The organism is Luteimonas aquatica (assembly GCF_022662575.1).
GTDB lineage: Bacteria > Pseudomonadota > Gammaproteobacteria > Xanthomonadales > Xanthomonadaceae > Luteimonas > Luteimonas aquatica.
In genome coordinates this window covers 228242-339013 of sequence record NZ_JALBFU010000001.1, presented here as the reverse complement: position 1 = coordinate 339013, position 110772 = coordinate 228242, and the positions used below count along the sequence as shown (strand labels likewise).

Sequence of the window (110772 nt, the reverse complement as noted above, 5' to 3'; positions counted from 1 at the left end):
CCGCAGCCGCGCGGCGGCGAGGCGCTCAACGGCCACGCGCGCGTGGAAAGCTTCGCCCAGATCCGGCCGGACGAGACATGACCCCGGCGCGGCGCGGGCTGCGGTGGCTGGCATGGCTGGCGCTCGCGCTGCCGGCCGCCGTGCCGGCCCACGCCGGCGACATGAGCGTGGCCGAGCGCGACCGCCAGCTGCTCGAGAAGACCCTGGCGGGCCTGGCGCCGCAGCGCCCGGGCAAGGTCGACCTGTACGTGGTCGGGTTCGCCGGCGACGGCAACGAGGACGTGTTCCGCAACGAGGTCGCCTACCTCGACGCGCTGATGTCGCAGCGCTTCGGCGCCGCGGGCCGCGTGCTGACCCTGGTCAACCACATCGACAGCCTGGGCGACGCGCAGCGTCCGCTGGCCACGCTCGACAACCTGCGCCTGGCCCTGGCCGGCCTGGGCAGGATCGTCGATCGCGAGCAGGACATCGTGCTGCTGTTCCTCACCACGCACGGCACCGAGCAGCACGAGCTGATCTCCGAGCTGCTGCCGGTGTTCCAGTCGACCATCGATCCGCAGCAGCTGCGCGGCGCGCTCAACGCGTCGGGCATCCGCAACCGCGTGGTCGTGGTCTCGGCCTGCTATTCGGGGGGCTTCGTGCCGGCGCTGCGCAGCGACGACAGCCTGGTGATCGCCGCCTCGCGCCAGGACCGCACCTCGTTCGGCTGCGGGGTGGATTCCAACATCACCTACTTCGGCCGCGCGTTCCTGCTCGACGGCCTCAACCGCAGCGACAGCTTCATCGGCGCCTACGACATCGCCACCGCCGAGATCGCGCAATGGGAGCGCGAGGACGGCCAGGAGGCGTCGATGCCGCAGATCGACGTGGGCGACGGCATCGTGCCGCGCCTGCGGGCCTGGCAGGCGCAGCTGCAGGTCGGGCCGCCGGTGGCCTATCCGTACGGCCGCTGAGCCGGCACGGCTGCAAGCGATTCTCATTTCGTCACGGAAAAAAGCTTCCCGCTACACTGCGCCCGCGCTGCCAGCCAGCCTTTCGCCAGCCAGCGACGCGCAAGACGATCCGCCCGCCAGCTTCTCCGCTCGCCAGCCTGTCGTCGCAACAGCCGAAACCCACGCCGACCGCGTGGGTTTTTCGTTTTCGGGCTTGCCCGTGCCGCGAAGCGGCGCCGCTCAGTGCAGCTTCTCGCCGCGCGCCAGCATCGCCACCAGCCGCTCCACCCGCGCGGCCCGCGTTTCCGGCTTGCGCGCGGTGTGCACGCGCCAGCACACCGCGTAGCGATTGGTCCTGTCGAGCGCCTCGAAGAAGGCCTTGGCCTTGCGGTTCCCGGCCAGCGCCGCCGCCAGTTCGGCGGGCACCTGCATCGTCGCCGAGCCCTCGTAGGCCGCCTGCCAGCGTCCGTCGGCCTTGGCGGCCTCGATCTCGCGCCACCCGCCCGCCTGCATGCGGCCCGCGGCGATCAGGCGCTCGGCATGGCCGACATTGATCTTCGACCACAGGCTGCGCGGGCGCCGCGGCACGAAGCGCTGCAGATAGAAGCGCTCGTCGCAGGCCAGCCGCTGGCCGTCGATCCAGCCGTGGCAGAGCGCGATCTCCAGCGCCTCGGCGATGCGCACCGAGGTGGCGCCGGCGTCCTTCTTGGCGATCTTCAGCCAGACGCCCTTGTCGCCGGCGTGCGCGGCCAGCCAGGCTTCGAACGCCGCGGCGTCGCGGAAATGCTCGATCGGCAGATCGGTGGGCGGATCAGCGGCCATGGCCGGACGCTCCAGCCTTGCCGGTCCCGTTCGCCGCCGTGGCCGGACAGGCCGGCGGCCAGGCTTCGCGGCCGCGCAGGCGCCAGACGAAGAACTCGCCCGACCGGTCGCCCTTGAGGTCGCGCGCGAACAGCAGGGAATGCCCGCTCGGCGAGAACAGCGCGCCGATCTCGCTGCCGTTGACGTTGATCGGCGACGGCAGTTTCTCGCGCGGGCGCCAAGCGGCGCGCGGATCGTCGCGTCGCGCGAGATACAGGCCGTCGGCGGCCATCATCACCAGGCTGCGGCCGTCGGGCGACGGCAGCGGCTCGTATTCGTCTCCGGCGGTGTTGAGCGCCTTGCCGGCGTTCTCCACGCGCCAGCGCCCGTCCTGGCCGCGGCGCGCGCGCCAGATGTCGGTCTTGCCCAGGCCGCCGGCGCGGTCGGATCCGAAATAGAGCCAGCCGTCCCTGTCCAGGCGCGGGAACCACTCGTTGCCGGTCGAGTTCACCGGCGCCGGCAATCGTTCCGGCATGCCCCAGCGGCCGTCGCCGTCGCGCTGCACGCGCCAGATGTCCAGGTCCTTGCGCTTGATGCCGTCGCTGGTGCGCGTACTGATGAAGTACAGGGTGTTGCCGTCGCCGGCGAACCAGGGATCGGCCTCGACCCCGTCGCCGGAGAATGCCGCCGGCAGCGGCGGCGTCCAGCCATCGGCGCCGCAGCGGCTGACCAGGATCCGCCAGCCCTGGAAGGCCGGCGAGCTGCGCACGAAATAGAAGTCGCCGTTGCGCGGATCGAAGGCCGGATGCGATTCGAAGCGGTCGCTGGAAACGCCGGCCGGCACCCAGGGCTCGACTTGCGGCGCGGTCGCGGCCTGCACGGCCGGCATGCAGGCCATGGCCAGGAAAGTCGCGATGGCGGCGCGACGCGGTCGGGCGCGGATCGCGGCGCGGAACAAGTTCATGGCTGGGCATCCGCGAGGGCGTAATCGAGGCCGGCGCGATGCTCGCGACCGCGCTCGTCGATGCTGCGCACCTCGACGGCATGCGCGCCGATCGCCAGGTCGGTGGGCAGGGTGCCGCGCCACAGGTGCGGCGACGGCGTCGCCTGGGCGGCGCGGTCGTAGCCGCGCAGCGACGTGGCCGCGTCGTCCAGGGCGTTCTGCGCGCTCACGCGCGGATCGGGGCGCTCGACGCGCCGCATCGGCTTCCACTCGCCGCCGTCGATCCGGTATTCCACGCGCGTGTCGTCGCGGCCCATGAACACGTTGGCGTAGACGCCGTCGGCCGGATACGCGCCGCGGCGCAGCACCTTCGGCGCATGCAGGGCCATCGCCTCGGTGAACGCGGCGTTCCCGGGCGGCAGCCGCGCCGGGTGCCAGTCCAGCGCATAGCCCTGCGCGCCGGCGTCGGCGCCGATGCGCAGCGTGGCATGGCCGTTGGGCGTGCCGTCGCTCATGGTGGTGTCGGGAATGCCCTGCGCGTCCTTCACGCCGCCCCAGAACGCGCCGCAGGCGGCGCCGACGTTGTACTCGTGCAGCGGGTGCGCGCCGTGCCAGCCGGTGCGCGCGTCGTGGAAGTAGTGGCGCTGGGTGTGGCTGTGCCCGCTGAGCAGCAGCACCTTCGGGAACGGGCGCAGCAGCGCGAACAGGCGCTCGCGGTCGGCGTCGCGGAAGGTGTCCTGTCCGGCCGGCTCGAACAGCGGGATGTGCATGCCGAGCACCAGCAGCCGGTCCTTCGGCGCCTCGCGCAGGTAGGCCTCCAGGAAGGCGAGCTGGTCCTCGCGCAGGCCGCCGATGTAGCCGGCATGCTCGCCGGGCAGATGCACCACGTCGTCGAACAGCACGAAGCTCGCCTGCGGCTCCTCCCAGGCATAGGTGTCGGGACCGAAATGGCGGCGGTAGGTGCGCAGCGAATCCTCGTCGTCGCGGGCGTCGGCGTCGAGGTCGTGATTGCCCGCCACGTGCAGCCAGGGCAGGCCCAGGCGCGCGGTGATCGCGTTCACGGCCGGATACAGCGAGAGGTCGTCGTTGACGATGTCGCCCAGGCTCAGACCGAGCGCGGCGCGCGTGCGGCCTATCAGCGGTTCGACGATGTCGCGGCGGTAATAGTCGACGTCGACCGTCGATTTGGCCTGCGGATCGGCGAACACGAGCACGTCGAGGTCGCCCTCGCGCGGCGGCGCGCGGCGCAGCGCGAAGTCGGCGCCGGCCGGGCCTTCGCGCCAGAACGCGGGCAGGTCCTCGGCGCCGGCCGCCACCCGCCAGCCGGCCGGCTTGACCACGAACACCGGCAGTCCGGCGCGGGCCTGCAGCGCGTAGCGCCCTTGCGCGTCGGTGCGCACGATCTCGCGGCCGTTGGAGACGGCCACCCCTGCGATGCCGCGCTCGCCCGGGTCGCGGCGGCCGTTGCCGTTGCCGTCCTCGTACACCGTGCCGCCGATCCCCTCGGCCTGCGCGGCGGCGGCGATCAGCAGCAAGCAGGTACAGAAGAACCGGTGGCCCATCGCCGTCGCCCTGGTCGGAAACGGCGATTATGCCCCGCTCGCCCGCGCGCCTCCGACTGCGGGAAGTCACGCGCGGGGCACGATGACCGGCATCACGGAACGCACGGCATGCGGCCGCGTGGCCGCCGGTCGAGCGTCGCAGCGGAGTCCGCTAGCGTTCGCGCTCGCGCAGCGCGCGCTCCAGGTCGGCCAGGCCCAGGCCGCGCGCGCGCAGCAGCACCAGCAGGTGATAGGCCAGGTCGGCCGCCTCGCCCAGCAAGGCGGCATCGTCCTCGGCGACGGCGGCCAGCGCCGTTTCCACGCCCTCCTCGCCCACCTTCTGGGCGACGCGGCGGATGCCGCCCTCGAACAGGCGCGTGGTGTAGCTCTCCGCCGGGCGTTCACGCTCGCGGCGTTCGACCAGCAGATCGAGCGCGGCCAGCTGCGCGCCCGGCGCCTCGGGAAAGCAGCTCTCGCGTCCGAGGTGGCAGGTGGGGCCGAGCGGCCGGGCCTGCACCAGCAGCGTGTCGCCGTCGCAGTCGGTCTCCAGGCGGACCAGTTCGAGCACGTGTCCGCTCTGCTCGCCCTTGGTCCAAAGCCGCTGCCGGCTGCGGCTGAAGAAAGTGACCCGGCCTTCGCGCAGCGTGGCCTGCAGCGCGGCGCGGTCCATGTAGCCGAGCATCAGCACGCGCAGGGTGCGCGCATCCTGCACGATCGCCGGCAGCAGGCCGCCCTGCTTGTCCCAGGCCAGCGCTTCGATATCGAGCGCGGTCGCGACACGCTCAGCCATGGCGCACCCGGATGCCGGCCTGGCGCAGCTCGCCCTTGAGCGCGGGAATCGCGATCTGGCCGCTGTGGAACACGCTGGCGGCCAGCGCGCCGTCGACGTCGGCCTCGCGGAACACCTGGATGAAGTGCGCCGGCGCGCCGGCGCCGCCCGAGGCCACCAGCGGCACCCGGCACAGCGCGCGCACCGCGCGCAGCTGGTCGATGTCGTAGCCGCCGCGCACGCCGTCGCTGCCCATGCAGTTGAGCACGATCTCGCCGGCCCCGAGCGCCTGCGCCTGCGCCACCCAGTCCAGGGTGCGCCGCGGCAGCGCGCGCATGGCGTCCGGATCGCCGGTATGGCTGCGCACGCGCCATTGCCCGTCGGCATCGCGCAGCGAATCGATGCCGACCACCACGCACTGCACGCCGAAGGCCTCGGCGATCTCGCCGATCAGTTCCGGCCGCTCCAGCGCCGGGGTATTGATCGAGATCTTGTCGGCGCCGGCATGCAGCACCGCGCGCGCGTCCTCCACGCTGCGGATGCCGCCGGCGACGCAGAAGGGAATGTCGATGCGCCGCGCCACGGCCTCCACCCAGCCGCGGTCGACGCTGCGGCCCTGCGGGCTGGCGGCGATGTCGTAGAACACCAGCTCGTCGGCGCCCTGGTCGCGGTAGCGCAGGGCCAGCTCGGCGATGTCGCCCATGTCGACGTGGTCGCGGAAACGCACGCCCTTGACGACACGGCCGTCGCGCACATCCAAGCAAGGGATGATGCGACGGCTCAGCACCGCAACGCCTGCGGCAGGTCGAACCTGCCCTCGAGCAGCGCCTTGCCCAGCACGATGCCCGCGCAGCCGGCGCCGCGCGCGTCGCGCACGTCGTCCAGGTCGCGGGCGCCGCCGGAGGCCTGCAGTTCCAGGCGCGGCGCCCACTGCCGCAGCAGCTGGTACAGCTGCAGATTGGGCCCGGCCAGGGTGCCGTCGCGGGCGATGTCGGTGCACAGCAGGTGGCGCAGGCCCGAGCGCGAATAGAAGCGCACCAGGTCGCCGATGGTGCGGCGGCCGGGCTGGGTCCAGCCGTGGCTGGTCGGGAACCAGCGTCCGTCCTGCCCGCACCAGGCGTCCAGCGCCACCGTCAGGTGCTCGCTGCCGTAGCGCTTGATCCAGTCCACCACGCGGTTGGGCTCGGTGACGGCCAGCGATCCGACCACGACGCGGTCGGCGCCGTCCTGCAGCAGGCGTTCGATGTCGGCCTCGTTGCGCACCCCGCCGCCGGTCTGCACCAGCAGCGGCGTCTCGGCCTTGAGCCGGCGCAGCAGCTCGCCCAGCGTGTAGCCGCCGCTGCGGGCGGCATCGAGGTCGACCAGGTGCAGCCATTGCGCGCCGGCGTCGGCGTAGCTGCGCGCCAGCGTGAAAGGATCGTCGGCGTATCGGGTTTCGCGCGCGTAGTCGCCTTGCGCCAGGCGTACGACGCGGCCGCTGCGCACGTCGATGGCCGGGTAGATCTGGAAGGTTTCGCGCAGCGCATATGCGTTCATGGTACCCATCGGATGAAGTTCTCCAGCAGCCGTGACCCAAGGGCCGAAGATCGTTCCGGATGGAACTGCGCGCCGAAATACAGTCCCCGCCGGACGATGGCTGCGAAGGCTTCGCCGTGATGCGCGGTGGCCAGCACGCTGGTGCCCGATGCGCCCACGTCGACCGGTGCGGCGTAGCCATGCACGAAGTAGGCCTGGTCGCCGTCCCGGATGCCTTGCAGCAGTCCATTCCCTGTAACGCAGGACAAGGCATTCCACCCCATGTGGGGAATGCGGATGCCGGGGGCCGGCCGCAACGCCCGCACCCGCCCCGGCAGCAGGCCCAGGCAGGGGGTGTCGCCGCCCTCCTCCGAGGACTCGTAGAGCAGTTGCATGCCCAGGCAGACGCCCAGCAGCGGCACCCGCAGGCCGCGCAGCGCTTCGATCAGGCCCTGCGCGGCCAGGGCGCGCATGGCCGGCGCCGCCGCGCCCACGCCGGGCAGGATCACCCGCTCCGCGCCGGCCAGGCCGCCGGCGTCGCGCACCAGGCGCGGCGTCAGGCCAAGCCGCTCCAGCGCGTAGCGCACCGAGCCGAGATTGGCGCCGCCGGCATCGATCAGGGCGATGTTCATCACGCCACCTTCACAACAGGCCCTTGGTGGTGGGCAGTTCGCTGCCCTCGCGCCGCACCGCCTGCCGCAGCGCCCGCGCGAAGGCCTTGAAACAGGCTTCCACCTGATGGTGGTCGTTGTCGCCGCGCACCTGCAGGTTGAGGTTGAGGCCGGCGGCGTCGCACACGGAGCGGAAGAAGTGCGGCACCAGCTCGGTCGGCAGGTCGCCCACGCGCTCGCGCCGGAACGCGCCCTCGAAGACGAAGTACGGCCGGCCGCCGAAGTCCAGCGCCGCGCTGGCCAGCGTCTCGTCCATCGGCAGGGTGAAGCCGTAGCGGCCGATGCCGCGCTTCTCGCCCAGCGCCTCGCGCAGCGCCTGGCCCAGCGCCAGGCCGGTGTCCTCGACCGTGTGGTGCTCGTCGATGTGCAGGTCGCCGTCGGCACGCACCGTCAGCGCGATGCCGCCGTGCTTGCCGATCTGTTCGAGCATGTGGTCGAAGAACGGCAGGCCGGTGCGCACCTCCGGCTCGGCGCTGCGGTCCAGGTCGAGGTCGATGCGGATCTGCGTCTCGCGGGTATCGCGGCGCACCGAGGCGCGCCGCGGCGCATCGACCAGCTCGTGCGCGATCGCCGCCCAGTCCCACTCGCCGCCGAACTGCGCGGTGCGCAGCTGGAAGGCGCGGATGCCGAGGTTGTCGGCGAAGCGCACGTCGCTCTCGCGGTCGCCGATCACGGCAGAACGCGCCCAGTCGATGCTGCGGTCGCGCAGGTACGGCAGCGCCAGTCCGATGCCGGGCTTGCGCGTGGGCGACCGGTCGGCGGGCAGGCTGCGGTCGATCAGCACCTCCTCGAAGACCACGCCCTGGCTCTCGAAAACCTGCAGCATCAGGCCGTGCGGGCCGTCGAAGGCGGCCTGCGGAAACAGCTCGGTGCCCAGGCCGTCCTGGTTGGTCACCATCACGAAGCGATAGCCGGCATCGCGCAGGCGCAGCAGCGCCGGCACCGCGCCGCGCACCAGGCGCAGCTTCTCGAAGGCGTCGATCTGGAAATCGGCGGGCTCCTCGATCAGGGTGCCGTCGCGGTCGATGAAGAGGATGGGCCTCATGCGCGCGCCCTCGCCTGCGCCACGGGCATCGCGGCCAAGGCGGCCAGCACGCGGTCGTTCTGCTCGCGCGTGCCGACCGTGATGCGCAGGGCATCGCCCAGCTGCGGCGCCGCACGCTGGTCGCGCACCACCACGCCGGCCTCCAGCAGCGCCGCGAACGCGGATTCGGCGTCGGCGAAGCGCGCCAGCAGGAAATTGCCTTGCGAGGGGTACACGCGCGTGACCGCGGGCAGGCCCGCCAGCGCCGCGCGCAGGCGTTGCCGCTCGGCGCGAACGGCCGCCACGCGGCGCGCGGCGTCGGCCAGCGCCGCCGGCGCCAGCCCGGCCAGGGCCAGGTCCGCGCACGGCGCGGGCACCGGATACGGCGCCTGGCAGGCGCGCAGCACCGCGATCAACGCCGGATCGGCGATCGCGCAGCCCACGCGCGCGGCGGCCAGCGCATGCGCCTTCGACAGGGTCCGCAGCACTACGAGGTTGTCGCAGCGCGCCTGCAGCGCCAGCGCGGACGGCGTTTCGCAGAATTCGCCGTAGGCCTCGTCCACCACCAGCAGCGCGCGGCCGGACAGCCGCCGCGCCAGCGCTTCGATGTCCGCGTGCGCCAGCGCCTCGCCGGTGGGATTGCCCGGCGAGCACAGGAACACCAGCTTGACCGACTGCGCCAGCGCGGTCGCCGCGATGGCGGCGAAATCCGGCGCGAAGGTCGTGGCGCCCGCGCCGGCGTCCTCGCGCGAAGGCACTTCCAGCAGCGGCACTTCCAGCAGCCGCGCGCCCTGCAGCCGCGCGCTCACCGCGTACATGCCGAACACCGGCGGGGCCACCAGCACCGCGTCGCGCCCGGGTTCGCACAGCGCGCGCACCAGCAGGTCGATCGCCTCGTCGCTGCCGCGGCCGATCAGCAGCCGCTCCGGCGCGCAGCCGTACAGGGCCGCCAGCGCCGCGCGCAACGCCGCCGGCTGCGGCTCCGGATAGCGCCGGCATCCGCCGTCCGCATCCGCCGGATTGCCCCAGGCCGATTCGTTGGCGTTCAACCAGACCTCGCCGCGCAGCGCCTCGCTGCGCGCGGATCTGTAGCCGCCGAAGCCGCGCAGGTCGGCGCGCACGAGTTCGAGCAGCGCGCTCATCGTGCCGCCTCCGCCGCCCGCAACCGCAGTGCGACGGCGTTGGCGTGCGCGTCCAGGCCCTCGGCCTCGGCCAGCGTCACCGCGTCCGGGCCGATGGCCGCAAGACCGGCGGGCGTGGCCGACTGCACGCTCACCGCGTTCTGGAAACTGGCCACGCTCACGCCGCTGTAGGCGCGCGCCGCGCCGTTGGTCGGCAGGACGTGGTTGGTCCCGCTGCAGTAGTCGCCCAGCGCCTCAGGCGTCCAGTCGCCGAGGAAGACGGAACCTGCGGCCTGCACCCGGTCCAGCCAGGCGCGCGGCGCGCGCAGCGCCAGGATCAGGTGCTCGGGCGCGTAGTCGTTGCTGATCGCGAACGCCTCCTCCAGCGTCCGCGTCAGCACCAGCCGCGAGCGCGACAGCGCGGCACGGGCGATGCCGGCGCGCGGCAGGCGCGCCAGCTGCGTCTCCAGGGCCGTCTCCACCCGCGCCAGCAGGCCGGCATCGTCGGAGAGCAGCAATACCTGCGAATCGGCGCCGTGCTCGGCCTGCGACAGCAGGTCGGCGGCGACGAAGTCCGCGTCGGCGCCGGCATCGGCGATCACCAGCACCTCGGACGGACCGGCCGGCATGTCGATCGCCGCCGCGCCGGCCTGCGCCACCTGCTGCTTGGCCTCGGTGACGTAGGCGTTGCCGGGCCCGAACAGCTTGTCGCAGCGCGGCACCGATTCGCTGCCGAAGGCCATCGCCGCGATGGCCTGCGCGCCGCCGAGCTTGAACACCCGCGAGACGCCGGTGAGCCTGGCGGCCGCCAGTACCGCCGGATCGGCGCCGCCGTCGCGGCGCGGCGGCGTGCACAGCACCACCTCGGCGCAGCCGGCCAGCCGCGCCGGCACGCCCAGCATCAGCGCCGTCGACGGCAGCGGCGCGCTGCCGGCCGGCACGTACAGCCCGACGCGGCCGATGGGGCGGACGATCCTTTCGCAGACCACGCCGGGCGCGGTCTCCACGGCGTAGGGCCGGGTCATGCCGGCGCGATGAAACGCCTCGATGCGCTCGGCGGCCGCGCGCATGGCCGCGCGCAACCGCGCCGGCACGACGGCCTCGGCGGCGGCGAATTCCTCCTCGCCCACCTCGAAGTCCTGCAGCATGACGCCGTCGAAGCGCAGCCCCAGCTCGCGCAAGGCGGCATCGCCGCCCTCGCGCACCCGTGCCAGGATGCCGGCCACGGCGTCGGCCCGCTGCCGCGAGGTCGCCTGCGTGGCGCGCTGCAGGACGCGCTCGCGCGCGGCCGCGTCCAGGCTCGCCCAATCGACGCGCTGCGCGATCGGGGCTTGGCTTGGTGCGACCGCGCTCACGCGATCCTCCATCGTTCGGCGTTGCGCGTAGGCAGAACGGTTCTCATGCCAGCGTCCTCTCCACCGGCAGCACCATCAGTCCGCGCGCGCCGGCGTGCCGCAGGTCTTCCAGGCGCTGCCAGGTCATCGCGCCATGGCACAGGGCCTGCAGCGCCAGCGTGTCGGCGCCGTCCACCTGATACATCGTCATCGGCGTCTCGGCGTCGGGCAGCAATTTGAGCAGGTCCGGCACGGCGCGGCGCTCGGCCTGGAACAGCAGCAGGCGGCTGTCCTTGAGCTTGAGCACGCCGTCCAGCCGGCGCAGCAGCAGTTGCGCCAGTTCCGCGCGCGCGTCGGCGAAGGGCGCCTTCGGCCCCGCCAGCACCGCTTCGCTGCGCAGCAGCGTGGTCACCGGCTTGAGCTGGTTGGCGACCAGCGTGGCGCCGCTGGAGACCAGGTCGCAGACCAGGTCGGCCTGGCCGAGCCGCGGCGCGATCTCCACCGAGCCGGACAGCGTCACCACGGTGGCCTGGACGCCCTGCTCGCGCAGCCAGCCCTGCAGCAGGTAGGGATAGCTGGTGGCGATGCGGCGGTCCTGCAGCTGCGACGGCCCTTCCCAGCTCCAGCCGTCGGGCACGGCGATCTCGAGCCGGCAGCCGCCGAAGCCGAGGGCGCGCAGTTCATGGGCCACCTGCGGCAATCCGCGCTCGGCGCGCTCGCCCGCCTGCTCGGCGAGCACGTTGCGGCCGACGATGCCGTAGTCGCAGACGCCGTCGGCCAGCAGTCCGGGAATGTCGTCGTCGCGCACCAGCAGCAGGTCCACCGGCAGCGATTCGCCGTAGCAGAACAGCTTGTCGCGGCTCTCGCGCCACGACAGCCCGCACGAGGCCAGCAGCGCGCGCGCCGGCTCGCTCAGGCGCCCCGACTTCTGGATGGCGATGCGCAGGCGATCGCGCGCGATCGCGGCAAGGGGAGGACTCATGCGGGCATGCTCATGCGGGCGGTCTCGAGCCGGAATTTCAGTGCGCGGCTTTCGGGCGCGCGGCCGTCGACTGGCGCGCGGCGATGGCGTAGCCGCCGGCGCCCCGCTCCAGCGTGCGCGCGACGCGGCCGATGGTGGTCACGCTGACCTGGGTGCGCTCGTGGATTTCCCGGTACGGGACCCCTTCCAGCAGCAGCGGCACCACGCGCCAGCGGTCGGCCATGGCCTCGATCTCGGCCGGCGTGCACAGGTCTTCGAGGAAGGCCGCCACGTCCTGCGCCCGGCTCAGGCCGGCGAGCGCCCGCGCCAGCGCCTTGAAGGAGGCGTCCGCGTCGCGTTCCGGCAGGGGTTCGAGTCGTTGTTTCATTGGGTTAATGTATTAGCGCGTTAATACATTAAAGCAACCGGGGAGCGCGCCGTCAACCCGCCTTCCGGGCCGGACCCGCATGGTCGATTCAGGAAATGCGCCGCCGGCTCAGCCGCGGCGCTTGCCCAGGTGCTCGTAGCCCAGCCAGACCAGCACCACGCCGCTGAACGCGCAGATCATCTCGATCAGCACGCGGGCGCCCAGGCGGTCCGGATCGTGGATGTTGGCCAGCGCCTGCTGCGCATAGGCCGGGGAGCCCGGATTGACGAAGAACAGCGACACCAGGTGGCGCAGGTCGATGCCGGCGGCGACGATCACCGCCGCGAAGCCCGCCCAGCCGATGACGTGGCCGCTGTCCAGGCCCATCAGCCGGCACAGCGGGCGCCAGATCAGGCAGAACACCGCGCCGATCGCGAAGGCGATGCCGCCGGCCTCGAGCACGCCGAGCCAGCCGTAGTGAAGCGTCAGGTTCATCGCCGCCCTCCTCCGTCCGCCCCGCTCACGAGTGCAACGCCGCCAGCACGGCGTCGTCGGCCACCAGCCGCACGGCGGCGGCGACGTCGCCGTCGAGCGCGCGGTCCTGGCCGAGGAAGGCGATCTTCTCGCGGATCGCCGCGTGCGCGGTGGCGACCGCGCCGCCGGGATGGAAGGCCTCGGCGGCGGCCAGCTCGGCGCGCAAGGCCTCCACCTCCTCCAGGAACACCGCGTAGTCGGGATGGTCGGGCGCCGGACCGCCCTGCACCTTCGCCGCCAGGGTGCGGGCGTCGGCGCGCCGCGCCAGATCGCGCGCGGCGTTGATCATGTCGCGGCGCAGGTCCAGCGCCTGCGCCGCGGTCTGCAGCTCCAGCGCCAGCACCTTGCCCAGGTCGTCGGCCATCGCCAGCACGTGGCGCGCCTCGTTGGCGCCCATCGAAACGTGGTCCTCGGCATTGGCCGAGGTCGGGATCGAATAGACGCTGGCCGGATGCGCGCGGCTGGCCAGGTCGTTGACGATCGCCGCCGCCGTGTACTGCACGATCATGAAACCGGACTCGGTGCCGTCCTCGTTGCCGATCAGGAACGCCGGCAGACCGTCGTTGGTGGCCGGGTCGACCAGCTTGTTGAGGCGGCGCTCGCTGATCGAGGCCAGCACCGGGATCGCCGCCTTCACGTAGCTCATCGCCAGCGCCAGCGGCATGCCGTGGAAATGGCCGGCCGAGATCACCTGCTGCTCGACGTGCTCGGCCTGCCGGTCCGGGAACACCAGCGGGTTGTCGGTGACCGCGTTGAGCTCGATGTCGAGCACGCGTTTGGCCTGCTCCACCGCGTCGCGCACCGCGCCGTGCACCTGCGGTACGCAGCGCAGCGAATAGCTGTCCTGCGGCTGGTGCTTCTTGCCGCCGCGGAAGGGCTTGAAGCGCCGGTAGAACTTCTCGCGGCCATGGCGCTGGCCCAGCGGCACCCAGTCCCAGCCGATGTCGAAGCTCAGCTGCCGCGCCTGGTCGGTATCCCAGCTGCCCGGCAGCCATTGCCGGAAGCGCGGCACCAGGTGGTAGGGAATGTCGGCCAGCGTGGAGCCGGCCAGCAGCGCGCGCAGTTGCGCGGCCACATGCACCTGCCCCGGGTGCGGACGCAGGGCGTGCACCTCCTCGGCGAAGGCGCCCAGGCGTCCGGCGAAGGCGTCCACGGTCATCGCCGCGGCGAGGTCGGCGGTGTCGAGCAGATCCTGCATCCGCTGCACGGCCAGCACGCCGCAGGCCAGCATCTGCGCGGTGCCGTTGTTGAGCGCCAGGCCTTCCTTGTAGGACAGCGCCACCGGTTCCAGGCCGGCGCGGCGCAGCGCCTCCGCGCCGGGCACGCGCTCGCCGCCATGGAAGGCCTCGCCGCCGCCCAGCAGCACGATGGCCAGGTGCGACAGCGGCGCGAGGTCGCCGCTGGCGCCCACCGAGCCCAGCGCCGGCACCACCGGCACGATGCCGGCGTTGAGCATCGCCGCCAGCGCCTGCAGCGTCTGCACGCGGATGCCCGAATGCCCGTGCAGCAGCGTGTTGATGCGGATGCAGAGCATCGCGCGCACCACCTCGGCCGACAGCGGCTCGCCCACGCACACGGCGTGGGTGACGATCAGCTTCTGCTGCAGTTCGGCGTGCAGCGAACGCCCGGAAGGCGCCGCGCCCGGCAGCTCGTCGCGCAGCGGATGCGCGCCGAGCAGCTTGTCGGCATTGCTGCCGAAGCCGGTGGACACCCCGTAGATGGGCTCCTCGCGGCGCACCTGCTCGGCCAGGAAGTCGGCGGCGCGCGCCACCGCCGCCAGCGCGCCCTCGTCCAGGGCCACCTGCGCGCCGTGCGCGACCGCGCACAGCTTGGCGCGGGTCAGCGAACGGCCGTCGAGCTGGATCGCCTTCATCGCGCATCTCCCGCGGCCGGCCGCGCCAGGCGGCGGTTCGCCGCGAACACAAAGTCCATATCAGTTCTCACGATTTCCTCGTACGAATGCGATTGCCGGTCGGGCACGGTGAACATGCTCGTCATGGCACGCTCGCCATGCAATGCCCGTCATGGTACGTCCGTCATAGCTTGAGTTTGGCCTGCTCCAGCTCGGTGCGCAGCGCCGAGGGCAGCTCCGCCTCGGCGACCTCGAACTGCTCGCCGCGGCGCAGGTCGCGCACCGCCACCACGCCCTTGGCCGCCTCGTCCTCGCCGCGGATCGCCACGAAGCGGATCCCGGCGCGGTCGGCGTACTGCAGCTGCTTGGCCAGCTTGCGCGGCTCCTGCTGGGTCTCGACGTTGAGCCCGGCCGCGCGCAGGCGCTGCGACAGCGCCAGGGCGTGGTCGAGTTCGGCGTCGTCGAGCAGCGACACCAGCACGTCCACCGAGCTGTCGGCGGTCGCCACCAGGCCGGCCTCGCGCAACTGCCAGAACAGCCGCGTCAGGCCGATGGAGATGCCCACGCCCGGCAGCCTGGACTTGCTGTAGTGGCTGGCCAGGTTGTCGTAGCGCCCGCCCGAGCAGATCGACCCGATCTGCGGATGGGCGTCGAGCTGGGTCTCGTAGACCATGCCGGTGTAGTAGTCCAGGCCGCGCGCGATCGACAGGTTGATCGCGTAGTCGCTCTCGGGCACGCCCATCGCGCGCAGGCGCTGCAGCAGCGCGCGCAGTTCCTCGCGCCCTTCCTCGAACAGGGGCGTGCCGGCGCCGAGCGCGTCGAGCTTGGCCAGGGCGTCGTCGTGGCCCTGCGAGCGCACCCGCGAGAAGGCCATCAGGCGGTCGATGGCGTCGGCGCCCAGGCCGAAGCCCTCGCCGGCCAGCGTCGCCTTGACCGCGTCCTCGCCGCGCTTGTCGAGCTTGTCGATCTCGCGCAGCACCGCCACCTGCCGGTCGTCGGCGATGCCCTGCCCCTCGAAGAAGCCGCGCAGCAGCTTGCGGTGGTTGAGCTGGATGGTGAACGCGCCGATGTTCAGCGCCGAGAACGCGGCATGGATCACCGCCGGGATCTCGGCGTCGTAGCGCGGCGACAGCGTGTCCTTGCCGATCACGTCGATGTCGCACTGGTAGAACTCGCGGAAGCGGCCGCGCTGGGCGCGCTCGCCGCGATAGACGCGCTGCATCTGGTAGCGGCGGAACGGGAACGCCAGGTCATGCTCGTGCTCGGCGACGTAGCGCGCCAGCGGCACGGTCAGGTCGAAGCGCAGGGCCAGCTCGGGCAGTGCGTCGCCGGTCTTCTCCAGCGCGCCGGTGGACTGCACGAAGTACACCTGGCGCTCGGTCTCGCCGCCGGACTTGGTCAGCAGGACGTCGGACAGTTCGAACACCGGCGTCTCCACCGGCAGGAAGCCGAAACGCTCGAAGGTGGCGCGGATGGTATCGAGCATGCGCTGGAACGCGATCTGGTCGCGTGGCAACAGCTCCAGGACGCCGGGGGGCGTGCGCGGCTTGATCAAGGGGAGGACTCCGGCGCAGAGCACCTGCGCGTTTGCGGTCCACAGTTTAGGGCAACGCCGGCAAGGGCTGAACGTTCCGGCCCGCGCAGCGCGCGGCGGCGCGCGCGCAGGCGACCAGCCGGCCGCCGCGAAGCGCAACCCGCCCCACGCACCGCCGCGCCTCGGGTACCCGGGCATCCGCCCGGACCGGCCTCCGGCGCGAGACTCTTGCTCCGCACCACCCTGCATCTCTACAATGCGCGGCTCACCCAAGTCGGGGTGTAGCTCAGTCTGGTAGAGCGCTACGTTCGGGACGTAGAGGTCGCAGGTTCGAATCCTGTCTCCCCGACCATTCCTTCGCCGTATTCCGGGCCTCCCTGCCCTCGGCGACCGCGGACGCCCAGCGTGCGTCGCGATGCAGTCCTTTTCACTGCGTAGTTCCCAAGTGTGTGGTTCGCCAGCATGTCATCGGTACGCCGTCCCACCGCGCGCATTGTTCATGTTTGTGAAGATTCGGACCACCCCAATTCATGCTTCGTTGCTGGGATTTGTCATAATCTGACAAGTTGTGTGACTAACATCACATTTTAATCCGCCGCAACCGCACGGGGCTTCCATGCCGACTCCCTCATCGATGCGCCGCTTGACGCTGGCGCTCGCGCTCGCGACTGCCGCCACCTCTTCCTGGGCGCAAGCCGGCGCCTCCGCCCCGGCCACGCTGGAAAGCTCCCTCGGCGAGATCCGGCAGTTGCGCGACCAGCAGCAGTGGCAGGCCGCCCTGGCGCGGATCGAGCAGGCCGCCGCCCGCTACCCCGACAGCGATGCGCTGTATGCGCTGCGCGTGCACACCCTGAGCGAGATCGGCGCGCGCGAGCGTGCCTGGCAGCTCTACCGCGCCAGGCCGCAGCTGTTCAGCGCCGAGGAAGCCCAGCGCATCGAGCTGGACCGGATCGCGCGCCTGATCTCGGCCGGCGACGACTTCGTCGCCGACGAAGCCCGCCGCCTGGACGGAGCCCGCGCCGCCGAGGCCGCCATCGACGACTATCTGCGCCGCGCCGGCCTGGACGCCTCGCGCGCGCCGCTGCGGCTGCGCTACGACCGCCTCGAACTGCTCAACCAGCTCGAGCGCCATCGCGAGGTGGTCCAGGAATACGAAAAGCTGCGCGCGGAGGGCCACGAGGTCCCCGCCTATGCCCTGATCCCGGTCGGCGCCTCGCTGATGGACCAGAAGCGCCCCAAGGAAGCCGCGCCGGTCCTGGAGAAGGCGATCGCCGCGATCCCGGACGGCGATCCGAAGAAAGTCGAATTCCAGGCCATGCACGCCTACGCGCTGATGGAATCCGAGCGCTACGACCTCGCCCAGCCCGAACTCGACGCGCTGGTCGCGGCCAACCCCGAATGGCGCGTCGCGCCCGACGCCAAGGAAGCCTTCCCGAATTGGGACCGGTACCACGCCGAGATCAACCAGACGATGGTGCGCTCCTACGGCGGCGATCTCGCCGGCGCGCAGAAGACCCTGGAGACCATGAGCGTCTACGGGCCGGACGATTCCGGCGTGCAGTCCTCGCTCGGTTCGGTCTACGACCGCCGCGGCTGGCACGAGCGCGCCCTGCAGCGCCACCGCATGGCCGCCACGCTCGACCCGCAAAGCGTCGACGCCCGCAGCGGGCAGATCGAATCGCTGCTGGAACTGCAGCGCAGCGACCAGGCGCGCCCGATCTACGACGAGCTGCAGCGGGTCTACCCAGACACGCTCAACTCGCGCACCCTGCGCGACCGCTGGCAGCGCTACATGGGCTGGCAGTGGCGCGCCTTCGCCGGCTGGGGGCGCAGCGACGCCAACGGCAACCGCAGCGTGTCGCCGGTCGGCTCGCGCGACGGCGTCTACGGCATCGAGGCGGAAACGCCGCTGTGGGACGACCGCTGGCGCCTGACCGCCGGCTATGCCGACCGCTACGCCGACTTCAACGACCGCCGCATCCACGACCGCCGCGGCGCGGTGGGCGTGCGCTACGCCTACGACCGCCTCGACGTGCACCTGCAGGCCAACCGTTCCTTCGACGACCTGGACAACACCGGCGCCAGCCTCGACATCGGCTGGCGCTTCAGCGACGTGCTCGACGCCGGCCTGGCGCTGCGCAAGTACGATCCCGAGGCCTCGCTGCAGGCCCGCGCCTTCGGCATCACCGCCGATTCGGCGGCCGTCAGCCTCGACTGGCATCCCAGCGAGCTGACCACCGTGGGTGCCACCGCCCAGGCCTACCGCTTCGAGGACGGCAACCGCCGCCAGTCGCTGGGCGTGGACCTGGACCAGCGCCTGCTCACGCGTCCGCACTTCCTGCTCAACGGCCTGGCCTCGATCTACACCAGCCGCGGCACGCGCGACGATGCGCCCTACTTCAATCCTTCTCGGGACGCCTCGATGGAACTGGGCGTGCGCGCCGACCAGCTGGTCTGGCGCGAGTACGAGCGCCATTTCCGCCACCGCCTGACGGCGACCGTCGGCCCCTATTGGCAGGAGGGCTACGGCACCGCCTGGGTGCCCTCGCTGCGCTACGAGCACGAGTGGCAATTCGCGGCCGGCAAGGCGCTGGTCTATGGCATCAACTGGTCGCGTCCGGTCTACGACGGACGGCGCGAGCGTCACCTTGGCTTCGACGCCGAATTCCGCTGGGGAAAATAACCACATGGCTGCCCATCGATTCCTGAGCCCGCTCGGCCTGCTGTTGCTGCTGCTCGCCCTGCTTCCCGTCGGCGGCGTCGCGGCGGCCGAACCGGCGCCGCAATCCGCCGACCAGCCGCTGCTGGTGCTGAACTACCACGACATCCGCGACGACGTCGCCCCGCACGGCGACGCCGACCAGTTCGCGACCAGCACGCAGAACTTCATCGCCCACCTCGACTGGCTGGCGGCGCAGGGCTATCACCCGGTCAGCCTGCAGCAGGTCATCGACGCCTCCGCCGGCCGCGCCAAGCTGCCGAGCAAGCCGGTGCTGCTCACCTTCGACGATGGCCTGCGCAGCGTGTACACCAAGGTGTTCCCGCTGCTGCGCGCCTACAAGTACCCCGCCCTGGTCGCGGTGATCACCGCCTGGGTCGACCTGCCCCAGGGCCAGACCGTGCAGTTCAGCCGGCCGATGGGACGCGAGGATTTCGTTACCTGGGAGCAGCTGCGGGAGATGCAGGATTCCGGCCTGGTCGAGATCGCCTCGCACACCGACGACATGCACCATGGCCTGCTCGCCAATCCGCAGGGCAACCAGCGGCCGGCGGCGGTCTCGCTGCGCTACGACGCGGCCACCGGCCGCTACGAGGACGAGGCCGCCTACGCCGCACGCGTGCGCGCCGACCTGGCCGGCAGCCGCGACAAGATCGCCAAGCACCTCGGCCGCGCGCCGCGCTCGGTGGTGTGGCCCTACGGCGCCGAGAACGGCATCGCCAACGGCATCGCCACGGACCTGGGCATGGGCGTGACCTTCGACCTGGAAGGCCGCACCACCCTGCTCGACCACGGCCTGGAAGGGCTGGCGCGCCTGCTGATCACCAACAATCCGCCCGCCTCCGACCTCGCCGTCGACCTGCGCCGCGACATGCGCCTGGACGGCATCCGCGCCGTGCAGGTCGACCTGGACAACGTCTACGATGCCGATCCGCAGCAGCAGTCGCGCAACATCGACGCGCTGATCGAGCGGGTCAAGCAGATCGGGCCCAACTACGTGTTCCTGCAGGCCTTCGCCGACCCCGACGGCAACGGCTCGGCCGATGCGCTGTACTTCCCCAACAGCCACCTGCCGATGCGCGCGGACCTGTTCAACTTTGTCGCCTGGCAGCTGCAGACGCGCGCCGGCGCCCAGGTCTACGCCTGGCTGCCGGTGCTCGGCTTCGAGCCCCGGGACGCCGGCAAGCGCCGCGAGCTCGGCATCGCCAATGCCGATCCCAAGGACGTCTATCGCCTGGACTTCACCAAGCCCGAGGCGCGGGCGATGATCGAGGGCATCTACGGCGAACTGGCGGCGAGCAGCAATTTCCAGGGCCTGCTGTTCCACGACGACGCCTTCCTGCGCGACAACGAGCTGCCCGCCCTGGGCGGCGACCCCGGCAAGCGGACGCAGGCGCTGATCGATTTCACCCTCGACCTGAAGCGCGCCTCCGAGCACTGGCGGTCGAAGCTGAAGACCGTGCGCAACCTGTACGCGCGCACGCTCGTCGACCCGGTCAGCGAGGCCTGGTTCGCGCAGCGCCTGGACGCGTTCAACCGCCACTACGACTACACCGCGCTGATGGCCATGCCCTGGCTGGAAGGCAGCGGGCACAAGCCGTGGACCTGGCTGCGCAACCTGGCCAAAGCCGTCGGCGAGCACGACCCGAAGTTCGACAAGACCATCTTCGAGCTGCAGACGCTGGACTGGAGCTCGCGCAAGCCGATCGCCGACAAGACGCTGATCGAGCAGTCGCGCATGCTGCGGGCGATGGGCGTGCGCCACCTGGCCTGGTACCCGGACGACTTCATCGCCAACAGGCCGCGCCTGGAAGCCGCGCGCGAGGTCATCTCCTCGCGCGGATTCCCCTACCCCCTGAGGAAATAGGCGACAAGCCAAGGTGGCCCCCGTGATCGCAATCCTGTTCCAGTTCGCGTTCCTGTATCCGATCCTGATGTCCTTCTTCTGGATCTCGGGCGGCCTGTACTACTACTTCCGCCGCGAACGGAAAGAGCGCCCGCGCATCGATCCGCCGCCGCTGCAGTCCACGCCGCTGGTCTCGGTGCTGATCCCGTGCTTCAACGAGGGCGAGCAGGTCCGCGAGACGATCAGCGCCGCGCTGGCGCAGCGCTATCCCGATTTCGAAGTCATCGCCATCAACGACGGCAGCAAGGACGACACCGCCGAGCAGCTCAACCAGCTCGCCGCCCAGCACGAGCGGCTGCGCGTGGTGCACCTGGACCGCAACCTCGGCAAGGCCAACGCCATGCGCATGGGCACGCTGGCCGCGCGCTCGGAATACCTGGTCTGCATCGACGGCGACGCCCTGCTCGACGAATACGCCGTGCACTGGATGGTCTGGCACCTGATGTCGGGCCCGCGCGTGGGCGCGGTGACCGGCAACCCGCGCATCCGCAACCGCTCCACCCTGCTCGGCCGCCTGCAGGTGGGCGAGTTCTCCTCGATCATCGGCATGATCAAGCGCGCCCAGCGCGTGTACGGGCGGCTGTTCACCGTCTCGGGCGTGATCAGCGCATTCCGCCGCACGGCGCTGCACCGCATCGGCTACTGGTCCGACGACATGATCACCGAGGACATCGACATCAGCTGGCGCCTGCAGATGGACCATTGGGACATCCGCTACGAGCCGCGCGCGCTGTGCTTCATCCTGATGCCCGAGACGCTCAAGGGCCTGTGGAAGCAGCGCCTGCGCTGGGCCCAGGGCGGGGTCGAGGTGATGCTGCGCCATACCCGCGACATGCTCAGCTGGCGCAAGCGGCGCATGTGGCTGGTGCTGTTCGAATACCTGCTCAGCGTGATCTGGGCCTATACGATGATCTTCATCATGGCGCTGTGGGCGATCGGCCTGTTCGTCGAGATGCCGGTGCAGCTGCAGGTGCGCAGCATCCTGCCGTCCTGGCACGGCGTGATCCTGGCCATGGTCTGCCTGACCCAGTTCGCCGCCAGCCTGATCATCGACCGGCGCTACGAGGCGCGCGTGGGCCGCAACTACTACTGGATGATCTGGTATCCGATCGCCTACTGGCTGGTCAGCCTGCTGACCACAGTCACGGCGGTGCCCAAGACGCTGCTCAAGCGCCGCCGCAAGCGCGCGACTTGGGTCAGCCCGGACCGGGGGCTGCGATGAGCGCGCAAAAAGGCAAATTCGATCCCCGCATCATCAGCAAGCCGGGGGCGCAGCCGACGCTGCACCGCTCGTTCTTCGGCGTCGTCACCGCGGCGTTCTGGGCGCTGTACCTGTACCTGTGGCTGCCGCTGCTCACCCTGATCCTGTGGCTGCTCGGCGTCCGCACCACGATCTTCGAGCTGTACCTGCGCGAGCACCAGGTCGATCCGTTCCTGGTCCTCGCCCTGCCGGCGATGGCCGCGATCGCGGCGGCAGTGCTGATCCTGTGGGCCGAGTACAACCGCTGGCGCTTCAAGGGCAAGGAGCGCAGGAGCGCGCAGGCCAATATCGGCCTCGACCGCGTGGCCGCCGCCCTGCACGCCACGCCGGAGATCGCCACCGCGCTCAACGCCGGGCGCATCTCGGTGCTGCACATGGACCAGGAGCGGGCCTATCCGCTGTCGGTGACCGCGATCGCGCCGACCGCGCCGGTGACGCCGGCCCTGCCGCCGACCCCGCCCGCCGAATCCCGCACCTTGGTGCCCGCGCCCAAGCCCGGCCATTGGCTGGTGCTGGTGGGCCTGCTGCTCATCGCCGCCGCGATCGCCGCGCTGGTGCTGATCTCGCACACCTATACCGATCCCGGCCTGCGGCGTCCGGTCCCCATGGGCACCAGCGCGTTCGACGAAGCCACCCGGCAGCTGAGGACGGCGATGATCGAGCCGCCGCCCGCGCTGCCGGTACCCGCCCCGTCGGCGGTCCAGCCGCAGGCGCCGGCCAAGGCCCCGGCCACCGCGCAGAAGCAGGCCGCCGCGAAGAAGGAGGCGCGCAAGCCGCGCAAGGAAAAATCCGCGCGCGCGACCAACGCCACGGCCACGCCGATCCCGGGCCAGAGCCCGAAGCCCGAATACCCCCGCGCCTCGCTGCGCGGCGGAGAAGGCGGTCTGGTGGTACTGCGGGTGACGGTCGCGGCCAACGGCAGCCCCACGCGCATCGATTTCGCGCGCCGCAGCCGCATCGGCGCGCTCGACCGCGCCGCGCGCGATGCGGTGATGCGCTGGCGCTTCAACCCGGCCATGCGCGAGGGCAAGCCGGTGGCCTCCACCGTGCTGGTGCCGGTGGAGTTCAAGCCAGAACGCTGAGCGCGGATGGTCGGCCGGCCCGCAACACTCCGTTGCGGGCGTCCTGACATGGCTGTCACCGGCCGCGGTTAAACTGTGCGGGCTTCCGGGCGCATGCCCGATTCTCTCGCCGGCGGACGCCACCGCCCCGCCGACGCTTCGCAACCGCCATCCGCCGTCGTGGCGCCGTCCTCCGGCACCATGGCGGAAATGCATTCGAATTTCCGCCCATGAGCCGATCCACGCCGCTTCGCAGTCCCGCCACGACCCCACAGGTGAAGGGCGCGCTGCTGGTGCTGGTCGGCATCGCGCTGTCGGCCTTCAATCTGCGCACGGCCGTCACCTCGCTCACGCCGCTGCTCGATGCGCTGGGACGGACCTTCGGTTTCGGCGCCACCGTGGCCGGCGTCTTCGGCATGCTGCCCACCGCCGCGTTCGCCCTGTTCGGCGTCACCACGCCGGCGATCGCCCATCGCCTCGGCCTGGAGCGCACCGCGCTGCTGTCGATGCTGCTGGCCGCCGCCGGCCTGATCGCGCGCTCGCTGGCCGACGGCGTGGGCATGCTGATGCTCGGCTCGATCGTGGCCCTGGCCGGCATGGGCATCGGCAACGTGGTACTGCCGCCGCTGGTCAAGCGCTACTTCGCCGACCGCGTCGGCACCATCAGCACGATCTACCTCACCGTGCTCCAGGCCGGCACCATCCTGCCGGCGCTGCTGGCGGTGCCGCTGGCCGATTCGGTGGGCTGGCGCTGGTCGATGGGCGCCTGGTCGCTGACCGCGCTGGCCGCGGCCGTGCCCTGGATCGGCGTGCTGCTCGCCGAGCGGCGCAAGAGTTCGGCGCTGGCGCGCATCCACGACGCGGCCTGCAAGGGCGGCGACGAGGCGCCCGAGCTGGCGGCGCCGCCGGCGCGCGGCCAGGTCTGGCGCTCGCCGATCGCCTGGGGCATGGCGCTGATGTTCGGCACCACCTCGCTGATCACCTACTCGATGTTCACCTGGCTGCCCAAGCTGCTGACCGAGGCAGGCGCGACGCCGGCGTTCGGCGGCACCATGGTCGCGCTGTTCTCGGCCTTCGGCCTGATCGCCGCGCTGGCGATGCCGGCGCTGGCGGTACGCGTGGCCAACCCCTTCCCGCTGATCCTGGGATGCGCGGCCTGCCACCTGACCGCCTTCGCCGGCCTGCTGTTCGCGCCGATGCTGATGCCGGCCGTGTGGGTGGCCCTGCTCGGACTGGGGCCGGCGACCTTCCCGCTGTCGCTGACCCTGATCAACCTGCGCACGCGCACGCCGGCCGGCTCCTCCGCACTGTCGGGCTTCATGCAGGGCCTGGGCTATGCCTTGAGCTGCCTCGGGCCGCTGCTGTTCGGGGTGCTGCACGAGGCCACGCACGGCTGGCGCTGGCCGTTCGCGATGCTGCTGGTCGCGGTCGGCGTGCTGCTGGTCGGCGGCTGGATGGCCAGCCGGCCGAGAATGCTGGAAGACACCTGGGTGAGCCCCCGCGCTTAGCCGATGCCCTATCGGCATCGGCTGCGGTGGCGAACGCCCGGCCAGGGATGGCCGGGCCGGGCGTTCCGTAGCCAAGGATGGTGCGCCATGGATGGCTGATGTGCCCGTGCCGCATCATGTAGTACGCCACTCGCCAGTTGGGCACCGCGAACAACAGCTGCAGAACGATCATGGCCAGCACAATCGCGCTCCACCTGCGTGGCGGCAATGCATCGGTGAGCAGCGACGTCGATGGGGATTCAGGGGCCTGGCAGGGGTTTTTCCTCCGTCATTGCACACTCTCATTCGCATCCATGTCCGCGAAACCGCTTACTGCACCACCGGCAGGCTGATGAAGCTCGCGCGCTCCGGCGTATGCCACACGCGCTGCGTCGCCTTGCGATAGTCCTCCGGCTTGGCGAAGAAGATGTTGGGCACGAAGGTCTGCGGATTGCGGTCGTAGAGCGGGAACAGGCTCGACTGCACCTGTACCATCACGCGGTGGCCGGGCAGGAACACGTGGTTGGCGGTCGGCAGGCCGAAACGGTAGGGCAGCGGCTGGTCGGCGGCGAGCGCCTTCGGCGTCTCGAAGCTCTCGCGGTAGCGGCCGCGGAAGATCGCCAGCGAGACCGCCAGTTCGTAGCCGCCCATCGCCGGGCTCGAGGCCACCTGGTCCGGGTACACGTCGATCAGCTTCACCACCCAGTCGCTGTCGGTGCCGCTGGTGGAGGCCTGCAGGTGCACCTCGGGCGCGCCGGCGATGCGCAGCGGCTCGGTCAGCGGCTCGGTGACGAAGGTCAGCACGTCGGTACGGCCGTCGACGAAACGCTGGTCCTGCACCAGCCAGGTGGTCCACATCTCGCGATCGGCGAAGCGCACCGGGCGCGGCGCGAACGGCACCGGCTTGGCGGGATCGGACACGTATTCCTCGTAGTCGCCCTGCCCCGCGGCCGGCGCCTGGAAGCCCAGCTTGCCGCCGGCCAGCAGGTACAGCGGCTTCGGCGTTCCGGCGCAGGCCTTCTGCTGCCCGGAGGCCTCGCAGCTGCGCGGCCAGGCGTCGTAGCGGTCCCAATGGTTCTCGCCGGTGTTGTAGATGAACACCGGCGGCGTCTGCGCCTTGGGCGCGCCCTCCACCAGGTACTGGTCGAAGAAGGGCTTGAGCACGTCGCGGCGGAACTGCAGCGCGGTGTCGCCGTCCCATTTCATCGCGCCCAGCGTGGTGCCGTCGTAGTTGACCTGGCTGTGCCGCCAGGGGCCCATCACCAGGTAGTTGAGGTCGTTGGCGCCGTCGCGCGGCTCCATCGCGGCATAGCTGTGGATCGCGCCCCACATGTCTTCCTGGTCCCACAGTCCCTGCAGCCACATCGTCGGCACCTTGAGCGGCGTGCGCGCCATGACCTTGTCCAGCGCCTGCTCCTGCCAGAAGCCGTCGTAGCTGGCGTGCTCGGTCATCTTGCGCCAGAACGGCAGCGCGTCGATGCCGTTGGCGCGCGCGAAATCGCCGGCGGAACCCGCGCGCAGCAGGTTGCTGTAGTCGTCGTAGCCCTGACTCACCGGCATCCCGCCCTTGCCGCGCGCGGTGGTCTGCATGGTGAAGTAGCCGAAGTTCACCTGGCGGAAGGCGCCGTAGTTGAACCAGTCGTCGCCCATCCAGCCGTCGACCATCGGGCTTTCCGGCGCCGCCACCTTCAGCGCGGGATGCGGGTCGGTGAGCGCCATCACCACGGTGAAGCCCTCGTACGAGGATCCGATCATGCCGACGCGCCCGTTGGATTCGGCGACGTGCTTGACCAGCCAGTCGATGGTGTCCCAGGCGTCGGTGGCATGGTCCACCTTGGTGCCGTTGAGCGGCCCGCGCAGCGGACGCGTCACCACGTAGTCGCCTTCCGAGCCGTACTTGCCGCGGATGTCCTGGAACACGCGGATGTAGCCGCCCTGCACGAACACCTCGTCGCCCTGCGGCAGGACGTCGAGCATGCGCGCGGACTCCATCCGGCCGGCGCGCCCGCTGGCGTCGTAGGGCGTGCGGGTGAGCAGGATGGGCGCGTTGAGCGCGCCCTTGGGCACCACGATCACGGTATGCAGCTTCACGCCGTCGCGCATCGGGATCATCACCTCGCGCTTGTCGTAGTCGTAGCCGTTCTTCGGCGCGACGAACTTCTTGCCGGTGATGTCCGGCGTCATCGGCGGGGTCTGCGACCAGGCCGCGCCCGGCGCCAGGGCGAACAGCGCGACGGCCAGCCAGCGGATCGATGCGTTGCGCATGAGGATGCCTCCCAAGGGGAAGCGGCGACTGTATGCCCGGCCTTCGCACCGGCCTAGTGACGAATGGCATAGGCCGGCGGCGGATGCGGAAGAGCCCGAGGCGCAGCGCAAACTCAGGAGCCGCGGCACCTTTCGCTTCGCCCCGGCCCGAGGCCCGCTGTCCGCCTCAAGGCAGGTTGCGCGTCTGTCCCTCGCCGCGCACGACGAAGCGTTCCACGGTCAGCGACTCCGCGCCCATCGGCCCGTAGGCGTGCAGGCGCGTGGTGGAGATGCCGATCTCGGCGCCGAGGCCGAGCTCGCCGCCGTCGGAGAAGCGCGAGGAGGCGTTCACCATCACCACCGCCGCGCGCAGCGACTGCACGAACGTCTCGGCATTGGCCGCGTTCCGGGTGGCGATCACCTCGGTGTGGTCGGAGCCGAAGCGGCGGATGTGCGCGATCGCCTCCTCGAGCGACGCCACCACCCGCACCGCGATGATCAGGTCGAGGAACTCGGCCGCGTAGTCGTCCTCGCCGGCCGCGACCACACCCTCGACCAGGGCCTGGGTGCGCGCATCGCCGCGCAGCTCGACGCCGTGCCCGCGCAGCAGGGCCGCGGCCCTGGGCAGGAAGTCGGCCGCCGCGTCGGCATGCACCAGCAGCGTCTCCAGCGCGTTGCACACGCCCGGGCGCGAGACCTTGCCGTCCAGCAGCAGGCGCAGGGCGAGCTCGCGGTCGGCATCGGCGTCCACGAACAGGTGGCAGACGCCCTTGTAGTGCTTGATCACCGGCACCCGCGCATGTTCGGCGACGAAGCGGATCAGCCCTTCGCCGCCGCGCGGGATCGCCAGGTCGACGATGTCGTTGAGCTGCAGCAGCGCCAGCATGGTGTCGCGGCTTAGGTCCTCCACAAGCGTCAGCGCGGCATCGGGCACGCCGGCCTCGCGCAGGGCGCGCTTGAGCGAGGTGGCGATCGCGGTGTTGGAATGGATGGCCTCGCTGCCGCCGCGCAGGATCACCCCGTTGCCGGCCTTCAGGCACAGCGCCGCGGCGTCGGCGGTGACGTTGGGACGGGCCTCGTAGATCATCGCCACCACGCCCAGCGGCACGCGCACGCGCTCGATGGCGATGCCGTTGGGGCGCGTGTCGCGTCGGGTGACCTGGCCGACCGGATCGGGCAGCTCGGCCACCTCGCGCAGCGCCTGGGCGATGGCCGCCAGGCGCTTGGGGTCGAGCTTGAGGCGGTCGAGCATGGCGCCGCCGATGCCCTTCTCCGCCGCGGCGGCCAGATCGCGCGCATTGGCGGCCAGGATGGCCGCTTCGTCGGCCTCCAGCGCCGCGGCCATCGCGCGCAGCAGCGCGTTCTTCGCCTCGGTGGACAACTGCGCCACCGCCTGCGCGGCGTCGCGGCAGGCCAGGGCTTGCGATTTGATGTCGGACATGGCTCAACCTCTGGAGAAATCCACCCGTGCGGGCCGCCCTTCCCTTCCTGCCCGGGAACGGGAAGCGGACCGGCTCGCGGCCCGCTGGGCGTCAAAGCAGCGAAAGATCGTCGCGATGGATGATCGTCTCGCCGTAGTTGTACCCCAAGGCCGCCTCGATGTCGCGCGAATGGCGGCGCGCGATGCGGCGGATGTCGGCGGCCGAGTACTGGCTGACTCCGCGTGCGATGCGCGCGTTCTCGATGCAGCCGTCCTCGTGTTCGCGGCGCAACAGCACCTCCACCATGTCGCCGCGGCGGAACTCGCCCTCGGCCCCGAGCACCCCGCCGGGCAGCAGCGAGGCGCCCTTCTCGATCACCGCGCGCGCGGCGCCGTCGTCGACGAAGATGCCGCCCGGCTCGGCCGGCGCGTTCTGCAGCCAATGCTTGCGCGCGGCCACGCGGCTGCGCGCGGCGTGGATGCGGGTGCCGACCAGGCGGTCGCGCGCCAGGCCTTCCAGCACATCCGCGCGCGTGCCGTTGAACAGCACCGTCGCCACGCCGGCCGCGGCCGCGCGCTGCGCCGCCTCCAGCTTGGTGCGCATGCCGCCGGTGCCGACCGCGCTGCCGGCGCCGCCGGCCACCGCCATCAGCGAGGCGCTGAGCTGGGCGATCACCTCGACCGGCCTGGCATCGCGATGCGTGCGCGGGTCGGCGTCGTAGAGGCCGTCGATGTCGGTGGCGATGAATAGCACCTCCGCATCCACCAGCGCCGCCACGATGGCGGCCAGCGTGTCGTTGTCGCCGAGCTTGAGCTCGTCCACCGAGACCGTGTCGTTCTCGTTGACGATCGGCAGCGCCGAGCGGCGCAACAGCTCGCCCAGCGTGGCGCGGGCATTGAGATAGCGGCGGCGGTTGCGCAGGTCGTCGTGGGTCAGCAGCACCTGCGCCACCGGCCGCTCGAAGAAGCCCTGCCAGAACCCCATCAGCTGCGCCTGCCCCAGCGCGGCCAGCGCCTGGCGCTCGGCCATCGCGGCGCCGGCGACGGGAGTGCGATGCGCGATCGCCCGTCCGGCGGCGACCGCGCCCGAGGAGACGATCACCACCTCGCGCCCGGCGCGCTGGCTGGCGGTCACGAAAGCGGCGATCGCCTCGGCGTGGCGCGGCGACAAGCCGCCGCCCCCGCTTTCGGCGGCGCCCGCGGCGAGCAGGCTGCTGCCCACCTTGAGCACGGCGCGGCGCCAGGGCGGCAGTTGCTGCTCGCCGAAGGCGGCGGTCGCGGAGAGGCCGCTCATGCCGCGGGCCGCGTTCGGTCGAGTTCGGACAGGCGCGCGCGCAGCACGTCCAGGCGCGGGTCGCCGGCCGCGCCGGGCGACACGCGCGCGGCCAGGCTGGCGGCGGGATCGCCCCCGGCCCAGCGCTGCGGATCGGCGGCCTGCCGGTAGGCCTCGCGAAACGGGATGCCATTCCGCGCCAGGTCGATGGCCAGGTCGGTGGCGTACATCGAGGCCTCGATCGCGCCCTGCATGCGCGCCCGGTTCCATTCCAGGTTGCGCAGCAGGTCGGGCAGCAGCGCCAGCGCCGGCAGGCCCTTGCCGAAGGCGTGGAACAGCGCGCCCTTGCTCAGCTGCAGGTCGCGGTGGTAGCCCGAGGGCAGCGACAGCAGCTGCTCGATCTCGCCGCGCGCCGCGGCCACGCTGGCGTAGCTGGCGCGCATCAGTTCGATCACGTCCGGATTGCGCTTGTTGGGCATGATCGAGCTGCCGGTGGTGTACTGCGCCGGCAACGACACGAAACCGAATTCCGCGGTGGTGAACAGGCTCAGGTCCCAGGCCAGCCGGCGCAGGTCGAGCACGGCGCTGCCGAGCGCCTCGATGGCCGCCATCTCGAACTTCCCGCGCGAGAGCTGCGCGTACAGCGGCGAGACCTGCAGGCGCGAGAACCCGAGCGTCTGCCCGACGTCCTCGCGCGGCAGCGGCAGGTTGACGCCGTAGCCGGCCGCCGTGCCCAGCGGATTGGCGTCGACCCAGGCCAGGGTGTCGCGGGCGCGTTGCGCGTCGTCGATGAAGGCCTCGGCCCAGCCGGCCCACCACATGCCCAGCGAGGACACCACCGCGCGCTGCAGGTGGGTGTAGCCCGGCAGCGGCACTTCGCCTTCGGCCTCGGCGCGCGCGAGCGCGATGCCGGCGACCTCCGCGTCCAGGGCCTCCACCCGCGCCAGCTTCTCCTTCAGCCACAGCCGCGTGGCCACCAGGATCTGGTCGTTGCGGCTGCGGCCGGTGTGGATGCGGCGCCCGGCATCGCCCAGGCGCTCGGTCAGGCGCGCCTCGATGGCGCTGTGGCCGTCCTCGAAGCGCGCATCGAGCACGAACGCGCCGCCGCGGAAATCCTCGGCCAGCGCGTCGAGCTCGCGCAGCAGCGCCGCCCGCTCGTCCTCGGACAGGATGCCGATCCTCTCCAGCCCCTGCGCGTGCGCCTTGCTCGCCGCGATGTCGTGCAGGAAGAACTCGCGGTCCAGCAGCACGTCGTCGCCGGCCAGGAAGTCCTGGATTTGCGCATCGACGGTGACGCCGGGTTTTTGCCAGAGCAGGTCGGACATGGGGTTTCTCGCTCTATCGAAAATCCGCGCGATCGCGCGCGCAGGCCTGGATCGCGCTCGGCACTATGTTCATGCGGGAATCCCCTCTAACTCGCCGAAGCCGAAGGCCAGGTTGAGGTTCTGCAGCGCCTGCGTCGCGGCGCCCTTGAGCAGGTTGTCCAGGGCGGAGACCACGACCAGGCGCCGGCCGTCCGGGGACAGGGTGAAGCCGCCGATCTCCACGCCGTGGCGGCCGGCGATCTCGCTCACCCACGGCGCGCGCTCGCCGACCCGCAGCAGCGGTTCGTCGGCGTAGCGCGCGGCATAGCGCGCCAGCGCCTCCTCCGGCGCCAGCGGCTCGCGCAGGTGCAGGTTGGCGGTGATGGTCAGGCCGCGAAAGTGCGGCGCCACGTGCGGCATGAATTCCACCGGATGGCCGAGCTGGCGCGTGACTTCGCGCTCGTGCAGGTGGTCGGCCAGCGCGTAGGGCATCAGGTTGTCGCGCAGCTTCTGCGGATCGTTGCGGTCCGAGGGCGTGGTGCCGGCGCCGGAATAGCCGGAGACGCCGAAGCACTGCACCGGTCCGTCGAGCAGGTCCAGCATCGGCGCGATCGCCAGCTGCATGGCGCTGGCGTAGCAGCCCGGGTTGCTGATCCGGCGCTGCCCGGTGTAGCGGGCGCGGGTCAGCTCCGGCAGGCCGTAGTACCAGCCGTCGTCGAAGCGGTAATCGGCGGACAGGTCGACGATGACGGGTCCCGAACCGGCGTGATCGGCACCTGCCGCATCGAAGGCCGCCACGCAGTCGCCGGCCTTGCCGTTGGGCAGCGCCAGCACCACGGCGTCGGCGCCCAGCGCCGGCAGCGTCTCGTGCGCCGGCGCGCTGTAGCGCAGCGCGCCGCGGTATTCGGCCACGTGCGCTGAGACCGGTTGTCCGTCGAGCTCGCGCGAGGACACGAAGGCCAGCTCGAAGCGCGGATGCGCCGCGATCAGGCGGATCAGTTCCGCGCCGGTATGCCCGCGCGCGCCGACGATGCCGATGCCGGCCTTGCCGCTAGCCATGACGGTGGCTCTCCAGTTTCGCCCGCAGGTTGCTGCGCACCGCCGGCCATTCCGCGTCGATGATCGAGAACACCACCGAGTCGCGGACGCTGCCGTCGTTGTGCCGCATGTGGTTGCGCAGCACGCCGTCCTGCCTGGCGCCCAGGCGCGCGATCGCGGCGCGCGAGGCGTGGTTGAACCAGCTGGTCTTGAGCGCGACCGCGATGCAGCCCAGCGTCTCGAAGGCGTGCGCGAGCAGCAGCAGCTTGGCTTCGGTGTTCAGGCCGGTGCGCTGCACCCGCGCCGCGTACCAGGTGTAGCCGATGGACACGCGCGGCACCTTCTCGGCGACGTCGTAGAAGCGCGTGGTGCCGACGATCTCGCCGCGGCGGTCGCGCGCCACCCAGGGCAGCGCCGTGCCGGCGTCGCGCATCGCCAGCGCGGCGGCCACGTAGTCGCGCATCGCTTCCGGCGCCGGCACGCTGCCGTACCAGGCCTTCCACAGCTCGCCGTCGCGCACCGCCTCGGCCAGCGCTTCGGCGTGCCCGGCCGCCAGCGGCTCCAGCGTGACGTGTTCCCCGCGCAGCGTCGGCGCCTGCGACCAGACGCTCATGCCGCCGCCCCGCTGGCGCCGGCCGCACGATCCGCTTCCGCCCGGTCGATCAGGGTCGGCGCGCGCTCGGCGCAGTGCGCCACCGCCCGCTGGATCTCGTCGAAGTCCTGCAGGCCGTACCAGAACACCTTCCACTTCTCCTGCTTGTAGCAGCCGTCGGATTCGGCGTAATAGAAATGGTTGACCGCGTTGTGGTGGCGCGAGCGCCAGAACAGCTTCGGCGTCTCCTCGCGCATCACCTGCCAGACCGCGCGGCCCAGGCCCTCGCCCTGGGCGTCGTCCAGCACCGCGAACTTGTCCAGGTACGGCAGGCCGCCCTCGTCGGTGAGCAGCACCGCGGTGCGGTAGTTTTCGCTCACGTAGGCGCGCAGCAGCCGCGTGCGCTCGAAGTAGTCCGGCGCCAGCAGGCGGCCGAAGCTGGATTCGATCAGGCCGCGCAGGCGCTCGCGGTCGAGCTGGTCCCAGGCGGTGGCGCGCAGCACGCGCTCGCCGCGCCGCACCAGGGTGCCCGAACCCTTGTGCGTGAACAGCTCCTTGGCCAGGTCGGAGGGCCGCGTGATCGAGACCGAGGAGGCCAGCGGCAGGTCGTCGAGCAGGTCCTTGATCTGCTCCAGCTTCACCCGCATGCCGCCGTTGATCCAGGGCTGCGCGATCAGGTGCCCGTATTCGGTGGACAGGTTGATCGAATCGATCACCTTGCCCTGCTCGTCGAGCAGGCCGCCGGTGCCGGTGAGGAAGATGATCTTGTACGGCTGCAGCACCTGCACCAGCTCGTTGGCGGCGAAGTCGGCGTTGACGTTGAGGATCTGTCCGCCGGGCGTTTCGCCCAGGCTGGCGATCACCGGGATCGAGCCGGCCTGCAGGCTGGCCTCGATCGGCGCCAGGTTGACGCGCTTGACCTCGCCCACCAGCCCGTAGGTGTCGCGATCGAGATATTCGGCCTCGAACACGCCGGAGGTGATCGAGGTGGCGCGCGCGTCGACCGCCTGCAGCGCCTCCACCAGCTTGAGGTTGGAGGCCTGGAACACGCGGCGCACGATCGCCAGCGCTTCGGGCGTTGTCACGCGCAGGCCGTTGACGGTGCGCTTCTCGATGCCGGCGCCCGACAGCTCCTCGTCGAGCTGCGGCCCCGCCCCGTGCACCACGATCGGGGTCAGGCCGACCTGCTGCAGGAAGGCCAGCGACGAGGTCAGCGCCTCCAGGTCGTCGCGCAGCACCGCGCCGCCGACCTTGACCACGGCGAAGCGCTTGGCGTCCAGCTGCGAGAAGCGCTTGAGGTACTGGCTGATCTCCTTCGCGCTGGCCATGCTCGAGAGCAGGCGCACGATGGTCTGGCGGGTCTGCGTGTTGGGCGCTTGCACGGTGCTCATGGGCCTTCGATGATCCGGGAAACGTGTTGTGCGTAGGTCTGCAGCTGCTGCAGCGACACCCATTCGTCGGCGGTATGCGCCTGGGCGATGTCGCCGGGCCCGAACACGACGGCGGTCAGGCCGGCATCGGAGAACAGCGCCGCCTCGGTCCAGAAATCCACGGCGTTGCCGATCGGCAGGCCGAGCGCATCGGCGAGGTCGCGCGCGGCCAGTCGACGGTTCTCCGCGTCAGCCGTGTCGCCCGCCGGCAGCGGCAGGCCGCGGAACGTCGGCTCGTAGAGGGTGCCTTCCGGGGCGAGCGCCCGGAACCGCGCGTGCAGGTCGTCGAGTCCTTGCGACGGCAGCGGGCGGAAGCCGAAACGCAGTTCGGCCCGCGGCGCGATCATGTTGGCCTTGATGCCGCCGTCGATGCGGCCGACGTTGAAGCGCAGGCCGGTGAGGCCGCCGAAACGCTGGTGCGACTCGGCCGCGACCAGGGCAAGCGCGTCCGAGCCCCAGCGGATCGCCTGGTGCAGCGCGCTGGCCTGCAGCGCATCCGCGCCCGAAGCATGCCCCGCCCGTCCCTTGAACTCCATGCGCACCGAGGCGATGCCGCGATGCGCGAGCACCGCCTCGCACTGGGTCGGCTCGGCGACCAGGACCTCCTCGAAGCCGTGGTCGGTCGCGAGGAAGGCGTCGATGCAGCGCGCGTCGTTGGCTTCCTCGTCGGTGGAGAACAGGAAGGCGGCATCGCCCGGCACGGCGTTGGCGGCGGCGATCAGGCAGGCCGCCGCGCCCTTGATGTCGCAGCTGCCAAGGCCGATGGCGCGGTCCCCGGCGACGCGCAGCCGCAGCGGATCGGCGCTCCAGGCCGGCGAATCAGGCACCGTGTCCAGATGCACGTTGAACAGCCGCTTCGGCGCGCCGCGCACGGCCAGCAGCGTGACCGCGCCGGCGCCGTGGTCGCGCACCTCGATATGGAAGCCCGCCAGTTGCGCGCGGATGTAGTCGAAGATGCCGCCGGCGGGCGCGATCGCGCGCGGCGGGTTGCGGGTGTCGAAGGACACCAGCGCGGCGAGATGGTCGAGGACGGAAGGCAGCATGCGGGTCTCGATTACGTCCGGTTCACTTCCGCCCACAGCGTCGAGCTCATGCCGTAGAGCTTGATGAAGCCCTCGGCCTCGGCCACGCCCCAGTCGGCCGACTGCGCGTAGGTGGCGCCCTTGGCGTTGAGGATGTGAGGCGAGGCGATGGCCACTGCGTCCACGCGGCCGCCGCGCGTCTCCAGGGTGACCTCGCCGTTGACGGTGGCCTGCGAGGACGCCAGGAACGCCTCCAGGTTGCTCTTGAGCGGATCGTGGAAGAAGCCCTCGTAGACCAGCTCCACCCACTTGCGCGCGACCTCCGGCTTGAAGCGGTTCTGCTGCTTGCTCAGCACCGCCTCCTCCAGCGCGCGGTGCGCGACCAGCAGCGCTGCCAGCCCGGGCGCCTCGAACACGATGCGACCCTTCAGGCCGATGGTGGTGTCGCCGGTGTACAGGCCGCGGCCGACGCCGTACTGGGCGAACATGGTGTTGAGCCTGGCCAGCAGTTTCGCGCCCGGCATCTCCACCCCGTCCAGCGCCACCGCCTCGCCCGCGACGAAGCGCAGCGTTGCTCGCAGCGGCTCGGCCGGCCAGGCGTTGCGCGGCGCGCACCAGCCGCGCGCGCCCTCGCCCGGCGCCTCCCAGCGGTCGATCTCGCCGCCGGACATGGTCAGGCCGAGCAGGTTCTCGTTGATGGTGTAGGCCTTCTGTTTGGCGCGCACGCCGAAGCCGCGCTGCTCCAGGTACTGCTGCTCGTAGGCGCGCACCTCGGTGTGCTCCTTCTGGATCTCGCGGATGGGCGCCAGGATGGTGTAGTCGCCGCTGGCCTTCACTGCCAGGTCGAAGCGCACCTGGTCGTTGCCCATGCCCGTGCAGCCGTGGGCGATGGCGCGCGTGCCCAGGTCGTGCGCGCGCGCCAGGGCGGCGTCGACGATCAGGTAGCGGTCGGACACCAGCAGCGGATACTGCGCCTGGTAGCCCTCGCCCGCCCACACGAACGGTTTGACGAAGCCGTCCCAGATCGCCGGGCCGCCGTCGACGGTGACGTGGCTGGCCACGCCCAGCTCGGCGGCGCGGTCCTCGATGAACTTGCGCTCCTCGGCGTCGACGCCGCCGGTGTCGGCGAACACCGTATGCACGCGCCAGCCGCGTTCTTGCAGGTAGGGCACGCAGAAGCTGGTGTCGAGGCCGCCGGAAAAGGCCAGGACGACGTCACCTTGGACAGCAGCACCTTGGACGGCGGCGCCTTGGACGGCAGCGCCCTGGGCGCCGGCTTCTTGGGATTGGGGAGCGGTCATCGGTGGGGTACTCGCGGTCGCAGGATGGGACAAACGGGAAAATCGGAAAGGGATACAGCGCGCAGGTTGCAGTCTGCAGACAGGCCGGCCGCCGCCGGCCGCGGCCCTAGCCCTGCCCGGCCAGCGCGGCCATCACCGCCTTCTGCACGTGCAGGCGGTTCTCGGCCTCTTCGATGGCGATGCAGCTGGGCGAATCCATCACCGCGTCGGTGGCCTTGACGTTGCGGCGCAGCGGCAGGCAATGGCTGAAGACGGCGTTGTTGGTCCTGGCCATCTTGGCCTCGTCGACGATGAAGTGCTTGTACTGGTCGCGAATGGGTTTTTCCGGCGCCCAGTTGCCGAAAAACGGCAGCGCGCCCCAGCTCTTGGCGTAGACCACGTCGGCGCCGGCGTAGGCGCTGTCGATGTCGTGGCTGATCGTCAGCGAGCCGCCGGACTCGGCGACGTTGTCGCGCGCCCATCCCATGTAGCGCTCGTCGAGCAGGTACTGCTCGGTCGGGCACAGCAGGGTCACGTCCATGCCCATGCGGGTGGCGATGGTCAGCGCGGAATTGGCCACGGCGGTGTTCAGCGCCTTGGGGTGGTAGGTCCAGGTCAGCACGTACTTCCTGCCGCGCAGGTCGGCGCTGCCGAAATGCTCCTGCAGCGCCAGCGCGTGCGCCAGCTCCTGGCAGGGATGGGTGATGGTCTCCATGTTGATCACCGGCACGGTCGCGTACTTGGCGAAGCCGGCCAGCACCTTGTCCTGGCGGTCGATGCTCCAGTCGACGAACTTCGGGAAGGCGCGCACGCCGATCAGGTCCACGTAGCGGCTGAGCACGCGGGCCACCTCGGCGATGTGCTCCTCGGTCTCGCCATCCATGACTGTGCCCAATTCGAACTCGATCGGCCACGCGTCCTTGCCGGGCGCCAGCACCACGGCATGCCCGCCCAGCTGGAAGGCGCCCAGTTCGAAGCTGGTGCGCGTGCGCAGCGACGGATTGAAGAACACCAGCGCGATCGACTTGCCTTCCAAGGGCCGGCCCTTGAGCGCGTCGCCCAGCCTGTTGCGCTTGTACAGCGCCGCCTGGGTCAGCAGCGCGTCCAGGTCGGCGCGGCTCCAGTCCTGCGTATTGAGAAAGTGCTTCATGTGAAAACCCAGCCTTTGCATTGAAAAGTCCGCACGCGGATGTGCGGGTTGTCGCGGAGCGACCCGCGTACCGCGCGGGTTGTGGCGCAAGTCCCCGCGTACCGCACAAACGAAAAAACCCGGCATTCGCCGGGTTTTTCAGCTCGAGACGCAAAACCGCCTCCGGCCTACCCAGCGAGCAGTCGGGTTTCCGGTCGGCGCGCGCGCGAGGTCATCCCCGCCGCCATGCGGGCGGAGGTGAGGACATCGGCGTCGGCGTAGGTCTGGCGCATCGGTGGCAGATGGTCGCATGGGCGGGGGCGGCGCGCAAGGATTGCGCGGGCCGGCGCCGCGGCGCTACTTGCTGTCGCCGCCGGCCACGATCGGCGTCACCGACACCCGCACGCGCAGGCGGTTGCCGGGGTCGTACGGCAGGCGCGAGCGGTACTTGATGCCGTGATGGACATAGTCGATGTCGTAGGCGATCGGGCGCCGGAACTCCTTGTCGACCGGCACCAGCCGGCACTTGCGGCCCGCGTCCTTGGCCGGGGGCGTCCCCGGCTCGTCGGCCTGCCGGGCGTCGGCGTCGGAGCTGAAGACGCCCTTCACCGAGTCCAGGAAGCGCATGAACCCGCGCTGTTCCTCGCCGTCCGCGGCCCGGTGCCTGCGCTTCTCCGACCCGGACGGCTCCTCGCATTCCTCCGTCATGCTGGTGGCGCGCAGGGTCTGGTAGACCGGCTGCGCCCGCAACACCTGGGCATATTCGGTGCGTACGTTCTCCGGCTGGGGGAGCACCACTTCCTGCGCTGCCGCCGGCAACGCCATGGCGGCGAGCAGGACGGCGGCGGCGAGGAGAGAGCTGCGGAGCATCAAGGCCTGAGGCGGAATCCGGGACGCGAGCAGTGTAGGTGCTCGTTTGCGACAGGGGCTGAATCTCGGCTGTCATGCCTTAGAATCCCGGACTCCTTCTCGACACCGAGCTGCCTTCCATGGCGCGACACCCAAGGCCGCGGATCGCCCTTCCCGGCCTGCGCGCGTGCGCGGCCCGGGGCACGCGCCAGGGCGCCGGCGCCGCGCCCGCCGGGAAGATCTCCGCCAGCCCGCGCTTCCCCACCCGCCTGTCCCGACGATGAGCCTGCGCCTTTTCAACACCCTGACCCGCCAGGTCGAAGCCTTCACGCCCCTGGATCCGGCCTGCCCGACGATGTACGTCTGCGGCCCCACGGTCTACAACTACGTGCACATCGGCAACGCCCGCGGCCCGGTGGTCTTCGGGGTCCTGGCCGCATTGCTGCGCCGGCAGCACGGCGCCCTGAAATACGCGCGCAACATCACCGACATCGACGACAAGATCAACGCCGCCGCCGCCGCCCAGGGCGTGCCGATCGGCGCCATCACCGACCGCTTCGCCGCCGCCTACCGCGAGGACATGGCCGCGCTCGGCGTCGCCCCGCCGGACATCGAGCCGGAGGCCACCCGCCACGTCGGCCAGATCGTGGCCATGATCGAAACGCTGATCGCCGGCGGCCATGCCTACGCCGCCGAGGGCCACGTGCTGTTCGCCGTCGACACCTTCGGCGGCTACGGCAAGCTTTCCCGCCGCGATCCCGACGACATGCTGGCCGGCGCCCGCATCGAGGTGGCGCCCTACAAGCGCGGTCCCGGCGATTTCGTGCTCTGGAAGCCCTCCAGCGACGACCTGCCCGGCTGGGACTCGCCCTGGGGGCGCGGCCGCCCGGGCTGGCACATCGAATGCTCGGCGATGGCCGCGGCGCACCTGGGGGAGACCATCGACATCCATGCCGGCGGCGTGGACCTGCAGTTCCCGCATCACGAGAACGAGATCGCGCAAAGCGAATGCGCGCACGGCGGCAAGGCGTTCGCGCGCTTCTGGCTGCACAACGGCATGCTCAACTTCGCCGGCGCGAAGATGTCCAAGTCGCTGGGCAACATCGAGAAGGTGCACGACCTGGTGCGCGCGCATCCGCCCGAGGCGCTGCGCTACGCCCTGCTCTCGGCGCACTACCGCCAGCCGCTGGACTGGTCGGAGGGGCTGATCGAGCAGAGCGTGCGCACGCTCGACCGCCTCTACGGCACCCTGCGCGACCTGGCCGACGTCGAGGCCGCGGCGGAGATCCCCGCGGCGGTCGAGGCGGCGCTGGAAGACGACCTCAACACGCCGCAGGCGCTGGCGGAGATCGCCGCGATCGCCGCGGACGCGCGCAAGACCGAGCGGATCGAGGACAGGCGCCGCCTGAAGGCGCATCTGCTCGGCGGCGGGCTCGCGCTCGGCCTGCTGCAGCAGGCGCCGGCGGACTGGTTCGGACGCGGCGTCTCGGGCGACGACGACGCCCGCATCCAGGGATTGATCGACGAGCGCGCGGCGGCCAAGAAGCACCGCGACTTCGCCCGCGCCGACGCCATCCGCGAGCAGCTGGCCGCCGAGGGCATCCAATTGGAGGACACGCCGCAAGGCGTGCGCTGGAAGCGCGCCTAGCGCCCGCGACCCGATTGCCCCCCGACCTCCCCGCCCCCATCTGGCCTCGATGACCCCCGCCGCATCCCCCTTCCCGCTCGAGCCGACCGCCGCCCAGGCGCAGGCCGCGATCCAGGACGAGTTCTCCTTCTTCGGCGACTGGTCCGAGCGCTACCAGTACCTGATCGACCTCGGGCGCAAGCTGCCCGCCTTCCCCGAACAGTGGAAGACCGAGGAGCACCGCCTGCACGGCTGCCAGTCGATGGTCTGGATCGTGCCATCCGGCGACGCGAACCGGCTGGACTTCGCCGCGGTCAGCGATTCGGCGATCGTCTCCGGCCTGATCTTCCTGGCGCTGCGCGTCTACTCCGGGCGCAGCGCGCGCGAGATCCTCGACACCTCGCCCGACTACATCGCCGACGTCGGCCTGGCCAGGCACCTCTCGCCCACGCGCAGCAACGGGCTGGCCGCGCTGCTGGCCTACATCCGCGAAACGGCGCAGCGCGCGTCATGAGTTCCGGGGCGCCCGCCGTCCTGGCGGAGTCCTCGCCCCTGCGCAACCGCGGCTTCGTGTCGCTGATGGTGTACCGCATCTGCACGATGCTGTCCTACCAGATCGTCGCGGTGACCGTCGGCTGGCACGTCTACGAGGTCACCCGCCAGCCCTTCGCGCTGGGCCTGATCGGCCTGGCGGAGGTGCTGCCGTATTTCTGCGTGGCGCCGTTCGCCGGCTACCTGGTCGACCACCTGCCGCGCCGCAAGCTCGGCATGGCCGCCTGCCTGGGCCTGGTGCTCACCCCGCTGCTGCTGATGGCGCTGACCGCGGGCCTGCTGCCGATCGCCGGCGTCTGGCCGATCTATGCGGCGATCGCGCTCACCGGCATGGTGCGCGCCTTCCTCGGACCGGTCTACAACGCGCTGTTCGCGCGCGTGCTGCCGCGCGAGCAGTTCACGCGCGGCGCCAGCCTCGGCAGCGTGGTCTTCCAGGCCGGCCTGGTGATCGGCCCGGCGCTGGGCGGCGCGCTGGTGGGCTGGGCCGGCAAGGCCGCGGCCTACGGCACCGGCGCCGGCATCGCGCTGCTGGCCGTCGCCGCGCTGGCCTCGATGCGCGTCACCGAGCCGCCGCAGCTGCTGCAGCGCGCGCCGATCTTCGCCAGCATCGGCGAGGGCCTGCGCTTCGTGTTCGGCAACCAGATCATGCTCGGCGCGATGGCGCTGGACATGTTCTCGGTGCTGCTGGGCGGCGCGGTCTCGATGCTGCCGGCCTTCATCCACGACATCCTGCACCACGGCCCGGAAGGCCTGGGCATCCTGCGCGGCGCGCCGGCGCTGGGATCGATCCTGGTCGCGCTGTGGCTGGCGCGGCATCCGCTGCAGAAACATGCCGGCCGCGTGCTGCTGGTCGCCGTGGCCTGCTTCGGCCTGTGCACCATCGCCTTCGCGCTCTCGCGCCACTTCTGGCTGTCGGCGGCGATCCTGGTGGCCTACGGCATGTGCGACGGCGTCTCGGTGGTGATGCGCTCGACCATCATGCAGCTGGTCACGCCCGACGACATGCGCGGGCGGGTGTCCTCGATCAACGGCATCTTCATCGGCTCCTCCAACGAGCTGGGCGCGTTCTACGACGGCGTGATGGCGCGCCTGATCGGCCTGGTGCCGGCGGTGATCGTGGGCGGCTGCGTCACCCTCGGCGTGGTCGGCGTCACCGCCTGGCGCGCGCCGCGGCTGCGGCGGCTGGATCTGCGCGAACTGCAATAGCGGCCGCCGGCCGCGTCACGGCGGCGTCGCATCGCGCCGGACATACTCGCGGCGCCGCATCGACAGGGGGATCGCGGCCCCACGCAACCCCGAGACGCAACCTCGAAAGGAGAGCCCCATGTTGAAAAGCATCCGCGCCGCCGCCTGCGCGCTCGCGCTGGCCGCCGCCTCGGCCCCGGCCCCGGCCACCACGCCGGCGACCAGCCAAAACGAGGCCCCCTCCGCGGACCTCGCGCAGCTGTCCGCCGTGCTCGAGGGCAAGGCGCCGGCACGACGCCCGCTGTCGTTCGACGGCCAGGAAACGCCGTACGAGGCCTGCTTCCGCCTGTGCAAGGAATACTGGCAGGAAGAGTGCCCGCAGATCGGCCGGGAGAACTGCGAAGAGGGCTACCAGCGCTGCTACGAGAACTGCTGGTGGTGACGCGCGGCCGGTGACGGCAAAGAAAAAGCCCCGCGATGCGGGGCTTTTTCGTTCCGGCGCGGCTCTGCCGGCCTCAGTCGCCGATCTGCTTCTGCAGGTGTTCCCAGCGTTCCTGCTCGTCGATGGTGCGCTCGGCGGTCAGGCGCGCCTCCAGGCGCTCCAGGCCGATCTCCTCGCCCGAATCCACGCTGTAGCCGTACTCGCCGGCGTCCAGGCGCTTGAGCGTGCTGTCGATCTTGCCGATGAGCTTGCGGTAGCGGTCGCGGGTGCGCAGTTCCAGCGAGTTCTCGGTCTCGCGGGTGGCGCGCTCGGCCTCGTCGCCGACGTCGCGCACTTCGTCCTTGAGGTTCTCGATGGTCTGCTTGGATTCCTCGACCAGGTCGGCGCGCCACTGCAGCAGGCGCTGGCGGAAGTACTCGACCTGCAGCGGGCTCATGTATTCCTCGTCCACGCTGGGCCTGTAGCCCTCGGGGACGAGCGGGCGGCCGCTGGCCTGGTCGACCTTGTACGGCACCACCTTGACCTTGACCTTCGGCGCCGGAGACGCGGGCTTGGCCGCGACCGCCACCGCCACCTTGCCCAGCGGGCGCGGCGCGAAGGGCGACCTGCCGGCGGCCGGCTTGGCGGCGCTGCCGTTGGCCGGCGCCGAAGACTTGGCAGGCGCCGAGGACTTGGCAGGCGCGGCCGCCTTGGCCGGGGCCGGCTTCTTCTCGACCTTCTCCGCGGCGGGGCGGCTGGCGGGCGCGGGCTGCTTCTTCTCGACCGCCGGCTTGGGCGCGGCGACCGGCGCCGCGGGCGCCTTCTTCACCACCGGCTTGACGGCGGCCTGCTTGGCCTTGGCCGCGGGCTTGGACGGCGCGGCCTTCTTGACCGGCTTGGCCGGGGCCTTCTTGGCGGCCGGCGCCGCCTTTTTCGGGGCGGGCTTCTTGGCCGCGACCTTCTTCGGAGCGGGCTTCTTGGCCGCAGGTTTCTTGGCGGCCGGCTTGGAAGCGGGCTTCTTGGCGGGGGCGGCCTTCTTGGCGGCGGGCTTGGAGGGCTTCTTGACGGCCTTGGCGGCCTTCTTCGCGGGTTTCTTCACTGCCACTTTGATGCGGTCCTTCCTGATATTCCCGGGCGGGAATGGGTTCCCTTGGATGGGAAAGCGCGCTGTTATACCCTTCTCCGTTGACAGCGGCAACCGCGGCAGTCTGCCGCAGCCCCCATTCATACGCCGTGATCGACCGCCTCCTTATTCTCCTGCTGCGCGGCTATAAACGCTGGCTGAGCCCCCTGCTCGGCCAGCGCTGCCGTTTCGTGCCCAGCTGCTCGGAATACGCCATGGAAGCCATCGGCCGGTTCGGCGCCTGGCGCGGCGGCTGGCTGGCGGTCCGCCGCATCGGCCGCTGCCATCCGCTGCACCCGGGCGGCCACGACCCGGTCCCGCCTCCGCCGCCCTAGCCGCCGCGCGGCCTGGCGGGCATGCCGCCGCGCCGTGCACCGCCATGGACGGCGCGATCCTTCCGCCGCGACCCCCACCTCCAGGAATCCTCCATGCCGTCCAATACCACCCTGATCGTCAACGCCCGGCTCGTCAGCGACGGTCGCGAATCCGACGGCGACCTGCGCATCGCCGGCGACCGCATCGAGGCCATCGGTCCCGGCCTGGCCGCCCGCGAGGGCGAGACGGTGATCGACGCCGGCGGCCGGCGCCTGCTGCCCGGGATGATCGACGACCAGGTGCATTTCCGCGAACCGGGCATGGAATACAAGGCCGACATGGCCACCGAGTCGGCCGCGGCGGTAGCCGGCGGCCTGACCAGCTTCATGGACATGCCCAACACCAGTCCGCCGACGCTCAACGCCGCCGCGCTGGAGGACAAGTACCGGCGCGCCGCCGGCCGCGCCCGCGCCAACTACGGCTTCTACTTCGGCGCCAGCAACGACAACCTCGACGACATCCGCAGCCTCGATCCGCTGGCCGCGCCCGGCATCAAGGTGTTCATGGGCGCCTCCACCGGCAACATGCTGGTCGACAATTCCGACACGCTGGACGCGATCTTCCGCGAGGCGCCGACGCCGATCATCACCCACTGCGAAGACACGCCGATGATCGACGCCGAGCTGGCGAAGTACCGCGCCGAGTACGGCGACGACATCCCGGCCGACAAGCATCCGGACATCCGCTCGCGCGAGGCCTGCATGAAGTCGACGCAGCTCGCGCTCTCGCTCGCGCGCCGGCACGGCACGCGCCTGCACGTGCTGCACATCTCCACCGCCGACGAGCTGGCGCTGTTCACGCCGGGTCCGCTGGTGGACGGCAACGGCGTGCGCAAGCGCATCACCGCCGAGACCTGCATCCACTTCCTGCGCTTCGACCGCGCCGACTACGCGCGCCTGGGCCACCTGATCAAGTGCAATCCGGCGATCAAGGACGCCGAGGACCGCGAGGCGCTGATCCGCGCCCTGGCCACGGACACGATCGACGTGCTCGCCACCGACCATGCCCCGCACACGCTGGAGGAAAAGGCGCAGCCCTACGTGCGCGCGCCCAGCGGCCTGCCGCTGGTGCAGTACGCCCTGGTCGCGGCGCTGGAGCTGGTGCACGAGGGCCGCCTGACCACGGCGCAGGTGGTGCAGAAGTTCGCGCACGCGCCGGCGCAGCTGTTCGACGTGAAGGAACGCGGCTACCTGCGCGAAGGCTATTTCGCCGATCTGGTGCTGGTGGACGACACGCCCTTCACCGTGCGGCGCGCCGACGTGCTCTCCAAGTGCGGCTGGTCGCCGTTCGAGGGCACGAGCTTCCGCTCGCGCGTCGCCTCGACCTGGGTCAACGGCGCGCTGGCCTGGGACGGCGCGCGCCTGCTCGGCGAGCCCGGCGGCCGGCGCCTGGAGTTCGCGCGTTGAGGCACCTCGCCTGGAGGCAGCGCGTCCTCGCGCCGCTGCTCGCGGCCTGCGCCGGTCTCGCCGGCGCGCAGCAGCCGGCGGCCACCGGCGCTTCCGCGCAGGCGCACGAGCAGCGCATCGTCTTCCCGGCTTCGGTGTCGCAGGGTGCGCTGGTGCTGGGCAAGGTGCCGGTCGGCAGTACGGTGCGCTACGCCGGCCGCGAGCTGCGGCCCACGCCCTACGGCACGGTGGTGTTCGGCGTCGGGCGCGACGAGAAGGGGCCGCTGGCACTGCAGGTGCGGCGCCCGGACGGCGGCACCGATGCGGTGTCGATCGCGGTCACGCCGCGCGACTGGCCGCTGGAACGCGTCGACGGCGTGCCGCCCAGGACCGTCAATCCCCCGCCCGAGATCGTCCGGCGCATCGAACGCGAACAGGCACTGGTGGTGGCCGCGCGCCAGCGCGACGACGACCGCGGCGATTTCGCGCAGCCCTTCCAGTGGCCGGTGCGCGGCCGCATCAGCGGACGCTTCGGCAATGCGCGCGTGTACAACGGCCAGCCGGGCGCCGGCCATTCGGGCATGGACATCGCCGCGCCGGCGGGCACGCCGGTGAAGGCACCGGCCGCGGGCGTGGTGACCTTCGCCGCGCCGGATCTGTATCTCACCGGCGGCACCCTGCTCATCGACCATGGCCATGGCGTCAGCAGCAATTTCCTGCACCTGTCGCGCATCGACGTGAAGCTCGGCGACCGCGTGCAGCAGGGACAGACCGTCGCCGCCGTGGGCGCGACCGGCCGCGCCACCGGCCCGCACCTGCACTGGGGCATGAACTGGTTCGACGTGCGCATCGATCCGCTGCTGGTGCTCGAACGCGCCGCCGGCAACGCACCGGTCGGCGCGAGTTCGCCGTGATGCCGCGCCGGCGAGGCGCTGCGGTCGCGACGCTGGCCCTGGCATGCGCCGCCTGCCATGCCGCGACGCCGCCCACGCTTCCCTCCCAGGACGCCCGCATGCGCAAGCCGCCGCACAGTTCTCCCGGCTTCCAGGTGCCGAACAGCCGCGTGTTCCTGCCGGCGTCCGCGGCGGCGGGCGGCACCGTGGAGGGGCGCGCGCCCGCCGGCAGCACGATCGAAGCCTTCGGCCTGCGCCAGACGGTGGCCGCGGACGGCCGTTTCCGGCTGGCGATCCCGGCGGACGCCTCGGGCGCGCACACGATCCGCGTGCGGCGCCCGCACATGACGCCGCTGTCGCTGCGCATCGACGTGACCGGCGCCGCCGCTCCCTGACGTTCGGCAGGCGGCCGACGAGACCGCGCGCCACAACATCGCAGGCGGAGCGCTCCGCGCCTCTCGGCCCTCTTTCATCCGTCCCCGCTCCCTGCCGCGCCTGACGCGCGCTCGCGCGCCGCCGTGTCCGCATTCGCGACCGCATCGGCCGAAAGCGGCGCATTCCCGCCTTCCTGGTAGGGCATCACGCGTTCTTCACGTTATAGGAATGGGGCGCCGGCGCAGGCCGCACCGCCCCGTTCGTTCTGAATTCTCTAGGAGTACACGGAATGCTTCATCGATCAGGGAACCGGCGCGCGTCCATCTCGCGCCGGGGCACGCAGGCGCGTACCACGCTGTCCACCGCCATTCTCGGCGCGCTGCTGCTCGGCGCCGCCGTTCCGGCGGCGCAGGCGCAGAGCTACACCGAAGCCGGCAAGAGCGGCGATGCCGCCAGCTGGCGCAGCGACGAGTTCAAGGCCGACTGGGGGCTGGGCGCGATCGGCGCCGAATACGCCTATGCGCGCGGTCTCAGCGGCAAGGGCGTGCGCGTGGGCGTGTTCGACAGCGGCAGCGACCTCTCGCACCCGGATTTCGCCGGCAAGGACAACCGCAGCTTCCGCATCGCCGACATCCTCGACGACGGCAGCGCCTGCACCAACAGCGTCGGCCTGACCGACAGCGCCTGCTTCATGTCCGACGGCGACCAGCCGGGCGTGGAGTATTTCCACTACACCGACGCCGACCGCGAATTCGTCAAGTACCTGGTCGAGATCGGCTACCTCTACGACTGGGTGCCCGAGTACCTGGAGTCGATCGCCGGCTTCCAGTACAACACCCACGGCACGCACGTGGCCGGCACCATGGCCGCCAACCGCGACGGCAGCGGCAGCCACGGCGTGGCCTTCGGCGCCGACATCGCCACCGCGCGCCTGTTCTCCAACAGCTACGGCGACCTCAACAACCTGCTCGGCTTCGAGGGCGGCGAGTCCTACGCGATCGGCCCGAGCCCCGAGGCCGTCGCCAGCATGTACGCGCAGATGCAGGCCGCCGGCGTGCGCGCCATCAACCACAGCTGGGGCCTGTCGCAGGAGCCGCAGACCGTCGAGGACATGGACGCGCTGTACGCCTCCGAAGGCGCCGCCGAATACTTCAAGACCTACGTCGATCCGTCGCTGAAGAACGGCACGCTGCAGGTGTTCGCCGCGGGCAACGACCAGCCGATCGCCGGCATCTACGCCAGCCTGCCGCGCTACGTGCCGGAGCTGGAGAAGTACTGGCTGAGCGTGGTCAACATGAACAAGGACGGCGTGCTGGACGACAGCTCGGCGATCTGCGGCCAGAGCAAGGACTGGTGCGTGACCGCGCCGGGCACCGACATCACCTCCACCGTGGTCGGCGGCCAGATCGACGGCAACGTGGTGCGCGATGCCGACGGCAATTTCGTCGGCCTGGAGATCACCGACGAGCAGCGCGAGCACGGCTACGGCGACATGACCGGCACCTCGATGGCGGCCCCGCACGTCACCGGCGCGCTGGCGCTGCTGATGGAGCGCTTCCCCTACCTGGACAACCCGCAGATCCGCGACGTGCTGCTGACCACCGCCACCGACATGGGCGATGCCGGCGTGGACGAGGTCTACGGCTGGGGGCTGATCAATTTGCAGAAGGCCATCGACGGCCCCGGGCAGTTCCGCGTCGATACCGACGTCGTCATGAACCAGCGCGCCGGCGGCGCCAAGGTCTGGGAAGGCCTGGCCTGGGACGACTGGAAGAACGACATCGGCGGCCCCGGCCGGCTGACCAAGTCCGGCGCCGGCTGGCTGCGCCTGTCGGGCGACAACAGCTTCGCCGGCGCCACCGTGAAGGACGGCGTGCTCGAGCTCGACGGCGACAACGCGCTGGCGGCCGACGTGCGCGTGGACGGCGGCTTCTTCGTGCTCAACGGCGGCCTGCGCGACACCGCGCTCACCGTCAACGGCGGCAGCGCGCAGATCCAGGGCACGATCAGCGGCGGCCTCACCACCGTCGCGGCCGGCGGCAGGCTCGGCGGCACCGGCACCCTCGGCGACACCGTGGTCGCCGGCACCATCGCGCCCGGCAATTCGATCGGCACGCTCGCCGTGAACGGCAGCTATCTCCAGCAGACCGGATCGTTCTACGACGCCGAACTCGGCGCCGACGGCGCCGCCGACCTGCTCCAGGTCAGCGGCGCGGCCAGCCTGCAGGGCGGCACGGTGCGCGCGATCCGCACGCCGGGGCAGTACCGGCTGGGCGGCAGCTACACCATCCTGTCGGCCGCGGGCGGCGTGGACGGCCAGTTCGCGGGCCTCGACGCCTCGCAGTTCTCGCCGTTCCTGAAGCTGCAACTGGTGTATGCGGGCAACGACGTCAGCATCGACGTCTCGCGCGGCCAGTCGCTGGCCTCGGCCGGCACCACGCGCAACCAGCGCGCCGCCGGCGCCGGCGTCGATTCCCTCGCCGACGCCAATCCGATCCTGCAGCCGCTGGTGCAGCTGTTCCCGGCCCAGGCCGTCGATGCGCTGGACCGGCTGAGCGGCGAGATCCACGCCAGCGTGCAGTCGGCGCTGATCGAGGACGACCGCCACGTGCGCGACACCGCGCTGGAACGCGCGCGCAACGGCCACGACGCCTTCACCGCGCAGCGCGACGAGGACAGCCGCTTCGGCGCCTGGGTCGACGTGCAGCGCCACGGCGGCCACGTCGCCGGCGACGGCAACGCCGCCAAGCTGGACTACAGCGGCAACAGCACGCTGGTCGGCGTCGACTACCAGTTCGAGAACGGCTGGCGCATCGGCGCGCTGGGCGGCGCCGGGCGCAACGACCTCGACGGCAAGGCGCGCGGCGCCAAGGGCGAGGTCGATACGCGCAGGCTCGGCCTGTACGGCGGCCAGTCCTGGGGCGGTTTCGGCCTGCGCGCCGGCGTCACCTACGCCTGGCACGACGTCGAGATCGAGCGCGGCATCGCCTTCGAGGGCTTCAGCGACCGCACCCGCGCCGACTACGACGCCAAGACCCGCCAGGCCTTCCTGGAAGGCGGCTACCGCTTCGCGGCCGGCGCCTGGGAGTTCGAGCCCTACCTGCAGTACGCGCAGCTGCGCACCGACAGCGACGGCTTCCGCGAGGACGGCGGACCGGCGGCGCTGCGCGGCCGCGCCGAGGACGGCAAGGTCGACCTGGGCACCGCCGGCCTGCGCTTCAACGTCAACCTCAGGGGCACCGGCCAGGAGCAGAGCTGGCTGAGCCTGCGCGGCGGGCTGGGCTATCGCCGCGCCAACGGCGACCGCACGCCGCGCGCGGAAGTCGCCTTCGCCGACGGCGCCGTGTTCGGCGTCGAAGGCGCGCCGATCGCCCGCAAGGCGACCATCGCCGAGCTCGGCGTGGGCGCGCGGCTGAGCCGCAACAGCCTCCTGGAAGTGGGCTACAGCGGCCAGTTCGGCGACGACGGCCACGACCACGGCGCCAACGCGCGCTTCTCCGTGCAGTTCTGAGCACGGGACATGGTGACCCGGGAGGGCGGCGCAAGCCGCCCTCTCTTTTCGTGCGCGGAAATTTCAGGCGCCAACACGGATTCGAAGCGAATCCGCAGCGGCCGCCGACCGGTCAGCCGGCCGGTCCCGTCCCCGACACCCGCGCCACCGCGTCGTGCGCGTGCAGGCTCTCGAAGTGCGCCACGGTCACGTCGAAGCGCTCGATGTGGGAATCGCGCGCGAGCACGGCGGCGACGCGGCGCGCGGCGTCCTCGCAGAACATCAGGTTCTCGGCGTTCAGGCGCGCGAAGGCCTGCTCGTCCTCGCGCTTGACCGCGGTCTGCACCGGCGTGCCGAGCGCGGCCTCGATCGCGTCCACGAGGTGCTCGATCGACAGGCGGTCGAAGGCCGGGCGCAGCGCCAGGCGCAGCTCGGCGCGGCTGCGCTGCGCGTGCGGCGTGGCCGCCAGTCCGCGCTCGGACGCCAGCCAGTCGCGCACCACGCCGGTGGACAGCGGATGCGCGGCGGAGAAGTCCTCGGCGAAGCGCTCGGCGTTCAATTGCCGCGACAGCGCCGCCGACGCCGGACAGGTGCTGGAATACTCGACCGAGAACGCCAGCGACAGCGCCAGGTGGCCCTCGCGCAGCGTGGCGTCGATTTCCACCGGATAGGCCTTCCAGCCGGCGTGATCGCTGGACAGCGCCTTGCGCTTGAGCAGCTGCTCGTAGCGCAGCACCAGGCGCGCGCCCGAGGACAGGCCGCCCTGCGAATCGATGCAGTCCTGCAGCACGCGGCGCAGGCCGGCCGGCGTGATCGCCTCGGCGTTGAGCGCGTCCTGCAGGCGCAGGTACAGGCGCGACATGTGGATGCCGCGCGCGGCGGGATCGCGCAGGTCGACGAAGATGTCGGCCGAGGCGCCGACCAGCATGGGCTCGCCGTTCGCGCCGGGGATGCGCAGCGGCAGCGCGATGCGCTGCATGCCCACCCAATCCAGGGCGCGCGCGGCGTAGGCGGCGTCGCCGGCGACGTCCGGAAGCTGTTTGACGGGGGGTACGGTCACGACGGGAGAATCGTAGCGGGGGAGCCGGAAGAATGTGGCCATTGTACCGGGGCGCCATCGGCGCTTCCGGAACGCTGCGTTGCCGGCGTTCAGCCCGCCCGCGCCGCGCCCCAGGCCAGCCACAGGCTGCGCCAGGGCCGTAGCGCGCCCACCGGCCGGCCGGCCGCGAGCCGGGCCAGGCGCGCGGACAGCAGCGCGGACTGGATGCGCCGCGGCCGCGTCCCCGCGTCGCGGCGCGGTCGCGGAGCGGCCGACGGCGCCACGCCATGCGCCAGCGCGTGCTCGGCCAGCACATCGGCGAGCACGCGCGAGGCGGCCCCCTGCCCGGCTTCGCCGTCGAGCGCACCATCGAACAGGATCGCCTCGATCCGCGCCACGGCCTCGGCGAACGCGGCCAGGTCCGCCGCCTCGGGCGGGACGCGTCCGCGCGCGGCCTGCAGGCCGCGCAGGGCCGTCGCCAGCGCCGTCCAGTCCACCGCCTGGCGCTGCAGCACCGCGCCCAGCGGATGGCGCCGGGCGCCCTTCGCCCAGCCGCGCAGTTCCTCGCTCCACCAGGCCAGCTTGGCCAGTCCGGGAGTGGCGTCGTCCCCGCCCCAGGCGGCATCGGTGAATTCCTGCAGCAGCGCGAACCAGGCCTCCACGAGCGGGCGCCAGGGCGCGGGCACGAAGACGCCGGCCACCGTCCATTCCGGCCAGCGCTCGCGCCACTTGGCGGTGAAGCCTTCGACGTCGTCCTGCGGATCCATCATGGCGCCTCGCGCGCGACCCGGCGCGCCTAGCCGGCGAGCGCCGGCCACCGCGCCGGATCGAGCAGCTCGCCCGGCGTCTCGACCATGACGTCGCCGCCCCACTCGCGCGGCGAATCCTCCGGCAGGCGGTAGCCCCACAGCGCCACCACCGACGGCATGCCGGCCGCCCGCGCGGCCTCGATGTCGCTGCGGTCGTCGCCCACGTACACGCACGCCTCCGGCGCCAGTCCCAGCGCGTCGGCGGCGTGCAGCAGCGGCATCGGATGCGGCTTGCGCTCGGGCAGCGTGTCGCCGCCGATCAGCACGCCGCAGCGTTGTTCCCAGCCCAGCAGCGGCAGCAGCTGCCGCGCCAGGTACTCGGGCTTGTTGGTGACGATGCCCCAGCGTCCGCCGTCGGCCTCGATCCGTGCCAGCATCGCCTCGATGTCGGCGAACGGGGTGCCGTGGCGGCCGAGTTCGCGTTCGTAGATCGCCAGGAACGCCGGCACCAGCGCATCGCGCGCCTGCGCCTGCAGCGCCGGGAAGGCGGCGCCGACCATGGCGCGCGAGCCGCGCGAGACGTGCGGGCGCAGCTGCGCCAGCGTCATCGCCGCCTCGCCGCGCTCGGCGCGCATGGCATTGGCCGTGGCGAGCATGTCCGGCGCGCTGTCGAGCAGCGTGCCGTCCAGATCGAACAGCACGCCGCGCGGGAAGCGCGGCATGCCCGGCTGCCGCTGGGGTTGCGCGATCGTCATGCGCCGCCTCAGGGCTTCGCCGCGCAGGCGAGGTAGTTGATGTCGGTGCGCGAGATCACGCGCGCGGCGTTGCGCCAGGGTTCGTACATCAGCCCGCTCACGTCCTCCAGCTGCAGGCCGGCCGCGCGCAGCCAGGCCGAGAGCTCCGAAGGCTTGATGAAGTCGCGATACTGGTGCGTGCCCTTGGGCAGCAGCCGCGCCACGTACTCGGCGCCGACGATGGCCAGCGCGAACGCGGCCGGCGTGCGGTTGAGCGTGGACACGAACAGCCGCCCGCCCGGCTTGAGCAGCGTGGCGCAGGCCTGGATGATCGCGCCGGGGTCCGGCACGTGCTCGAGCATCTCCATGCAGGTGATCGCGTCGAACTCGCCCGGCTGCGACGCCGCCAGCGCTTCCACCGACTGCTCGCGGTAATCGACCTTCACCCCCGATTCCAGGCCGTGCAGCCTGGCGATCTTGACCAGGTCGGGCGCCAGGTCGATGGCGGTCACGCGCGCGCCGGCCTTGGCCAGGGCTTCGCTGAGCAGGCCGCCGCCGCAGCCGACGTCGAGCACCGCCGCATCGCGCAGCGCGACGCGGTCGGCGACGTAGCCCAGGCGCGCGGGATTGAGCGCGTGCAGCGCCTTCTGCGGACCGTCGGGGTCCCACCAGCGGTTGGCCAGGGCGCCGAACTTGTCGAGTTCGGCCTGGCGGAAGTTGTCGTGGGAGGAGGATGCGGTACTGGTCATGTCGATCATTCTCTCAGATCGTCGTTCCCGCGGCTCTCGACGGCCGAACGGCCGGCCAGGCGGGGAATGGCGAGCAGACGCGGAACCGCGATCTCAGCCGCGCACCGCCGCGATGCGGCCGCGCCATTCGCGCGTCTTGGCCAGCAGCGCGGCGGTGTCGATGCCCACCAGCTCGCGCGCGCGCAGCTTGGCCTTGCCGGCGATCCAGGCATCGCTCACCTGGTGGCGCCCGGTGGCGTAGATCAGCTGCGAGACGACGTGGTGCAGCGGCTGGGTCTCCAGGGGCGAGAGATCGACGCAGACCAGGTCGGCCTGCTTGCCCGGTTCGATCGAACCGATCAGCGCGTCGAAGCCGATCGCCTTGGCGCCGCCCAGGGTGGCCGCGCGCAGCGCCGTGAAGGCGTCGAAGGCGGCGGCGTCGCCGGCGACCGCCTTGGCCAGGTAGGCGGCGGTGCGGGTCTCGCCGATCAGGTCCAGGTCGTTGTTGCTGGCGCAGCCGTCGGTGCCGATGGCCAGGGTGATGCCCGCCCGCTGCAACGCGCAGGCCGGGCAGAAGCCCGAGGCCAGCTTGAGGTTGGATTCCGGGCAGTGCACCACGCTCACCCCGCGCTCGGCGCACAGGTGGATCTCCGCCTCGGTGAGCTGGGTCATGTGCACCGCGATCAGGCGGTCGTTGATCAGGCCCAGGCGGTCCAGGCGCGCGATCGGGCGCTGCCCGTGCTTCTGGACGGACTGCTCGACCTCCTGCGCGGTCTCGTGCAGATGCAGGTGCACGGGCACGTCGAGCTGGTCGGCGAGCATGCGCACGCGCTCGAAATTGGCGTCGTTGACCGTGTACGGCGCGTGCGGCGCGAAGGCGGTGGCGATCAGCGGATCGCCGCGCCACTGGTCGTGGACCTCGCCGGCCTTGTCGAAGTACTCGTCGTCGGAGCTGGCCCAGCCGGAGGGGAAGTCGATCAGCGGCAGGCCGACGCGGGCGCGGAAGCCGTGGCGCTTGTAGGTGGCGGCCTGCACGTCCGGGAAGAAATAGTTCTCGTTGACGCAGGTGGTGCCGCCGCGCAGCATCTCGGCGATCGCCAGCGAGATGCCGTCGGCCACGAATTCGGGCCCCATCACCGCGCCTTCCACCGGCCAGATGTGTTCCTGCAGCCAGACCTTCAGCGGCAGGTCGTCGGCGACCCCGCGCAGCAGCGTCATCGGGTTGTGGGTATGGGCGTTGACCAGTCCGGGGATCAGCGCCGCGTCCGGGCGCTGCACCACCTCGGCAGCCTCGAAGCGCGCGCGCGCCTCGGCGACGGGCAGCACGGCGAGGATCGTCCCGTCGCGCACCGCGACGGCATGGTCCTCCAGCACCACCGCATGCGGCTCGACCGGAACGACGAAGCCGGCCTCGATCAGCAGGTCGCAGGATTCTGGGGCGCTTTCATTCACCAACGTCGGTCTCCGGTTTCGCCCGCCCGATCGCGCGCTTGGCGATCGCCGAGAGCGGGAAGATCATGAAGAACACCAGCCCGGCCGACCACACGGGCAGCACGAAGGCCAGCGGGATCGACAGCGCGAACAGCACCAGCGGCACCACGCCGCGCCACAGCAGCCAGCGCACCTGCGCCTCGCCCAGCCTCTCGCGCAGGTTCTCCTGGCGCACCACGATGCGGCGCGTGAGCAGCGAGAAGAACGAGATCGCGGTCAGCACGAAGGCGTAGAAGGCGAAGCGCGCCGAATTGTCGCCGCTGAACGAGGCCGAGTATTCGCGCGTCGCGAACGGCATCAGCGCCACGAACATCAGCTGCAGCAGCGTCGACCAGACCAGCTTGCCGTTGACGTGCCTGACGTACTTCCAGGTCTGCATGTGGCCGGCCCAGAACAGGCCGGTCACGAGGAAGCTGATGAAGTAGGAAATGAACAGCGAGACGGTCTCGCTGTTGGCCGCCTGCGCGCCGACCCGCTCGATCAGCTCCTCGTCGGGCAGGCGCAGCTCGATCGCCAGCAGCGTGATCGCGATCGCGAACACCGCGTCGCTGAAGAACACGACGCGGTCGTGGGGAAACCGGTCCTGTCCGACCGGCTCGCCCTTCTCGTCCTCGACCACGCCAAGGTCGCGCATCGGCTTACTTCACCCGGCTGACGTATTCGCCGCTGCGGGTATCGACCTTGATCACCTCGTCCTGGCCGACGAACAGCGGCACGCGCACCACCGCGCCGGTTTCCAGGGTGGCCGGCTTGCCGCCGCCGCCGGAGGTGTCGCCGCGCACGCCGGGGTCGGTCTCGACGATCTTCAGCTCGACGAAGTTCGGCGGCTGCACCGCGATCGGGGTGCCGTTCCACAGCGTGACCACGCAGGGCTCCTCGCCCTTGAGCCACTTGGCGGCATCGCCCACGCCGGCCTTGTCGGCCTGCACCTGCTCGAAGGTCTCCTGCTGCATGAAGTGCCAGTACTCGCCGTCGGAATAGAGGAACTGCATGTCGGTGTCGACCACGTCGGCCGCTTCCAGCGAGTCGGTGGCCTTCATGGTCAGCTCGACCACGCGCCCGGACTTGATGAAGCGGTACTTGACGCGGGTGAAGGCCTGGCCCTTGCCCGGCTTGACGTACTCGGTGTCGGTGATGATGCAAGGCTCGTTGTTGACGAGGATCTTCATCCCGTTCTTGACGTCGTTCATGCCATAGCTGGCCATGCTTACTCCTGCGGAAAATTTGAGCGTGTTGGGCCGCGTCCGCGGCTAAAATGGGGACTTGAGGTTCCGGATCGCCCCGGGACCCGACTTCCCGGCCCCCGAACGGATCGCACATGATACCTGCTGCCTCCCCCGCCCCGCAGCCCGCGAGCGCCCACGACGGCGGCCGTGGCGGGGACTGGCGTCGGCTCTGGCGCGAATCCGTGCGCGACCCGCGCGAGCTGCTGGCCCTGCTCGGGCTGGAGGCCGCCGCCCTGCGCATCTCCGACGCCGCCGCCGCGCAGTTCCCGCTGCGGGTGCCGCGCGGCTTCCTCGCGCGCATGCGCCCGGGCGATCCGCACGACCCGCTGCTGCGCCAGGTGCTGCCGCTCGACGCCGAAATGCAGCCCGCCCCCGGCTTCGCCTTCGACGCGGTGGGCGATGCCGCCGCCCGCGCCGGGCACGGGGTGATCCGCAAGTACCGCGGCCGCGCCCTGCTCATCGCCACCGGCAGCTGCGCCGTGCACTGCCGCTATTGCTTCCGCCGCCACTTCCCCTATGCCGAGGAGACCGCGGCGGCGGCGGGCTGGGAGCAGGCGCTGCAGGCCCTGCGCGCCGACCCCGGCATCAGCGAGGTGATCCTCTCCGGGGGCGACCCGCTGTCGCTGGCCACCGGCAAGCTCGCCGAGCTCACCGCGCAACTGGCCGGGATCGCGCACGTCCGCCGCCTGCGCATCCATACCCGTCTGCCGGTGGTACTGCCCGAGCGCGTCGACGCGGAGCTGTCGGACTGGCTGCGCTCCCTGCCCTGGCCGGTGGCCGTGGTGCTGCATGCCAACCACGCCCGCGAGTTCGACGCCGACGTCGATGCCGCCTGCGCGCGCCTGCGCGCGGCGCGGCCGGCCGGCGGCGAGCTCGTCCTGTTCAACCAGGCCGTGCTGCTGCGCGGGATCAACGATTCGGCGGAAGCGCTGGAAGCGCTGTTCGAGCGCGGCTACGCCGCGGGCGTGCTGCCCTACTACCTGCACCAGCTCGACCGCGTGCAGGGCGCCGCGCACTTCGAGATCGACGATGCGCGCGCCCTGGCGCTGCATGCGCAACTGGTCGCGCGCCTGCCGGGATACCTGGTGCCCAGACTGGTCCGCGAAGTGGCCGGAGACCTCTCCAAGCGGCCGCTGGCATAACCCTTGCATGCGGCGCGCGGATCGGCCGATGCGGCGCCCGCGCGATGGACGAACCGCGCCGGCTCATGGCATAAACGCCAGCTCCCGTCCCTGAGGTGCCAATGCCGACGAGCCCGGACCAAGCCCTGCGCCTGCTGATCGTCGACGACAGCGTCGAGGACGCCGAAGCCATCGTCAGCGGCCTGCGCAACTCCGGGATCGCGGCGCGGCCGCTGCGCCCGGGCTCGACCGAGGAACTGGCGGCCATGATCGGCGCCCAGAGCGTCGACCTGGTGCTGGCGGCGCAGCGCGCCAGGGGCATTGCCTTCGCCGAGACCGTGCAGCACGTGGTCGCCAGCGGCAAGGACATCCCGGTGATCGCCATCGTCGACGGCATCGACGACGCCAGCTTCCTCGAGGCGCACGCCGCCGGGGCCCGCAACATCGTCCTGCGCCACAAGCCGCAGCAGCTGCTGACCGTGGTGCGCGCCGAATGGCGCGACCTGGAGGACCGCCGCACCCTGCGCAGGCTCGAGGCGCGGGTGCGCGAGAGCGAGCGCCGCTGCGACACCCTGATCGAATCCTCGCGCGACCCCATCGCCTACGTCCACGAGGGCATGCACATCCGCGCCAACGGCGCGTACCTGGAAATGTTCGGCCTGGACAGCTTCGAGGACATCGAGGGCATGTCCCTGCTCGACCTGGTGGCACCGCAGCACGTCGAGGATCTCAAGGGCCTGCTCAAGCGCCTGGCCAAGGGCGAGGCGCCGCCGCCGCGCCACGAGCTCGACGCCCGCGACATCGCCGGCAACGTCTTCGCCGCGATCATGGAGTTCTCGCCCGCCACCTACGAGAACGAGCCCTGCCAGCAGGTGATCTTCCGCCGCCAGGAGATCGACGCCGAACTGGCGCTGGAGATCGAATCGCTGCGCCAGCGCGACCAGGTCACCGGCCTGCTCAACCGCCCCACCTTCCTGCACGCGCTGGAGGACGCGGTGACCGAGGCCGCCCAGGGCCAGGCCCAGCACGGCCTGCTGATGATCGAGCCCGACCACTACCAGCGCCTGCTGCACGAGATCGGCCTGGAGGCGGCCGACCACATGCTGGCGGCGATCGGCGAGCGCCTGCAGAGCATGATCGGCGACGACGCGCTGGCCGCGCGCTTCTCCGAGCATCGGCTCGCGGTGCTGCTGCCCAACGCCGACCACAAGGCCACCACCGCCCTGGCCGAGCGCGTGCGCGAGGCCTTCGCCTCGCACGTGTTCCCGATCGGCTCGCGCTCGAGCACGATCACCGCCAGCATCGGCGGCGTGCAGATCGGCGAGAAGATCGCCAGCGTCACCCAGGTGCTGGCCAAGGCCAACCAGGGCGTGCAGTCCGCGCTGGACGTGGGCGGCAACTGCTTCGAGATCTTCGACCCGGCGGCGGCCGACCGCGCCGAAGAGGAGCACGTGCAGGCCTGGGTGACGCGCCTGCGCGACGCGCTCGACCAGGAGCGCTTCGTGCTGCACTACCAGCCGGTGATCGGCCTGCAGGGCGACACCACCGCCACCTACGAAACCTTCCTGCGCATGGACGCCGGCGACGGCGAGCTGATCAAGCCGCTGAGCTTCCTGCAGATCGCCGAGGAAAACGGCCTGCTCTGGGAGATCGACCGCTACGTGGTCGGCCATGCCGTCGAGATCATCGGCCAGCGCATCCGCGCCGGCAAGCCGATCACGCTGCTGGTCAAGATCAGCCAGTCCTCGCTCGAGGACGACAGCATGGTGCGCTACATCGGCGAGCGCCTGGCCGCGCACGGCGTGCCCGGCGAGCGCCTGGTGCTGCAGCTGCCCGAGGCCAAGGTCTTCACCCATCTGAAGGCCACCCAGGACTTCGCCGCCGCCGCCAACGGGCTCGGCGTGCGCATCGTGCTGGAGCAGTTCGGCGTGGGCCTGGACTCGTTCCAGCTGCTCTCGCATCTGCGCCCGGACATGCTCAAGATCGACCGCAGCTTCGCCGAGGAGCTGCCGAAGAACCCCGACAACCAGGAGCGCGTGCGCGAGATCGTGGCCCGTGCGCGGGAGCTCGAGGTCCTGACCATCGCCGAATACGTGGCCGATGCGGCGAGCATGTCGTTCCTGTTCTCGGTCGGCGTCGATTACGTCCAGGGCGAATTCCTGGCCGGCGTGGCGCCGGAGATGAGCTACGAATTCGAATAGGCGCCGGCTTCGAGGGCCGGCCTCGCGCCGGCCCGCCGCAAGAAAAAGCCCGCCTTCCGGCGGGCTTTTCGTTCGAACCACGGCATGGCCGGCCCGATGGGCCGGGCCCTGCTCAGGCCACCACGCCCTGGCGCACGCTGCCCTCGTCGAGCCTGGCGTTGCGCAGCGCCTGGATGCGCTCCTCCAGCGGCGGGTGGCTCATCAGCAGGCGCTTGACGCCCTGCGGGATGCCGCCGGCGATGCCGAAGGCCTGGATCTGCGTGGGCAGCGTGCTCTGGCCGTGGTTGAGCGCCAGGCGCTCCAGCGCCGCGATCATCTTCTCGCGCCCGGCCAGGCGCGCGCCGCCGGTGTCGGCGCGGAACTCGCGCCGGCGCGAGAACCACATCGCGATCAGGCTGGCGAACAGGCCGAACACCATCTCCAGCACGAACACGATCGCGAAGTAGGCCAGCCCGCCGCCGCCGTTGTTGCGGCCGCCGCTGAGGTAGCCGTCGACCACGCGGCCGACCACGCGCGCCAGCACGATCACGAAGGTATTGAGCACACCCTGCAGCAGCGCCATGGTCACCATGTCGCCGTTGGCGACGTGGCTGACCTCGTGGCCGAGCACGGCCTCGGCCTCGTCCTGGTTCATCGAGCGCAGCAGGCCGGTCGACACCGCGACCAGCGCCTTGTTGCGGTTGGCGCCGGTGGCGAAGGCGTTGATCTCCGGCGCGTCGTAGACGGCCACGTCCGGCATGCCGATGCCGGCCGCCTGCGCCTGCCGCTGCACGGTGGCGAGCAGCCAGCGCTCGGTCTCGTTGCGCGGCTGCGCGATCACCTGGGCGCCGGTGGTGCGCAGCGCGACCCACTTGGACATCAGCAGCGAGATCAGCGAGCCGCCGAAGCCGAACAGGGCCGCCACCACCAGCAGGCCGGCGTTGGTGGAGGGATTGACGCCGAAAATCGCCATGACGATGCTGACCAGGGCCAGCACCGCGAGATTGGTGGCAAGGAAGAGCGTAATGCGCTTGAACATCGATCGGGTTTCCAGTCGCGCGTGGGGCGCGATCGTTCAGTTCTAGTGGAGCCGGCGCGGCTTGAATTCAAGTTCCGGCCCCTGTTCGTGGCGCCCGGCGCGTTTAAAGTTCCCTTCCCGTCCTTCGGCGGATCCGCCGGCATTCGATGAACGCACCGCAACGCACTCCGCCGTCTTCCGCCGCCTACCGCGGCCGCTTCGCGCCCTCGCCGACCGGCCCCCTGCATGCCGGCTCGCTGCTGGCCGCGTTCGGCAGCTGGCTGATGGCGCGGCATGCCGGCGGGCAATGGCTGGTGCGCGTGGAGGACATCGATCCGCCGCGCGAGGCGCCGGGCGCGGCCGACGCGCAGTTGCGCACCCTGGCCGCCTTCGGGCTGCTGCCCGACGCGCCCGTGCTGCGGCAGAGCACCCGGGGTGCGGCCTACCGCGCCGCCCTCGACCGGCTGCTGACGCAGGGCGACGCCTTCCTCTGCCATTGCAGCCGCAGCGACCATGCCGACGCCGGCGGCGTGCACCGCGCCTGCGTTCCCGGCGCCTCGCGCCCGGACCCGGCGGTCCGCCTGCGCGTGCCCGACGGCACCGTGATCGCCTTCGACGACGGCCTGCAGGGACGCGTGGAACAGGACGTCTCCCGGGAAGTCGGCGATTTCGTGCTCAGGCGCGCCGACGGGCTTTGGGCCTATCAGCTGGCGGTGGTGGTCGACGACCAGGCCCAGGGGATCAGCGAAATCGTGCGCGGCGCCGACCTGCTCGATTCCACGCCCCGGCAGATCCTGCTGCAGCGGCGGCTCGGCCTGCCCACGCCGGGCTACGCGCACCTGCCGCTGGTGCTAGGCGAGGACGGGCGCAAGCTGTCGAAGTCGCTGGCGGCGCTGCCGATCGACGACGATGCGCCGCTGCCGGCACTGCGCCGCGCCTGGCGGGCGCTGGGCCAGCGGGAGCAGGCGCTGGCCGCCGCGGGCGACGTCGCCGGCGCGCTGCTGTCATCGCGCCGTCATTTCGATCCGGCGCGCATTCCGCGCACGCGCGAAATCCGCATCGATCCCGCATAGCGCCGCCGCATGGTCGCTCGCGCCGGCCGTGCCGCTACCGCATTGCACAATGGGTTTGTCCTGGGCGAAGAATAGAATTCTCCGGAGCGCAACATGCGCGCAACGCAGGCATCGGAGAACACGGCATGACATCTCGCGTGGCATTGGTGACAGGGGGAACGGGCGGCATCGGAACGGCGATCTGCCGGCGACTGGCGTCGGCCGGATACAAGGTGGCGACCAACTACCGCAGCGAGGACAGGGCCCGCGCCTGGCAGGCGCAGATGCGCTCGGGCGGCCACGACATCGCCCTGGCCAAGGGCGACGTCTCCACCTATGCCGAGGCCGAGGCGATGGTACGCGACGTCGAGCAGCAGCTCGGCCCGATCGACGTGCTGATCAACAACGCCGGCATCACCCGCGACGGCACCTTCCACAAGATGACCCCGGACCAGTGGCAGGAAGTGATCAACACCAACCTCAATTCGGTGTTCAACGTCACCCGCCCGGTGATCGAGGGCATGCGCACGCGCAAGTGGGGACGCATCGTGCAGATCAGCTCGATCAACGGCCAGAAGGGCCAGTACGGCCAGGCCAACTACGCCGCCGCCAAGGCCGGCATGCACGGCTTCACCATTTCGCTGGCGCAGGAAAACGCCAGGTTCGGCATCACCGTGAACACCGTCTCGCCCGGCTACATCGGCACCGACATGGTGATGGCGGTGCCGGAGGACGTGCGCAACAAGATCATCGCGCAGATCCCCACCGGACGCCTGGGCGACCCCGACGAGATCGCCTACGCGGTGAGCTTCTTCCTGCCCGACGAGGCCGGCTGGATCACCGGCGCCAACCTGTCCGCCAACGGCGGGCAGTACATGGGCTGGTAGGGACTGCCTCGGCCGGCGGCGCCGGCCGGGACGCCCAGGGGCGCGGCATCCTTCGGCCGGGCCCGTGGCGCCTGCCCTGATTTGACGGGCTTCCCTTTCGCGAAGGGCCGGCGGCGAACCGGCCTTTCCGTCGAAGGCGCCCCGGACACTCCATACTGATGCGTATTGTGCCGTTTTGGACGATCCGGCCGGCCAATGTTGCAAGCGGTGCTGCACTGCGCCATGCTGCCAGCCTGCAACGTTAGAGCCTTTGCTCCATGACCAAGCCGCGCGTGATCAAGAAGTACCCGAACCGTCGCCTGTACGACACCGACATCTCCAGTTACATCACCATCGAGGATGTGCGCCAGCTCATCGTCGACGGCGAGGAGTTCGAAGTCCGGGACGCCAAGACCGGCGAGGACCTGACCCGCCAGGTCCTGCTGCAGATCATCGCCGAGCACGAGCAGGACGGCCAGCCGATGCTGTCCACCCAGCTGCTGAGCCAGCTCATCCGCTTCTACGGCGACTCGCTGCAGGGCTTCATGGGCACCTACCTCGAGCGCTCGATGCAGACCTTCCTCGAGCAGCAATCGCAGTTCCGCCAGCAGATGGGCAACATGCTCGGCCAGACGCCGTGGGCGATGGTCAACCAGCTCACCGAGCGCAATCTCGAGTTGTGGCAGGAATTCCAGCAGAACCTGATCGGCGGCGGCCTCGGCCGCAACGCCTCCGCGCGCCCGCGCGATCCTTCCGACAAGCATCGCGGCAAGTAACGCCTCCTCGCGCCTGCACGCCGCTTTCACGCACGCTTTCCCCGCCGCCGCCTAGGGTCGCGGCATGGCCATCCGCGTCGGCATCTCCGGCTGGCGCTACCCCAGCTGGCGCGGCGAGTTCTATCCCGCCGGCCTGGTGCAGCGCCGCGAACTGGAATACGCCTCGCGCATCTTCCCGAGCATCGAGATCAACGGCTCGTTCTATTCGCTGCAGCCGCCCGAGCGCTGGGCGCTGTGGGCGGCGCAGACGCCGGCCGATTTCCTGTTCGCAGTGAAGGCGCCGCGCTTCATCACCCACGTCAAGCGCCTGCGCGGGATCGACAAGCCGCTGGCGAACTTCTTCGCCTCAGGCGTGCTGCGCCTGGGCGCCAAGCTCGGCCCGCTGCTCTGGCAGCTGCCGCCAAGCCAGCGCTTCGAGCCGGACCTGATCGAGGATTTCCTGGCGATGCTGCCCCACGACACCGACGCGGCGCTGCGCCTGGCGCGGCGCCGCGAGCGGCGCATGCGCGGGCGCGTCGCCCTGCCCCGGCAACCCAGACGCAGGCTGCGGCACGCGCTGGAGGTGCGGCACGAGAGCTTCCTCGACCCGGCCTTCGTGCGCTTGCTGCGCCGCCACGGCGTCGGCCTGGTGATCGCCGACAGCGCCGGCCGCTTTCCCTACGCCGAGGACATGACGGCCGGTTTCGCCTATCTGCGCCTGCACGGCGATGCCGAGCTCTACGTCAGCGGCTATTCGGCCGCGGCGCTGGCGCGCTGGGCGAAGCGGATCCGGTGCTGGTCCGAAGGCGGCGAGCCGCGCGACGCCCGCACGATCACGTCGCCAGGACGCGCGCTGCGGCGGCGCGAGGTGTACTGCTACTTCGACAACGACGCCAAGGTCCGGGCACCGTTCGACGCCATCGCCCTGGCCAGGCGCCTGGCCTGAGCGGCGCGCGTCGACGTCACTGCTGTTCGCAGAAGCGCTTGCGGTATTCCATCGCCTTGGGCATCAGCGCCTGCAGGTTCTGGATACGGGTGCCGGAGTTGGGATGGGTGGAGGCGAACTCCGGCGGCGCCTGGCCGCCGCTGGCCTGGCCCATGCGCTCCCACAGCGCCACCGCTTCCTGCGGGTTGTAGCAGGCCGCCGCCGCCAGCATCAGTCCCATCTCGTCGGCCTGGGTCTCCTGCTTGCGCGCGTACGGCAGCGAGCGGCCGTAGCCGTACACCGCCATCACCATCTGCATCTGCTGCGCGTCCATGCCGCTCATCGCGCCGGCCATCTGGCCGAGCTGCGCCAGCTTCTGCTCGGTCATGCGCTGCGCGCCGTGCCGGAGCAGCGCGTGGGTGATCTCGTGTCCCATCACCACCGCCATCGCGTCGGCGTTCTGCGCCACCGGCACCAGGCCGGTGTAGACGGCGATCTTGCCGCCCGGCAGGCAGAACGCATTGACCTGGTCGGACTGCAGCACGTTGACGTCCCAGTCGAAGTCCTTCTCGATGTGCTGCGCCTGCAGGCCGTGCTCGGCCGCGAGCGCGTCGGACACCGCCGGGATCTTGGCGATCAGCCGCTGCGCGATCTCGCGCACCTGGCGCGAGATGTCGGTGTTCGCGTCCACCGGGCGCTCCTGCTGGAGGATCTCCTGGTAGGCCTGCAGCCCCAGCGCCTTCTCGTCCTGGGGCGAGATGCTGCGGTCGATCAGCACCTTCTCGCCGGTCAGCGGGTCGGTCGTGCGGTTGGAGAAGTAGTAATAGGCCGCGTAGGCGATGAACGCCACCAGGATCAGCAGGCGCGGGCTGAAGCCGAACCCGCGGCGCTGTCCGCCGCCCCGGGAACCGTAGGCGTTGCCGAACGGGTCTTGGCGCATCGCTGTCTCCCCTCACTCGCGCTGATCGGGTGGACCGGCAACCGTGCCGGCCCAGGGTGGATCGTCAAGGCGCAAAATAGCGGCAGGCCCCGTAGGTGGCAATCCCGAGCAGGCCCCCAGAACGCCAGCCCGAGGAAAGCCCCCATCTCGGCGGCGACGACCCGGCGCCCGTCGGAGGCGCGGTGGAATCCGTGCCATTTCGGAGAGATGCGCACGCCCTTGACCGCCGGCTCGACATAGGCATGGCCGAACGTGAACAACGGCACCACCACCCGGCCGGTGAAATCGCCGAACAACCGCAGCACGATCTCCAGGATGGGCCGCACGACCGGGTCCCTGACGATCTCGCTCGGCATTCTTCTCTCCGGTCAGATGTCGCGCACCACGCGGAATCCCACCCGCGCATTGGTATTGTCCACGCCCGCCGGCGCCCGCCAGGCCGAGCGCGTCTGCTCGGGCGAGCTGGCCCAGGAACCGCCGCGGATCACGCGCGTGCGGCATCCGGGGTTGACCCAGGCCGCGCCGTCCTTCGGCGCGCGGCGATAGGTGTCGTGCCAGCAGTCGGCCACCCACTCGCCGACGTTGCCCGACAGGTCGTGCAGGCCCCAGGCGTTGGGCTTGAAGCGGCGCACCGGCGCCGGCCCCCAGTAGGTGTCGCCATACCCGGCGAAGGCGTTGTTCCAGCGGCGGGTGCCATGGGGGGACACGTCGCGCGCGCCGGTGAAGTTGCCGGCATTGGCCGGCGGGGCGCCGTCGCCCCAGGGCCAGATGCCGCTGCCGCCCGCGCGCAGCGCGTATTCGAACTCGGCCTCGCTCGGCAGCCGGTAATGCTTGCCGGTCTGCTCCGTGAGCCAGTGCGCGTAGGCGTCGGCGTCCTTGGCGCTGACATGCAGCACCGGCTGATCGTCGGCCGCGGGCCGGCCGGCGTAGTCGCTCGACCAGTCGACATGGCTGCGGCGGGCGAAATTGCCGCTGCGCTCGTCGTAGGCCATCGAGAACCCGCGCCGCATCGCCCGCGTCCTGCGCCCGGTGGCGTTGACGAAGCGACGGAACTCGCCGACCGTCACCTCGGTCGCCGACATGGCGAAGCCGCGGTCGAAGCGGATATTGCGCTGCGGCCGCTCGTTGTCCACGCCCAGGCGGTCGCCGTCGGCCGAACCCATGCGGAACGCGCCGTGCGGCAGCACCACCATCTGCGGGCCGCGGCCGCCGTGCTTGATCGCATCGGTGAACGTCTGCCCGGGGCGGTACAGGCCGTAGTGCTGGGCCAGATCGATGCGCTCGCGCAGTTCGGCGGCCACCGGGTCGCCGGGCTTGGCGATCAGCAGCATCTCCGCCAGGCGCTTGCGCGCCTCCGCCACCCCGTTCATCTGCGGCAGCGCGGCGATGCCGGCGTCGCGCAGCCGCGCGATGCGCGCGCTGCGCATGCGCTCGATGCGTGCGCGCGCGTCGGGCACCGTGCCGATGTCGGGACGCAGCTTGGCGGCATCGGCCAGCCAGCGCTGCGCGGAGGCGAAATCGCCGTCCTCCCCCGCCAGCTCCGCCCTGCGGATCAGCGCGCTCTCCACCGCCGCCACGCCCTGCATCGCCCGCGGCTGCCGCGGTTCGAGCGCCAATGCCTCGCGGAACTTCGCCAGCGCCTCGCCATAGCGGGCGTTGGCCAGCGCGTGTTCGCCGTCGCGGTTGAGCTCCCACAGGGTGTCGGCGCTGTCGACGCGCGCCAGGAAGGCCTGCACCTGCTCGTCGTCGCCGTCCACCACCCGCGCCACCGCCGCGACGTCGTGGGTCCGGCGCAGGGCCTCGATGTCCTCGTCCGAGCGCGCCAGCGCCCGCTCCCCGTCCGCGAGCAGGTCGCGCAGCGCACGGCGCAGCCCGGCCTGCGCCGCCTTGTCCCCGGGGTCGCGCTTGGCCAATGCCAGATACAGCGGAATCGCCGAATCGGCGTCCGCAAAGAGCCGGCCGGCCTTCAGCGCCGCCTCGGCGCGCTTGCGCGTGCGCGCCTGTTCGCCCTCGGCGATCTGCACCGCCGGCGCGCGCCAGGTCAACGTCTGCGAAAGGCTGTCGTCGCCGCTGACCGTGACCACCCCGGCGCGCACTTCCGCCCTGGCCTGCCGCTCGGCGCGCGAGGGCTGCTCGCGATCGCGCGGGCAGCCGGCCAGCAGGGCCGGCAGCAGCAGCGCAACGATGGCGATCCGGGGGATGGCGAGCAAACCCGTTTTCCTTGCCGAGCGGGCCATCAGATTACGGCATCGCCTGCGCCGAGGCACCGCTTCGTCCGCGCAACGGCGGCTGGCCGCGCTCCGGCGCCGGCCATGTTTGCCTTGTTCACGCCATCGCCGTTAGGCTGCATCCCCTGGACCTCAACACATCACAGCGAACGCGCATGCCGTCCATGACGCCGCGTCGTCGGATCCGAAGTCCCCGGCGCGATCGGTCACAACCGTGCCCCGGGACCCGCGGCCGATGCCGACCGGACATCGGCTGAGCGCGGCCCCCACACATGCCGACCTGGATCGATAGCCCCGCGGACCTCGCCCACCGGATCGCCCAACGCCCCTCTCGCATCGGCCTGGACACCGAATTCGTCCGCGAGCGCACCTACTGGCCGCAGCTGGCCCTGGTGCAGGTCTGCCTGGGCGAGACCGACGACGACATCCTGCTGGTCGACCCGCTCGTGCCGGGCATCGCCGCCGCGCTGGCTCCGTTGCTGACCGACCCCTCGGTGCTGAAAGTCATGCACAGCCCGGGCGAGGACCTGATCGCGCTCCGCCATGCCTGCGGCGTCGTGCCGCAACCGCTCTTCGACACCCAGTCCGCCGCCGCCCTGGCCGGCATCGCCGCCGGCATCGGCTACCAGCGCCTGGTGCAGGACGTGCTCGGCATCGCCCTGGCCAAGGGCGAAACCCGCTCCGACTGGCTGCGCCGGCCGCTCTCGCCCGCGCAGCTCGAATACGCCGCCGACGACGTGCGCCACCTGTTCGCCCTGCACGACAACCTGGCCGCGTCGCTGGCCGCGCTCGGCCGCGACGCCTGGCTGGAGGAGGACTGCGCGCGCATGGTCGAGAACGCCGAGCAGGACGAGGGCGAACGCTGGCCGCACCTGTCGCTGCGCGCGGCGCAGTTCCTCGACACCGCGGGCCAGCACCGCCTGCTGCGGCTGCTGCGCTGGCGCGAGAGCTATGCGCGCGAGTCCGACCGGCCGCGCAGCTGGATCCTCGACAACGAACTGGCCACCGCGCTGGCGCGCGAGCCGCTGCCCGACCGCGCCGCCTTGCAGCGCCTGCTCGAAGCCCATCCCAAGGCGCCGCGCAAGCTCGCCGAAGTCCTGTGGAACGTGCTGCAGACGCCGCTGCCCGACGAAGCCGAGGCGCCGCAGCCGCGCGGCGACGATCGCGACAAGCAGGCCCTGCGCCGTCTGCAGGACGCCACCGCCGCGCGCAGCGCCGAACTCGGCCTGCCCGACGGCGTGCTGGCTTCCCGGCGCTGGCTGGAACGCCTGCTCGAGGCAGGCCTGCCCGGTCACTGGCCCGGCCCCCTGTCCGGCTGGCGCCGCGCGCAGCTGGAGCCGACCTTGGCCCCTCTGCTCGCCCCCGCTGGCGGCGGCCCCGGCACCTCCGTATAATCCACCGCTTCGTGGGGCGGTAGCTCAGCTGGGAGAGCGTCGCGTTCGCAATGCGAAGGTCGGGAGTTCGATCCTCCTCCGCTCCACCATTTAACAGTCCGCAGCAGTCCGCAGACGTTCAACAAGGGCCTGATTTTCAAGGGAAACCCCGAGAAATCAGGCTCTTTTTGTTTGTGGACGTCCGTGAACATCCGTTGCAATCTGGTGGCATCTGGGGGCATAACTGGGGGCATCGCCACCCTCGGCCCAACTGGATGCCCCCAGATGCCCCTCTCTGATGTCGCCATCCGCAAGATCAAATCGAGCGAGAAAACGCAGCGCCTGTTCGATGGCGGCGGCCTGTACCTGGAGATCACACCGGCTGGCTCGAAACTGTGGCGTCAGAAGTATCGCCACGGCGGCAAAGAGAAGCGGCTGGCACACGGTACTTATCCCGAGGTGACACTGGCCGAAGCCCGCACCCGGCGAGAGGCTGCGCGTCAGTTGCTGGCCAACGGCATCGACCCGGGCGAGTACAAGAAGGCGGAGAAGGCCGCAGGCGAGGAACGAGCTACCAACAGCTTCGAGGCCATCGCCCGAGAATGGTTCGCCAAATTCTCAAAAGGCTGGGCAAAGTCGCACGCTGACAAAATAATTAGCCGCCTTGGGAACGACCTGTTCCCATGGATCGGGAGCCGCCCGGTCGCAGAAGTCAAAGCACCCGAGCTATTGCGCTGCCTGCGTCGAATCGAGAGCCGCGGGGCGCTGGAGACCGCACATCGCGTCCTGCAAAACTCCGGGCAGGTGTTCCGCTATGCCATCGCCACTGGCCGCGCTGACCGCGATCCGTCCGCCGACCTACGTGGCGCCCTCGCTCCCTGGAAGCCCCAGCACTACCCTGCCCCAACCGATCCTAAGGCCGTGGGTGAACTGTTACGCGCGATCGATGGCTACTCCGGCGGCAACGTGGTCAAAGCCATGCTCCGGCTTGCTCCTCTGGTGTTTGTCCGCCCCGGCGAGCTACGGCAGGCCGAATGGTCTGAGATCGATCTGGACGCCAAGGAATGGCACATCCCCGCGCACAAAATGAAGATGCGCGAGCCACATCTAGTGCCGCTGTCGAAACAGGCCATAGCGATCCTCAAAGGCTTGCTGCCACTAACTGGCAACCGCACGCACGTCTTCCCTGGTGGCCACGACCCACGCAAGCCGATGAGCGAGAACGCGCTGAATGCCGCCCTGCGGCGCATGGGCTACGACAAGACCACGATGACCGCTCATGGCTTCCGCGCCATCGCCCGCACGCTGCTGGATGAGGAACTGAAGTTCCGCCCCGATTACATCGAACACCAACTGGCACACGCTGTCCGCGATCCGAACGGACGTGCCTACAACCGCACGTCGCACCTCGCCGAGCGCCGCAAGATGATGCAGGCGTGGGCCGATTACCTAGATCTCCGGCGCGACGACACGGGCAAGGTGTTGGAGTTCAAGAAATCCGGCAAGCGCCGGTAGCAAACGGTGCGACAAGGGAGGGGCAATCTCCCTTGCCGCACCTTCCACCCCGTCAACGCTGAGGAATGACGAAATGGCAACTGAGAGTGTAGCAATGTCCAACCACGCCGCCGTTGAGGCGGCTCGCCAGCTATTCAACGAGCATCCACAAGATGTCGTCGGAATGGTCAATATCGGTGCTGAAAAGCTCTATGAACTTGGTGGGCTTTTTGAAGCCATAGGCGCAGCAGCCCAAGAGAACACCCTAGTTCAGCGCCTGGCGTCGATCGGCTCGTACCTCGCAGAAGATGCGGGAAATATGCTGGACGAGCGACAGGAACACTATGGCAAAAGACTCAAGGGAGCCTGACCATGACAACCAACCACAGCGCCGCCCTCGCCGAGATTTGCGTCCTCCAATGTGAGATGGAGGCAATGATCGATGCCTTGCAAGACTCGATTCACGCCGCGTCGAATGGCGACAAACGGCAACGAGATCGCATTTATCACCTGTCGATGGCGTTACAGCGCACAATTCGGGAAGTTGGTCGGCAAGCCGGGGCAATCTGACATGACCACCAAGCGGCCAACGAAGAAAGCCCCCGTCAAGGCGGGGGCCGTTGCGTCGGTAAAAGATGCAGCCAAAGCCTATGAGTGGTTTCTTGAAAGGCGGAAGGAGAAGTTTGAAAAAGGCGATGCTGAGTCCGTACTATGGGCAGTTCACTACGTGATTGAGGGGAAAATAACCTTTCCGCCATGGCTTGCGACCGCCGTCGACAAGGCGATCATGGGCTATATGACGCATGAATATGCGTCTTTGGATGCGGCTTTTGGTGTGGGACGCCCAAAAGGGTATCGGCGGAAATCTATACATGAACAAGCCAGCCGTGCGCACAATAGCAACTGGATCATCATCGAGCTACACAAGCACGGATATGCCATAGATGACCAGCTTTTCGAGGTTGTCGGCGAACGATTCAACGTGAAAAAGACGACCGCGAAAAAGTGGTATTACGAAGCGAAAAACAGCAACGATCCGGTATTTCAAGCCTTTGAGCGCTCCGACGTCTCAAGCCAAATTCCCGAGCATCTGAAGGCCATAGCCGATCAATTGAAAGCTGACAAATAAATTCCGCGTTTCTAAGAGAATTGCGGAATTACAGGTCAACGACAGAATTCGATCCTGTACACGCACGGACTGTCACGTCCGAGCGGGTGCGGACAAGGGTTCGCTCCCAACTAAACGGGACGAACTATGAACAACTACCGAGAGTCTACGGCGCCGTTGGCGCATACCGTGCCTGAAGCCTGCCGGCGTTTGGGCATTTCTCGCACCACTATCTACCAATTGATTGCGAATGGTGAAATCCGTTCTTTCAAGGTCGGCGCACGCACATTGATCCCTGAGGAAAGCCTGCGCACGTTCATCTCCAACAAGCTGGAGGTGAGCGCGTGAGCATCCTCACCCTCCCCAACTTGAAAGCGTACCTGCGCGAGATTTCCGCTGACTTGGACCTGCCGCTGGAAATGGCGCGCGCCGCCGCGGTCGCCGAAGCGAATGCATTTTGCGGCGTCGACTTGGACGCGGAATTCGCAGACGGCGCCCCCGGCGACGTTGTCATGGCCTGCTGTCTGCTAGCGCAGGCGCACGCCGATCCGGCAACGCCGGATGAAAACGAATACCGCCGCGGCGCCGCGCAGAAGTTGCTGTTCCCCTATCGCCGCGCATCAGGGGTCGCGAGCGCGTGAAGAACTTCATCATCCTGACCTGGAAGCAATGGTCAACGCTGCAACGGATCTATTCGAAGATGGCGAACGAAGCTGTTCACTTGCCACCATCAGCGTCGGCTGATTCGATCGACAGCATCCTAAATGAAATCGGCGAAGTCCTACACGAAGTTGAGAGGAAAAACGGCCTCTAAGCGAAAGCCCAGCCGTGGCGAGCGGATGGGCCTTCTGGGCGCACTACGGGCGGCGTATTGCGGGGCAAGATTACACTGCTTCGCTGAGGAATCAGCATGGAATCCCGAAAATTTCAGCGCCACAAAGGGAAGCGCGCCGGCCCCTCTTTCGTATCCATTCCGCATTTCGTATTGCGGTCGAAAGAATGGGCGACGCTGAGCGGATCCGCCGTGAAATTACTTCTGGAGCTGGCCGCACAGTACCACGGCCGCAACAACGGCGACCTGAGCGCAACCTACACCCAACTACAGCCGCGCGGATGGTCGAGCAAGGAAACGCTCCAGCGCGCGCTGAGTGAGCTTGAAACGGCGTACTGGATTGAAAGGACACGGTATGGCGGCCGGCACGTCGGCTGCACCCTGTACGCGATCACCTGGTGGTCGCGCGACGCGAGCAAAAACCACCCTGAGCCGGAGGAGACGAAAGCAAGCCATGCTTGGAAAAACGAAAACGGTTCCCCGAAAATCGGGGGGCGATGCCCCGATAATCGGGGAATGAAGCCCGTCGAATCCCAAAAATCGGGGAGCAAAGTTGTCCGCATGCGTCCGCCGGCGTAAAGCAGAACCCCGCTTGCTCCCCGAAAATCGGGCACCTTTATACAATCTAGCCATAGGCCTGTTTTTCTTGTGCCGTTGCTCGTTTCGTTCCATCTCTCAACGACTTTTGACTGGGACACCCAACGCATCGGCGCCATCCACTTTTCTTTCACGGCAGGAAAAGTCCGCAAAGCCGGAATTCCTGCCTTGGTCGCGCATGTCAGCGGAAATCCACTACCGTTTCGGAAGTTTGCGCAATTTCAGCATTTTCTGACCTGTCGATTCGTTCGCATTTGTTCGCGGCTGTCCGATGTTTGGAGCGTGCGCAATATGCCTGTAAATGAAGCCCCGGGAATTCCCTTCAACCTCCCGGAGCCAACGAAATGCCCTCTTTGCAAACCATACGCGAGCAACGCACTACCAAGGTGTTGGAAGCTCGACAACTGCTGAGCTCGGCCGAGTCCGCCAAACGCGAACTGACCGCCGAGGAACAGACCAAATTCAACGAGATCCGCAGCGAAATCACGAAGCTGGAGGAATCCGAAGCGCGACAACAGTTTCTGGACGATGCCGAGCGCCGTCAGACGGGGACTGTCGTCGACGCCGGCTGCGATCACGGCCTGGACGAACTCGAAAAGCGCGTGAGCCTCCAACGCGTGTTGCAGGCAGGTTTGGAGGGCAAGGTGTTGAGCGGCGCCGAGGCCGAATACAACGCCGAAATGGAACGCCGGAACGGCCGCAAGGCGCAAGGCGCCTTCATTCCGATGCGCGCCATCGAGAAGCGCGTGAATACCGCTGCGAGTGGCGCGAACCTGATCGGTACCGATCACCGCGGCGACCAGTACATCGAGCCCCTGCGGGCCGCGCTACTGGCCCGCCGGCTGGGCGTGCGCGTGCTGTCGGGTCTGCGCGGCAACGTCTCTATCCCCAAGGCCGGGAACAGCGTCACCACTGGCTGGGTCGCTGACAACGGTTCACTGACCGCAGCGGACATGACGTTCGGCAATGCGTCGCTGGCACCGAAACACGTCGGCGCGCTGTCGGAAATGTCCCGCACGCTGATCCAGCAAAGCGACCCGAGCATCGAGACGCTGCTGCAGGAGGACATGAGCTTTAACCTGGCGAAAGCCATCGACCGCGCGCTGATCGTCGGCGGTGGTACGAACGAACCGGATGGGGTGACCGCCACGCTGGCGACCGCCAATGCCACGTTGGCGACGCCGACCTGGGCGCAGGTGCTGGAAATCATCAAGGACGTGGAAACCGCCAACGCGCTGGGTGCGCACTCGTGGCTGCTGAGCCCGGCTGCGAAGGCGAAGCTGGCCGGAACGCTGAAGGTAACCGGCGACGCAGGCGCGGGCTTCCTGTACGAAAACGGACAGGTCGGCGGCTTCGCCGCGAACGTCACCACGCAGGTTCCCGCCGGCGGCACGCCGGCCAGCGAAACGAGCGCCATCTTTGGCGATTGGTCGCAGGTGCTGCTGGGCCTGTGGTCGGAGCTGGATATCCTGGTCAACCCCTACGATTCCACCGCCTACGCGCGCGGCGGTGTCATGGTGCGGGCTATGGCGACCTGCGATATCGCCATCCGCCACGCCGAAGCTTTCCAGTGGGCCGATGATGTCCCGGCCTGACCTGGAATACCGCTTCGCCCAGACCGGGATCGAGGGTCGCCAGCTTGTCGGGCTGGCGGCCCCGTTCAATTCCGAGACGCGCGTAGGCGGGTTTACCGAGATCATCGCCCCCGGAGCATTCACACGCACGCTGATGCATGGGCGCGACATTCTGGCGCTGGCAGACCACGATGAAACTCGCGTGCTAGGCCGCACGAAATCCGGCACGCTGGTGCTGAGCGAAACGGCCAAGGGGCTGGAATTCCGCCTGCAGCTGCCTGAGACGACCATCGGCAACGACCTGCGCGCGCTGGCGCAACGCGGTGACCTGGGCGGTGTGAGCTTCGGATTCCATGCGATCAAAGAAAACTGGGAGGGCGAGCGCCGCACCCTGCACGATGTGGAACTGGTCGAAATCAGCATCGTCCAGAGCTGGCCGGCGTATCCCGATACCACTGTGGCGCTGCGCAACCGGCAGAGCGCCGGCGGCACACAGGCGCTGCGCTACTGGCTGGAGACGACCCGATGAAGCTGTGGCCCTTCCGCAAGGCCGAGAAACGCGACGTGGATCCGTCCTGGTCGGCGCTGCTGAATCAGGGTGCCGTGAGCGCCAGCGGCGCCTATGTCGACGCGAAAGCCGCCGAAGGCATCGCCGCCGTGTTCGGGTGCGTACAGGCGCTTAGCGAGTCCACGGCATGCCTGCCGCTGCACGTCTACCAGCGCAACGATGACGGAGAACGCGAGCGCGCCGACGATCATCCGCTGGCCCGCACGCTGCGCACGCCGAACCCGCACCAGTCGGGCTTGGCTTTCCGCGAAGCGATGACGGCATCCGTCCTGTTGCACGGCAATGCCTTCGCCCGCAAGGAATACAACGACGCCGGCGAACTCGTCGGGCTACATCCGATCGCCACGCGCGGTGTGACGGTCCTGCGCCTCCCATCCGGGCGCTATGCCTACGACTACACCGACGATGCCGGCCAGCGGCAGCGGCTGCTGGAGGATGAGGTTTTCCACCTGGCCGACCGCGCCGAATGTGGGAGCATCGTCGGCAAGTCCCGCATCGCCATCGCCCGCGATACGCTGGGCATGGGCCTGAGCCTGCGCGAGCATGGTGCATCGACCTTCCGCAACGGTGCACGGCTGTCAGGTGTGCTGAAAACACCGAATGTCCTGAATGACGACACCGCGGGCCGCATCAGTACGTCGTGGCAGTCGCAATTCGGCGGCAGCGGCAACGCCGGCAAGACCGCCATTCTGGAAAACGGGCTGGAATACCAGCAGGTTTCCATGAGCCTGGAGGATGCGCAGTGGATCGCCGCGCAGCAATTCACCACGGAGGAAGTTTGCCGCATCTTCCGCGTGCCGCCGACAATGATCGGCGATCTACGTTTCGGCAGCTACCAGAACACCGCCGAATTGGGCAGCCAATTTGTTCGCTACTCGCTGGCTCGGTGGATCGCCTTGTGGGAGAGCGAGATTTCTCGGCAACTGCTGACCTCGATGGGGCGCCGGCGCTACCTGGCAGAGCATTCCGTCGAGGGTCTGTTGCGCGGCAACCCGGAAGCACGCGCCGACTTCTATCAGAAAGCCATCACCGCCGGATGGATGACCACCGATGAGGTGCGCCGGCTGGAGAACCTGCCCAAGCGCACCGAGCCACGGGCCTCGACCAAGGATGAGGGGCAAGGCGATGAGTAGGCCGATTCTGCATCTGAGGGCCAACACCAAGCGCGCGAATCCGAGCGGCCGCAACACTGACCCGCGCCGCACGATCCCGCTCAACTCGGGGCGCTGGCAGCGTTTGCGGGCGCGTGTGCTTGCCGAGGAACCCATCTGCCGAGGGGTGGGAGGTAGGGAGTGTGGCCGCATTGCAACCGACGTTGATCACATCAACGGCAATCCCGGCGACAACTCGCGGACGAACCTACAGGCACTGTGCCACGAATGCCATTCCCACAAGACGCAGCGCGAGCGTGCTGGCAAGACCGCAATGCATGGCCACGATGCCGATGGCTGGCCGCGCGACCCGATGCACCCGTGGAATCAGGAAAAAAATCGCTAGAGCGCGCAACCGTCTAGACCGTACGCCCAGTCGATAAAAACCGCTAAGTGAAGCCAGAGCAATGAAACCGCGCAACCAACGATCCGATAGCATCACCGCCGCCCTTCAGGCCGCGCAAAACGTCGCCGAAGGCCCCCGCGAACCGCTACCGCATACGCCGATCCCCGAGGGCGCGCGCCCTTTCTGGGATGCCATCATGCGGAACAAGCCACGGGATCGCTGGAATGACGTTGACCTGGCACACGCCGCGAACTTGGCGCGCTGCCAATTCGATATCGAACGACTGCAGCAGGAGCTGGACGCCGAAGGCGACTTGGTCGGCGATCTTTTCGTGGGCAAGCTCAATCCCAAACACAAGCTCCTGGAAACTCTGCACAAGCGGGTGGCCTACCTGTCGCGACTGATCCACGTTCATACCGAAGCAACCGTCGGCCGCGTGCAGGATGCTGGTAACGCGCTGCAGCTAGAGCGCCGCGTCGAGTCCGCCGGCAATGTCCACCGCCTAATTGCGCGCCGCGCATGAGCCGGTCGGATGCCATCATCGAGTTCGTGGAGGAGCTTTGCCTTGTGCCGGACGGTGCTGGCGTTGGGCAACCGATGCGATTGGCCGACTTCCAAAAGGAGTTCATCCAGGCGGTTTATGACAACCCTCACGGCACGCGCCGCGCGTTCCTGAGCATTGCCCGTAAAAACGGCAAGTCGGGCCTGATCGCCGCGCTGTTGCTGGCGCACCTGGTCGGACCGGAAGCAAAGCTCAATTCCCAACTGGTGTCTGGCGCCATGAGCCGCGACCAAGCGGCGTTGGTGTTCAACCTAGCAGCCAAGATGGTGCAGCTTTCGCCGGAACTGAGTGACGTTATCCGCATCGTACCGTCCAATAAGCGACTGATCGGCATCCCGCTCAACACCGAATATCGCGCGCTGGCTGCGGACGGGAAAACCGCGCATGGTCTTTCACCGGTGCTGGCGATTCTGGACGAAATCGGACAGGTACGCGGCCCGCAGTCGGATTTTGTCGACGCCATCACTACGTCGCAGGGCGCGCACACGGCGCCGCTACTGGTCGCCATTTCGACGCAAGCCTCGAGCGATGCCGACCTACTGAGCGTATGGCTGGACGATGCAGCGCAATCGAAAGACCCGCGCATCGTGTCGCACGTCTACGCGGCGTCCGAAGGCTGCGAGCTGGACGACGAGACCGCATGGCGTGCCGCTAACCCGGCGTTGGGTATCTTCCGCAGCCTGGACGACCTGCGTGAGCAAATGGCGCAAGCCAAGCGTATGCCGAGCATGGAAAACAGCGCGCGCAACCTGCTGCTGAATCAGCGTGTTTCGACGGATGCACCTTTCGTTTCGCCCGACGTTTGGAAGGCGTGCGGCACCGAGCCCCTGCCGTTCACTGGCCCGGTTTTCGGCGGCTTGGACTTGTCGGCACGGAACGATCTGACCGCCCTTGTGCTGGTCGGCAAAGTGTCGGGCGTGTGGCAGGTGCGGCCGTTCTTCTGGACGCCGCAAACTGGCATTGCGGACCGCGCCAAGCGCGACCGAGCCCCTTACGATCAATGGGCTCGCATGGGCCTGCTGCGCGCCACGCCGGGCGCCAGCGTGGACTACGAAGTCGTCGCGCGCGAAATCGCCGAGATAACTGACGGCTTGGACGTACAAGCCATTGCGTTCGATCGCTGGCGCATGGATATCCTGCAGCGCGAAATCAGCCGCCTAGCCTTAAACCTGCCGCTTGTGCCGTTCGGGCAGGGCTTCCGCGACATGTCGCCGGCGCTGGATTCGCTAGAGGCGGAACTTCTAAGCGAGCGCATCGCGCACGGTATGCATCCGGTGCTGACCCTGTGCGCCGCGAACGCGACCACCATTAAAGATCCCGCCGGCAACCGTAAGCTGGACAAGTCGCAGGAAACGGGGCGAATCGACGGCATGGTGGCACTGGCAATGGCAATTGGCGCCGCGCAGACCATCCCCGAGCCGGCCATCGATCCCTACCAATCCCGAGGACTGAGGTTCATATGACCTACACCGCGCAGGAACTGAACACGAAAATAGTCCTGAGCCACTTGGAGGAAGCCGCGGGCCCGGGAGGAGATCGCACCCGCAGTTGGACTCAGTACGCTGAGGCTTTTGCCAAGATTGAACCGCTGGTCGGGAATGAATTCTTCGCCGCGGCGAGCACCTGGCCACATGTGCCGGTGAAGGTAACGATGCGTCATCGACAAGACGTGCTCACGTCTGATCGCATCACGATCCGAGGCGAGCACTACAACATCACGTCGATTCAGGAAATCAAATTCCGTCGCCGCGAATTGTTGATCTATGCAGAACGGAATCCTCTGCAGTAGGCGCGCAGGGAAAGGTGAACCGGGCTGCGCCAGCCTCTGCTCTCCGGTCACCGCCAGTCCATGCTGAACTGGCTAAGGAAATCAGCATCGGCAGCCGAAGCCTGCTCAGGCTTGCGCCTGCCATGCCAATCGTTCGGGAGTCCGGTTGGCAACTGCCCCCGCCAGAGAGAGTCCGGAGGGTGGATCTTTGTCCCTGGCTGTTCGCCTGCATCCGACAAGAATGGGGGCATTCATGGGGGCATTGTGCAGGCTTAGCTTGCACAAATTCGCGCAAATCAGTCGTTTGCATGCGAAGTTTGGTCGCCCTCCGCTCCACCACTCCAAAAAAACCGACGGGTCCCCGTCGGTTTTTTTTCGCCCCGAGCATCCCTTTCCCCGCGGCTTTTTTGCGATTATGCGAATGCCGGCCGGCATACCTCATCCCTGGCGATACTGGCTCGACAGCATCCAACGGATTCGGCACTGAATCTTTACCCACGTAATTTCAACGCAGGGGGAGTGCGATGCAGGGGATCACGTTACCCGACAGGCAGCCGAATTATCCGGCCGCCTGCATGGTGGGGTTGGTGGCGAGTTTCCATGCCGCGCTACTCCTGGCCATCACCCTGCCGGTTCACGCGCCCGCCGGCACCGCGGCAAGCGAGGAAACCATCGTCGGTTATGCAGTCCTGCCTCCGCGGATACTCTTCTATGCGCCCGATCGCACTCGCGTCGGCGAGGTGCGACCGGTGCCGCTTCCGGGGGAGGAACCTGCATCACCATTGCCACGGACTCCCCCCAAAGGCCTAAGCCTTCCCGCGCCTTCAGAAGCATTGTCGATCTCTTTTTCGGTACGGCCGCGTCCGCTGGAACTCTGGATTCACGTCTCCGCCACCGGGAGCGCACGGGAAGTCAGGGTGGTGCAATCGAGCGGCTTCCATGAGCTGGATGAGATGGCGATAGCGAACGCGATGAAGCACTGGCGTTTCACGCCCGCCCATGAAGGCAGGAGCGCCGTCGAATCCGCGGTGCTCGTATCCGTCGAGTTCGGGACGTGGGACGGACGGCCAATAGCCTTCTAGCAATCCGCGTTCCATCTTGCGGGAAGCCTGGGCGAAGCAATCCTGCACCGATGCCTGGATTTGCGGCGGGCCCGTCGCATGAAAGACTCCCGCGTCGTACATTTCGCCCCCCAGGGAGAACAGGCATTGCGCAGATGGCTGGGCTTGCGTGCCTAGGGCCGACGGGCGGGAACGCCTGCGCGGCCCCTTCGCAACCGCATTCCCTTGCGGTGCCATCGTCGCCAACGCGCCCTCCGGAGGGCCTGGTGCATCTTTGCGGGCCGGCCAGAGAGGCGTTAGGCTTTCGAGAACTCCGATGGCGGCTCCTGGAGGCAGGACATGGCAGAACGGTCCGTCAAGATCGCCACGACTTCCGATGAAGACTCCGTCATTGCGCTTGTCGTGCTGGCATTCGGCACGGACCCGGCGGCGCGCTGGACATGGCCCGATCCACGGCAGTATCTCCAGCATTTCCCCGACTTCATCCGGGCATTGGGCGGCAATGCGTTTGCCCACCGGAGCGCCTATCACATTGATGGCTACGCGGGCGCCGCGCTATGGCTGCCGCCCGGGATTGCTCCCGACGAGGACAGGCTGGTCGCCCTGCTGCAGCGCACGGGATCGGCATCGGTACAAGAGGACCTGCTCGCGGTGTTCGAGCACATGGGGCGCTATCACCCGGAGGAGCCGCACTGGTACCTGCCGTTCATCGGCGTCGACCCGCTTCAGCAGGGCAAAGGACAGGGCGGCGCGCTGATGCGGCACGCCCTTGTCCGATGCGACCAGGACCACATGCCGGCCTATCTCGAATCCAGCAATCCCAAGAACATTCCTCTCTACAGGCGATATGGATTCGAGTTGCTGGGCACGATCCAGGCCGGCGGTTCGCCGCCCATCTTCCCGATGCTCCGCAAACCTCGCTGATTCGATTTCCGGCACGGATCCAGAACCGCCAACGGCGCGGACGGCAATAGCTCGGCACAAGAACGTTTCAAGCCGTCGAATGGCGCATGCCAATATTTGAATATTCGCACCCCTGCGGATGCGCTAGCGTTCCACGATCCGTCCTGCCGGAAGCGTCGAGCGATGACCAGATTCGAAACACGGCTGCTTTCATGCGCAGCCTTGCTGATGGCGCAGACATGCCTGCCGGCATCCGCCGCACCGGCCCCCTGGCCTTCCCGTCCGGAAGAGGCGATCTCCGCCTATGCGAAAGCCGTTGCGGACAACGACCCGGGATTGCTGGGGAAGGCGTTCCAGCCCAGCGCGATGATGTATTGCACCGCTGGAGACAAGGTCACCGCGACCTCGCAGTCGCAGTGGAAAGAAAGAATGCGCACGGCCTCCTCCCAGAAGGGCCCCGTCTCCACCACGCCGGAATGGATCGAAAGCGGAAAGCAGACCGCCATCGCGCGCGTCTCGGCGGTTCGCGGCGGAAAATCCTATGTCGACTACCTGCTGCTGGCGCGCCTGGGCCAGGCCTGGCGCATCGTCGGAAAGGTCTGCCAGGAAGGCGCCGACTCAGACACGGCCTCGACACGAGGCATCGAGGACACCATCGCGAGGAAGGTCGATGGCGACACGCGCTGGGCGGACAGCGCGCTCACCGAAACGATCGCCCCGCGCGCCCTGGTCATGTCGGTCGATGCCGGAGAACTCGTCGCCTCGACCCTGGAAGAGTGGCGCGCCCGATACGCCGAGCGGCGCGAGAAAAGCCCGCACAACCCCGTTCGAGTGCTGAGCCGGCACGTGGATACCCGCGGCAACATCGGTTCGGCCGTTTGGCGGTTTCGTTCGGGTTCTGGCGGAGTGTGGGAAGACCGCGCCCTCTTCCTGAAAACGCCCGCCGGCTGGCGGATGATGGCGCTGATCTTTACGCAGCAAGAATAGCGGGACTCTCCGCGTTTTTCGCCGTCGCCGCAAAAGAGAACGCCCCGGAGACGGGGCGTTCCCGATTGGTCGAAAGTGCGGATCAGGTGCCTGTGAGCAGGGTGAGGCCGTAGGCGCTCAGGATCGGCTTCAGCGGCTGGAAATAGCTGTTGCCGGTGCTGCCGCTGCAGTCGCCGCTGCCGCCGGACAGAACGCCCTGGGCCTGGCCCGTCGAGGTGGTGATGAAGGAGCCGCCCGAGTCGCCGCCCTCGGAGCAGGCGTTGGTCTGCGTCAGGTGCGTGATGGTTTCGCCGCTCACGTAGTTCACCGTGACGTCCTTGGCCCTGATCGTGCCGCAATGCCAGCCGCTGGTGCGGCCGGAACGGCAGATCGCGGCGCCGATGGCGGCTTCGCTGCTGCCCTTCACCGTAACGTTGCCGCTGCCGTAGCCGTAGACCGAGGGCGAAAGCGTATGCGTGCTGTCGACCTTGACCCAGGCATAGTCGGGACCCGAGCCGCCCGGCGCCGGGAAGTTGGAAGCGGCGAACGAGCCGATCTTCACGCCCACCTGCCACTGCGCGACTTCGTTGTAGGCGATCTCGCCCGCGGTTCCGCAATGTCCGGCGGTGGCGAAGCCCTTCGTGGTGCCCTTGGTGACGGGGAAGCCGACCGAACAGGCATACAGATAGCCGTCCCCCGGGTCGCGGAGGTAGCCGCGTCCGCCCTGTATCGCGATGCGCAGCTCCGGCGCCTCTTTCATGGTCTCCAAGCGCACCGTATCGGCGTCGGCGCCGCTGCGGGCGATGTAGTCGACGCCGGCCTGTTCCTGGCCCGCGCCAACATTGACCACCACGGTATTGGTGGGAACGTCCACGTACCAGCCGTACACGCCCTTGGGCGCCTTGGCGCCGCGGGCGATCCGGTCGTCCAGCTGGCCCTTCGATGCCTTCAGCGACGCCAGGCTGTGCTTCGCCTGGCGGAACTCGACGCCATCGGGCGCCGCCTGCGAGCCGAGCGAGGTGGTGGCCACCACGAGCTTGAAGCTGCCGTCGGCCTTGCGCTCGATCCAGCTGCCCGCGAAATTCCTTCCTTGCCGCTTCTCGAGCGCGCCCTGCTGTTGCTGGGCGATGCGCTCTGTCTTGAGATACTGCGATACCTGGCCCGTCGACAGGCCAAGATCGCGCTGAATCGCATTCCTCAACGCCGGATCGGCTTTGTCGCCGGCAGCCGCGGGGGATGCGGCGCCCGCGACGGCCATCGCCATCACGATCGGAGCCAGTACGGCGCGACGGGATGAGCCGTGGGACTTGAACAGGGACATATGCATTTCACGAGTCTCCTCAAGGGGAAGTGATGTCGCCAATGGGCAAGACGCGGCACGAAAGCCCGAGACCTTGCACCGAATGCTTAAACGACGCGCGACGCGGCTTCCCCCACCCTGACACGCGGGAATTATTTCAACCGACGTCTCATTCCTCGATCTTTAATTCGAGATATTCCGCGACATGCTATTTATCTTTGCATCGGCTTCGTGAAATCACGGCGCATGCACATGGAATCGCGTAACGGCCCGCATGAACGTCGCCGCGAAAGGGATCCTTTCTCGCAGCCGAACCCGGCAAGCCACCTCCGTATCCGTAAGAAGGATCGGCATTCGTCCGATGCCAGACGCTGAGGCATCGCCCATGCGTTCCGCGAATGCATCCTCCGCGCTCCGTGCCGCACTCCCCCCTCGTTCTCCCACGAAGCAATCGCCGGCCGCATTGCCTGCCTGGCAGCAGCCGCATCCCCACCCCACGGATTCACCGTGACTTGATGCAGGTCGTACCGCAATCGCGGCGACCATGCCACGATAGCATCCATGACCGACACCCCCGCCCTCGCGCTCCACCTGCGCGATCTCGCCCGCCTGCGCCGCGTGCGCGACCGGATCGACCGCGACTATGCGCAGCCGCTCGACGTCGAGGCGCTCGCCCGCGGGGCGCACATGTCCGCCGGCCACCTCAGCCGCCAGTTCAAGCTCGCTTACGGCGAGTCGCCCTATTCCTATCTGATGACGCGCCGCATAGAACGTGCGATGGCGCTGCTGCGCGGCGGGAAACTCGGCGTCACCGAGGTCTGCTTCGCGGTCGGCTGCTCGTCGCTGGGCACTTTCAGTACCCGCTTCGCCGAACTGGTGGGGATGCCGCCCAGCGCCTACCGGCGCCAGGCGCAGGCGGCCGGCATGCCGCCCTGCGTGGCCAGGCAGGTGACCAGGCCGATCAGGAATCGAGAAGCGGCGGCGGCCGGGCGGCGGCTAGCATGAACGCCCGATTCCCACCACCAGGACCGCCATGAACATCAGCATCCATGCCAGCTTCCTCCCGCACGACGACCCGGAGGCCGCCCTGCGCTTCTACCGCGACCTGCTCGGCTTCGAGGTCCGCAAGGACGTCGGATATCAGGGGATGCGCTGGATCACGGTCGGTCCTCCGGGGCAGCCGGGCACGTCCGTCGTCCTGTACCCGCCGGCCGCGACGCCGGGCATCACCGAGGACGAGCGCCGCACGATCGCCGAGATGATGGCCAAGGGGACGTATGCCTCGATCATGCTGGCGACCACCGACCTCGACGGCATCTTCGCCCGGCTCCAGGACAAGGGCGCCGAGATCATGCAGGAACCGGTCGAACAAGACTGGGGCGAACGCGACTGCGCCGTCCGTGATCCGGCCGGCAACATGGTCCGCATCCAGCAATTGCGCTGAATCCATCGGCGTTCTGCGACCGATCGAAACCCGGTGCGCCGCTCCTGCGCACCGGATCGGGACGCGATTGCGAGCGCGCAACACATCTTTCGCCGCTGCTTTCCCGTTTTCGCGTAAATGGCGCTTACCCCCGGCCCAGGATTTTCCTTGCGTGATTGAGATATGGCGCACCTCCCCGTGCGCTGTTCGCGAACCACCTTCGCACGCTCGAAGGAAGATCGACCCCAAACCGAGACCGGAGATTCACCGGGAACGTTTCGGCGATGCGTTTCCTTTGCCAACCGCCCTCAGAAACCCGGCGAGGCTCTCGGTTCTTGTCCAGCGTGTCGTTTCCGAAATATCACAGATCCGCGAATGACGGCCGCTTGCCGGAGGCCGCGGGTTTTCCGCTACGGGACTCCGCACGACCTCGCGCCTCTTGAAGTTGCCGTGGACATCAAGAGCGGATAGTCCGACTTCTCGAAGCCGCGCCGACGGCAGGCGATCGAAAACGACAGCACCGATCAAGCGGCGCTGGGCGTCGCCGGCTTTCAGGCCCGGAATGGCCTGCTTGGCGGATCGGCCTGCCTTGCACGCCTACCGCGAACAAGGAGAGCAGACCAGGCACATGGAAGATGACGAGAAGAATCCGCGCGATGCTCGCGGCCGCGCCGGCAATGCCTGCAAGACCCAATGCCGCAGCGATGATTGCCGTCTCACACACAACCGCGCAGCACGGCTACGCCATTTCATGATCGACAGACGCAAATTGCGCGATCGGCAAAGCACGCAGCACGCGAATAATCCGCGTACCGTTTTCTGCTGATGATGATTTTCGGAAAATTATTCTTCGAATGCGTGGTTATGCACGAGCCACCTCTTGATGCAAAACAGACCGTCGGGAACAATATGCTTGAGCAAGCCGTCTAGCCCCGCGCATGAGCGAAGATAGAAAACCAAAGAACAAAAAAACGAGCAGCGCGCTCGAGGCTTTTCGCAGAGCCAACTCCCCTTACAACAAACCGCCAAGAGCAACGACCCAGAGCGGGACGCGGGAGGAGAACGACGAACCCGACGAGACCGATACCACAGGCATCACGATCGGGCTATCGCCCATTCGCCCCTACGTGAACTTCGATGCCGAGTTGCTTCATTGGCTCCACTTCTACGAAGAACATCCCCTTGCGGCGGAATTGCGCAAGGAGGACTACGAACCCGCCATCAAGCTCGGGCTCGACTCCTACCTGCGTTCCGGCGGGCGCCCGCTCGAGGAAATCAGGGCAAGCGTCCGGGTACGCTACGAGCGCACGCGAAATGGCTCGGCCCTGTCATGGAAACAGGCATTCGCCATCATCCAGGACGTCTGGCGGCGCCTGGCCTGATCGCCATGGGGACCGCCACGAATGGCGGCACCCGTGCCGTCGCCCGCACGGGTGCCGCCAGGTTCCGTCAAGAGCGACCGCTCAAAGATCTCGGTTGAAATCCTCGACCTGCTTTTTCGCCTCGTCCTTGGCGATGCCATAGCGCTCCTGGATCTTGCCTGCTACGTAGTCGCTGTTGCCTTCCGCAACCTTCAGGTCGTCATCGGTGAGCTTGCCCCACTTTTCCTTGACCTTTCCGACGATCTGCTTCCATTGACCTTTGATCTTGTCTTCGTTCATAGCTTTATCCTCGTAGGATCAGAATTCTGTAGATGAAGCCGAATCGACGCATTCACAGCCAAGAGGCTGCGGCGATGCCCGATCGCCTACCGCTCTTCGTCATCGTTGCGCCGCTTCGGCGCATTCGGATCTTCGGGCGTCTCGCGGCGACCGGGCTGATCGGGGGAAGGGCGCGGTTGCGTCGGGTCCTGCGGCTGATCGCGGTCGGGGTTGCCAGGCTGCGGCGTTTGACCATGAGTCATCACGATTCTCCAAGTTGGGGGATGATGCTTCCGGAAGCACCCCAACTCTAGGAGTCCACCCCGTGCCGTCCTAGAGCGACCTGCACTAGCAGTACTGGTATTTTTGTCACGACGCTCGCCATTCGTTCAGGAGAGACCATGGGAAGAAAGATCAGCAAGCCAGAGCCTGATCGCCGGCATCTCCAACAGATCATTGCCGGACTCAGCGATGGCGTCCTGGTCATCGACCCCGGCGGATCGATCGCCTGGGCCAATGATTCCGCCCTCGCCTCGCACGGCGTCCGAAAGCGCGCCGATCTGGGGGCGACGGTGAAGGATTACCGGCGCAACTTCGTGCTCGCCTACCGCAACCACCGCAAACTGCTGGCCGGACAGTACCCGGCCGAGAAGCTTCTTTCTGGCGACCAGATCGACGACGTGATCGTGCATGTCCGCAAGAAATCGGATGCGGACTTCGAGAGGGTCCACCAGGTACGCGGCATCACGCTCGCCGACGCGGATGGCGCCACGGAATCGCTTGTGCTCGTGATCAAGGACCTGACGGACCAGTACAACGCCAACGAGCGCTTCGAGCGGGCATTCGACGCCAACCCGGCCCCCGCGCTCATCTGCGCCTTGTCGGACCTGCGCTATATCAAGGTGAATCGCGGCTTCCGGGAAATGACCGGAATCCCGGCTGATTCGATTCTCGGCCGGCATCTTTATGACCTTGACGTTCTGAACAATGCAGAGCATCGCGACGACGCGATTTCCTCGCTCAAAGAGGGAACAACCATCTTGCAGCAGGAGGCGACGGTGAAGGTGGGCTCAGGCGTTCTGAAGCACGTGATCGTCGCCGGACAGCCCATCGAAGTCGACGACCAGCCTTGCATGCTCTTCACTTTCATCGATCTGGATCAGCGCAAACGGCTTGAGAACTCCTTGCGTGAGAATGAAGAGCGCTTCTCGAAAGCGTTCCGGCTGGCACCGGTTCCCATGCTTGTTTTTTCCCACGACGACGACAGCATCCTCGAAGTGAACGATGCGTTCACCGCGATGACCGGCCTGTCCACCGACGAACTGTCGGCCGCCCCGGCCACATCGTTTGAGTCGCTTTTCGGCGCGGCGGACAGGTCCAGGATCGGCATGCTCATCGCCTCCCAAGCCGGCGCGCGAAACGTCGAGATTCGATTGCATTCCAAGCTCGGCGCGTCATTGGACTGCCTCGTTTCGATCGAGCAGATCATTATCGGCGAGAAGATCTGCTCCCTGGTGCTTCTGCAGGACGTAACGGAGCGGAAGCGAACGGAAGCTGACATCGCAGCGGCAATGGAAGCCGTGATGAAGGACGCCACCTGGTTCAGCAGGACGGTGATGGAGAAACTTGCCCAGATCAAGCAATCGAGCGAAACGCGTTCGAGCGGCGCAGGCATTTCCGAGCTTACGGCGCGCGAGCTCGAGATATTGACGCTGGTGGCGGGCGGCCATGCGGATACCGAGATCGCGACCTCGCTCGGCCTGTCGCGCAACACTATCCGTAACCACCTGTCTGCAATCTACGCGAAAATCGGCGCCCACCGCCGAAGCGCTGCGATCATATGGGCCAGGGAGCGAGGACTCGGCCTGAAGCAATGACTGCCGGCCGCTTCGGTGCACTCGCCGTGCCCCCGCACCGGCCGAAACGGCGACTCGCCGCCTGGAAGCCCGTCGTCGCGACAAAGCGGGAGCGGACATCACTGAGATTGCGGGATTTCATCGGCACCAATCCCTTGAAGACCTGCAACAACGGGAGAGCCGCCCACGCGTATCGAGCGTGCTCGATCAGTGGTTCCTGGGCGGGCTGAACATCAGCGAGTGCGAAATCTCGTCCGCCGCGGCGCGCACCGCCTTCAAAGCGGTGTCCGCGTCGACCTGCACCGGGCGGCGCTCGATGAAGGGCACCGTCAGGGTATAGGTGGCATGCCCGTGTTGGAGGATCGGCGCGGTCAGGTCCACCACGCCGACCACCGCCTCGCTGGCCTGCATCGCATAGCCCTGCTTGCGCACCTCGCGGGCGGCCTCGAGGAAGGCCGCGCGGTCGTGCGCGGCGTCGGCCTGGCCCAGCATCTTCAGCCATTGCGCCTGCACGTCCTCGTGCTGGAAGGCGAACAGCACCAGGCCCGAGGCCGAATGCGTCAGCGGCCGCCTGTGGCCGGGACGCACCACCAGGCCCAGGTCGCTGGGCACGTCGATCTGCGCGATCACCACGATCTCGGTCTCGGACGGCGCCACCAGATGGCAAGGCTGGCGGATCTCGTCGGCCAGCCGGCGCATCACCGGCAGCGATATCTCGGTGACGTTCTGCACCTGCGGCTGCTGCATGCCGAGCATGAACAGGCGGTTGGTCAGGACGTAACCGGCCTCGCCGGGCGCCTTGGTCAGGTAACCGCGCTCTTCCAGCACCTGCAGCATGCGGAAGATCTCGTTGCGCGAGCGGCCGATGCCCTCGGAGATGTCGCCCATCGACTTCGGCCCGGAGGCCCGCGCGAGCAGTTCCAGGATGTCCAGTCCCTTGTCCAACGCGGGTGCGCGGTACTTCTGCGGCGTTTTCGTCATGGGCGATCCGATCTTTTCGGGCGGCTAGCGTACGGCATCGGTCTGCCGGCGGCTTCACGGCCCGGCGAAACAAGTTCATATTTGAATGGAAATTTCATATTTGCATTTAGATCGGGCGCACAGTAAGCTCGATCCCGATCCGCTAATCGGCCGCAGACCGGCATGCCTTGGGAGGGGCAGACGGCATGCACTACAGCAGCGACGCCGTTTCGCCCGCCACCCCTTCGCTGGCGCGCACGGCCTTGGTCCCCCTGGTGCTGATCGTAAGCCTGTTCTTTCTCTGGGGCATGGCGAACAACCTCAACGACATCCTGATCAAGCAGTTCAAGAAGGCCTTCGAGCTCTCCGACTTCCAGGCCGGACTGGTGCAGAGCGCGTTCTATCTGGGGTATTTCCTGTTCGCCATCCCGGCCGGCATGTTCATGCGCCGCTACGGCTACAAGCCGGCGGTGATCCTGGGGCTGCTGCTGTACGCGGCCGGCGCCTTCCTGTTCTACCCGGCCGCCGACGTGCATACCTACGGGCTGTTCCTGCTGGCCCTGTTCGTGATCGCCAGCGGGCTGGCGTTCCTGGAAACCACCGCCAATCCGCTGGTGACCGTGCTCGGCCCCGCCGAGGGCGCCGCGCGCCGCCTCAACCTGGCCCAGGCCTTCAACCCGCTGGGCTCGATCGCCGGCATCACCATCGGCCAGCACTTCATCTTCTCCGGCGTGGAATACACCCGCGAGCAGTTGGCGGCGATGACGCCGCAGGCCCGGGAGGCGTTCTACGCGACCGAGTCCGCCGCGGTGCAGACGCCTTACCTGGTGATCGGCGGCGTGGTGCTGCTGTGGGCGCTGCTGGTCGCCCTCGTCCGCTTCCCCACCGTCTCGGTGCACGAACCCGGCGAACCCGCGTCCAGCAAGGCGCAGTTCCGCCACCTGCTGGGCAACCGCCGTTTCCTGCTGGCGGTGGTGGCGCAATTCTTCTACGTGGGCGCGCAGGTCGGCATCTGGAGCTATCTGATCCGCTACATCCAGGACGGCGTGCCTGGCACGACGGAAAAGGTGGCCGCCGGCTACCTGACCGCTTCGCTGGTGCTGTTCATGGCCGGACGCTTCATCGGCGCGGCGCTGCTGCGCTTCGTGAAGCCGGCGCGGCTGCTCGCCGCGTTCGCCGCGATCAATTTCGCGCTGTGCCTGATCGCCATCGCCGCGCCTGGCATGGTCGGCCTGTATGCGCTGGTCGCCAGCAGCCTGTTCATGTCGGTCATGTTCCCCACCATCTTCGCGCTGGGCCTGGACGGGCTCGGCGACGACGAACGCAAGCTCGGCTCCTCGCTGATCGTGATGGCGATCATCGGCGGGGCCATCCTGACCATCGCCATGGGCGGCGTGTCCGACCTGATGGGCATCCACTGGTCGATCTCGGTGCCGGCGGCCTGCTTCGCCGTCATCCTGTTCTTCGCCCTGCGCGTCGGCGCCGCGCATGCGCCGCGCCGCGAACCGAGGTAACCGCGCCATGCCGCGACTGTGCTACGCCCTGGACCTGCACGACGATCCGAAGATGATCGCCGAGTACGAACGCTGGCACCGGGCCGACAACGTCTGGCCGGAGATCGTCGAGTCGATCCTCTCGGCCGGCGTCGAGGAGCTGGAAATCTACCGCGCCGGCGACCGTCTGCTGCTGATCATGGACGTGGGCGAGGACTTCGACCCGGCGGCCAAGGCCGCGGCCGATGCCGCCAATCCGCAGGTGCGCGCCTGGGAAGACCTCATGTGGCGGTTCCAGAAGCCGCTGCCCGGCGCCGCGCCGGGGGAGAAGTGGAAACCCATGCAGCGCATCTTCTCGCTGTCGCACAGCCGCGACGTGCAGGAGGGCCTCGCCGGACGCTGAGCGCTTCCCTCGCCGTCTCCCTGGCCGCAAGCCCATGGGCGCGTCCGCGCCCGCGACTCCCGATCACTGCCTGGAGCAACGTTCATGCGCGCGATCCACGTTTGCCTGCTCACGCTTGCCATGCTCGCGGCGCCCGTCACTGGGCACGCGCAGGCCGCCGCCCCCAATTCCGCATCATCTGACTCCGCATCATCCGACGCCGGCCAGGCGCGCCTGCGTGCGCCCGCCGACGCCGCGCAATGGTTCCAGGACGCGCGTTTCGGCATGTTCATCCACTGGGGCGTGTACAGCGTGCCCGGCCGCGGCGAGTGGGTGATGAACGAGGAGAAGATCCCGATCGCGGAATACGAGAAATTCGCCGGCCGGTTCGATCCGCGGAAATTCGACGCCAAGGCCATCGTCGGCCTGGCCAAGCGCGCCGGGATGAAGTACATCACCATCACCAGCAAGCATCACGACGGCTTCGCGATGTGGCCGACCGGGCAGTCGCGCTGGAACATCGCCGACGCCACGCCGTTCAAGCGCGACCCGCTCAAGGAGCTTGCCGACGAGGCGCACCGCCAGGGCATCAAGCTGTTCTTCTACTACTCGCAGCTGGACTGGCACCACCCGGATTACGCGCCGCTCGGACGCACCGGCCACAGCGCCGGACGACCGGCGGGCGGCGACTTCAATCGCTACCTGGACTACATGGATGCGCAGCTGTCCGAGCTGCTGACCCGCTACGGCGAGATCGGCGGCATCTGGTTCGACGGCATGTGGGACAAGCCCGACGCCGACTGGCGCCTGGGCCGCACCTACGACCTGATCCATCGCCTGCAGCCCAAGGCCCTGATCGGCAGCAATCACCACAAGCACCCCTACCCCGGCGAGGACTTCCAGATGTTCGAGAAGGACCTTCCCGGGGCCAATACCGCCGGCTTCAACACCGCCGGCGTCAGCACGCTGCCGCTGGAGATGTGCGACACCATCAGCGGCGCCTGGGGCTACAACGCCAACGACAGGAACTACAAGAGCGCGAAGCAGCTGGTACAGCTGCTGGTGCGCGCGGCCGGCGCGGGATCCAACTTCCTGCTCAACATCGGCCCGACCGCGCAGGGCGAGGTGCAGCCGGAATTCGTCGAGCGCCTGACGGCGGTCGGCCGCTGGATGGACGCCAACGGGGCGACCATCCATGCCACGCGCGCCGGCCCGATCGCGCCGCGCCCTTGGGGCGTGAGCACGCAGGCCAAGGACGGCACGGTCTACCTGCACGTGCTCGACTGGCAGGACGACCACCTGCTGCTGCCCCCGCTGGAGGGCATTGCCACGGCCAGCGAGTTCGGCAGCGGCAAGGCGCTGGCGCTCAAGCGGCTGCCCGAGGGGCTGGTGGTGGAATTGCCCAAGGCCGACCCCGAGCAGTGGGACCGGATCATTGCGCTGCGGCCGAAGGCCGGCGCCTCGGACTGATCCGCGCATGCCGCCATGATTTCCGGCGCGCCGGTCCGCGCGCCGGGAAAACCTGCAGGCTATCCGGCCAGCAGATGCCTTCCCGCCTCGCGCAGGTCGGTGCAGCCGGTGAGCGTCATCGCCGCCTCCAGTTCCGCGCGCAGCGTGGCCAGCATTTCCGCCACGCCTGCCTGCCCGCCGGCCCCCAGCGCATAGGCCCAGGCCTTGCCCACCAGGCAGGCCTGCGCGCCCAGCGCCAGCATGCGCAGGATGTCCAGGCCGGAACGGATGCCGCCGTCGACCAGCACCGGGACGCGGCCGCCCACCTCCTCGAGGATCGCCGGCAGCGCCGCCGCGCTGGAGAGCACGCCGTCGAGCTGGCGGCCGCCGTGGTTGGACACCACGATGCCGTCGGCGCCCGCCTCCAGCGCCAGTCGCGCGTCCTCGCGATCGAGCAGGCCCTTGATCACGATCGGCCCGTCCCAGCGCTCGCGCAGCCAGGCGACGTCGCGCCAGGTGACGGTGGGATCCAGGTTCGACTTGATCCAGGCCGAGAACGCGCCCACGCCGCCCGCGCCGATCACCTCGGGCGGGATGTTGCCGAAGCGGTGCGGCCGGCCGCGCAATTGCACGTCCCATAGCCATGCGGGATGGGTGGCGCCCTGCCAGGCGCGCATCGCCGCGCCCTTCCACCCCGCCGGACCGGACATGCCCGAGCGCAGGTCGCGGTAGCGCGCCCCCGTCACCGGCAGATCCACGGTCAGCAGCAGCACCGGGCTTCCCGCCGCCTTCGCGCGCTGCAGCAGCGCCTGGCAGAAGCCGCGGTCGCGCACGATGTAGAGCTGGAACCATACCGGCGCGCCGCTGGCGCGCGCGACCTCCTCGACGCCGCAGATGCTCAGCGTCGACAGGCACATCGGCACGCCGGCCGCATGCGCGGCGCGCGCGGCCTGCACCTCGCCGCGGCGCGCGTACATACCGGAGAAGCCTACCGGCCCGAGCAGCAGCGGCATCGACAGGGATTGCCCGAACAGCGTGGTCGCCGTCGACAGCGAGGACACGTCGCGCATCACCCGCTGGCGCAGGGCGATCGCCTGCAGGTCGTCGATGTTCCGGCGCAGCGTAATCTCGTCGTAGGAGCCGCCGTCGATGTAATCGAACAGCAGCCGCGGCAGGCGCCGCTTGGCGGCTTCGCGCAGGTCGGACACTGGACGTCCCATGGGGATGCTCCGTTGCGGTCGTCAGGCGGAGGAAGCGCGTGCGGCGACGGCGCGCGGCGCCGCCGTCCCGCTCCACGCCGGCCCGTCCGGATACAGGTGCTCGCGCACCGAGCGCGCATGCATCTCGGCGGAAAACCCGGCCCGCTCCGGCGCCAGGTAGCGGCCGGCGCGGATGCGCACCGGGTCGACAAAATGCTCGTGCAGGTGATCGACGAATTCGATGGCGCGATCCTCCTTGCTGCCGCTGATGGCGATGAAGTCGGCCATCGCCAGGTGCTGCACCAGCTCGCACAGGCCCACGCCCCCGGCATGCGGGAACACGCGCACGCCGAACTTGGCGGCCAGCAGCAGGATCGCCAGGTTCTCGTTGACGCCGCCCACGCGCGCGGCGTCGATCTGGATCAGGTCGACGGCCTGCGCCTGCAGCAGCTGCTTGAACACCACGCGGTTCTGGGTGTGCTCGCCGGTGGACACCGGCACCGGCGCGATGGCGCGGCGGATCGCCGCGTGCGCGAGCACGTCGTCGGGGCTGGTCGGCTCCTCGATCCAGGCGATGTCGAACGGCGCCAGTTGCCGCATCCACTCGATCGCCGGCGCCACGTCCCAGCGCTGGTTGGCGTCCACCGCCATGGCGACGTCGGGGCCGATGGCCTCGCGCGCCAGGCGGCAGCGGCGGATGTCGTCCTCGAGGTTCGCGCCGACCTTGAGCTTGATGGTGCGGAAGCCCTCGGCCACCGCCTCGCGCGCCAGTCGCGCGAGCTTCTCGTCGGAATAGCCGAGCCACCCGGGCGAGGTGGTGTAGGCGGGATAGCCCTCCTCGACCAGCGCGCGCAGGCGCGCCGCCCTGCCCGGCTCGGCCGCGCGCAGCAGGGCCAGCGCCTCGTCGGGCGTGATGGCGTCGCTGAGGTAGCGGAAGTCGATCGTGGCCACCAGCTGCTCGGGCGACATGTCGGCGATGAAACGCCACAGCGGCTTGCCGGCGCGGCGCGCCGCCATGTCCCAGACGGCGTTGATCACCGCGCCGATCGCCATGTGCATGACGCCCTTCTCCGGCCCCAGCCAGCGCAGCTGCGAGTCGTCGGACAGGGTGCGGGCGAAGGCGCCGAGGTCGCCCAGCACCTCGTCCACGTCGCGGCCGACCACCAGGTGCGAGAGCGCCGAGACAGCGGCCGTCTGCACGTCGTTGCCGCGGCCGATGGTGAACACCAGGCCATAGCCCGCCAGGCCGGAGGCATCGTCCGTGCGCAGGATCAGGTACGCGGCCGAATAGTCCGGGTCCGGGTTCATCGCGTCCGATCCGTCGAGGTGGCGCGAGGTCGGGAAACGGACGTCGTAGCTTTCCAGGGCGATGATCCTGCTCATGTCTTTCCTGTTGGGGTATTCGGCGGCATGCGCTTGCGCGGCGCGTTCAAGGCGCGGGCCTGTCGCGCTCGTGCGCGACCACCCGCTGGCGCTGGCGCCCCAGCCCTTCGATCCCGAGCTCGATGACGTCGCCCGGCTTCAGGTATTGCGGCGGATCCATGCCCAGCCCCACGCCCGGCGGCGTCCCGGTGCTGATCACGTCGCCCGGCATCAGGGTCATGTAGCGGCTGATGTGGCTGACCAGGTGCGCCACCGTGTGCACCATCGTGCGCGTGTTGCCGTCCTGGTGGCGATGGCCGTTGACCTCCAGCCAGATCGACAGGGCCTGCGGATCGGGGATCTCGTCGCGCGTCACCAGCCATGGCCCGATCGGACCGAAGGTGTCGCAACTCTTGCCCTTCACCCACTGGCCGCAGTGCTCGAGCTGGAATTCGCGTTCGGACAGGTCGTTGATCACCACGTAGCCTGCCACGTGCGCCATCGCCTCGTCCTCGGCGACGTCGCGCGCGAGATCGCCGATCACCACGCCCAGCTCCACCTCCCAGTCGGTCTTGCGCGATCCGCGCGGGATCACCACCGTGTCGTCCGGGCCCATGATCGCGGTGGTGGCCTTCATGAACAGCACCGGCATGTCCGGCACCGTCATGCCGGACTCGGCGGCATGGTCGGCGTAGTTCAATCCCACGCATATGAACTTGCCGACCCGGCCGACCGCGGCGCCGTAGCGCACCTCGCCCGCCACCTTCGGCAGCGCCGCCGGATCCAGCCGCCGCAGCCGTTCCAGGCCCGCGCGGGTCAGGTGCTCGCCGGCGATGTCGTCGATCACCACGCCCAGGTCGCGCAGGGTCCCGTCCTCGTGCAGCAGGCCGGGCCGTTCGTGTCCCGGTTCGCCGTAACGCAGCAGTTTCATCGTGTCGTTGCCCGAAGTCAGATCGACCAGCCGCCGTCGATGACGTGCGTCTGGCCGGTGGTGAAGGAGGATTCGTCGGAGGCGAGATAGACCACCAGCGCCGCGATCTCGCGCGGATCGCCCAGGCGGCCCATCGGCTGGCGGTCGGTGAAGCTTTTCCACACCGTTTGCGGATCGCCGCCCAGCGCGCTCACGCGCTCGGCCAGCGACGGTGTCTTCACCGTTCCCGGGCAGATCGCGTTGCAGCGCACGCCCTTGGCGACGAAATCGGCGGCGATGGCCTTGGTCAGGCCGATCACCGCGGCCTTGGTCGCGCCGTAGACGAACCGGTTGGGCGCGCCCTTGATGCTGGAGGCGACCGAGGACATGTTGATGATGCTGCCGCCGTCCTGAGCCAGCATGCCGGGAAGCACCGCTTTGCACAGGAAGTACATGGCGTCGACGTTGATCGAGAACGAGCGCCGCCACGCGGCCGCGTCGCATTCCAGGATGGTGCCCTGGTGCACGTAGCCGGCGCAGTTGAACAGCACGTCGAAGGGCCCGTGCACGGCGACCAGGGCCTCGATCGCGGCCGGGTCGGTGACGTCGAGCGCCTCGACCTCGATGCCCGCCTGCTCCGACGCCAGCGCGCGCAGCGCCCGGGCGTCGACGTCGGTCGCGAGCACGCGCGCGCCCTCGCGCGCGCAGGCCAGGGCGCTCTCGCGGCCGATGCCCGCGCCGGCGGCGGTGATCAGGCAGTGCTTGCCTTGCAGCCGTCCCGCGCCCGCGGTGGTTGCAGCAGTTGCGCTCATGCGTTGGTTCCTTGCGTTGGTTTCGGCAGCGCGCGCTGCCACAGTCGATAACAGCGCCGCGCCGTCTGCGAGAACACCTCGTCCTCGTAGCCGCGCGCGTAGCGGCCGACGAGCGCTTTGGCCGAGGCCAGCCACACGGCGTAGTCGGCGCGCAGCGTCACCACGGGCCAGTCGCTGCCCCACATCATTCGGCAAGGGCCGAAGCTGTCGAACAGGTGCGCGGCATAGGGCTGCAGGTCCGCCAGCGTCGCGTCCTCCTGCGCCTCGGTGAGCAGGCCGGACAGCTTGCAGACGGTCCCGGCCTGCCGCGCCAGCTGCGCGATCTGTCCCGCCCACGCGCCGAACCCCGAACCGCCGATATCCGGCTTGCCGCCATGGTCGATGACCACGCGCAGCTCGGGGGACCGGCGCAGGCGCGCGAGCAGCGCCGGCAGATGCGCCGGCCTGACCAGGGCGTCGAAGCTCAGGTCGAGCGCGACCAGGGCATCGAACGCGGGATCGAGCGCAGGCCGCGCCAGCCAGTCGGCATCGGCGATGTCCTGCACCATGGGGCGGAATCCCTTCAGCAGCCCACGCCCCTGCTCGTGCAGCGCGGCGATGCGCTCGGCGGCGTCCGGCGCCTCGAAATCGGTCCAGCCCACCACGCCGGCCACGACCGGGTGCTCGCGCGCGATCTCGAACAGGAAGCGGGTCTCGGCCTCGGTGGCCGCCGCCTGCACGGCGACCGCCGACTGCACGCCGTGCGCCTTCAGCGCCGGCGCGATGTCCGCCGGCGAGAAATCGCGGTACAGCGCGGTGTTCTCCGGCGTCAGCCAGGCGTAGTCGCCGCGCGCGAGCCGCCAGAAATGCAGGTGGGCATCGACGATGCTCAAGGCGTCGGCACTCCCGGCGCCAGCAGGCCCGCCTCGCGCAGGTCGCGCCACAGCGCGGCGGGAATCGCGGTGCGCAGGCGCATGGCCGCGCTGGAGGCCTCGCGCGCCGCGCGCATGCCGGCCACCACCGTCGCCACCGCCGGGTGCGCCAGCGGAAACTGCAGCGCGGCCGCGCCGACGTCCACCCCGTGTTCGGCGCAGATCGCGTAGAAGCGTTGCGCGCGCGCCAGCGTGGGCGCGTCGACCGAGGCGTAGTCGTAGGTGGCGCCGGGCGCGCGCGCATCGCCCATCAGCCCGGAGTTGTAGGGACCGGCGACCAGCACCGACACGCCAAGGCGCTGCGCCTGCTCCATCGCGCGCAGCGACGCCTGCTGCTCCAGCAGGGTGTAGCGCCCGGCCAGCATCACGCAGTCCAGCGGGAACAGCGGCATCAGCTCGACGGCCACGTCCTCCTCGTTGACGCCGATGCCGATGGCGCGGCAGGCGCCGGCGTCCTTCAGCTCGGCCATCGCCGGCAAGGCCTCGTCCAGCGCCTGACGCAGCATGGCGGGATGACGCTCGCCATGGGTCAGCCGGCCGATGTCGTGCAGCAGCAGGATGTCCACGCGATCCATGCCGAGCCGGCGCAGGCTCGCTTCGAACGAGCGCAGCACGCCGTCGCGGCTGTAGTCGAACTCGGCGCCGCGCCCGGCGACCGCGAAACCCTCGCGCCCGGCCTCGGCGCCGGGAACATCGTGGACGCGCCGCCCCACCTTGGTGGAGATCGCCAGCGACTCGCGCGGGACATGCCGCAGCCCGGCACCCAGGCGGCGCTCGCTGAGCCCGTAGCCGTAATACGGCGCCGTGTCGAAATAGCGGACGCCGGCCTCGTAGGCCGCCAGGATCGCGGCGAGGGCCTCGTCCTCGGCCACCTCGGCATACAGATTGCCGATCGGCGCGGCTCCGAAGCCGAGCGGCGACAGGCGCAAGCCGGTCCGCCCGACCGTCCTGCCCGCTATCTCCGGCGCCGCCGCGGACGGCCTTGGTGTCGCATCTGCATTCATGGTCATTGCCTCCCGCAGCGTAAACGCAGCCGCATCGGCTTCTGGTTACGGACCGCCACGGGCTCCGCCTGCCTGTCGGCGTCGAGTCGCCGACGCGACAGCCGCCGCGCGCAGCATCCCCGCATCATGGGGCGCCATTGCGCGGACGGCGATCAAGGCCGCGCGTTTGCGCGGCAGGGCTCGGAATCGATTCCGATCGACGGCGCGGCCCAGTCGCGTCATCGGCATCGATTGATGCGCTGCTCTCACAATCGATCGATCTACGCACGGCGCCTCCCAGCGAAGTCGAGCGAGAGTCGATTCGCCTGGATCGACGAATTTTCATATACAAATATGAAAGTTATATATGAATTTGTCAAGTCGCGACGCCACGCCTCGCCGGTGATGAACCGGCGTGGCCGCGTCATTCATGCACAGGAGCCGGACGGTCCGGATGCACGACCTGTCAGGGCAACCGTGCGGACGGCAGCCGCCTCAGTGCAAGCTGCCGCGCCGCTCGCGCTTGGCCCGATACATCGCCGCGTCGGCCTGCGCCAGCAGCGCCGCCGGCTCGTCCTCGCCCGAAACGGCCACGGCGATGCCGATGCTGGCGCCGACGTAGTCGATGCCCAGCCCATCCAGCGCGTAGTGGCCGGCCGTGGCCGCCTGCAGGCGCGTCTTCAGCGATGCCGCCGCCCGCGCGGCGGTATCGCGCGGCACGCTGGAAAGCACCACGAATTCGTCGCCGCCCAGCCGCGCGGCGAAATCCGTGCCGCGCAGCGCGCCCTGCAGGCGCCCGCCCACGGCGATCAGGAAGCGGTCGCCGACATCGTGGCCATGGCGGTCGTTGATGGCCTTGAAGCCGTCCAGATCGATGAACGCCACCACCAGCGCATCGCCGCTGCGCGCATGCGCGGCCTGGCGGGTGCGCATTTCCTCCATCAGCGCGCGGCGATTGGGCAGGCGCGTGGTGGCGTCGGTGAGTGCGGTGACGGCCAGCGCGTCGTTGGCCATGCGCAGGGCCTGCACCAGGCGCTCGCGCTCGATCTGCTGGGCGATCAGCTGCGAGAACATCTGCAGGATCTGCGGCGCGCCCTCGGCCAGCGCCTTGCGCTCGCCGCTGGCCGCGCACAGCGTGCCGTACAGCTCGCCGTCGCCGGTGCGCACCGGCGTGCTGGCGTAGCTGGCGATGCCCAGCGCGCGCGCAGCCTCGGAATCGCCCCAGCGCCCGGCGACATCGTCGGTGTAGCCGCAGCCCTCCTCCAGCGCGCGCCTGCACAGCGTCCCCTCCCAGGGCACCGAGAGCCCCTCCGGGATCTGCAGCTCGCGGCTGTTGCGGGCGAACAGCACGTGCTGCACGCCGGCGCTGCTGTCGACGGTGGTCAGATAGGTCGATTCCAGTCCGGTGACGGTCTGCAGCAGTTCGAGCAGCGGACGGACCAGGCCCTCCAGCGTGCGCGCCTGCGCCACCGAATCGGCCAATTTTCCCAGCACTTCGAATGTGGTCGGCATTGGAGAAAGCATCAATGGAATCGATTCCGCGCCCCGCGAGCGCACGGCGGACCGCTCTATCCTTCCAGAATCCGCATGCGGGACACAATCCGCTCCGGCACGATGGCGCTTGCCAGCGCGCGCACATCGGAGGCGCGCTGACGGCGAATCGCGAAGCCCCCGGGGAAAGCGCGGGACGGGGATCCGCCCGCCCCACGGGACCGCGCGGCTTGCCCCGCGAGCGCAGCAGGCACCGCACAGGCAGCCGGCCGAGCGTGTCGTGCGGGCGATGGCCGCCGCTGGAGCCGGGAATCTTTCTGGTAGATTGCCCGCGACCCAGCCAAGGAACGCGCCGCGATGGCACAACTGATTCCGATCTTCGCGATTCTCGCCGGCAACCTGCCGTTGCTGCTGGTCCTGTTCACCGGCGGGGCGCTCGCGCTGATCTGGCAGGACCGGGCGCCGCGCGCGTGCCGGCTGCTGCTGATCGCCTGCGTCGCGGAAGTGCTGCTGATCGCGGTCCAGGCGATCGTGCACGGCGGCCTGCTGCCGCGCCTGGTCAACGAAGGCGGCCTGTCCTCCTCGCAGATCAGCATCTACTACTCGGTCGTGGGCCTCAGCTTCAACATCGTCGATGCCGGCCTGTTCGCCCTGGTGATCTGGGCCGTGTTCGCCGGGCGCGGGGAGCGGACCGAGGATGCGCGGCCCGCGCCGCATGGCACGGCCGGCTGAGTCCGCCGGCGAAATTCGCCCCCGGACGGCAGCCGCCTGGCCTACTCCCCCGCCATCGCCTCGAGCAGGCTGCCCTGCTCATCGTCGGCGGTCAGCTCCCAGGTGAACACGCCCAGCAGGTCGCGCTCCCTCGCGAACCTGGCGCGGATCGCGATCGACTTCGGGTCCTCGTAGCTGACGAAGGCGCGCTCCTTGGGATGGAACAGCCACGGGGTCTGCGCCACCGGGTCCCAATGCTGCCGCCACTGCGGGTCTCCGAGCAGCTTGCGCTTGATGTCGCGGTAGTCGCCGGCCGGGAAAGTGCCGCTGTAGGGCTGGTACAGCCCGTCGCCGGCGTCGGAAGTCACGCGATAGCCTCGGCCGTAGAACGGCACGCCGAGCACCAGCTTGCTCGCCGGGACGCCCTGCTGCAGGTAGTAATCCACGGCGCCCTCGACATTGTTCCAGCGCCGCAGTTCCGGGGCGAGCGGATCGCTCTCGACCGCGCGCAGCGGCGCGTTGAAGCTGGCCACGGGGGAGAACGTCGTTCCCATGTCGTAGGTCATCAGGTTGATGAAGTCGAGCAGCTTGCCCAGCGCATCCAGCTCGAAACTGCGCGCCGGATCGTAGGCGCCGGCCGACTGCATGCGCCCCGCCGGCAGCGCGGCGGTGACCAGGTAGGTCTGCTTGCGCTCCCGCCCGAGCGCGTCGAGCGCACGGCGGAACTCGCGCACCAGCGCCGTCATGTTGCTCCGGTCCTGCGGGCGCGCGGGCAATTCCGGCGGCCCGCCGTAGACCGGATATTCCCAGTCGATGTCGATGCCGTCGAAACTGCCGCGGTGCCGCTGGAAGAACAGCGCCAGGCACGAGGCCACCAGGCGCTTGCGGCTCTTGGCGGTGAGCGCCGCGTCCGAAAACCCGCCCGCGCTCCAGCCGCCGATCGAGATCAGCGTGCGCAGGCGCGGATGTTCGCGCTTGAGCTTGGCCAGCGCCGCGAAATGCGCGTCCGCGGCCTCGCCGGCCACGCAGCGGCCGTCGCGGATCTGCGCGAAGGCGTAGAACAGGTGCGTGACCTTGTCGGCGGGAATTCGCTCGACCGGGTAGCGGTCCACCGAACCGCCCGGGTAGTAGGCGCCCACCACCCGCGCCGGCTCGGCGGCCTGCGCGGGACCGAACACGCTCGATGCGGGGCCGAAGACGGCGGCCGTGGCCGCGACCAGAAGAAACGCCCCAAACCCTCGCAACATCGTGCGCCTCGCGAATGGAAGACATCGGCCGTCGCGAGCGTGTCGCCGACGTCCGTCGCGCAAGCCTAATGCGGGGGTCGCCGGATGTACAGGAACGCGGTACGGGAACCGCGTCCGCCTCCTGCGCACGCGCCATCGGTCACGACCGGACGCAACGGCGCAGGCGGCATCCTTAGTTCGGGGTGCGGAATCGACCGCCTGCCGATCGTGCGGTCACGGCACTTCGCAAGTCCAGATCGAGTCCGCCAGCCAGAGATTGGCCCGCGTCACGTGGCTGTAGACCTCCTCCACGGGCGTTCCGCCTTGCGCCGAACACTGGCTTGCCGCATCGGCGCGCGCGTTCGCCAGCGCGATGCCCGGGTCGTAGCTCTGGCCGTGGCCGCTGACGTGGACGATGGCCGCCATGGCGGCGCCGGGCAGCAGCAGCGCCAGGACGGCGGCGGCGATGGACGTCTTCATTCGCGTTCTCCCGATGTCGATTCGACCGGCGCATTCGAACATGGGCCGGGAAGACGACCGTGAAAAAGGAGTAAGGCGATCGTGAATCCGAATGCCGCCGCGGCCGCCACGCCGCGGACATTCTCGTACACTGCACGCCCCAGTCCCCGACCGCCTCCATGCCCAAGCCCAACTATTCGTTCGAAAAACGCCAGCGCGAACTCGCCAAGAAGAAGAAACAGGACGAGAAGGACGCGAAGAAGCGCGCCGAGCGCGAAGCGGCGAAAGCGGCCGCCAGGCCGGAACCCGATACGGCCAAATGACCAAAACGGCACCATGACCGAAACGGTACGATGACCGAACCGGCACGCAACCCGCAGATCTGGGTGGATGCCGACGCCTGCCCCGCGGTGATCCGCGACATCCTGTTCCGCGCCGCCGAACGGACGCAGGTCGCCGTGACCCTGGTGGCCAACCAGTGGCTGCGCACGTCGGCCTTGCCCAATGTGCGCGCCCTGCAGGTGCAAGGCGGCTTCGATGCCGCCGACGACGCCATCGTCGAACGGGTCCGGCCCGGCGACCTGGTGGTCACCCAGGACATCCCGCTGGCCGCGCGCGCGCTCGAACGCGGCGCGCAGGCCGTCAACCCGCGCGGCGAGCGCTACAGCGCCGACAGCATCGCCGAACGCCTGTCGATGCGGAACTTCATGGAGGAACTGCGCGGCGCCGGCGTGCAGACCGGCGGCCCCGCGGTCTTCCACGCCCGCGACCGCCAGGCCTTCGCCAATCAGCTGGACCGCTGGCTGGCGACGCGCGGATCGGCCCCACTGCCCCGCAAGTCCGATTGATCTCGCATGCCCATGACCGGGAATACGGATCTCTCAGGGAAAGTAGGCACGAATCCGTGACATCGTAGAAAGCTTATAGGGCCATGTTCCGCTATCGGTGGAAAATTTGCACTGAAAGTACTGACCGCTGAAGGCCAACTCGTTTGGAGACGACATGGGATTCGGATTGGCGTAAGTCAGAGTACCCGATACTGGGAGATGGCAGGAATTTCCCATGGCCGATAAATAGGTCGTGATCGTCAGATTCACATTGATTCCAGCCGCCACCGGCGGCGAAATGCTCCATGGCGTCGATGCGTCTATGTTGACGCAAGCCATCGTTCCGGAAAAATCGGCCCCGATGACGGTGGCCACACCGTTCGAAATCTGCACCACGAAATCCGCATTGCACGGAATCTGGATATTGGACACCACGAGAACGGTAGGACCGGAAAGCAGGAACGTTCCGTTTCTGACCCAGGCACCACCGTTCCACATTTCATAGCCTGATGCCGACGCCTCGAAAACCGCCAATGTCATGACCATCGCCGCCAGAGCCCGCTTCGCCTTGCGCATGACGTTTTCCCCCTGTTGTCCTGTCGTTGAAAAACTCCGCCGGTCCCTACCGACGCGCCCCCTATAAGTCAGGACGCCGCAGACGCCCATTCCCGTATCGGCGATCATGCTGCGATGCAACGCAGTCGAATCGGAAAGCGGGCAGATCCTCCACGCCCGTTATCGCATGACTTCCTGCACTCGTTGGCCATTGGCCCGCCCCGGCCGAATATCAATGAAGACTGTCAGGAACCCGAACCATGCGCCCCTTTCGTTTCGCTCAGCTTCTATTCCCGGTCCTGATGACCGCCGTTAGCGCGGCCGACGCCGCGGAACCGGCCCGGGTCGCCGCATCGGACCTGCACCTGGATCGCCTGCGCCCCGCGAACTTCACCTATCTGGTGTACATGCACGGCGCGCCGGACACCGGCATCAAGCGCACCATGCTGGCCAGCACACGGGTCGAACGCGAGCGCGTCGACGGCACCGATGCCTGGGTGATCGAGCAGGACTGGGAGGACGAGACCGGCCAGGTCCATACCGCCCGCACCGTCCACGCCGCGCGCGACGCGGCGGTACTGTCGCAGACCTCGGCCTGGAACCGCCCGACCGGGCGCTACAGCTCGACGGTCGCGCCCGCGCAAGGCCGCGGCAGCATCGAGGGCGACCTGCCCGACGAGGCGCGCCGGAACATGCAAGCCGGCTTCGCGGCGATGAAGGACGGCTGGTGGCTCAACTGGCACTCCGACCTCGTCCTGCTGCCGCTGCTCCCCTATGAAAAGGGCGGCACGCTGCGCATCCGCCTGTTCGACGTCGGCATGGACGCGCCGATGGATGTCGATTACACGGTGGTCGGCGAGCGCACGCTGCGCGGCGGCGACGGCACGGCATACGACTGCTGGCTGGTGGAAACCGAGAGCGGCAAGCCCGGGCACGGCAACTACCAGCGCTTCTGGATCGACAAGGCCCGCCGCGTGGTGGTGAAGGAAGAGGACGTCTTCAACGGCAGCTATCGCTCGAAGGTGCTGCTGAGCGTGCCCGCCGTCGTGGAATTCCCGCTCGCGCCATCGCAGCAGACCGGCGCGCCGGCCGGACAATAACCGCTGCCAGCAGTTGGGCGACGACTCCCGCCTACATTTCCGGAGTGCTGTCCTCGATCACTTTCATTGCCTCGTCGGCGTCGTGCCTGGACCGTCGGATTTCGGCGGAGGTCGGTTCGCGCCGGAGCGGATCCTGCGACGTCGGCGCGACGGCCGGTTCGGCATCGACCGGCGGCAGGGCGGCGGTCGCCGGGGCGATCGGCTTGGCCGGTCCCGTCTGTTGCACGGGGATGGCTATCTCGGCTGGCGCGCGGGATGCCGTCACGCCGAAAAAGACCCTGGCGGCAAGGTAGATCACGAACACCATCAGCAGAAACGTCAGGGACAGGATGATCACCTTGGCCCCGATCCCGAATGCGACGACGCGGCCGACGCCTGCCCGCTTGCCGGGGCCAGAGCGGGGGCCAGAGCCGGGGCCGTATCGGATGCGATCCTCGACGGCAGACAACAAGCGGTCGCCGGCCATCGCCGCCACGGTATGCATTCGCCCCGCTACCGGCCCGCCTTCATCGCCCCCTCGCGAGAACGCGGCCGTGTCCTGTTCTTCCGGCAGCGGCCCCAGCATGCCCCGCAAATCGTCGCCATCCACCAGCTGCACATGCCCCCCGCGTGCCGCCGCCTCGACGGCGGCGCGGGTGAACTCGCCCGCCGTCACCAGAATCGCGCCCGTGGCGCTTTCGTTGACCATCAGCCCGATCAACTGGTGCACCTCGTTGTGGGGCACCTGATAGGCGTTCCACCCCTTGCACTGGACCAGGATGTATTCCTCGTCCTTGCGCAGTTTCAGGTCGATGCCGCCATCGAACCGCCGCCCCGTGCCGCCGGTGCCGACATGCTCCACGCGATAGCCCTGCGCCGTGTAGTAGTCGGCCAACAGCGCCTCGAGGCGATCCCAGCGCACGCGCGTCAGCGCATCGTTCCGCCGATTCCTGACCTGCTTCAGGCCATGCTTGTCCATGTCAGCCCCCAAGGCGCCAGTCGCGGCGCACCGACCGGACTACTGTGCACCCGCTCGCCCGAAAATGAAATGCGGCGAAGCCGGCTTGTTCCGCACCCACAGCGTGAATGCGGGCATGCCCTTTTCGGAATCACCGCTCCCGCGTGAAGTAGTTCGTCCGCATCACCGGCTGGCCGTCGCCGCCGAAATACGTGGCCGTCTCCACCATGGTCTTGCCGTCGCGCGCGACCGCGTAGATGCGCGTGGAGGCGGGCTGGCCGCCCTTGCCGAGCGTCATCACCAGCACGTCGGGCGTGGGCATGCGCACCGCGGCGAGATCCGCCTCCGCGCTGCCCTTCACCGGCGTGGCCGGGCCGTCCAGCGGCGCCGTCCCCGTGGCGTGGCTTTCCTCGCCGTCGGCGTAGACGATGTCCACCTGCGTCGACCACTGCCCCTTGCCCGCATCGGCGAAGCGGATCTTGACGCTCTTCGGCCGCGCCTGCGGCGGCATCGGCAGGCGCGCGAGGTCGACGGCCCAGGTGCCGGCTAGCGGCGAGGCATCGCCCGCCGCAGCCATCGCGGGCGCGCCGCAAACCGATGCGGCGACCAAGAGCATTCCAAGCAGCTTTTTCATCGTTCCTCCGGATGTATCGATACGGGCCCGCGCAGCCATCGCGGCATGCGCGGATCGCTTCCCTACTCTTCCATGGGCTCGGGGGCGCACATCGCGTTGCTGTACTTTCCCGAGCGATCGAAGCAGCACACGCGGCGCTTGCCCGACGCCAGCATGTCGCAGGCGCCGGCGACGCGGCGCTCGCGCGTTTCCGCCTTCTTCGCGGATGTGACCCACTGGATCCAGTCCCTGCGCGCGACCGTGGTGATCTCGCGCCAGAGCGCCTGCGCCGCGGGCTCGGCGGCCAGGGCCTTCTTCAGGTCGTCGGGCAGCGGAATTTCCGCCTCCTGATCCGCGGGCGCGATCTCCAGCCTGACCGTTTCCCCGACTTCGACCCCGGCCGCCTCGCGCAGCGCCTTTTCGATCTTGAGCCAGTGGCTGCCCTGGCCGTCCGGCGCGAGCGTGGCCTGGAAGGGATGGCCGTTGAGGCTGCCGTCCACTGTCGCCATGTTGCGCGTCGGCAGCTTGGCGCTGGCGCTTTCGGGCAGCACCAGGAAGCTCCAGGAGGCCGTCTTCGGGCTCGATGGCCGCAGCAGTTTCGTCGAGAACCTGATTTTCGCGGGAGCCTTGGACATGGCGGCACGGTAGCAAATACCGACGGCCCGCGGTACGGGCCGCGCGGCGATCTTCAGATCAGGCCATGGCGCTCGAGGATGGCCTCCTCGTCCGTCGAGACGTAGGCGAAGATGCGCGGCTTGCCGCCCGCCAGCGTCAGGAAATAGGTGTGCTCGAACACGATGCGCACCAGGCGGCCGTCGCTGCTGCGCCGAGTCCGCGAATCCCACGTCACCTGCGCCATCGCGTGCCGTCCGTCACGCAATGGCGTCACCTCCAGCCGCGCCACGTCCATCGACTGCACGCCGATCCTGCGATAGCGCGCGTAGCCGCGCCTGGCCATGAAGCGGAACACCAGCCCGTTCCTGCCGCCCTGCACGCCCGCGGGACTCGACGCCACGAAATAATCGGCGAATGCCGCCGAGACCGCCTTGTCCACCCCCGGCTTGTCGGCGAGCGCACGGGCATAGGTCGCCGCGTAGCGCTTGAAGAAGGCCCGTACCCTGGCTCGAACGGTGGCTGGCTTCATGGCATGCCCTCGCTGAGGGATGACCCGATGCTAGTCCCGCCGTGCTGGACATCGGATGAAGCGGGAACTCGAAGACCGCCTCAAGCGCGCCTTCAGGCAACCGCGTTCGCCGCTTCCAGGCGCACCACCGGCCGCAACGCCACGGTGGCGGTATCGCTCATCCACTGCACTTCGCCGTCCTGAATCAGGACATTCAAGCGCATGCCGCGCTCGATCAGCGTGGCCAGCGCCTCCACCGCCTCGACCGGGATGTCGATGACCGTCAGATTCTTCAGGCGCGCGAGCGAGTTGGCGTTCTTGCTCCACCACAGATCGCCGGCGCGGCCGCCGTAGTTCACCACCACCACCTGTCGCGCCCGCCCGCAGGCTTTGCGGATCCGGCTCTCGTCGGGTTGCCCCAGGTCGATCCATTGCTCGACGTCGCCGACCAGGTCACGCCGCCACAGATCGGGCTCCTCCTCGTTGCTCAGGCCGCGCCCGAACTCCAGGCGCTCGTCGGCATGCAGCGCGAACGCCAGCAGCCGCACCATCAGCCGCTCGTCGGTCTCGGAGGGGTGCTGCGCCAGCGTCAGCGCATGGGTGGCGTAGTAATGCCGGTCCATGTCGCTGACCTGCAGCTCGGCTTTGAGAACGGTGGCTTTCAGTGCCATGGGCGTGACCGGCGGAATGCAGGCGCCATTTTAGACGGCTTGCGGCCGCGCGAGTCGAGACGCGACCGGCTCACGGCCCGAACGGAGTCCGCCTACGTGAACCGCGCCGACAAAGGTTGCGTGCGCGCCAGCACCAGCGCACCGATCCAGCACAGCGCCCCGGCCACGTACAGCGCGATCGCGGCCGGTGCCATGGCGCGCAGCATCGGGATGGCACCCAACGTCAGCGCGGTGGAAAGCGCCCACGCCACCGCGCACCAGATCGCCAGCACGCGCGCCCAGCGCCGGAACGCCAACAGGCCCACCGTGGCAACGATCCACGACACCCCGCCAAGCAGGCCGAACAGCGTCGCCAGCAGCACGAGCACCGGAACGATCCCCTGCAGCTGAAGATTCAGGTTCATTGCCTGCGGAAACGGAACGAGCGAGCCGAGCACGCTCAGCACCGGCGCCAGAAGGATCAGGCCTCGGAACAACACCACCATCGTGCGCTCTTTCATTGCATCCCCAGCCAGCGTCGTGCGGCCTTGTCGGCGTCGCTCAGGGCACTACCGTAAAACAAAGCGAAAAATGCGCCGCAAGCACCTATGATCGAATACATCCAGGCGACCCAAAGCGAATTCTCCTCAATTCTTCCGCGCAACGCCAGATAGGCCAGACCCAGCGCGGCGAATGCCAGGATGAAATACAACGCATGCAGCAACCAAATCGCGAGCTTCCTGATCCTCGCCATGCGAAAGACCTTCAGCCTCCAGTACAACTCGCCGGTCTCATCATGCATGTCCAACAGCCCCCAAGCGCCCGAAATTTCCACGAGCGCCCTTCCAGGCTGGGTACCCGCCATTAACTGCCTGATCAGGCTCGAGGGAAGATAGGCGCCGGCGAGATGGCGCACCGCCACCGTAAGCCAAAGATCGTTCTCTGCACCGCATTTTTGGAACAGATCGAGAAAATCCCGACGATCCGCACTACGCGATCTGCTCAGGCTGAAGACACCTCGAACCAGTACGATTCCGGCAGCGATAGCAACGATGGGAATCAGCAGTCTCCCATTCCCCAACTCCAAGAGCTTGTCGATCATTCGCACCCCCCCGATACGAGAAGAACCAAAACCCAATCTCAGAACTTGCTAAGCAGTACCTTCCCGCCCACGTCCAGCACGTACTCGAAGTCCTGCCGCATCCCGCCGTACTTGTCGCCGCTCTCGCCATAGCTGGCGCTGACCACCAGGGTGTGGCGGCCGTGCGGCAGCGGCTTGAGCATGAGCCAATAGCCGTCGGCCGCGCCCAGGCGGGAACGCGGATTGTCCGGATCCATGCGGAAGCAGCCGTCGCTGCGAAGGCGGAGGCGGCCCAGCGTCCTGCCGTCGAGCACGACGATCGCGCCGGCCAGGCGGTCGTTGTTCAGGGCCGCGCCGGCCTGCAGTTCGCGGCACGGCACGTCGCGGCCGCGCGGCCCCCAGTAGACCATGTTGATGACCGGCACCAGCAGGTGCTTGCCCTCGGGCATCACGCAGGTGCGGTGCGGCTTGAACGTGCCGTCGGTGCCGGCGAGGAACCAGACCGGCCCCTGCTGGCCGATCTCGCACAGGCGGCCATCGCGATCGAGATAGGGCGCCACCGATTGCGCCGAGGCCCAGCGCCACCAGCGCGCCGTCCATTCGCCGAGACCGACGCCCGCCACCGGACCGTCGGCCAGCGGACCGCGATCGGGCGCCTTCCCCTGCTGCGTTCGCGCCTGGGCCAGGCACATCAGGCCGGCGAGCATGCACGCCAGCACCGCACCGGCTGTCCGCCGACTCCATCGCCGCATGTGTTTTCCCCCGACGGTCCGCGACCGATCCTGATCGCCGGGCGCAGGATAGCAAGCCGGAACGGGGGTGGCCCGTTCCGACCTGCTCGGAAAACAAAACTCAGTTACCGCGAAACGCTACCGCGCTTCGCCGGGGCCGGAGCGGCGCACGGCTTTCTCCTGCGCCGCGCGACAGGCGACAGGCGGCAAGCCCGCCCCCTCCTTTCCCCGTGAGAACAAAACCGGCCCGCTCTTCGCCTCATCCCTAGAGAGCGGAGAGAGCGGGCGATGGCGCCCTGGATCAATCCTCGGTCGTGCACCCGAGGGACACGCGGGCGGCCGGGTAGCCGCTTTCCGGATCGGTCCACTGGGCCAGGACGGTGTAGTCCTGCGAGGAGCGTCCCCAGCTCAGGTAGCACTTCTCGTCGGCCACGCGCAGCGCGTTGTCGATGGCTTCTTCGCTGGTGTGGCCGTAGCTTTCGCCGATGACCTGGAAGGTATGCACGTCGGCGAGCGCGGCGGCGCTGTAGGCGGCGGTCAGCAGGACCAGCGAGGCGGAAAGGCACCACTTGTTCATCGAACACTCCATGGCTTCGGGTTGGACCCGCACCCTGCCAGCCTTCCAGGACGGCGGTGTTAAAAACCGATAAAAAGCGGATGACAGACGACGGCGCGGCCATGGCCAGAAACGGCTGTCTCGGCATGCCGAAGCCAGGCCCTCCGCGTTCCCGTGCCGGCCCGTGCAAGGCTTCTGCGGCATGTCGCCTCGGAAACGGGCCCCAGCCCGTTCTCTGCCGGCCGCATGCCCGCCGCTTCCCGCCCCCTTCGACGCCGCCGGGGACTGTATAGTGCGTCCCGCATGGCGGGAACGGTATCCGGCCACGAATCGCGGAGTGATGTCATGGGTCTTGTGCAGGCGGTGGTGGGTGCGGTCGGTGGCGTGCTGGCCGACCAGTGGAAGGACTTCTACACGGTACCGGACGGCTTGCCGGCGACCGCGGCGCTGTTCGCCGCCGTGCCGCGCGGCACCAACGCCGGGCGCGGCTCGAACACCAAGGGCTCCTCGAACATCATCACCAACGGCTCGAAGATCGTCGTGCCGGAAGGCTATGGGCTGCTGCTGTTCCAGGACGGCAAGGTCACCGGCTTCGCCGCCGAGCCGGGCGGCTACGAGTGGCGATCGGACGACCTCAACTCGAAGTCGGTCTTCGCCGGCGACGGCCTGGTCAGCTCGCTCATCACCCAAAGCTGGGAGCGCTTCAAGTTCGGCGGCCAGCCCGGCTCGCAGCAGGCCGCCTTCTTCGTCTCGCTGAAGGAGCTGCCGGACAACCGCTTCGGCACGCAATCGGAAATCTACTGGGACGACGGCTTCCTCAACACGCAGGTCGGCGCGGTGACGCGCGGCTCGTACACGCTGAAGATCGTCGACCCGATCCTGTTCGTGAAGAACTTCGTGCCGGCCTCGTATCTGCAGCCCGGCCAGGTCTTCGACTTCACCGACATCGACAACGCCGCCGCCAGCCAGCTGTTCAACGAAGTGGTCGGCTCGCTCGCCCCCGCCTTCAGCCTGTACTCGAACGACCCGAGCAAGGGCAACCGCATCACCAAGCTGCAGCAGGACTCGATCGGCTTCGCCAAGAGCCTGTCGGATGCGGTGGAGAATGCCTACCAGTGGAAGTCCGACCGCGGCCTGGCCATCGTCAAGACCGCCATCGTCTCGATCGAATACGACGCGAACACCCGCGAGCTGCTCAAGACCGTGCAGCGCGCCGACGCGCTCGCCGGCACGCGCGGCAACTCCAACCTGCAGGCCAGCGTCGCGGCGGGCATCCAGTCGGCCGGCGAGAACGGCGGCGCCGCGGGCCTGGTCGGCGTAGGCATGGCCTCGGGCAT

At 69.2% G+C, this 110772-nt stretch carries 115 protein-coding genes, 2 tRNA genes and 1 pseudogene (2 of these 118 only partly in view); 56 read left to right on the top strand and 62 right to left on the bottom strand.

What is annotated here, in order from left to right:
- Together mtnC and MD221_RS01605 are read left to right on the top strand one after the other, a co-directional pair.
- A protein-coding gene (mtnC, locus tag MD221_RS01610; protein WP_242107326.1) for an acireductone synthase crosses the window boundary here: on the top strand, positions 1-81 show its end. 621 nt of this gene lie to the left of the window's left edge; 81 of the gene's 702 nt are visible here — the last part of the coding sequence; its start codon lies off the left edge, out of view; the stop codon is at positions 79-81.
- On the top strand, positions 78-953 hold the full coding sequence (locus MD221_RS01605; RefSeq protein ID WP_242107324.1) for a C13 family peptidase: 876 nt from the start codon (positions 78-80) through the stop codon (positions 951-953). Before mtnC ends, MD221_RS01605 begins: the two co-directional genes overlap by 4 nt.
- Positions 954-1172: 219 nt before the next feature.
- Here the strand turns inward: MD221_RS01605 and MD221_RS01600 are convergent, their stop codons facing one another.
- The 16 genes from MD221_RS01600 to hisS form a co-directional block, all read right to left on the bottom strand.
- Positions 1173-1754, bottom strand: coding sequence for a YdeI/OmpD-associated family protein (locus MD221_RS01600; protein WP_242107321.1), 582 nt, complete (start codon positions 1752-1754; stop codon positions 1173-1175).
- Entirely contained in the window at positions 1744-2697 is a 954-nt protein-coding gene (locus tag MD221_RS01595) for a TolB family protein (RefSeq protein ID WP_242107319.1), read from the bottom strand. The genes MD221_RS01600 and MD221_RS01595 overlap by 11 nt, the downstream gene beginning before the upstream one ends.
- Positions 2694-4238 carry a calcineurin-like phosphoesterase C-terminal domain-containing protein gene (locus MD221_RS01590; RefSeq protein ID WP_242107318.1) on the bottom strand — a complete coding sequence of 515 codons (1545 nt, stop codon included), beginning with the start codon at positions 4236-4238 and terminating at the stop codon, positions 2694-2696. Before MD221_RS01590 ends, MD221_RS01595 begins: the two co-directional genes overlap by 4 nt.
- Positions 4239-4389: 151 nt before the next feature.
- A complete protein-coding gene (hisIE, locus tag MD221_RS01585) occupies positions 4390-5007 on the bottom strand; it encodes a bifunctional phosphoribosyl-AMP cyclohydrolase/phosphoribosyl-ATP diphosphatase HisIE (protein ID WP_242107315.1) in 618 nt (205 codons plus the stop codon).
- A complete protein-coding gene (gene hisF / locus MD221_RS01580; protein ID WP_242107313.1) occupies positions 5000-5773 on the bottom strand; it encodes an imidazole glycerol phosphate synthase subunit HisF in 774 nt (257 codons plus the stop codon). Before hisF ends, hisIE begins: the two co-directional genes overlap by 8 nt.
- A complete protein-coding gene (locus MD221_RS01575; RefSeq protein WP_242107311.1) occupies positions 5767-6522 on the bottom strand; it encodes a 1-(5-phosphoribosyl)-5-[(5-phosphoribosylamino)methylideneamino]imidazole-4-carboxamide isomerase in 756 nt (251 codons plus the stop codon). The genes hisF and MD221_RS01575 overlap by 7 nt, the downstream gene beginning before the upstream one ends.
- Positions 6519-7136 (bottom strand): imidazole glycerol phosphate synthase subunit HisH, encoded by a 618-nt coding sequence (gene hisH / locus MD221_RS01570; RefSeq protein ID WP_242107309.1) that lies wholly within the window; start codon positions 7134-7136, stop codon positions 6519-6521. The genes MD221_RS01575 and hisH overlap by 4 nt, the downstream gene beginning before the upstream one ends.
- 7 nt (positions 7137-7143) lie before the next feature.
- On the bottom strand, positions 7144-8217 hold the full coding sequence (gene hisB, locus MD221_RS01565) for a bifunctional histidinol-phosphatase/imidazoleglycerol-phosphate dehydratase HisB (RefSeq protein ID WP_242107307.1): 1074 nt from the start codon (positions 8215-8217) through the stop codon (positions 7144-7146).
- Positions 8214-9338, bottom strand: coding sequence for a histidinol-phosphate transaminase (gene hisC, locus MD221_RS01560; RefSeq protein WP_242107304.1), 1125 nt, complete (start codon positions 9336-9338; stop codon positions 8214-8216). The genes hisB and hisC overlap by 4 nt, the downstream gene beginning before the upstream one ends.
- Positions 9335-10642, bottom strand: a complete 1308-nt coding sequence (hisD, locus tag MD221_RS01555; protein WP_425602210.1) for a histidinol dehydrogenase — start codon at positions 10640-10642, stop codon at positions 9335-9337. Before hisD ends, hisC begins: the two co-directional genes overlap by 4 nt.
- Positions 10643-10715: 73 nt before the next feature.
- Positions 10716-11633 carry an ATP phosphoribosyltransferase gene (gene hisG / locus MD221_RS01550; protein WP_242107300.1) on the bottom strand — a complete coding sequence of 306 codons (918 nt, stop codon included), beginning with the start codon at positions 11631-11633 and terminating at the stop codon, positions 10716-10718.
- 37 nt (positions 11634-11670) lie between these two features.
- Positions 11671-12000 (bottom strand): YerC/YecD family TrpR-related protein, encoded by a 330-nt coding sequence (locus MD221_RS01545; RefSeq protein WP_242107298.1) that lies wholly within the window; start codon positions 11998-12000, stop codon positions 11671-11673.
- Between the two features lie 108 nt (positions 12001-12108).
- A complete protein-coding gene (locus MD221_RS01540) occupies positions 12109-12474 on the bottom strand; it encodes a hypothetical protein (protein WP_242107297.1) in 366 nt (121 codons plus the stop codon).
- Positions 12475-12499: 25 nt separating this feature from the next.
- A complete protein-coding gene (locus tag MD221_RS01535; protein WP_242107295.1) occupies positions 12500-14386 on the bottom strand; it encodes an HAL/PAL/TAL family ammonia-lyase in 1887 nt (628 codons plus the stop codon).
- Positions 14383-14511, bottom strand: a complete 129-nt coding sequence (locus tag MD221_RS17485) for a hypothetical protein (RefSeq protein ID WP_277928867.1) — start codon at positions 14509-14511, stop codon at positions 14383-14385. Before MD221_RS17485 ends, MD221_RS01535 begins: the two co-directional genes overlap by 4 nt.
- Before the next feature lie 38 nt (positions 14512-14549).
- The gene (gene hisS / locus MD221_RS01530) at positions 14550-15920 is read right to left on the bottom strand and encodes a histidine--tRNA ligase (RefSeq protein WP_242107293.1); all 1371 of its coding nucleotides are present in this window, start codon (positions 15918-15920) and stop codon (positions 14550-14552) included.
- 254 nt (positions 15921-16174) lie between these two features.
- Between hisS and MD221_RS01525 the strand changes: the two genes are divergently transcribed.
- The 6 genes from MD221_RS01525 to MD221_RS01500 all read left to right on the top strand — a co-directional run bounded on the left by MD221_RS01525 (position 16175) and on the right by MD221_RS01500 (position 24354).
- A tRNA-Pro gene (locus tag MD221_RS01525) sits at positions 16175-16251 on the top strand.
- Positions 16252-16515: 264 nt separating this feature from the next.
- Positions 16516-18582 carry a poly-beta-1,6 N-acetyl-D-glucosamine export porin PgaA gene (pgaA, locus tag MD221_RS01520; RefSeq protein WP_242107291.1) on the top strand — a complete coding sequence of 689 codons (2067 nt, stop codon included), beginning with the start codon at positions 16516-16518 and terminating at the stop codon, positions 18580-18582.
- 4 nt (positions 18583-18586) lie between these two features.
- Entirely contained in the window at positions 18587-20485 is a 1899-nt protein-coding gene (pgaB, locus tag MD221_RS01515) for a poly-beta-1,6-N-acetyl-D-glucosamine N-deacetylase PgaB (RefSeq protein WP_242107289.1), read from the top strand.
- A gap of 13 nt (positions 20486-20498) precedes the next feature.
- Positions 20499-21746 carry a poly-beta-1,6-N-acetyl-D-glucosamine synthase gene (gene pgaC, locus MD221_RS01510; protein ID WP_277928866.1) on the top strand — a complete coding sequence of 416 codons (1248 nt, stop codon included), beginning with the start codon at positions 20499-20501 and terminating at the stop codon, positions 21744-21746.
- On the top strand, positions 21743-22867 hold the full coding sequence (gene pgaD / locus MD221_RS01505) for a poly-beta-1,6-N-acetyl-D-glucosamine biosynthesis protein PgaD (protein WP_242107287.1): 1125 nt from the start codon (positions 21743-21745) through the stop codon (positions 22865-22867). The genes pgaC and pgaD overlap by 4 nt, the downstream gene beginning before the upstream one ends.
- Positions 22868-23076: 209 nt before the next feature.
- Positions 23077-24354, top strand: coding sequence for a CynX/NimT family MFS transporter (locus MD221_RS01500; RefSeq protein WP_242107285.1), 1278 nt, complete (start codon positions 23077-23079; stop codon positions 24352-24354).
- Between the two features lie 309 nt (positions 24355-24663).
- On the opposite strand, the gene MD221_RS01495 is transcribed toward MD221_RS01500, so the two are convergent.
- The 11 genes and pseudogenes from MD221_RS01495 to MD221_RS01445 all read right to left on the bottom strand — a co-directional run bounded on the left by MD221_RS01495 (position 24664) and on the right by MD221_RS01445 (position 37935).
- A complete protein-coding gene (locus MD221_RS01495) occupies positions 24664-26598 on the bottom strand; it encodes a CocE/NonD family hydrolase (protein WP_242107283.1) in 1935 nt (644 codons plus the stop codon).
- Positions 26599-26764: 166 nt separating this feature from the next.
- Complete coding sequence (locus MD221_RS01490) at positions 26765-28018, bottom strand: glutamate-5-semialdehyde dehydrogenase (protein WP_242107281.1); 1254 nt, start codon at positions 28016-28018, stop codon at positions 26765-26767.
- Between the two features lie 91 nt (positions 28019-28109).
- On the bottom strand, positions 28110-29291 hold the full coding sequence (gene proB / locus MD221_RS01485; RefSeq protein WP_242107279.1) for a glutamate 5-kinase: 1182 nt from the start codon (positions 29289-29291) through the stop codon (positions 28110-28112).
- Positions 29288-30595, bottom strand: a complete 1308-nt coding sequence (argH, locus tag MD221_RS01480; RefSeq protein ID WP_242107277.1) for an argininosuccinate lyase — start codon at positions 30593-30595, stop codon at positions 29288-29290. Before argH ends, proB begins: the two co-directional genes overlap by 4 nt.
- A gap of 69 nt (positions 30596-30664) precedes the next feature.
- On the bottom strand, positions 30665-31633 hold the full coding sequence (gene argC / locus MD221_RS01475) for an N-acetyl-gamma-glutamyl-phosphate reductase (protein ID WP_242107275.1): 969 nt from the start codon (positions 31631-31633) through the stop codon (positions 30665-30667).
- Positions 31626-32225 carry a GNAT family N-acetyltransferase gene (locus MD221_RS01470; protein ID WP_242107273.1) on the bottom strand — a complete coding sequence of 200 codons (600 nt, stop codon included), beginning with the start codon at positions 32223-32225 and terminating at the stop codon, positions 31626-31628. Before MD221_RS01470 ends, argC begins: the two co-directional genes overlap by 8 nt.
- Positions 32222-33595 carry an acetylglutamate kinase gene (locus MD221_RS01465; protein WP_242107270.1) on the bottom strand — a complete coding sequence of 458 codons (1374 nt, stop codon included), beginning with the start codon at positions 33593-33595 and terminating at the stop codon, positions 32222-32224. The genes MD221_RS01470 and MD221_RS01465 overlap by 4 nt, the downstream gene beginning before the upstream one ends.
- Positions 33592-34677, bottom strand: a complete 1086-nt coding sequence (locus tag MD221_RS01460; RefSeq protein ID WP_242107267.1) for an acetylornithine deacetylase — start codon at positions 34675-34677, stop codon at positions 33592-33594. Before MD221_RS01460 ends, MD221_RS01465 begins: the two co-directional genes overlap by 4 nt.
- 11 nt (positions 34678-34688) lie before the next feature.
- Positions 34689-35873 (bottom strand): annotated as a pseudogene (locus MD221_RS01455) (argininosuccinate synthase); the annotation flags it as partial.
- A 190-nt stretch (positions 35874-36063) separates the two neighbouring features.
- Positions 36064-37086 carry an N-acetylornithine carbamoyltransferase gene (locus MD221_RS01450; protein ID WP_242107265.1) on the bottom strand — a complete coding sequence of 341 codons (1023 nt, stop codon included), beginning with the start codon at positions 37084-37086 and terminating at the stop codon, positions 36064-36066.
- A gap of 336 nt (positions 37087-37422) precedes the next feature.
- A complete protein-coding gene (locus MD221_RS01445; RefSeq protein ID WP_242107263.1) occupies positions 37423-37935 on the bottom strand; it encodes a hypothetical protein in 513 nt (170 codons plus the stop codon).
- Positions 37936-38194: 259 nt separating this feature from the next.
- On the opposite strand from MD221_RS01445, the gene cysS reads away from it, so the two are divergent.
- The 4 genes from cysS (at position 38195) to MD221_RS01425 (ending at position 41720) form a co-directional block, all read left to right on the top strand.
- Complete coding sequence (cysS, locus tag MD221_RS01440) at positions 38195-39562, top strand: cysteine--tRNA ligase (protein ID WP_242107261.1); 1368 nt, start codon at positions 38195-38197, stop codon at positions 39560-39562.
- A gap of 49 nt (positions 39563-39611) precedes the next feature.
- Positions 39612-40055 carry a SufE family protein gene (locus tag MD221_RS01435; protein ID WP_242107260.1) on the top strand — a complete coding sequence of 148 codons (444 nt, stop codon included), beginning with the start codon at positions 39612-39614 and terminating at the stop codon, positions 40053-40055.
- A complete protein-coding gene (locus MD221_RS01430; protein ID WP_242107259.1) occupies positions 40052-41299 on the top strand; it encodes an MFS transporter in 1248 nt (415 codons plus the stop codon). Before MD221_RS01435 ends, MD221_RS01430 begins: the two co-directional genes overlap by 4 nt.
- Positions 41300-41417: 118 nt before the next feature.
- Positions 41418-41720 (top strand): hypothetical protein, encoded by a 303-nt coding sequence (locus MD221_RS01425; RefSeq protein WP_242107258.1) that lies wholly within the window; start codon positions 41418-41420, stop codon positions 41718-41720.
- Between the two features lie 73 nt (positions 41721-41793).
- Here the strand turns inward: MD221_RS01425 and dksA are convergent, their stop codons facing one another.
- Entirely contained in the window at positions 41794-42804 is a 1011-nt protein-coding gene (dksA, locus tag MD221_RS01420; RefSeq protein WP_242107257.1) for an RNA polymerase-binding protein DksA, read from the bottom strand.
- Positions 42805-42932: 128 nt separating this feature from the next.
- Between dksA and yidD the strand changes: the two genes are divergently transcribed.
- The 5 genes from yidD to MD221_RS01395 all read left to right on the top strand — a co-directional run bounded on the left by yidD (position 42933) and on the right by MD221_RS01395 (position 49361).
- Positions 42933-43157: a membrane protein insertion efficiency factor YidD gene (yidD, locus tag MD221_RS01415; protein ID WP_242107256.1), complete on the top strand. Its 225-nt coding sequence runs from the start codon at positions 42933-42935 to the stop codon at positions 43155-43157.
- 93 nt (positions 43158-43250) lie between these two features.
- Positions 43251-44603, top strand: coding sequence for a dihydroorotase (locus MD221_RS01410; protein WP_242107255.1), 1353 nt, complete (start codon positions 43251-43253; stop codon positions 44601-44603).
- On the top strand, positions 44600-45496 hold the full coding sequence (locus tag MD221_RS01405; protein ID WP_242107254.1) for a M23 family metallopeptidase: 897 nt from the start codon (positions 44600-44602) through the stop codon (positions 45494-45496). The genes MD221_RS01410 and MD221_RS01405 overlap by 4 nt, the downstream gene beginning before the upstream one ends.
- Before the next feature lie 98 nt (positions 45497-45594).
- A complete protein-coding gene (locus MD221_RS01400; RefSeq protein ID WP_242107253.1) occupies positions 45595-45870 on the top strand; it encodes a hypothetical protein in 276 nt (91 codons plus the stop codon).
- A gap of 269 nt (positions 45871-46139) precedes the next feature.
- Positions 46140-49361, top strand: a complete 3222-nt coding sequence (locus tag MD221_RS01395; RefSeq protein ID WP_242107251.1) for an autotransporter domain-containing protein — start codon at positions 46140-46142, stop codon at positions 49359-49361.
- 112 nt (positions 49362-49473) lie between these two features.
- Here the strand turns inward: MD221_RS01395 and folE2 are convergent, their stop codons facing one another.
- The 7 genes from folE2 to efp form a co-directional block, all read right to left on the bottom strand.
- Positions 49474-50400 carry a GTP cyclohydrolase FolE2 gene (gene folE2, locus MD221_RS01390; RefSeq protein ID WP_242107249.1) on the bottom strand — a complete coding sequence of 309 codons (927 nt, stop codon included), beginning with the start codon at positions 50398-50400 and terminating at the stop codon, positions 49474-49476.
- Positions 50401-50489: 89 nt separating this feature from the next.
- A complete protein-coding gene (locus tag MD221_RS01385; RefSeq protein WP_242107247.1) occupies positions 50490-51149 on the bottom strand; it encodes a phytoene/squalene synthase family protein in 660 nt (219 codons plus the stop codon).
- Positions 51150-51175: 26 nt separating this feature from the next.
- Positions 51176-51883, bottom strand: a complete 708-nt coding sequence (locus MD221_RS01380) for a phosphoglycolate phosphatase (RefSeq protein ID WP_242107245.1) — start codon at positions 51881-51883, stop codon at positions 51176-51178.
- Between the two features lie 8 nt (positions 51884-51891).
- Positions 51892-52611 (bottom strand): bifunctional 2-polyprenyl-6-hydroxyphenol methylase/3-demethylubiquinol 3-O-methyltransferase UbiG, encoded by a 720-nt coding sequence (gene ubiG, locus MD221_RS01375; RefSeq protein ID WP_242107243.1) that lies wholly within the window; start codon positions 52609-52611, stop codon positions 51892-51894.
- A 93-nt stretch (positions 52612-52704) separates the two neighbouring features.
- The gene (locus MD221_RS01370; RefSeq protein ID WP_425602183.1) at positions 52705-54045 is read right to left on the bottom strand and encodes a TRZ/ATZ family hydrolase; all 1341 of its coding nucleotides are present in this window, start codon (positions 54043-54045) and stop codon (positions 52705-52707) included.
- Positions 54035-54715, bottom strand: coding sequence for a TMEM175 family protein (locus tag MD221_RS01365; protein ID WP_242107241.1), 681 nt, complete (start codon positions 54713-54715; stop codon positions 54035-54037). The genes MD221_RS01370 and MD221_RS01365 overlap by 11 nt, the downstream gene beginning before the upstream one ends.
- A gap of 4 nt (positions 54716-54719) precedes the next feature.
- The gene (efp, locus tag MD221_RS01360; RefSeq protein WP_242107240.1) at positions 54720-55286 is read right to left on the bottom strand and encodes an elongation factor P; all 567 of its coding nucleotides are present in this window, start codon (positions 55284-55286) and stop codon (positions 54720-54722) included.
- Between the two features lie 113 nt (positions 55287-55399).
- On the opposite strand from efp, the gene epmB reads away from it, so the two are divergent.
- On the top strand, positions 55400-56449 hold the full coding sequence (epmB, locus tag MD221_RS01355) for an EF-P beta-lysylation protein EpmB (protein ID WP_242107239.1): 1050 nt from the start codon (positions 55400-55402) through the stop codon (positions 56447-56449).
- Positions 56450-56550: 101 nt separating this feature from the next.
- Positions 56551-58629, top strand: a complete 2079-nt coding sequence (locus tag MD221_RS01350) for a GGDEF/EAL domain-containing response regulator (protein ID WP_242107237.1) — start codon at positions 56551-56553, stop codon at positions 58627-58629.
- A 112-nt stretch (positions 58630-58741) separates the two neighbouring features.
- Here the strand turns inward: MD221_RS01350 and htpX are convergent, their stop codons facing one another.
- Complete coding sequence (gene htpX / locus MD221_RS01345; RefSeq protein WP_242107235.1) at positions 58742-59647, bottom strand: protease HtpX; 906 nt, start codon at positions 59645-59647, stop codon at positions 58742-58744.
- A gap of 146 nt (positions 59648-59793) precedes the next feature.
- Here htpX and gluQRS point away from each other — a divergent pair, with 146 nt between their 5' ends.
- The 4 genes from gluQRS (at position 59794) to MD221_RS01325 (ending at position 63245) form a co-directional block, all read left to right on the top strand.
- Positions 59794-60699, top strand: coding sequence for a tRNA glutamyl-Q(34) synthetase GluQRS (gluQRS, locus tag MD221_RS01340; protein WP_242107233.1), 906 nt, complete (start codon positions 59794-59796; stop codon positions 60697-60699).
- A 125-nt stretch (positions 60700-60824) separates the two neighbouring features.
- Positions 60825-61565 (top strand): beta-ketoacyl-ACP reductase, encoded by a 741-nt coding sequence (gene phbB, locus MD221_RS01335; RefSeq protein ID WP_242107231.1) that lies wholly within the window; start codon positions 60825-60827, stop codon positions 61563-61565.
- 257 nt (positions 61566-61822) lie between these two features.
- Positions 61823-62320, top strand: coding sequence for a polyhydroxyalkanoate synthesis repressor PhaR (gene phaR / locus MD221_RS01330; protein ID WP_242107229.1), 498 nt, complete (start codon positions 61823-61825; stop codon positions 62318-62320).
- A gap of 64 nt (positions 62321-62384) precedes the next feature.
- Complete coding sequence (locus tag MD221_RS01325; RefSeq protein WP_242107227.1) at positions 62385-63245, top strand: DUF72 domain-containing protein; 861 nt, start codon at positions 62385-62387, stop codon at positions 63243-63245.
- A 16-nt stretch (positions 63246-63261) separates the two neighbouring features.
- Here MD221_RS01325 and MD221_RS01320 read toward each other — a convergent pair whose 3' ends face one another.
- From MD221_RS01320 to MD221_RS01310, 3 genes are read right to left on the bottom strand one after another with little or no spacing between them, the layout of a single operon-like run.
- On the bottom strand, positions 63262-64164 hold the full coding sequence (locus tag MD221_RS01320) for a M48 family metallopeptidase (RefSeq protein WP_242107225.1): 903 nt from the start codon (positions 64162-64164) through the stop codon (positions 63262-63264).
- Positions 64080-64520, bottom strand: a complete 441-nt coding sequence (locus MD221_RS01315; RefSeq protein ID WP_242107223.1) for a hypothetical protein — start codon at positions 64518-64520, stop codon at positions 64080-64082. The genes MD221_RS01320 and MD221_RS01315 overlap by 85 nt, the downstream gene beginning before the upstream one ends.
- Before the next feature lie 12 nt (positions 64521-64532).
- On the bottom strand, positions 64533-66401 hold the full coding sequence (locus tag MD221_RS01310) for an SUMF1/EgtB/PvdO family nonheme iron enzyme (protein WP_425602182.1): 1869 nt from the start codon (positions 66399-66401) through the stop codon (positions 64533-64535).
- A gap of 263 nt (positions 66402-66664) precedes the next feature.
- Between MD221_RS01310 and rnd the strand changes: the two genes are divergently transcribed.
- From rnd to MD221_RS01210, 20 genes are all read left to right on the top strand, one after another.
- Positions 66665-67786 carry a ribonuclease D gene (rnd, locus tag MD221_RS01305; protein ID WP_242107218.1) on the top strand — a complete coding sequence of 374 codons (1122 nt, stop codon included), beginning with the start codon at positions 66665-66667 and terminating at the stop codon, positions 67784-67786.
- Positions 67787-67799: 13 nt separating this feature from the next.
- Positions 67800-67875: transfer RNA gene (locus MD221_RS01300), tRNA-Ala, on the top strand.
- Between the two features lie 175 nt (positions 67876-68050).
- On the top strand, positions 68051-69280 hold the full coding sequence (locus MD221_RS01295) for a tyrosine-type recombinase/integrase (protein ID WP_242107216.1): 1230 nt from the start codon (positions 68051-68053) through the stop codon (positions 69278-69280).
- 94 nt (positions 69281-69374) lie between these two features.
- The gene (locus MD221_RS01290) at positions 69375-69629 is read left to right on the top strand and encodes a hypothetical protein (protein ID WP_242107215.1); all 255 of its coding nucleotides are present in this window, start codon (positions 69375-69377) and stop codon (positions 69627-69629) included.
- Positions 69630-69631: 2 nt separating this feature from the next.
- Positions 69632-69829 carry a hypothetical protein gene (locus tag MD221_RS01285; RefSeq protein ID WP_242107213.1) on the top strand — a complete coding sequence of 66 codons (198 nt, stop codon included), beginning with the start codon at positions 69632-69634 and terminating at the stop codon, positions 69827-69829.
- A 1-nt stretch (position 69830) separates the two neighbouring features.
- The gene (locus tag MD221_RS01280; protein WP_242107211.1) at positions 69831-70388 is read left to right on the top strand and encodes a hypothetical protein; all 558 of its coding nucleotides are present in this window, start codon (positions 69831-69833) and stop codon (positions 70386-70388) included.
- 126 nt (positions 70389-70514) lie between these two features.
- Positions 70515-70715 (top strand): helix-turn-helix domain-containing protein, encoded by a 201-nt coding sequence (locus MD221_RS01275; protein ID WP_242107210.1) that lies wholly within the window; start codon positions 70515-70517, stop codon positions 70713-70715.
- Positions 70712-71008, top strand: coding sequence for a hypothetical protein (locus MD221_RS01270; protein WP_242107209.1), 297 nt, complete (start codon positions 70712-70714; stop codon positions 71006-71008). The genes MD221_RS01275 and MD221_RS01270 overlap by 4 nt, the downstream gene beginning before the upstream one ends.
- Positions 71005-71181, top strand: coding sequence for a hypothetical protein (locus MD221_RS01265; RefSeq protein ID WP_242107208.1), 177 nt, complete (start codon positions 71005-71007; stop codon positions 71179-71181). Before MD221_RS01270 ends, MD221_RS01265 begins: the two co-directional genes overlap by 4 nt.
- 96 nt (positions 71182-71277) lie before the next feature.
- Positions 71278-71778 (top strand): hypothetical protein, encoded by a 501-nt coding sequence (locus tag MD221_RS01260; protein WP_242107207.1) that lies wholly within the window; start codon positions 71278-71280, stop codon positions 71776-71778.
- Positions 71779-72140: 362 nt separating this feature from the next.
- Positions 72141-73391 (top strand): phage major capsid protein, encoded by a 1251-nt coding sequence (locus MD221_RS01255; protein ID WP_242107206.1) that lies wholly within the window; start codon positions 72141-72143, stop codon positions 73389-73391.
- Complete coding sequence (locus tag MD221_RS01250) at positions 73378-73899, top strand: HK97 family phage prohead protease (RefSeq protein ID WP_242107205.1); 522 nt, start codon at positions 73378-73380, stop codon at positions 73897-73899. The genes MD221_RS01255 and MD221_RS01250 overlap by 14 nt, the downstream gene beginning before the upstream one ends.
- Positions 73896-75071, top strand: coding sequence for a phage portal protein (locus tag MD221_RS01245; RefSeq protein WP_242107204.1), 1176 nt, complete (start codon positions 73896-73898; stop codon positions 75069-75071). The genes MD221_RS01250 and MD221_RS01245 overlap by 4 nt, the downstream gene beginning before the upstream one ends.
- Positions 75064-75435, top strand: a complete 372-nt coding sequence (locus tag MD221_RS01240) for an HNH endonuclease signature motif containing protein (RefSeq protein WP_242107203.1) — start codon at positions 75064-75066, stop codon at positions 75433-75435. The genes MD221_RS01245 and MD221_RS01240 overlap by 8 nt, the downstream gene beginning before the upstream one ends.
- A 61-nt stretch (positions 75436-75496) precedes the next feature.
- Entirely contained in the window at positions 75497-75958 is a 462-nt protein-coding gene (locus tag MD221_RS01235) for a hypothetical protein (protein WP_242107202.1), read from the top strand.
- Complete coding sequence (locus tag MD221_RS01230) at positions 75955-77460, top strand: terminase large subunit (RefSeq protein ID WP_242107201.1); 1506 nt, start codon at positions 75955-75957, stop codon at positions 77458-77460. Before MD221_RS01235 ends, MD221_RS01230 begins: the two co-directional genes overlap by 4 nt.
- On the top strand, positions 77457-77786 hold the full coding sequence (locus tag MD221_RS01225; RefSeq protein ID WP_242107200.1) for a phage head closure protein: 330 nt from the start codon (positions 77457-77459) through the stop codon (positions 77784-77786). Before MD221_RS01230 ends, MD221_RS01225 begins: the two co-directional genes overlap by 4 nt.
- A 503-nt stretch (positions 77787-78289) precedes the next feature.
- Positions 78290-78847, top strand: coding sequence for a TonB family protein (locus tag MD221_RS01220; protein WP_242107199.1), 558 nt, complete (start codon positions 78290-78292; stop codon positions 78845-78847).
- Between the two features lie 318 nt (positions 78848-79165).
- Positions 79166-79750, top strand: a complete 585-nt coding sequence (locus tag MD221_RS01215; RefSeq protein ID WP_242107198.1) for a GNAT family N-acetyltransferase — start codon at positions 79166-79168, stop codon at positions 79748-79750.
- Between the two features lie 162 nt (positions 79751-79912).
- On the top strand, positions 79913-80716 hold the full coding sequence (locus tag MD221_RS01210; RefSeq protein ID WP_242107197.1) for a nuclear transport factor 2 family protein: 804 nt from the start codon (positions 79913-79915) through the stop codon (positions 80714-80716).
- A gap of 82 nt (positions 80717-80798) precedes the next feature.
- Here the strand turns inward: MD221_RS01210 and MD221_RS01205 are convergent, their stop codons facing one another.
- A complete protein-coding gene (locus MD221_RS01205) occupies positions 80799-81896 on the bottom strand; it encodes a S1 family peptidase (protein ID WP_242107195.1) in 1098 nt (365 codons plus the stop codon).
- Between the two features lie 660 nt (positions 81897-82556).
- On the opposite strand from MD221_RS01205, the gene MD221_RS01200 reads away from it, so the two are divergent.
- The gene (locus MD221_RS01200) at positions 82557-83000 is read left to right on the top strand and encodes a helix-turn-helix transcriptional regulator (protein WP_242107193.1); all 444 of its coding nucleotides are present in this window, start codon (positions 82557-82559) and stop codon (positions 82998-83000) included.
- Between the two features lie 28 nt (positions 83001-83028).
- Positions 83029-83439, top strand: a complete 411-nt coding sequence (locus MD221_RS01195; RefSeq protein ID WP_242107191.1) for a VOC family protein — start codon at positions 83029-83031, stop codon at positions 83437-83439.
- Positions 83440-83875: 436 nt separating this feature from the next.
- Here the strand turns inward: MD221_RS01195 and MD221_RS17590 are convergent, their stop codons facing one another.
- Complete coding sequence (locus MD221_RS17590) at positions 83876-84142, bottom strand: DUF1328 family protein (protein WP_425602181.1); 267 nt, start codon at positions 84140-84142, stop codon at positions 83876-83878.
- Between MD221_RS17590 and MD221_RS17585 the strand changes: the two genes are divergently transcribed.
- Positions 84047-84244: a hypothetical protein gene (locus tag MD221_RS17585; protein ID WP_425602219.1), complete on the top strand. Its 198-nt coding sequence runs from the start codon at positions 84047-84049 to the stop codon at positions 84242-84244. The genes MD221_RS17590 and MD221_RS17585 overlap by 96 nt on opposite strands.
- Positions 84245-84356: 112 nt before the next feature.
- Complete coding sequence (locus MD221_RS01185) at positions 84357-84800, top strand: hypothetical protein (RefSeq protein ID WP_242107189.1); 444 nt, start codon at positions 84357-84359, stop codon at positions 84798-84800.
- A gap of 81 nt (positions 84801-84881) precedes the next feature.
- Here the strand turns inward: MD221_RS01185 and MD221_RS01180 are convergent, their stop codons facing one another.
- Complete coding sequence (locus MD221_RS01180) at positions 84882-85079, bottom strand: CsbD family protein (RefSeq protein ID WP_242107187.1); 198 nt, start codon at positions 85077-85079, stop codon at positions 84882-84884.
- A 380-nt stretch (positions 85080-85459) separates the two neighbouring features.
- Here MD221_RS01180 and MD221_RS01175 point away from each other — a divergent pair, with 380 nt between their 5' ends.
- Positions 85460-86935 carry a helix-turn-helix transcriptional regulator gene (locus MD221_RS01175; protein WP_242107185.1) on the top strand — a complete coding sequence of 492 codons (1476 nt, stop codon included), beginning with the start codon at positions 85460-85462 and terminating at the stop codon, positions 86933-86935.
- Positions 86936-87121: 186 nt separating this feature from the next.
- On the opposite strand, the gene MD221_RS01170 is transcribed toward MD221_RS01175, so the two are convergent.
- Positions 87122-87895, bottom strand: a complete 774-nt coding sequence (locus MD221_RS01170) for an IclR family transcriptional regulator (protein ID WP_242107183.1) — start codon at positions 87893-87895, stop codon at positions 87122-87124.
- 185 nt (positions 87896-88080) lie between these two features.
- Between MD221_RS01170 and fucP the strand changes: the two genes are divergently transcribed.
- The 3 genes from fucP (at position 88081) to MD221_RS01155 (ending at position 91219) form a co-directional block, all read left to right on the top strand.
- Entirely contained in the window at positions 88081-89388 is a 1308-nt protein-coding gene (fucP, locus tag MD221_RS01165; protein WP_242107182.1) for an L-fucose:H+ symporter permease, read from the top strand.
- Positions 89389-89395: 7 nt separating this feature from the next.
- Positions 89396-89770 carry an L-rhamnose mutarotase gene (locus MD221_RS01160; protein ID WP_242107180.1) on the top strand — a complete coding sequence of 125 codons (375 nt, stop codon included), beginning with the start codon at positions 89396-89398 and terminating at the stop codon, positions 89768-89770.
- Positions 89771-89854: 84 nt separating this feature from the next.
- Complete coding sequence (locus MD221_RS01155; RefSeq protein ID WP_242107178.1) at positions 89855-91219, top strand: alpha-L-fucosidase; 1365 nt, start codon at positions 89855-89857, stop codon at positions 91217-91219.
- A gap of 59 nt (positions 91220-91278) precedes the next feature.
- On the opposite strand, the gene MD221_RS01150 is transcribed toward MD221_RS01155, so the two are convergent.
- The 7 genes from MD221_RS01150 to MD221_RS01120 form a co-directional block, all read right to left on the bottom strand.
- A complete protein-coding gene (locus MD221_RS01150) occupies positions 91279-92418 on the bottom strand; it encodes an L-lactate dehydrogenase (protein WP_242107176.1) in 1140 nt (379 codons plus the stop codon).
- 21 nt (positions 92419-92439) lie between these two features.
- Positions 92440-93780 (bottom strand): L-fuconate dehydratase, encoded by a 1341-nt coding sequence (locus MD221_RS01145; protein ID WP_242107174.1) that lies wholly within the window; start codon positions 93778-93780, stop codon positions 92440-92442.
- Between the two features lie 46 nt (positions 93781-93826).
- Positions 93827-94690, bottom strand: a complete 864-nt coding sequence (locus MD221_RS01140; protein WP_242107172.1) for a fumarylacetoacetate hydrolase family protein — start codon at positions 94688-94690, stop codon at positions 93827-93829.
- A 17-nt stretch (positions 94691-94707) separates the two neighbouring features.
- The gene (locus tag MD221_RS01135) at positions 94708-95481 is read right to left on the bottom strand and encodes an SDR family oxidoreductase (protein WP_242107170.1); all 774 of its coding nucleotides are present in this window, start codon (positions 95479-95481) and stop codon (positions 94708-94710) included.
- Positions 95478-96353, bottom strand: a complete 876-nt coding sequence (locus tag MD221_RS01130; protein WP_242107168.1) for an amidohydrolase family protein — start codon at positions 96351-96353, stop codon at positions 95478-95480. Before MD221_RS01130 ends, MD221_RS01135 begins: the two co-directional genes overlap by 4 nt.
- Positions 96350-97396, bottom strand: a complete 1047-nt coding sequence (locus MD221_RS01125; protein ID WP_242107166.1) for an aldo/keto reductase — start codon at positions 97394-97396, stop codon at positions 96350-96352. Before MD221_RS01125 ends, MD221_RS01130 begins: the two co-directional genes overlap by 4 nt.
- Before the next feature lie 474 nt (positions 97397-97870).
- Complete coding sequence (locus MD221_RS01120; RefSeq protein ID WP_242107164.1) at positions 97871-98887, bottom strand: GGDEF domain-containing protein; 1017 nt, start codon at positions 98885-98887, stop codon at positions 97871-97873.
- Positions 98888-99223: 336 nt separating this feature from the next.
- On the opposite strand from MD221_RS01120, the gene MD221_RS01115 reads away from it, so the two are divergent.
- Positions 99224-99598 (top strand): hypothetical protein, encoded by a 375-nt coding sequence (locus tag MD221_RS01115; protein ID WP_242107163.1) that lies wholly within the window; start codon positions 99224-99226, stop codon positions 99596-99598.
- 41 nt (positions 99599-99639) lie between these two features.
- Here MD221_RS01115 and MD221_RS01110 read toward each other — a convergent pair whose 3' ends face one another.
- Positions 99640-100824, bottom strand: a complete 1185-nt coding sequence (locus tag MD221_RS01110) for a glycoside hydrolase family 18 protein (RefSeq protein ID WP_242107162.1) — start codon at positions 100822-100824, stop codon at positions 99640-99642.
- A gap of 213 nt (positions 100825-101037) precedes the next feature.
- On the bottom strand, positions 101038-101283 hold the full coding sequence (locus MD221_RS01105) for a hypothetical protein (RefSeq protein ID WP_242107161.1): 246 nt from the start codon (positions 101281-101283) through the stop codon (positions 101038-101040).
- Between the two features lie 158 nt (positions 101284-101441).
- Here MD221_RS01105 and MD221_RS01100 point away from each other — a divergent pair, with 158 nt between their 5' ends.
- The gene (locus MD221_RS01100) at positions 101442-101585 is read left to right on the top strand and encodes a hypothetical protein (RefSeq protein WP_242107160.1); all 144 of its coding nucleotides are present in this window, start codon (positions 101442-101444) and stop codon (positions 101583-101585) included.
- Positions 101586-101615: 30 nt separating this feature from the next.
- Positions 101616-102110, top strand: a complete 495-nt coding sequence (locus tag MD221_RS01095; protein ID WP_242107159.1) for a YaiI/YqxD family protein — start codon at positions 101616-101618, stop codon at positions 102108-102110.
- Between the two features lie 33 nt (positions 102111-102143).
- On the opposite strand, the gene MD221_RS01090 is transcribed toward MD221_RS01095, so the two are convergent.
- The gene (locus MD221_RS01090) at positions 102144-102773 is read right to left on the bottom strand and encodes a hypothetical protein (RefSeq protein ID WP_242107158.1); all 630 of its coding nucleotides are present in this window, start codon (positions 102771-102773) and stop codon (positions 102144-102146) included.
- A gap of 173 nt (positions 102774-102946) precedes the next feature.
- On the opposite strand from MD221_RS01090, the gene MD221_RS01085 reads away from it, so the two are divergent.
- On the top strand, positions 102947-103744 hold the full coding sequence (locus MD221_RS01085; RefSeq protein WP_242107157.1) for a DUF3108 domain-containing protein: 798 nt from the start codon (positions 102947-102949) through the stop codon (positions 103742-103744).
- 31 nt (positions 103745-103775) lie between these two features.
- Here the strand turns inward: MD221_RS01085 and MD221_RS01080 are convergent, their stop codons facing one another.
- The 9 genes from MD221_RS01080 to MD221_RS01040 form a co-directional block, all read right to left on the bottom strand.
- Positions 103776-104702 carry a restriction endonuclease gene (locus tag MD221_RS01080; RefSeq protein WP_242107155.1) on the bottom strand — a complete coding sequence of 309 codons (927 nt, stop codon included), beginning with the start codon at positions 104700-104702 and terminating at the stop codon, positions 103776-103778.
- 130 nt (positions 104703-104832) lie between these two features.
- Positions 104833-105315: a hypothetical protein gene (locus tag MD221_RS01075; RefSeq protein WP_242107153.1), complete on the bottom strand. Its 483-nt coding sequence runs from the start codon at positions 105313-105315 to the stop codon at positions 104833-104835.
- A gap of 62 nt (positions 105316-105377) precedes the next feature.
- Positions 105378-105929 (bottom strand): YdeI/OmpD-associated family protein, encoded by a 552-nt coding sequence (locus tag MD221_RS01070; protein WP_242107151.1) that lies wholly within the window; start codon positions 105927-105929, stop codon positions 105378-105380.
- Between the two features lie 53 nt (positions 105930-105982).
- A complete protein-coding gene (locus MD221_RS01065) occupies positions 105983-106438 on the bottom strand; it encodes a hypothetical protein (protein WP_242107149.1) in 456 nt (151 codons plus the stop codon).
- Between the two features lie 92 nt (positions 106439-106530).
- Positions 106531-107088: a YaeQ family protein gene (locus MD221_RS01060; protein ID WP_242107146.1), complete on the bottom strand. Its 558-nt coding sequence runs from the start codon at positions 107086-107088 to the stop codon at positions 106531-106533.
- Between the two features lie 92 nt (positions 107089-107180).
- Positions 107181-107588 carry a hypothetical protein gene (locus MD221_RS01055; RefSeq protein WP_242107144.1) on the bottom strand — a complete coding sequence of 136 codons (408 nt, stop codon included), beginning with the start codon at positions 107586-107588 and terminating at the stop codon, positions 107181-107183.
- On the bottom strand, positions 107585-108169 hold the full coding sequence (locus MD221_RS01050; RefSeq protein WP_242107143.1) for a hypothetical protein: 585 nt from the start codon (positions 108167-108169) through the stop codon (positions 107585-107587). Before MD221_RS01050 ends, MD221_RS01055 begins: the two co-directional genes overlap by 4 nt.
- 38 nt (positions 108170-108207) lie before the next feature.
- A complete protein-coding gene (locus MD221_RS01045) occupies positions 108208-108900 on the bottom strand; it encodes a hypothetical protein (protein ID WP_242107141.1) in 693 nt (230 codons plus the stop codon).
- Positions 108901-109180: 280 nt separating this feature from the next.
- Positions 109181-109456: a hypothetical protein gene (locus MD221_RS01040; protein ID WP_242107140.1), complete on the bottom strand. Its 276-nt coding sequence runs from the start codon at positions 109454-109456 to the stop codon at positions 109181-109183.
- A gap of 324 nt (positions 109457-109780) precedes the next feature.
- Between MD221_RS01040 and MD221_RS01035 the strand changes: the two genes are divergently transcribed.
- Positions 109781-110772, top strand: the 5' portion of a protein-coding gene (locus tag MD221_RS01035; protein WP_242107138.1) for an SHOCT domain-containing protein. It continues 160 nt past the right edge of the window; the window shows 992 of its 1152 coding nt (coding positions 1-992); it begins with the start codon at positions 109781-109783; its stop codon lies off the right edge, out of view.

Bases quoted from the DNA above. Each gene is read 5' to 3' on its own strand.
- MD221_RS01605 (WP_242107324.1), top strand. From the start codon at position 78: ATGACCCCGGCGCGGCGCGGGCTGCGGTGGCTGGCATGGCTGGCGCTC.
- MD221_RS01600 (WP_242107321.1), bottom strand. From the start codon at position 1,754: ATGGCCGCTGATCCGCCCACCGATCTGCCGATCGAGCATTTCCGCGAC.
- MD221_RS01595 (WP_242107319.1), bottom strand. From the start codon at position 2,697: ATGAACTTGTTCCGCGCCGCGATCCGCGCCCGACCGCGTCGCGCCGCC.
- MD221_RS01590 (WP_242107318.1), bottom strand. From the start codon at position 4,238: ATGGGCCACCGGTTCTTCTGTACCTGCTTGCTGCTGATCGCCGCCGCC.
- hisIE (WP_242107315.1), bottom strand. From the start codon at position 5,007: ATGGCTGAGCGTGTCGCGACCGCGCTCGATATCGAAGCGCTGGCCTGG.
- MD221_RS01575 (WP_242107311.1), bottom strand. From the start codon at position 6,522: ATGAACGCATATGCGCTGCGCGAAACCTTCCAGATCTACCCGGCCATC.
- hisB (WP_242107307.1), bottom strand. From the start codon at position 8,217: ATGAGGCCCATCCTCTTCATCGACCGCGACGGCACCCTGATCGAGGAG.
- hisC (WP_242107304.1), bottom strand. From the start codon at position 9,338: ATGAGCGCGCTGCTCGAACTCGTGCGCGCCGACCTGCGCGGCTTCGGC.
- hisG (WP_242107300.1), bottom strand. From the start codon at position 11,633: ATGAGTCCTCCCCTTGCCGCGATCGCGCGCGATCGCCTGCGCATCGCC.
- MD221_RS01545 (WP_242107298.1), bottom strand. From the start codon at position 12,000: ATGAAACAACGACTCGAACCCCTGCCGGAACGCGACGCGGACGCCTCC.
- MD221_RS01540 (WP_242107297.1), bottom strand. From the start codon at position 12,474: ATGAACCTGACGCTTCACTACGGCTGGCTCGGCGTGCTCGAGGCCGGC.
- MD221_RS01535 (WP_242107295.1), bottom strand. From the start codon at position 14,386: ATGAAGGCGATCCAGCTCGACGGCCGTTCGCTGACCCGCGCCAAGCTG.
- MD221_RS17485 (WP_277928867.1), bottom strand. From the start codon at position 14,511: ATGACGAGCATGTTCACCGTGCCCGACCGGCAATCGCATTCGTACGAG.
- pgaA (WP_242107291.1), top strand. From the start codon at position 16,516: ATGCCGACTCCCTCATCGATGCGCCGCTTGACGCTGGCGCTCGCGCTC.
- pgaB (WP_242107289.1), top strand. From the start codon at position 18,587: ATGGCTGCCCATCGATTCCTGAGCCCGCTCGGCCTGCTGTTGCTGCTG.
- pgaD (WP_242107287.1), top strand. From the start codon at position 21,743: ATGAGCGCGCAAAAAGGCAAATTCGATCCCCGCATCATCAGCAAGCCG.
- MD221_RS01500 (WP_242107285.1), top strand. From the start codon at position 23,077: ATGAGCCGATCCACGCCGCTTCGCAGTCCCGCCACGACCCCACAGGTG.
- MD221_RS01495 (WP_242107283.1), bottom strand. From the start codon at position 26,598: ATGCGCAACGCATCGATCCGCTGGCTGGCCGTCGCGCTGTTCGCCCTG.
- MD221_RS01490 (WP_242107281.1), bottom strand. From the start codon at position 28,018: ATGTCCGACATCAAATCGCAAGCCCTGGCCTGCCGCGACGCCGCGCAG.
- proB (WP_242107279.1), bottom strand. From the start codon at position 29,291: ATGAGCGGCCTCTCCGCGACCGCCGCCTTCGGCGAGCAGCAACTGCCG.
- argH (WP_242107277.1), bottom strand. From the start codon at position 30,595: ATGTCCGACCTGCTCTGGCAAAAACCCGGCGTCACCGTCGATGCGCAA.
- argC (WP_242107275.1), bottom strand. From the start codon at position 31,633: ATGGCTAGCGGCAAGGCCGGCATCGGCATCGTCGGCGCGCGCGGGCAT.
- MD221_RS01470 (WP_242107273.1), bottom strand. From the start codon at position 32,225: ATGAGCGTCTGGTCGCAGGCGCCGACGCTGCGCGGGGAACACGTCACG.
- MD221_RS01465 (WP_242107270.1), bottom strand. From the start codon at position 33,595: ATGAGCACCGTGCAAGCGCCCAACACGCAGACCCGCCAGACCATCGTG.
- MD221_RS01460 (WP_242107267.1), bottom strand. From the start codon at position 34,677: ATGCTGCCTTCCGTCCTCGACCATCTCGCCGCGCTGGTGTCCTTCGAC.
- MD221_RS01450 (WP_242107265.1), bottom strand. From the start codon at position 37,086: ATGAAGCACTTTCTCAATACGCAGGACTGGAGCCGCGCCGACCTGGAC.
- MD221_RS01445 (WP_242107263.1), bottom strand. From the start codon at position 37,935: ATGCTCCGCAGCTCTCTCCTCGCCGCCGCCGTCCTGCTCGCCGCCATG.
- cysS (WP_242107261.1), top strand. From the start codon at position 38,195: ATGAGCCTGCGCCTTTTCAACACCCTGACCCGCCAGGTCGAAGCCTTC.
- MD221_RS01435 (WP_242107260.1), top strand. From the start codon at position 39,612: ATGACCCCCGCCGCATCCCCCTTCCCGCTCGAGCCGACCGCCGCCCAG.
- MD221_RS01430 (WP_242107259.1), top strand. From the start codon at position 40,052: ATGAGTTCCGGGGCGCCCGCCGTCCTGGCGGAGTCCTCGCCCCTGCGC.
- MD221_RS01425 (WP_242107258.1), top strand. From the start codon at position 41,418: ATGTTGAAAAGCATCCGCGCCGCCGCCTGCGCGCTCGCGCTGGCCGCC.
- MD221_RS01410 (WP_242107255.1), top strand. From the start codon at position 43,251: ATGCCGTCCAATACCACCCTGATCGTCAACGCCCGGCTCGTCAGCGAC.
- MD221_RS01400 (WP_242107253.1), top strand. From the start codon at position 45,595: ATGCGCAAGCCGCCGCACAGTTCTCCCGGCTTCCAGGTGCCGAACAGC.
- MD221_RS01395 (WP_242107251.1), top strand. From the start codon at position 46,140: ATGCTTCATCGATCAGGGAACCGGCGCGCGTCCATCTCGCGCCGGGGC.
- MD221_RS01385 (WP_242107247.1), bottom strand. From the start codon at position 51,149: ATGATGGATCCGCAGGACGACGTCGAAGGCTTCACCGCCAAGTGGCGC.
- MD221_RS01380 (WP_242107245.1), bottom strand. From the start codon at position 51,883: ATGACGATCGCGCAACCCCAGCGGCAGCCGGGCATGCCGCGCTTCCCG.
- ubiG (WP_242107243.1), bottom strand. From the start codon at position 52,611: ATGACCAGTACCGCATCCTCCTCCCACGACAACTTCCGCCAGGCCGAA.
- MD221_RS01365 (WP_242107241.1), bottom strand. From the start codon at position 54,715: ATGCGCGACCTTGGCGTGGTCGAGGACGAGAAGGGCGAGCCGGTCGGA.
- efp (WP_242107240.1), bottom strand. From the start codon at position 55,286: ATGGCCAGCTATGGCATGAACGACGTCAAGAACGGGATGAAGATCCTC.
- epmB (WP_242107239.1), top strand. From the start codon at position 55,400: ATGATACCTGCTGCCTCCCCCGCCCCGCAGCCCGCGAGCGCCCACGAC.
- MD221_RS01350 (WP_242107237.1), top strand. From the start codon at position 56,551: ATGCCGACGAGCCCGGACCAAGCCCTGCGCCTGCTGATCGTCGACGAC.
- htpX (WP_242107235.1), bottom strand. From the start codon at position 59,647: ATGTTCAAGCGCATTACGCTCTTCCTTGCCACCAATCTCGCGGTGCTG.
- gluQRS (WP_242107233.1), top strand. From the start codon at position 59,794: ATGAACGCACCGCAACGCACTCCGCCGTCTTCCGCCGCCTACCGCGGC.
- phbB (WP_242107231.1), top strand. From the start codon at position 60,825: ATGACATCTCGCGTGGCATTGGTGACAGGGGGAACGGGCGGCATCGGA.
- phaR (WP_242107229.1), top strand. From the start codon at position 61,823: ATGACCAAGCCGCGCGTGATCAAGAAGTACCCGAACCGTCGCCTGTAC.
- MD221_RS01325 (WP_242107227.1), top strand. From the start codon at position 62,385: ATGGCCATCCGCGTCGGCATCTCCGGCTGGCGCTACCCCAGCTGGCGC.
- MD221_RS01320 (WP_242107225.1), bottom strand. From the start codon at position 64,164: ATGCGCCAAGACCCGTTCGGCAACGCCTACGGTTCCCGGGGCGGCGGA.
- MD221_RS01315 (WP_242107223.1), bottom strand. From the start codon at position 64,520: ATGCCGAGCGAGATCGTCAGGGACCCGGTCGTGCGGCCCATCCTGGAG.
- MD221_RS01310 (WP_425602182.1), bottom strand. From the start codon at position 66,401: ATGGCCCGCTCGGCAAGGAAAACGGGTTTGCTCGCCATCCCCCGGATC.
- rnd (WP_242107218.1), top strand. From the start codon at position 66,665: ATGCCGACCTGGATCGATAGCCCCGCGGACCTCGCCCACCGGATCGCC.
- MD221_RS01295 (WP_242107216.1), top strand. From the start codon at position 68,051: ATGCCCCTCTCTGATGTCGCCATCCGCAAGATCAAATCGAGCGAGAAA.
- MD221_RS01290 (WP_242107215.1), top strand. From the start codon at position 69,375: ATGTCCAACCACGCCGCCGTTGAGGCGGCTCGCCAGCTATTCAACGAG.
- MD221_RS01285 (WP_242107213.1), top strand. From the start codon at position 69,632: ATGACAACCAACCACAGCGCCGCCCTCGCCGAGATTTGCGTCCTCCAA.
- MD221_RS01280 (WP_242107211.1), top strand. From the start codon at position 69,831: ATGACCACCAAGCGGCCAACGAAGAAAGCCCCCGTCAAGGCGGGGGCC.
- MD221_RS01275 (WP_242107210.1), top strand. From the start codon at position 70,515: ATGAACAACTACCGAGAGTCTACGGCGCCGTTGGCGCATACCGTGCCT.
- MD221_RS01260 (WP_242107207.1), top strand. From the start codon at position 71,278: ATGGAATCCCGAAAATTTCAGCGCCACAAAGGGAAGCGCGCCGGCCCC.
- MD221_RS01255 (WP_242107206.1), top strand. From the start codon at position 72,141: ATGCCCTCTTTGCAAACCATACGCGAGCAACGCACTACCAAGGTGTTG.
- MD221_RS01250 (WP_242107205.1), top strand. From the start codon at position 73,378: ATGTCCCGGCCTGACCTGGAATACCGCTTCGCCCAGACCGGGATCGAG.
- MD221_RS01245 (WP_242107204.1), top strand. From the start codon at position 73,896: ATGAAGCTGTGGCCCTTCCGCAAGGCCGAGAAACGCGACGTGGATCCG.
- MD221_RS01240 (WP_242107203.1), top strand. From the start codon at position 75,064: ATGAGTAGGCCGATTCTGCATCTGAGGGCCAACACCAAGCGCGCGAAT.
- MD221_RS01235 (WP_242107202.1), top strand. From the start codon at position 75,497: ATGAAACCGCGCAACCAACGATCCGATAGCATCACCGCCGCCCTTCAG.
- MD221_RS01230 (WP_242107201.1), top strand. From the start codon at position 75,955: ATGAGCCGGTCGGATGCCATCATCGAGTTCGTGGAGGAGCTTTGCCTT.
- MD221_RS01225 (WP_242107200.1), top strand. From the start codon at position 77,457: ATGACCTACACCGCGCAGGAACTGAACACGAAAATAGTCCTGAGCCAC.
- MD221_RS01220 (WP_242107199.1), top strand. From the start codon at position 78,290: ATGCAGGGGATCACGTTACCCGACAGGCAGCCGAATTATCCGGCCGCC.
- MD221_RS01215 (WP_242107198.1), top strand. From the start codon at position 79,166: ATGGCAGAACGGTCCGTCAAGATCGCCACGACTTCCGATGAAGACTCC.
- MD221_RS01210 (WP_242107197.1), top strand. From the start codon at position 79,913: ATGACCAGATTCGAAACACGGCTGCTTTCATGCGCAGCCTTGCTGATG.
- MD221_RS01200 (WP_242107193.1), top strand. From the start codon at position 82,557: ATGACCGACACCCCCGCCCTCGCGCTCCACCTGCGCGATCTCGCCCGC.
- MD221_RS01195 (WP_242107191.1), top strand. From the start codon at position 83,029: ATGAACATCAGCATCCATGCCAGCTTCCTCCCGCACGACGACCCGGAG.
- MD221_RS17585 (WP_425602219.1), top strand. From the start codon at position 84,047: ATGGAAGATGACGAGAAGAATCCGCGCGATGCTCGCGGCCGCGCCGGC.
- MD221_RS01185 (WP_242107189.1), top strand. From the start codon at position 84,357: ATGAGCGAAGATAGAAAACCAAAGAACAAAAAAACGAGCAGCGCGCTC.
- MD221_RS01180 (WP_242107187.1), bottom strand. From the start codon at position 85,079: ATGAACGAAGACAAGATCAAAGGTCAATGGAAGCAGATCGTCGGAAAG.
- MD221_RS01175 (WP_242107185.1), top strand. From the start codon at position 85,460: ATGGGAAGAAAGATCAGCAAGCCAGAGCCTGATCGCCGGCATCTCCAA.
- MD221_RS01170 (WP_242107183.1), bottom strand. From the start codon at position 87,895: ATGACGAAAACGCCGCAGAAGTACCGCGCACCCGCGTTGGACAAGGGA.
- fucP (WP_242107182.1), top strand. From the start codon at position 88,081: ATGCACTACAGCAGCGACGCCGTTTCGCCCGCCACCCCTTCGCTGGCG.
- MD221_RS01160 (WP_242107180.1), top strand. From the start codon at position 89,396: ATGCCGCGACTGTGCTACGCCCTGGACCTGCACGACGATCCGAAGATG.
- MD221_RS01155 (WP_242107178.1), top strand. From the start codon at position 89,855: ATGCGCGCGATCCACGTTTGCCTGCTCACGCTTGCCATGCTCGCGGCG.
- MD221_RS01150 (WP_242107176.1), bottom strand. From the start codon at position 92,418: ATGGGACGTCCAGTGTCCGACCTGCGCGAAGCCGCCAAGCGGCGCCTG.
- MD221_RS01145 (WP_242107174.1), bottom strand. From the start codon at position 93,780: ATGAGCAGGATCATCGCCCTGGAAAGCTACGACGTCCGTTTCCCGACC.
- MD221_RS01140 (WP_242107172.1), bottom strand. From the start codon at position 94,690: ATGAAACTGCTGCGTTACGGCGAACCGGGACACGAACGGCCCGGCCTG.
- MD221_RS01135 (WP_242107170.1), bottom strand. From the start codon at position 95,481: ATGAGCGCAACTGCTGCAACCACCGCGGGCGCGGGACGGCTGCAAGGC.
- MD221_RS01125 (WP_242107166.1), bottom strand. From the start codon at position 97,396: ATGAATGCAGATGCGACACCAAGGCCGTCCGCGGCGGCGCCGGAGATA.
- MD221_RS01120 (WP_242107164.1), bottom strand. From the start codon at position 98,887: ATGCCGACCACATTCGAAGTGCTGGGAAAATTGGCCGATTCGGTGGCG.
- MD221_RS01115 (WP_242107163.1), top strand. From the start codon at position 99,224: ATGGCACAACTGATTCCGATCTTCGCGATTCTCGCCGGCAACCTGCCG.
- MD221_RS01110 (WP_242107162.1), bottom strand. From the start codon at position 100,824: ATGTTGCGAGGGTTTGGGGCGTTTCTTCTGGTCGCGGCCACGGCCGCC.
- MD221_RS01105 (WP_242107161.1), bottom strand. From the start codon at position 101,283: ATGAAGACGTCCATCGCCGCCGCCGTCCTGGCGCTGCTGCTGCCCGGC.
- MD221_RS01100 (WP_242107160.1), top strand. From the start codon at position 101,442: ATGCCCAAGCCCAACTATTCGTTCGAAAAACGCCAGCGCGAACTCGCC.
- MD221_RS01095 (WP_242107159.1), top strand. From the start codon at position 101,616: ATGACCGAACCGGCACGCAACCCGCAGATCTGGGTGGATGCCGACGCC.
- MD221_RS01090 (WP_242107158.1), bottom strand. From the start codon at position 102,773: ATGATCGCCGATACGGGAATGGGCGTCTGCGGCGTCCTGACTTATAGG.
- MD221_RS01085 (WP_242107157.1), top strand. From the start codon at position 102,947: ATGACCGCCGTTAGCGCGGCCGACGCCGCGGAACCGGCCCGGGTCGCC.
- MD221_RS01080 (WP_242107155.1), bottom strand. From the start codon at position 104,702: ATGGACAAGCATGGCCTGAAGCAGGTCAGGAATCGGCGGAACGATGCG.
- MD221_RS01075 (WP_242107153.1), bottom strand. From the start codon at position 105,315: ATGAAAAAGCTGCTTGGAATGCTCTTGGTCGCCGCATCGGTTTGCGGC.
- MD221_RS01070 (WP_242107151.1), bottom strand. From the start codon at position 105,929: ATGTCCAAGGCTCCCGCGAAAATCAGGTTCTCGACGAAACTGCTGCGG.
- MD221_RS01065 (WP_242107149.1), bottom strand. From the start codon at position 106,438: ATGAAGCCAGCCACCGTTCGAGCCAGGGTACGGGCCTTCTTCAAGCGC.
- MD221_RS01060 (WP_242107146.1), bottom strand. From the start codon at position 107,088: ATGGCACTGAAAGCCACCGTTCTCAAAGCCGAGCTGCAGGTCAGCGAC.
- MD221_RS01055 (WP_242107144.1), bottom strand. From the start codon at position 107,588: ATGAAAGAGCGCACGATGGTGGTGTTGTTCCGAGGCCTGATCCTTCTG.
- MD221_RS01050 (WP_242107143.1), bottom strand. From the start codon at position 108,169: ATGATCGACAAGCTCTTGGAGTTGGGGAATGGGAGACTGCTGATTCCC.
- MD221_RS01045 (WP_242107141.1), bottom strand. From the start codon at position 108,900: ATGCGGCGATGGAGTCGGCGGACAGCCGGTGCGGTGCTGGCGTGCATG.
- MD221_RS01040 (WP_242107140.1), bottom strand. From the start codon at position 109,456: ATGAACAAGTGGTGCCTTTCCGCCTCGCTGGTCCTGCTGACCGCCGCC.